We start from the raw sequence: 113827 nt of genomic DNA, 5'->3' as shown, positions 1-113827 counted from the left end.
CTGACCACGAAATCTTTTTGCGAGAACTGATCTCAAACTCCGTTGATGCTATCTCTAAGCTAAAAATGGCATCCTTAGCCGGAGAAGTCAAAGGCGACTTACCCGAACCGGAAATTGTTATTAGTGTTAATAAAGACGAAAAAACCCTCTCTATCTCGGATAACGGCATCGGAATGACCGTAGATGAGGTAAAAAAATATATCAACCAAGTGGCCTTCTCTAGTGCAGAAGACTTTATCAGCAAATATCAAAAGAGTGCCAATGATTTTATCGGACACTTCGGACTAGGGTTTTATTCTGCCTTTATGGTGGCTAAAAAGGTACAAATAGATACCCTCTCCTACAAAGAAGGAGCAGAAGCGGTTCATTGGTCTTGTGATGGTTCACCCGAATTTGAATTAAGTCAATCAAACCGTCAGGAAGTGGGAACTACCATTACCTTGACCTTACTCGATGATGAAACTGAATATCTCGAACCCTCACGAATTAAACAATTAGTCAAAACCTACTCAGATTTTATTCCTGTTGCGATCAAATTTGAAGGCGAGCAAATCAACAAACAACGGGCTTTATGGAAAGAATCGCCCCAAAATTTAAAGGATGAGGACTATTTAGAATTTTATCGTTATCTGTATCCATTCCAAGAAGACCCCTTACTTTGGGTTCATTTAAACACAGATTATCCTTTTCTGCTCAATGGGATTCTCTATTTCCCTAAACTTAGACCCGATGTAGATGTCTCAAAAGGACAAATAAAACTCTTCTGTAACCAAGTCTTTGTCTCTGATCACTGTGAAGAAATTATTCCCGAATTTTTGATGCCCTTACGAGGGGTTATTGATAGTCCGGATATTCCTCTCAATGTTTCGAGAAGTTCCTTAACCAATCATCGCACCGTTCGCCGCATCGCTGATTTTATCGCTAAAAAAATCGGGGATCGCCTCAAAAACCTTTACAACGAAAACGCCCAAGAATATATTCGTTGTTGGGAAGATGTGGGCACCTTTATTAAATATGGTTCTCTCAAAGAAGAGAAATTTAAAAAACAGGTAGAAGATATCCTCATTTATCGCACTACCTACAAACCCTCCGAAAGCGAAAATAAAACTGACAGCGAAACGCCTAAAGTGGAAGTCCAAAGCGCACAAGAAGATTTATGGCAAGATGTCACCCCAGAAAAAGCGGCTGATACTCCTTTAGCCGCCATCGAAAAACAAGGTTATACCACTCTCCAATCTTATCTAGACCGCAATAAAGAGCGGCATGAAAACCGAGTCTTTTACTGCACCGATGCTTCTACCCAAGCAACCTACGTTGAACTGTACAAAAATCAGGGTGTAGAAGTCCTCTATTTTGACTCCTTTATTGATACCAATTACTTTATCCCCTTCTTAGAGCGAGAATATGATCAAGTTAAATTCTCTCGCGTAGACTCGGAATTAGACTCAACCTTGTTACAGCAAGATAAAGCGAGTGAAATCGTAGATCCTGCGACGAATAAAACCCGTAGTGAACAGATCAAAGAAATCTTTGAGAAAGCGCTCAACAATCCCAAAATTAATCTTAAAACCGAGGCGCTTAAATCGGATGACCCTCAAGGAACGCCCCCGGCCATTGTATTATTACCTGAAGCCATGCGGCGACTACGGGAAATGACGGCCTTGTATCAACAACAAACCCTGGCCTTCCCAGAAGAACACATCCTGATGATTAATACCGCCCATCCCCTAATTGAAAATATTCTTAAACTCAGTCAAGGGGGTATTGTCACCGGTAGTGGAGAATCTCCTTCTGCTCAAATGGCTAAAATGTTATGTCAGCACGTTTATGACTTAGCCTTGATGACGCAAAAAGGGTTTGATGCACAGGGCATGAAATCCTTTGTAGAACGCTCTAATCAGGTATTAACGACGCTAACCGAAAAACTTTAACAGTGATTGTCATTAGTCGCTAGTCCTTAGTCCCTAGAAATTCGGCAAAATCAAAACGAATGACACATAAATAATAACCGATGATTAATGACTAATGACTAATGACGATCTAAACTAGAAAGGTTGGACGTATAGAAAAAGCAAAAAAATTGTTATGGCCCGTCATTGTCAATTAACTGGAAAGAAAGCAAATAACGCTTATAGCATCTCCCACTCTCACCGCCGTACCAAAAGATTACAAGAAGCTAATTTACAATGGAAGCGAATTTGGTGGGCAGAAGGAAAACGTTGGGTAAAACTGCGCTTGTCTACCAAAGCGATTAAAACCCTAGAAAAGAAAGGGATAGCACTTATGGCTAAGGAAGCAGGTATTAATTTAAACCTGTTTTAAGCATAGCCGCAGATGGACAAGGTCGGGGCTAGATCGGCTTTTTAATCGGCCCTGTCCCGCCATTTTAACCGAAAAATACCACTTTTCCAGCCGCTTAAGTTCTCAAATCTTAAATTAAGAAAACCCTAGATCAGTTTCATCTATGGGATTTTTAAAGATTATTTCAGTTTTTCTTTGTCAGTCAATTCTGTTTAAGGTTTATTTAAAAGAAATACATAAATCGGACAAAACGCTTGAGGATGAGTCCGGAAAAATCCTGGAAAATACTCAGGTTTTTAGCAAATTCATCAACCTATAATAGAACAGAGATTTAAATAGCAGCTTTGTCTGGAATTAAATCTTCATCAAGACTAATTTGTCAACCAAGGGAATGATACTTTAGCAAGTAGGACAAGGGATGAAGAAATAGAGACGAGTGATTTTTCTCTGTCATCCCTTTTCCTGACTTTTTTGAGCCATCCTTTAGATAACCGACCTTTTTATATAGCTTATAATTATAGTTGAGTTTATTTGGATAATTTCAATCAATATAGTGCCGGCAGTCAAGCCGGTTTTTTGTGGAAACCTCAGTTCGACAGTTTGATCCATTAGAGCGCATAATCATTGATAATAAATGACTGATGAGTGTAATAGCGCGGTGTAATGCTCAAAAAACTCAGACAAAAAACTTCTGTATTAGCCATTGGCTCAGGAACGGCTCTGATCGCCCTAGTGGGATTAGTCGGATTTAGCCCAAAAATTCTGGAAAAGATAGAAACTTGGCAACAAAAAACGGAAATTGCACTACAAGAAGATGATAACTCTCCTTCTGTTGTGCTAAAACTAGCTAATGCTTCTGCTCAAGACAGACTTGAACAACTGAAAACCATCGCCTTATCAGAAAAACCTTCCTTAGAACGAAGTCGGGCCCGTTATATTTTGGCTACAGAGTTAATAAAAAAATATGAGGGAGGCCCAGCATTACGCTTCTTAGAGGGTTTAGAACAAGAATACCCCACCTTAGCCCCCTGGATTTTGCTCAAACAGGGTAGGGGTTATGAGTTGAGTAATGAAAATGATTTAGCCCAAGAAACTTGGAAAAAACTGATACAAACTTATCCAAGTGACCCGGTGGTCGCTGAAGCTCTTTATTATTTAGGAAAATATGACCCCAAATATTGGGATCAAGCCATCAGTCAATTTCCTAACCATCCCCGTACTTGGGAAATTATCAACAAACGTCTCAAGGATAATCCCAAACAACCCAAGTTAATGCTACTGCTGGTGAAATATAATGCTTTTGATCCAAGCATGAATGCAGTACGCGATCGCTTAGTTAAAGATTATGCCCCCGAGTTAACCCCTCAAGACTGGGAAGTCATAGGTAATGGTTATTGGGAGTTTGGGGACTATAGAAAGGCTACCCAAGCTTACTATAAGGCGAGTCGTACCCCCGTTAACCTCTATCGTTATGCTAGAGGGCTTCATCTCAGTGGACAAAAAGCTCAAGCCAAACAAGCTTATCAACAATTGGTGCGCTCATTTCCCGATGCTCCAGAAACCGGAGAAGCTCTGATGCGTTTAGTGGGTTTATCGGGGAGTTCAGAAGCGCTAGGCTATCTGGATTATGCCATTAACAAGTTTCCTCTACAAGCCCCCGACGCTCTCCTCAAAAGAGCCGAATTGCTCGACCTACTCAACAGCAAACAAGCCGCCTCTAAAGCGCGACAACAGCTACTGGTTCAATATCCTAACTCAGAAGCCGCCGCCGGCTATCGTTGGAAAATTGCTAAAAGTTATGCTGATAAAGGAGATTTAGTTAAAGCGTGGGAATGGGCACAACCGATCACTATCAATGCTCCTGATACAACAGTGGCGGCTAAGGCGGGTTTCTGGGTGGGGAAATGGGCCCAAAAATTAAACCGTCCCCAAGATGCAAAAGATGCCTTTCTTCATACCCTTGCCCGTTATCCCCAATCTTACTATGCTTGGCGTTCGGCGGTTCAGTTGGGCTGGAAAGTCGGAGATTTTGAGGATGTACGCTATTATGCGCCCACAGTGGTTTTCCCCGAGACAAGGCCGGTTTTACCATCAGGTTCTCAAGCCTTTAAAGAACTTTATCGGCTGGGTTTAGATGATGAAGCCTGGACGCTTTTTCAAGCCGAAGTGCCTAACCCTTGGCAGTTAACCGTTGATGAACAATTTGCTTTAGGCATATTTAAACAAAAACAACAGCAATTTTTAGAAGGTATTAATTTAGTTTGGGATTTAAGAAATCGAGACAGTGCCGCCGAACAAGCTCAATGGCAAGTATTAAGAAATAAACCCGAATACTGGCAGGCTTTATTTCCTTTTCCCTATTATGATTTGATTGAAGGTTGGTCACAGCAACGGTCTTTAAATCCTCTGTTAGTGACATCTTTGATCCGTCAAGAGTCTCGTTTTGAAAAAGAAATTCTCTCGCCTGTAGGGGCTGTGGGATTAATGCAGGTGATGCCTTCTACTGGGCGATGGATAGCTGACAAAGCCAATATTACTAAATATTCTTTGAAAAATCCCGATGATAATATTAAAATGGGCACTTGGTATCTAGATTATACTCATAAAGAATATGGGAATAATTCCATGTTGGCGGTGGCTAGTTATAATGCTGGTCCGGGTAATGTGAATCAATGGCAGAAAAAATTTGGTTTATCTGATCCGGATGTGTTTGTGGAAAAAATCCCTTTTAAAGAAACAAGAGGTTATGTTGAGTCTGTCTTTGGCAATTATTGGAATTACTTACGAATTTATAATGCCGAAGTGGCACAAATGATGTCCAATTTACCTCAACAATAAGCTTAAAATCGGGTGATGACCTCTAATAATTTTTATCTAGTAGGAGCGGGGAAAGGCCACCCCTACTTTAATGATGTCTAAGGACTTAAGTACCTGGACATAAATAAAGTTGATTATGTTAAGAAATGTAAAAACCTTGAAAGTCTTACCTGTTCCCTGTTCCCAGATCCGGTGTTCCCTTACCAAACAGTTAACTTTAATTTTGTCCAGGTACTTACCATTCTTCAAATTGATATAAAATTTGAGAGCTATTAGAGCGATCAGCCCCTCTCGCATTGGGGAAAAGTTCCATCTTATTATTAGGACTATCATCCCCGATCTCAATCCTAATATTATCCAGTAATTGGGGTTGGTTTTGACCTTGAGAACGTTCTCCTACCGTTCCTTGAGGATAATTAATGGTTGTTTGATCTAAAAAGAAAGCCTCAAAATCTTTAGAAACCGAACGATTTTCTATATTCGATAAAGCACGATCTGCACGCTTTTGTACTCCTTGATTAGCATTATTCGGTAGCGGAGCGGCTACGGCTTCATTAGTTGAAATAAGAATTAATGCTCCTATACCTAGGACTACTCCTATCGGACGCATCATTTTATCTTCTCCAAATATTAATCGTTTTTTTTATGAGTTTTTATCTCTAATTAATAGATTAATATTCTTGACAAAAAACCTCTTCTTTCAAAGGAATGAGAAAAAATTTAGAAAATTTATTTATTCTGAAAGAGGCCATGGCCCCATCACCTACAAAAATAACTAGGTTAAAAGGCTGATCACAAATATTGTTGAATTCCCCCTTCCGGAATACGACTCGGTAGGAGAAAGGGGGAAAAAGAACAGATGACTAATGAATGGCGACTAATTCAATCTCAAAAGTCAAATCTTCCCCGGCTAAAGGATGGTTAGCATCTAGGGTTACATCGTCTTCAGAAAGCTCTCTGACTATAACCGGAATCGTTTGACCAGTTTCCTGTTGAATTTGCAATTGTTGGCCGACCTCAAGCTCTAAATCTGGGGGAATTTGTTCACGCTCAATCACCATTACCAGTTCTTCGTAATAAGGGCCATAAGCTTCTTCTGAAGGAATCTTCACCGTTTTAGAATCCCCCGGACTCATGCCTATCACCGCTTCTTCAAAACCTGGAATAACCTCTTGTTTGCCAATAGAAAACTCTAGAGGAGTGCGCTCCACAGAAGAATCAAAAATTTCACCGTTGTCTAGTTTGCCGGTATAGTGAACTTTTACTTGGTCACCTTGTTTAGCTTGTGCCATCGTTTCTCCTTAAGTTTTTTTTACCCTAATCTTTTCAATGATTCTTGCCACATTAAATTTTTATGAAATTCATCACTAACTATTTATCTGTTGAGAATCATCTACCGATTACCTATAGTTTAAGGTGGTTCTATCTATTTTAGGCTCCGACTTGATGGAGATTGCTAAAATCAGCATAACTGAGATCGGCATCAATGAGATCAGCAAAAGTAAATATTGCCACCTCTCAACTTTACTCTCAGCCGGCGAGAAGCTTTGCACTCTGGGACATCATTCTCTTGAATGAATTTCACTCCAACACAGGGAGTATTTAAAGAGTAAATATTAATTGACTACTAAGTTCTTCTAGAACCCGTAAACCTTTTAAGGAACTCTTAATTAATTGAATGGCGGCATAGGGCTGTTGGATCATCGATAGCGCTAAGGGTATGGGTTTTAAAGAACCATCAGCACTAATGGCTGAGGTTATATTGGGTAAATTTTGCTGGCAGTCATCACTAATTACCCTAATCATAGCGGTTTTGATTCCCACTTCATTGAAAACTTTTAACGCTGTAAACCCTTCCATATCAACCACATCCATCTGATACTGCTGATATAAAGCTTGTTTTTCCTTCGCTAATGTGATTAAGCGATCACTGGTTAATCCCTTCACTAGCTTGGCTTGATCTTTTAGCTGATTTTGCAGAAATTTTACTAAATCACTCTGGCAGTCTTGCCATAATAATTGAGCGGCTCCCTCAGCATAACCACATCCAGAATAGATGACAATCTCCCCGACTCGAGCGTTCGGCGATAACCCCCCACATAATCCCATTAATAACAGGTTTTTAGGCGGCTTATTAAGAAACTCTGTAGATTGTATCCACTGCTCCAGAGAGGCACCAGAAGACTGACAACCCATCGCAATAGAAATGACTTTTGGCTTTAGCTCTGATTTGCCTTTCAAACCTCGGCAAACTGCCTGATACTCTGCACCTTGAGGCACTAAAATTGCATCAATGCTGTTTGTCACCGGGTTTAAGTCTAGCTTTGAGGGCGTTGAATCGATCATATTTTTTTGAGAAAGTTTCCTATTTAAAAGGGTTTAGTGCTATAAAAGAAAATAGTGAGTTCATAGGCATAAGACTTATATGAGTGAGTGTCATCCTCCAAAAGACGCATTATTTAACCCTAATGCTCATGGAAATTGGTTGACCTCAACTAACCGTGACTCCATCCCTAACAGTTGTTCTAGCTTGGTACAAACAAGACTAAATCCGATGAAAGAACCAGTAATTCTTAATCTATCCCAAATTACCAAACAATTTTCTCACCATTCTCAGGCGGCAGTAAAACAAGTCAGTTTAACGTTATTGAAGGGACAGATATTAGGATTACTCGGGCCCTCTGGATGTGGAAAAACCACCTTATTACGGATTATTGCTGGATTTGAACAACCCACTCAGGGTACGGTAGAAATCGCCGGACAACTGGTGGCATGTGAAAAAAGTTTTTTACCGCCAGAAAAACGAAATACAGGCATGGTATTTCAAGATTATGCTTTATTTCCCCATTTAACCATCGCTGAAAATATCGCCTTTGGCTTAAAACGCCTGGAAAAATTCTCTCGTCAAAGCCTTTTATCGCGTGTCCAGGAAGTGCTTCAATTAGTCAGTTTATCAGGACTAGAAAAGCGCTATCCTCATCAACTTTCAGGGGGACAACAGCAGCGAGTCGCATTAGCTAGGGCCTTAGCTCCCCAACCGGAGTTAATCTTATTGGATGAACCCCTCAGTAACTTAGATGTACAGGTCCGTCAATACCTGCGTCATGAGATCCGCCACATCATCAAAGCGACGGGGATTTCTGCCATCTTTGTCACCCACGATCAAGAAGAAGCAATGGCGATCTGTGATCAAATTGCCGTGATGCGGCAAGGAAAACTCGAACAGGTGGGAACACCCGAAGAAATTTATGCTCAACCGGCTTCGCGTTTTGTCGCTGAGTTCGTGACTCAGGCTAACTTTTTACCCGCTAAACGAGCCGGCAATATTTGGCAAACTGAAATTGGCACTTGGGAAATTCCTGAGTCTACGGCTTTTGAACAAGGCGAATTAATGCTCAGACAAGAAGATATTTTGCTCAAACCGGATGAAACCGCCTCAGTGGTCATCTGTGATCGCCAGTTTTTAGGACGGGAATACCGCTACTGTTTACAAACGCCTTCAGGAAATCAAATTCATGCTCGGACTACCACCAATACTCAGTTATCCATCGGGACAAAAGTTAGCTTATCGGTTAACGCGAATGCGGCTCAAGTTTTTCCCCTAAATTCTATTCAAACGCCTTCGTCTGATCCGGTTTCTATGGTGGTATAGCCATTATTCTTAAGATTTGGGTTCGGCTTTACAATAGATTTTGAGAGGCGCTTGCCAAAAATATTTAAACAAAGCCGGACATAACCAACCTTCTAAATTTTTTTCTTTCCAAGCATACCAATGTCCTTGAAATTCCTCTCTGATCCAATCTAACTCTAATTGATATCCTGGAAAAGGAGTAGCGCCAAATAATAATCTAAACCCTTGCTCTGGGTGGGGAATCTCTTTAACCATTACCTCGATCATTTGTGGAATTCCAGCAACAAAAGGTTCTTTTATTAAACCTACTCGCTCGTCATCAAATACCCAAGTTCCCTCATATCGATAGGGAACAATTACCATTAAAGAGTTTTGCATACAGGGCTGCAATCATTGATAATATTTTAAATTTTAAGCCAATATTTTGCTGATTTTTGGGAACACTAATAGCAACATTCTAACCTATTCTATTTTACCATGATTAGATTTAAAGGTTTAGCGGCTGTTCCCATCGTTTTGCTAGGAATGAGCATGAGCATGATCTCTATAGCTGGCGCGATGGCTAATTCACCCCCCACACAGCCAACTTATGAGCAACAACAAAGAGCCTACCATGACTTTCAAATAGGGCAAAGTAAACTCAAAGCGAAAGACTATCAAGGTGCTATTGTCGAGTTCAGCAAAGTAATCGCCATTAACCCTCAGATTTCTGAAGCTTTCAACAACCGAGGACTGGCTCGTTCGGGCTTAAAAGATTATCGAGGAGCCATAGAAGATTATAATAAAGCCATCAGCCTCAATCCTAAAGAAGCTAGATATTATAATAACCGAGGATTAGCACTTCATAGGTCAGGAGACAGTAAAAGTGCCCTCGAAGACTATAATAAAGCCATCAGCCTCAATCCCAAATTAGCCGAAGCTTATACTAATCGAGGATTTATTCGAGATGAATTAAGAGATTATCGCAGAGCCTTAGCCGATCATAACCAAGCTCTCCGCCTCGATCCCAAAAATGCTACAGCTTACAATAATCGAGGAGTCACCTTGAGTAATCTGGGTAACTTTCAAGAAGGACTAGAAGATTTTGAGCGGGCTATTCGTCTTGATCCTAGCATTGCTATCGCCTACAACAACAGAGGCATTGTTCGTTATCTATTGGGCAGTTATTCAGGGGTGATTGAAGACCTAAATCGCTCTACCAGCCTTGATCCTAGCGAAATTAAACCTTATGGTAACCGAGCCACAGTCTTTGATGAATCAGGAAGATATCAAGAAGCGATCGACAATTATAGCCAAGTTATTCGTCGTCAACCTAAAGAGGCCCATGCTTACTATGGCCGAGGCATTAACTATGCAGAAATAGGCTCTTTTCAGCAAGCGATTGATGATTATATTCAAGCCACTAATTTAAATCCTCGTCTATTGATCACTAACTTCGATGTTTTGCTTGGCCGTAATCCGTTAAAAAATGCTGAGGCTATTCTACAACCCTTTAACCAAGCTATCCAAGAGAATCCTGTATCATCTGTTGCCTATCATAATCGGGGGAATATTCGTTATCAATTAAAAGATTATCGAGGTGCGATAGAAGATTACACTTTAGCGATTCGTTTTGATAATAATTATGCTCTGGCCTACAATAATCGAGGAGTTGCCCGTTATCAGGTAGGAGATAAACAAGGAGCAAAAGCCGATTTACAACAAGCTGTTATTTTATTCCAACAGCAAAAAGATGCAGCTAAAGTTCAACAAGCCTTGGCAGTTCTTAATACTATTCCTTAATTGGCTCTAACCCCCACAAAAATGCGGTAGTATTTAACAAAATAAGCCCGCAAAATCTACCCTTTTTGTGGTACAGAAGATCAACCCCATAAAGGAACTTGAGCTAATGCCGCCTCAATCACTTCTGCACCAGCCGCCTGATGATGAACATTTTCACTAATATAACGCTTCCAAGCTTTAGTTCCCGGTTGTCCGCTAAACAGTTGTAATAAGTGGCGGCTAATGGCATGAAGTTTAATCCCTTGGCTGACTATATCTTCAATATAGGGCAACATTTTCTCAGCCACTTGGTGACGGGTGGGCGGAATGGTTTCTTCCCCATAAATATCTCGATCTACAGTAGCAAACAAATAAGGATTATCATAAGCCGCACGTCCAATCATTACCCCATCCACCCATTGTAATTGCTGATGAACTTGTTCTAAAGTGGTTATGCCGCCATTAATTTCAATAAATAAATGAGGAAACTCTTGTTTAAGACGATAAACATCCTCATAACGTAGAGGGGGAATAGTGCGGTTTTCCTTGGGGCTTAACCCTTTTAACCAAGCTTTGCGAGCGTGTACACTAAAGCGGCAACAGCCGGCTTCTGAGACAATACGCACAAAATTCGCCAAATCTTCGTAACGATCACGATCATCAATACCAATGCGATGCTTGACGGTAACGGGAATATTAACGGCTTTTTGCATAGCGGCTACGCAGTGAGCAACTTTTTCCGGTTGAGCCATCAAACAAGCCCCAAAATTGCCATTCTGCACGCGATCACTCGGACATCCCACATTAAGATTAACCTCATCATAGCCCCAATCAGCCGCAATCGAAGCACATAGGGCTAACTCTTGGGGGTTATCTCCACCTAATTGTAAAGCAAGGGGTTTTTCCTCTGTAGAAAAATCTAATAATTTATGGCGATCACCGTGTATGATAGCCGCCGTAGTAATCATCTCAGTATAGAGTAAAGTGCGGCGGGTAATTTGGCGCATCAAATAGCGAAAATGGCGGTCGGTGCGCTCCATCATCGGCGCAACACTCAAAGGATTAGCGAGTAATTGATAATGGATAATCAAGGTTGAATAGGCAGATTCTTATAGTTATGTTAACAGAAAAGAAAAGAACTCAGAGCTTTTAACTAGAGACTAACAGCCTGATTCAAGGATACAATCAAAATAGAGGTTTAACCGATCAGCAAGCTACTGTTTAAATTTCCAGAGATTAATGGTTATCAACACTCATGTCTAGTATCGACAAACTTGAACCGGCTTCTAAAGGGGATGTGGTAGTTTATATGCCTTACTATCCCAAAGATAAACATAGTCTCCTGCCCTATGCCATCACTCTTTATCAACAGGGTTATTTAGAAGGACAACGCCAGATAGAGGGAAGTGATAATATCCCCTTTGTCGCTTCTTGGTATGTCTCTAAGCTTCCTTCAGAATTAACTCGCTGTCGGATACAATTTGAAGGACAGGCCGAGTTAAGCTACGAAATGACGGTGCTGAATGCGGAATTTATTGATTATTTAATAGATGTGATTAAAGTCTTCAAACAACTCGGTGCAGGAGATTTTCCTCAAGGGTTCTACCGAAAACTGCTACGATTTGAAGAACAACCCACATAAGAGAAATAGCATAAGGAGTGAAAGCGTGGCCAATGCCAAATGTTTGCTGATTGGGTCAGTGGAAGCCTATAGTGGAAAGTCAGGGACGATTCTGGGCATTGCCCATCAGCTACAACAACGGGGGCAACTCGTTGCTTATGGTAAAATCCTGGGAACTTGTTTGCGTTTTGATGAGAGCGCTATCGTAGATGAGGATATAGAGTTTGTCAGTCAGTCCCTAGGATTATCTGACGCACAAGTGCGCTCGCCCTTGATTTATCTCGATGAAAAAACGATCCATAAACGCCTACATCGAGAAGATACCACAAATTATGAGCAAGCCGTCAAAGATTATGTGCAGGAGCTATGCGGAGACATCATTTTAATTGAAGGAGCAGGAACCTTATGGGAAGGCAGTATATTTGATCTGTCCTTGCCGAGAATTGCCGCTCTCATCGGGGCTGAGGTTTTAATAGTCGTGCGTTACACCTCTCCTCTGGTGGTGGAAAGTCTCCTCAAAGCCAAACAAGAGTTAGGGGATCGCCTTTTAGGTGTTGTAATTAATGATATACCACCAGATGAATTAGAGCAGAGGGTGGATTTATTGAAACCTTTTCTCGAAAACGAGGGAATTCCTGTGTTAGCCCTGGTGCCCAAGAGTAAATTACTCCGCAGTGTTAGTGTTAGACAACTGAGTCAACAGTTAGGGGCACAAGTATTGTGTCGTCAAGATCGCTTAGATTTGATGGTAGAGAGTTTAACCATCGGGGCGATGAATGTCAATGCGGCTTTAGAGTTTTTCCGTCAAGGTCAAAATATGGCAGTGGTAACCGGCGGCGATCGCACCGATTTACAATTAGCGGCTTTAGAAACTTCGGCCAGTTGTCTGATTTTGACGGGTAATATTGCTCCTGATGAATTGATTCTAACTCGAGCAGAAGATTTAGAAATACCGATTTTATCGGTGAAACTGGATACTTTAACCACCGTTGAAATTGTGGATCAGGCATTTGGTAAGGTCCGTCTTCAGGAACAAATCAAGGTAGATTGTATTCAGGAAATGATGGAAAAATATTTTGATATGAATCGATTTCTGGAAAAACTCAACCGCTCAGTATAATTTGGAGAATTAAATCATATATCTATGTATTCTATTCGCCCTGAAATAAAGGATGATGTAGAGGGAGTGCGTTTGCTTTTGGAGAAAACCTTTGGTCGTCCCCAAGAAGCGGATCTAGTGGATACTCTTCGTGAACGAGAAGTAATTACTTTATCAATGGTTGCCCATATTGACGGGCAAATCGTCGGATATATTGCTTTTAGTCCAGTGGAGATCGAGTCAGAAAGTTCGACGCAGAAAATTTTAGGGTTAGCGCCTTTGGCCATTTTACCTCCCTATCAACGACAGGAAATCGGCTCAAAATTGGTAGAAACTGGATTAATAGAATGTCAAAAAATGGGTTATCAGGCCATTGTTGTTTTAGGCGCTCCTGAGTTTTATAATCGTTTTGGTTTTCGTCAGGCTTCTTTATATCAACTCTATTCTTCTTTTGATATTCCCTCAGAGTTTTTTATGGTCAAAGAACTTTTAAATGGGGCATTAGGGGGTCATAAAGGAGTGGTGAATTATCAGCCTGAATTTAATCAAGTTTAAGTCAACAAAAAATCTTAACAAAGGGTAGGTTCATCTTACCCGATTTCTATTGGTATTTTTGAACTATTGCCTGAAATATAGGATATCTAACTGGGATTTTGGGCCTTTTGAGCCTGTAGCGCATCTTGGGCAGACATTCCATCACCCTGATAGCCAAAATACCATAAAGCCGCCGCCGCTTCGGCACGAGTTACCGGTTTTTTCGGCTGAAATAGGGTCGTATAACCAAATACACGCTTAATATTCGCTTGCTCTCCATTTTGATAGTCAGCATAAAGCGATCGCAAGGCTAAAGGATTGATTTTATTAAGGTCTTGGAATCCCCAAGTTTCCTTAACACTCTCCATAGAGGCGGTAGGTAGCCCCTTACGAGAATCTAAAGGAACTTTCCACTGTACTAATTCTTCCCGAGTCAGAGGCGCATTGGGACGAAATAGCAAAGCATTACTATCACCAGTTAAAGGAGAAGGAATTAACCCCGCTTCTGCTAATCCTTGGATAATGGGAAAATCAGGATCATTCGGCTTAACATCAGTAAAAGCACTTTGAGAACTCGTTGAACCCGGCCGAATTTGCTTACCCGCAGCATTAGCAAAGATTTTATTATTGGCATTGTATAACCAACGGGCAAAATCTCGACGGGTAATAGGCGCATTAGGATTAAATTGATTGCCTTTATCCGCACTTAAAACGCCTAAACTCGCTAAATCTTGCACATAATTGCGCCAAGGTTCAGGCACTTGTGAGAGATCAGAAAAATTGGTGTCTGTAGGGGGAGTGGTAGGGGTTGCACTAGGAGTAGGTGTAGGGGTTGAGGTTGGAGTGTTAGTCTGAGATTGGGCTGAATTGTTACTCGGTTGATATTCAATAAGCAAATCGGTATTACCACGATTGGTTGATGAAGGAGTCACCGTCACTTTAACATCTAATCCCTCTCTACTAGCCATTAAAGTATTGTTCTCGGTATCAGCAGAAAAAGGTTGAGTGATCTGCCATTTGGCGGCTGTAAATTGCTGTTGATAAAAGTTTTCTATCAAATTTCTCGGATCTGAAGAGGTCCAGCGAATGGTTCCTGAGTTAGGAGTTGAGCCGGCTTGAGCAGTTTGCAGTTGGGCATTAGGATAGACTGGGATCTCTTTGGGTAAATTCTCAGAAGAAAGCGTGTTTGAAGGGGTGGGTGAAGGCGTTGAAGGGGTTTGAGCGTTGTTTTTTAAGGCTGGATCTGGGGCTAATTTCCCCTCTAATTGTCCATTGCCGCTACAAGCCGTCAATAGTCCGACTAAGCAGGCAACAAAACCCATACGAATAGAATAATTTTTTAAAGGTAACACAGTTAAATGAGAGCAAACTTAGACGAGCCTTGATCTAGGGTAACTTAATTTCCCTGTGAGCGGCTAAGAATTGTCCGCAAATCTAATAAGCAATTGTTAAAAAGTTAAGGGTTTGAGACAGGGCAACATACACTGAAGAGAGCAAGAAAGATTTATCACAAAAGATTATTATGGCTTACGTCTGTGAGTTAGGGACAGGGCAAACACTCTATATAGATAATCAGGGTAACCAGACTCTCATCACTACCCATAGCAGTAGTGGAGGACAACAGCAACAGTCCTCAAGTGGGTTTGTAACCGGCAGTTGGACATCTCCCCCGCAATTATTCCAAACGGCTAACGGTGTAATCATTAAAATAACTGCCGCTTCAGGGGAACATTTTGTACAGGTGCAGGGGGGTAGTATAGCCGTCATGAGTGGTACCCCAGGGGTGAGTCATGCTCAACAAATGCAACTGCAACAAGTTTCTGGCACACCTACCTCTTCAATGCCTCCGATGAAACCCCTAGAACCCATGAAACCCCTAGAACCGATGAAACCCCTAGAACCGATGAAAATGGGGGATATGGAAATGAGTATGAACCCGATGCAAATGCGGATGGGTAACATGGAAATGCGGATCGGATCAGGATCTTCAGCCGCTTCGCCAAAGCACTATTGTAGTCAATGTGGAGCTAAACTAGAACCTAATGATCGCTTTTGTTCGAGTTGTGGGCATCGATTGAGTTAGTAATATGCGGATTCTGCTGGTAGAAGATGATGAACGGATTGCTAACGCTCTGGCAGAGACTCTCAAAGATCGGCAATATCTGGTTGATTTAGCTTTTGATGGGGAAAAGGGTTGGGATTTTATTCAAAGCTTTTCCTATGATTTAATTATCTTAGATGTCATGCTGCCTAAACTGAGTGGGACTGCACTTTGTCAACGCTTGCGAGACACAGGATATATGACACCCGTTTTGATGTTGACAGCCAGAGATACCAGTAGAGATAAGGTTAAGGGGTTAGATGCAGGAGCCGATGATTATGTGGTTAAACCCTTCGATTTGCCGGAGTTAGCCGCTAGAATTCGGGCTTTGTTGCGTCGAAGCAATACTACTTTACCCCCCGTCTTAGAGTGGGAAAATTTACGCCTTAATCCGAATAGTTGTGAAGTGAATTATGCCGGACACCCTCTACATTTAACCCCAAAAGAGTATAAATTATTAGAATTATTTCTTCGCAATACTCATCTGGTTTTGAGTCGTAGTCAAATTTTAGATCATCTTTGGTCTTTTGAAGACCCTCCCAGTGAAGAAGCGGTCAAAGTTCACATCAAAGAGTTAAGAAAAAAACTGAAAGCGGTGGGAGCTTCTCCAGATTTAATCGAGACTGTATATGGTTTGGGTTATCGACTGAAACAAAGTTAACAGGTTGTAGATGAGCAAGAAAGATAAAACTCAATTTTTTGTCAACCGTGAATTTCAAACACTTCACTGGCGGTTATTACTTTCTTATTTGGCGGTAATGGTGACGATACTAGGCACATCCGCCGTAGTGGTTTATCAATTCTTTAGCCGCAGTATTTATCAACAGGTAGATAACCGCTTACTCAATTTAGCTCAAGCCGCTTCTCACAGTTTAATAACACTTAAACATGATAAAAATGTGATTGACGATTTACCTGGCAGAGACTTTGATCACGATGGAGACCTTGATATTCCTTGGCAGAATTTGCGTTTACCTTCTCAGGGGGTAGAATGGTATGCTGCCAATGAGCAGCGTTTAGCGATGGCTGGTACTTTATTTCCTACCCTACCCCTAAAAGTCGGGTTTGAGCAACAACAACATGGACAAATTCGCACCCTAACCATTCCTGCTTATAGTTATCCCCAAGGAACACCTCATTTAGAAGGGTATATTCGAGTTAGTGAGTCTAACCAAGAAGTGCAAAAAACCTTAATTCAATTGCGTTGGGGGTTTGGCTTAGGAGGAACCATCGCTATTATTTTAACCGGGATCGGGGGAATGTGGTTAACGCGGCAATCTCTGGGTCCGGTTGAACAAAGCTTTGCACAGTTAAAACAGTTTACGGCGGATGCTTCTCATGAATTACGTAGTCCGCTAACGGTGATTAAAACCTCTGTGGAGGTGATGCAAACTCATCCCGAACGAATTCACCCCGCCGATGTGGAAAAATTCAACGGCATCGTCAGTGCCACGAAACAGATGAGTAGTTTAGTAGAAAATTTATTATTATTAGCTCGTACTGAAAAAATTAGCGATCCTTATCCTCAAGAATGGGGTTTAATTCCTTTGCATGAAGTGTTAGAAGACCTCGTGGATTTTCTGGAATTGACCGCCAATGCTCGCGAGATTAATCTTAAATTTGAGGGATTAATAGAAGTTTTTATTAAAGGAGATAGTGAGCAATTATCTCGTTTATTTTCTAATTTATTAAATAATGCTCTACAATATACCCCTCAAGGAGGACAGGTAACCGTGAGCCTGAATCAGAATGAGCGTTATGTGTTGGTTTCGGTAGAAGATACGGGAATCGGCATTTCTTCAGCACAACTCCCTCATATTTTTGATCGTTTTTGGAGAGCAGATGATGCTCGTTGCTATCGTTGTGAGGGAACAGGGTTAGGACTGGCCATTGCTCAAGCCATTGCTCATCGTCATCGCGGCGAAATTACGGTTAAAAGTCAGTTAGGTGTGGGTAGCTGTTTTCAAGTGCGTTTACCCAAAGCTTAAAAAAATTGTTGCTCCACCCGAGATCCTTACATTTTTTCTCTACACTAATAGCTATAAACTCTCAAGTCTGACAGCATTCAATCTTTTGGGTAGAGGAGAATAATCATGCTTCGTGCCTTTCGTAAATATCATCGTCAAATTGCAATCATTGCTGCACTTCCCTTAATTTTAACGGTGATTACAGGAGTTGGTTATACCATTGTCGATGAGTGGTTTGAGCAAGGAGAATTGGGTGAGTTTCTGTTAGGAATTCATACCTTTGAAATTATCCATTTAGAAAAGATTTATCCTCTACTGAATGGATTAGGATTAATCGGCTTGCTGGTGACTGGCTTGAGCATGACTGGGTTATTTAAAAAACGCCCAAAACCGACAAATATTGAAGACTAAAAAATATTTCCTAGGTAAATTTTAATTGAACGTAGGAGGTTATTTAACTATGTTATTCCCTAGTATTTATCAAAAAAAAGCCCTATTTTTATCGATGGCTATGAGCCTTGTTCTATTTGGATGTAGTCAAACCACCCCATCTGCTCAAGTTGAACCCGACACACAATCAACAACAGCCGCCGAAACCGCAAAAACCACCTCAAAAGAAGATTCAACGCTGAAGAATTTACAAGCGGCTTACAATGGGGAATCAAACGCCCATCTGATGTATTTAGCCTATGCGAAAAAAGCTGAAGAAGAAGGTTATAAAGGCGCAGCGAGTCTGTTTAAAGCAGCCGCTAGGGCTGAAGAAATTCATCGGGATAATCATGCTAAGGTCATTAAAGAAATGGGCGGAACGCCAGAAAATAATCTTAAAACTCCTGAAGTAAAATCCACCAAAGAAAACTTAGAAAATGCGGTTAAAGGGGAAACTTATGAGCGGCAGGAAATGTATCCTGAGTTCATTAAAGAAGCCGAAAAAGAAGGGAAAAAAGACGCGGTAGAAACCTTTACTTATGCTTCTGATGCTGAAGCCCAACACGCCCAACTGTACAAGCAAGCTTTAGAAGATATGGATAATTGGAAAGTGTCTAAAGATTTGTATGTTTGTCCTGTATCTGGTGCAACGACGATTACAGATAAGCAAAATAATTGCGCCACGACTGATGGAACTAAAAAACCCTTAGAAAAAGTTAGCTAAATATTTAGACCTCGCTCAAGGAGGGCGGGGTTTACATTACAATTTGTACAGGTATTTAGCTAAGTAGGTTTAATCATGAACCGTCGAGAGTTTTTAGGTTGGGTTGGAGTGGGTTGGTTGGCAAGTTCTTTACCCATTGCTTTAGCCGCTTGTAATCAGCAATCAAATCAAGGTGAAGTTTCTCAGGGCACTTTTGAACCTGTGGGAACGATTACTGATTTAGATAAACAGGGTTTTTTAGAGGGGAAAATTGCTGGGGGTTCGGTAGTGGTGGTTAAAAATCCTACCAATTCCAATCAGGTTGATGCTGTTAATCCTACTTGTACTCATGCCGGTTGTACAGTAGCTTGGAAAGCTGATCAAAAAGCCTTTGTTTGTCCTTGTCATGAGTCTAAGTTTGCGGCTGATGGTAAGGTGGTTAAGGGTCCGGCTAAAGATCCTTTGAAGACTTATGAGGTTAAGTTGGATGGGGATAAAGTATTGGTTAAAACTTAGAAACCCTCACCTATTACTCTGAAAAGATTCAACGGCTTTTTTGATTAATCTTTCTAGGTAATGATTTGGGGTTTTATATCGCCACGCGGTAAAAGGTGGACGGGATAACCTTTCTTCTTTTTCCCTCACTGCGCCGCATCTTACCGATTTAGGACTTACGCACCGTAACTAAATCATTAGACCTCTTGCACAAATCATCATTTTTGAAGAAAACGAATAAAGGATCAAGCCTTTCCCCTTTCCCCTTTCCCCTTTTCCCGACTTCTGCAAGAAGTCTATTAGGGTTTGAGATTGTCCGCGATCGGGAGCAAGGCTCGCTTGGGACATAAAATCGTTGTTTTTAATCAGGAGTGCGTAACTCCTACGATTCTAACTGCCTTTTTCAGTTAATGTTAAGTTTTGTTAAAATATTTGGGCTAAAACCTGAGAAATATTAGAGTATAGCTTAATTTTTATCGTTACTATTTGAGAGCAAATGAAGCCCTAATCTTATTTTCGGTTCATTTGAACTCTTTCTCATAAATACCGACTTAGTGTAAAGTAATGTTAAGCAATGTAAAAAACTTTAAATACTGGTAAATCTATGCCATTTACGATTGATTCAGCCCGTAACATTTTCCCCAATACGTTAGCTGCTGATGCCGTGCCAGCTACGATTGCTCGATTCAACCAGCTTAGTGCTGAAGATCAATTGGCTCTGATTTGGTTTGCTTATTTAGAAATGGGTAAAACCATTACCATTGCGGCTCCGGGAGCGGCGAGCATGGTATTGGCTGAAGCCACTCTCAAAGAAATTAAACAAATGACCCGTCTGCAACAAACACAGGTGATGTGTGACCTAGCTAACCGTGCTGACACACCCATTTGCAGAACCTACGGTACTTGGTCCCCTAATATCAAATTGGGATTCTGGTTTCAATTAGGACAAGGTATGGAAGACGGCACTGTAGCACCGATTCCAGAAGGTTATAAACTTTCAGCGAATGCTAAAGCGGTATTAGAAGCCATTAAAGCACTTGAATCCGGCCAACAAATTACCGTGTTACGCAATTGCGTGGTAGATATGGGATTTGAAGCGGGTAAATTGGGCAACTATACCCGTGTCTCTGAACCGGTGGAACCTCCAAAAGCCATGTCACAACGGACTCAGGTCACAATTGACGGAGTTACCAATTCCACTGTCTTAAGTTATATGGACAACCTCAACGCCAACGACTTTAAGGCACTCATTGACCTGTTTACTCCTGACGGAGGGTTGCAACCTCCCTTCCAAAGACCCATCGTCGGCAAAGAAGCCATATTACGCTTTTTCCAAGAAGAATGTCAAAACCTGAAATTAATCCCCGAAAAAGGCGTATCTGAACCCGCAGACGACGGTTACACGCAAATTAAAGTTACTGGTAAAGTACAAACTCCTTGGTTTGGTGCTAATGTGGGCATGAATATTGCTTGGCGGTTCTTGCTCAATCCAGAAGGCAAAATTTTCTTTGTGGCCATCGATCTCTTAGCCTCTCCCAAAGAATTGTTGAACTTTGTTCGCTAAAACAAAGCGAAGAATAGATAATGGATAATTGATAATTTTTTCTTAATTTGGTATTAATTCTTCATTATCAATTATCCTTTATCCATTATCAATTAATAAGCACTTAATTAAATGCAGCAAACAGAAATTATTTGGTCGGAAACCGAGCAAAAAATTGCTCAGGAGGCTTTTTCAAAAGCTTACCAAAGGGAAACATCTTTTTTAATCAACCAAATTCGATCTCAAGCTACTGAAATTGTCGATCTCGATCAGGTCTGGCAGTTACATGACTTCTTAAGTGCAAGAAGACATCAAATAGATGGCAAATATGATTATCAATATTCTGCTCTAATTTTTGTCTTTGCCCAGTTGGTCAAAGAGGGATGGTTGCATCTTAAGGATTTAGAGGGACTCGATCAAGATAAACTGGCTAAGATAGCCGCGCTGACGCGAATGTAATTTCTTCATCTGATCTCTCGCCCAACCCCTTTCCTACAAGGAGAGGGGAGTCTATTAAAAATGTAAATTATGCAAGAGGTCTATTATAAAAGCCGCGCCAAGATTAATCCTAATGCCATTGCTGCCGCTTGTGACCAACCTTTAGAAAATAACTATGATAACTAGCAATATAACTTACTTTGTATCGATCCCGAAACGCATAAATTAACGGTTGAAACTCCGAAAAAAGAAAAAGAAGACGGCGCTTGGAAAGCGGATGCAAGATGGGGGGATGCTAATAATCCTAAACCTCGGTATGATATTCAGTTAAAAAATTGGGATAATAAATGTTCATCTCAAATTAATTAGCTCAAATATGCCTATTCCCTCAGAAATTACCGAACTTATAGACAGACTTAATCAAGAACTCAGCCAAATTGAACAAGATGCAAGCGAAGGCGTGAGTCTGATTAGACTTTTGTTGTCACAATTTTCCGATAATGTTAGACTAATACAGTTCCTAGCTTTCTTCAATAACGGCTTATTCTTAGTAGAGATCTCTAGAAGACGAATACAAGGCATTTATGAAAAAATTGCAGTACCAGATGTTACAGAACAAGAGATTCAAAATGCAGGAGAAGAATTAGGAACTCTATTAGGGCAAATTTTAGAAACACAAATTAGAGGTCGTCGAATTCTTAATATTTTGGATGAAATAAGATGAAAGAAATTAAACAATTACCCGATGATGAAACTCTAGATAAACTCATAGAACTGGCTAAAGATTTTGAACGATCAGCTAGAGATTTGTATGATTTAGCTACAGCTATCGATGAAAAATTAAGAATAACCCAAGAGAAAAGAAGACAAAAAATTATTGAGGAATCTAAACAGAAGAAAACCTCTCAAGTCTAAAATTTCAATAACTCTCCTCTTTTTGATCCCCCCCCTCCCGGTGCGGGAAAGAGAAAAATAGTCAAAAAACCTCGCTATTCTAATTATAGAGTGGTGATCGGTCGGGATCATCCCACCAATAAACCACTCAAAACCGAAAAAAGCATAACATTTCAGTCGCCGATAAAAAAACAATCGCTATCCTTATGGTAAGTAGTCGGACATAAATAAAGCACTCTATATAAAGAATTGTAAAATGGCTACAATTACCCCACACCCCACACCCCACAACCTACACCCTAACCTCACAGTTAACTTTATTTTTGTCCAGGTACTTACAACTCCCACCAGATAGTTATCCCTAGTATATCCATGACTGAATACATCACTCTCGAACAATGGCAGAAAATTGATCGCCTTGGGGATCACATAGAAGATCAACTGCAACGGTTAAAAGTAGGGTTAACAATGGGAGGTGAACCAACTTTTATCTCTGTAGATGATTTTGAATCACAACAATGGCAAACCGCCGCTAATGGTTCTCAAAAACGCCAACTTGCAGGACAACTTTTAAAGGGTTTAGCAGATAATTTGATACCTGCCAAAGGTAAAGGATTGTTACATTATGGAAATGGTAAATATTATCCTGGGGAAAAATATCCCCGTTGGGCGTTAGGATATTACTGGCTATCTAATGGGGTTCCCATTTGGCAGAATTCTCAATTACTTGCGATAGATGGGAAAGACTACGGACACACCCCACAAGATGCTAAAAGTTTTATTACCACTTTAGTTAAATATCTCGGTGTCGGACAAGATTGTATTATTCCTGCTTATGAACGGGAAACCGATGAAGAGAGAGGTTATATTTTACCCCTATTATCCGTTACTCAAAATCATCAAATACGCTGGAGTAGTTGTCATTGGAAGCTACCCGAAGAAAAATTATATTTACTAGAAGGGAATGCTTCAATGGGGTTACGCTTACCCCTTAATTCTATTACTTGGGCGGAACATTTAGCGACAGAAACCGTTGCGCCTATCGATGCTAATCCTATTGTAGTCGGTCTTGAACCCCTCCCATCTCCTGATAATTCTATCTGTGTCGCGTTAACTGTAGAAATTGTTGAGGGAGTGGTTCATGTTTTTTTACCTCCCTTTGCTTCTGCGCGAGGGTTTTTAGATTTAATTAGCACTATTGAACATACTGCCGCACAAATCGATATTCCGGTTATGATTGAAGGTTTCCCTCCACCTATCAATGCAGGAATAGAAGGATTTTTAATTACCCCTGATCCGGGTGTGATAGAGGTTAATATTCATCCGGCCTCAAATTGGGATGAGTTAGTAGAAATTACCTCTATTTTGTACCAACAAGCACACCTGTGTCGTCTAGGAACAGAAAAATATTTATTAGATGGTCGTCGGATTAGCACAGGAGGCGGCGCTCATATTACCATAGGAGGTAATACGCCTTTAAATAGTCCCGTTTTACGTCGTCCGGATTTACTGCGTAGTTTTATTAGTTATTGGATCAATCACCCCAGTCTATCTTATCTGTTTTCCGGTTTATTCGTGGGTGCTACCAGTCAATCTCCTCGTATGGATGAGACGAGATGGGAGAATTTATATGAGTTAGAGGTTGCTTTTGATAGTTTAGAAGCATTGCAACCCGTTTCTCCTGAATTAATTGATCGCTTATTAAGTCATTTGTTAGTTGATCTAACGGGGAATACCCATCGCAGCGCTTTTTGTATTGATAAACTCTTTCCTACTCAGAATTTTCGCAGTCAGTTAGGGTTATTAGAATTTCGTTTTTTTGATATGCCGCCTGACTTGAGGATGCGTTTATTACAAATGTTGTTGGTGCGAGGATTTGTTGCTCTTTTTTGGGAATATCCCTACAATAAACCGCTAATTCATTGGGGATCAACGCTATATGATCGCTTTATGTTACCTCATTATCTAAAAGAAGATTTAATGAGTGTGATCGGGGACTTACAAGACGCGGGTTATGCTTTCGAGTTGGACTGGTTTGAGTCGTTTTTTGAGTTTCGTTTTCCCTGTTATGGAAGAGTAAAATTAGGGGACTTGCAATTAGAATTAAGGAGTGCGATCGAACCTTGGCCGGTTTTAGGAGATGCGCTGAATAGTGGGGGAACTTCTCGACCTGTGGATAGTTCAATGGAACGAATACAGGTGAAATTATCGGGGGAAAACTGCGACCGCTATTTAGTTTTATGTAATAATTATTTGATCCCGATGAATAAGAGTAGTTTTTCTGAAGAATATATCGGGGCAGTAAGATTTCGCGCTAGAGTATATGGTAATATGCCGCATCCTCTTTTTGCTACCCATAGTCCTTTAAGGTTTACGGTTGTGGATAAAGGGAACCGGAGATCTCTTGGCGGTTGTAAATATTATGTTGATCCCCCTCATGGTAATGGTTATACTCAATTTGCGAGTAATCATCAAGAAGCACAGAGGCGCATGAAAGAAAGATTTATTCCGTTTGAATCTGAAGATGAAAGCGTAGAGGTGTTAACATTACCAATAAGTTCAGAGTATCCCTTAACTTTGGATTTACGGAGAGTTAGAGAAGGAATTTAAAGATATGTTGCAGTCATTAAAAATAGAAAATTTTCGCTGCTTTCGGTCTTTTGAGCTTAATAATTTGGGTAGGATTAATTTATTAGTGGGAAAGAATAATAGTGGTAAAACTTCCCTGTTAGAAGCCGTACAACTTTTTTCTTCTCAATTTGATTTAAAATCTTTAGCTCAATTGATGTCTTCTAGAGGTGAATATTTATGGGAAAACATAAAATATTCCTCAGACATAATACCTGTTAAAACTTATGAAATTGAACATCTTTTTTATCAGCATAATTTATCTGCTGAAAGTCAAATTAAAATGATGGGTATTGATAATGGAAGTCAAGGAGAACTTAAAATTTTATTTGAAGAAAATTTTGAAGCAACAAATTATACAAGAACAAGCCGACCTGAGCCTATTTCAATTGATGACATAAGCGAACTTGAACTGATTATTCAATGGACAGAAGACAATATAAATTCAAATGTTTTTAAAAAATTTTTAGTTAAAAAAGAAAAATTAATTTTAGATCAATTGAGACTGGAGTATAAACGCATAGCTAAGTCTAAATTAGCTAAAATAGGAGTATTTATATTTCCTTATTCTATAGATATTTCAACCCTTAATACTTTATTTGATAAAATCGTTTTAACTTCTGATGAACAACTGGTCATAAATGCCCTTAAAATCCTGGAGCCAACAATTGAGCGTATTGCTTCAGTTAGACAAAATCAAGAGAATTTTAGAACAGGAGAAAAAGGAGGTTTTTTAGTAAAATTATCAGAGAGACAAAAACCTATACCTATAGGGAGTATGGGGGATGGAATTTGGAGAATGTTAGCACTTGTATTAGCAATGGTTAATGTAGAGGGAGGAATTTTATTAGTGGATGAAATTGATAGCGGCTTGCATTATACTACCATGTATGATATGTGGAAAATCATTTGGCATACAGCAAAAAAATTAAATATACAAGTATTTGCCACCACTCATAATAGTGATTGCTGGACAAGTTTAGCGAATTTAATTTGTGATGAAAAAATAAGCGAAAAAGACCAAGAAATCAGAATTCATCATATTGATAAAAATAAAGAAGCTTCTATATTATTTGATGAGAGTGAAATCGTTATCGCCGCACAAAGGGGGATTGAAATCCGTTAACTATGAACAGAAATAACACAAAAATCCTTTTAGTAGAAGGCGATGAAGACAAACGAGTTATCCCCTATTTAATGGAAGAAAATGGCATTCCTTGGCCGAAAGGAAATGAACCCGTTGATATACAATCTTATAATGGCGTTGAAAAACTACTCGAACCCAAACAAATCTCAACCCAGTTTAAACCCCCTAGAGTAACCGCTTTAGGTATAATGGTTGATGCTGATGATAACCCTCTAGGTCGCTGGCAAAAAATTCGTGATGTTTGTTTACCCACTATCCCAGATTTCCCTCAAGATTTACCCGACACCGGCTTAATTCATCAGATTCAAGAAGGACTCAATCAAGGTAAAAAAATAGGTGTTTGGATGATGCCAGATAATAGAATGCAAGGAATGCTAGAAACATTTTTAGCTTATCTTATTCCAACTGAAAATGAGCCGCTCTGGACTTATACCCAAACCGTAATACAAGAAGCTAAAAATTTAGGTGCTACTTTTATAGAAAACCACACAGACAAAGCTAAAATACACACTTGGTTAGCTTGGCAAAATCCGCCAGGAAGACAATTACATAATGCTGTCATGGAAAGAATATTAAATCCGAATCATCCAAAATCTCAAATATTTATCAACTGGTTTAAAACCCTCTACGATTTATAAAGACTCATAAAAACTTTGATTCGGATAACTCCCCAAATTGCTCTCGATAGCGTTTTAATAACTCCTCCATCTCACCTACTCGTTGCCGCTCTTAATTTAACTCTTGTTCTACTGTGGACAAATAGCTAAAAAGAGGGAAACCAATCAGCTTCCCCCTCTAAAATAAGATCGCCTTCAAAAGCAATCAATTAATATCCAGTGAATGACTACAAACCGGATTACTTCCAGTTACGAGCAACAAGTTCAGCCAAATCAACAACCCGTTGAGAATAACCCCACTCGTTGTCATACCAAGCAACAACTTTAACCATGTCGCCGCCCATAACCATCGTCAAGCTGGCATCTATAATAGAAGAACAATCAGTTCCCCGGTAATCAGAAGAAACCAAAGGCAGATCGTTATACTCAAGAACTCCCTTGAGGGAACCTTCAGCCGCCGCTTTAAGAACATCATTGACTTGTTCAGCAAGAGTCGGTTTCTCAACTTGAGCGACTAAATCTACCACAGACACATTAGGAGTAGGAACTCGCAGCGCGATCCCATTTAATTTACCCTTCATTTCAGGAATAACTAAAGCTACTGCCTTAGCCGCTCCGGTAGAAGTAGGAACGATATTAATAGCGGCGGCTCTTGCGCGGCGGAGATCGCGGTGACTAGCATCTAAAATTCGTTGGTCACCGGTGTAGCTGTGGGTAGTGGTCATGGTTCCTTTGATAATGCCAAAGTTCTCATGAATCACCTTAACCACAGGTGCTAGACAGTTGGTGGTACAACTAGCATTACTGATGACTTCATGCTCATCATGATTATAATCACTATCGTTAACCCCTACCACATAGGTTCCGATATTTGGCCCTTTACCTGGTGCGGTAATCAAAACCTTTTTCGCGCCAGCTACAATGTGCTTAGAAGCGCCTTCATAATCAACGAATACCCCAGTGGATTCGATGATTAAATCAACTCCCCATTCAGCCCAGGGCAAGTTTAGAGGATTGCGATCAGAATAGCACTTGATGGTTTTACCATTAACAATAATAGAATTTTCATCGGCTCTGATATCAGCATCCAATTTGCCCAACATGGAGTCATATTTGAGCAGGTGAGCATTGGTTTTGGGATCTGAAGTATCATTGAGTCCCACTAGATCTATCTGGCTATCTGTGCGACCTAGCCAGCATCTTAAAAAATTGCGTCCAATGCGTCCGAATCCGTTGATCGCTACTCTAATCACTGCGTCTTGCCCTCTGTACTCTAGCTAAATACATTAAAACATTATTAATGACCCCAATCATATCCTAAAGCTTGTACAATTTCGATCCCCATTTTTAAATTTGTCGTAATTTGAAACGTTTTTACCAAACAAATGTACTAAGCAGAGGGAGGAAGTCGGGAATAGGCTATAGGTAATAAGGCTAAGGGGAATAAATTTTAATCGCTTGTCTCCTGCCAAAGAGTCTCCTAGAAAGGGACGCTCCCGTGACAACGGTTAACGGTTAACTAGGGAATAGGTTATAGGGAACATATAATTAGATGCTTAACGTCCAATAATCTAATCAGAGGCTTATGACGGATGCTTGACGTTTCTGCTATCATAAGCCGTAATTCTTTTTAAACTATGCCTATTAGAAAAGCAATACTATTATTTTAGTGTTGTGGTGTGTCAGGAGATTTAATGGTGAAAACGGTAGATTTTAACGGCAGGCCTTTTCATTTTATCGGGATTGGGGGCATTGGAATGTCAGCCTTGGCCTATGTTTTAGCCAAACGACAATTGCCCGTATCCGGTTCCGATGTTCGTTCTAGCCATATTACTCAGCGCCTACAATCTGTAGGGGCAAAAATTTTTCATCGTCAAGAAGCAACCAATTTAAATATCTTTCAAAATGCTTCAGAAGCTCTACCGGCTCTAGTTACAGCCTCCACTGTAGAGAGCCACAAAGTAGGATTTCGCTACGAGGTTGAATCAGATTTTCCTCAAAAAGCTTCAACAAATCATTTACCTCAAATAATTTGTTCGACAGCCATAGCCGCTAATAATGCTGAGTATCAAGCAGCCAAAGAGAATGGATATCCCATTTTTCATCGCTCTGATGTCTTAGCGGCTTTAATCAAAGACTATTATAGCATTGCTGTAGCGGGAACTCATGGAAAAACCACCACCAGCAGCTTAATCGGTTATATGCTCCTGAAAGCGGGCTTAGATCCTACGATTATCGTCGGCGGAGAAGTAGATGCTTGGCAAGGAAATGCTCGCTTAGGACAAGGGCGGTTCCTAGTGGCAGAAGCGGATGAATCAGATGGTTCATTAGCTAAACATTCCCCACGCATTGGGATTGTCACCAATATAGAACTGGATCATCCGGATCATTATCAAAATTTAGAAGAAGTAATCCAGACCTTCCAAATTTTTGAGCGGCAGTGCGAAACCTTGATCGCCTGTATTGATTGTGAAACCGTTCGCCAGCGCCTAAACCCCCAGATCACTTACAGTCTTGATCCCGAAAAAGAAGCTGACTATACCGTGAAAAACGTTGTTTATCATGCCCAAGGAAGCCTCGTCGAGGTATGGGAAAGAGGACAATACCTGGGACAGATGAATATCAGCTTGCTCGGTCAACATAATGTAAGTAATAGCCTGGCAGCAGTGGCAGTGGGACGCAAACTCGGCCTCGACTTTGAAGAGATAGCTGTAGCTGTCGCTACCTTTGAAGGTGCTAAACGACGATTTGAACATAAAGGTCATTGCAATGGAATTACATTCATTGATGATTATGCTCATCACCCCAGTGAAATTCGTTGTACTCTAGAAGCAGCGCGTTTACGTTCCCATCAGGATTGTTACTCTCGAGTTGTTGCTATTTTTCAACCTCACCGCTACAGTCGCACGGCGACTTTTATGGATGAGTTCGCCACTTCTTTTAGTGATGCTGATGTAGTAATCATTACCGATATCTACAGCGCCGGAGAAGTGAATCTTGGGCAAATGAGCGGACAACAAGTAGCTGATGCTATTAGTTGTTATCACAAACAAGTGTATTATCATCCATCCTTAAAGTCTTTGGGAAGTTTCCTAGTCGAAATTTTACAACCTGGAGACTTGGCATTATTTTTAGGGGCAGGCAATCTAAATCAGATTATTCCTGAACTGCTCGCACCCAAAGCCGCATAACTGATTAAGGGGGCGATGGGCTGGCCACATTGATAGCTTGATGCTCCCCCTAAATACGGAACAAAGGTTCTTTTTCATAGTCTTTTCCCTCTACCAGCATCATAATCAGGAATCATGTCTTTGACACTGTTTTGCACTCCAAGCCAAGGAACTCCCTCATCTATGGCCTTATCCGGCACCGATAAGTTGATTTATCCTCAAGTCTCTCTTGCTGAGTTAACCTCTTATCGGGTAGGTGGATTAGCTCAATGGTATGCCGCCCCTCGCAATTGGGACAGCTTGCAAGCAACATTTGAATGGTTTAATCAGCAAGATCTGCCCTTAACCCTGTTGGGTGCTGGCTCAAATTTACTCATTAGTGATCGCGGGATTCCTGGGTTAGTCGTAAGTACACGCCATCTACGCCACAGTAATTTTGACCCAGAAACTGCACAAATAACAGCCGGTGCCGGTGAACCCATTGCTCGTATAGCTTGGAGTGCGGCTAAAAGAGGTTGGCGAGGACTAGAATGGGCGGTAGGCATCCCCGGAACCATAGGCGGTGCAGTGGTTATGAATGCCGGGGCCCACACTCAATGTGTGGCAGATTGTTTAGTCAGCGCTTTAGTCTTATCACCAGATGGAACAGTCGAAAGACTCACACCACAACAGTTAAATTACAGTTATAGAACCTCTAACTTACAAGGTGATCGCCGTCTGGTTATTGAAGCGACTTTTCAATTACAACCTGGCTTTACAAAAGAAGAAGTGATGGCCACCACCAGCCAAAATCTCAAACAGCGTAAAAGTACACAACCCTATGACCGCCCGAGTTGTGGCAGTGTCTTTCGTAATCCTACCCCTCATGCAGCCGGCCGCTTAATTGAACAGTTAGGATTAAAAGGACATCGCATTGGAGGGGCTGAAGTGTCTCATCGCCATGCTAACTTTATTCTTAACTGTGGTCATGCCAAAGCCGAAGATATTTTTCGACTGATTCGCCATGTTCAAGAACAAGTACAAGCTCACTATGCTCTATTATTGGAGCCAGAGGTAAAAATCTTGGGTGAGTTTGAGGCGATCTAAAAACCTTCATCGGGTACTATGATCAAGTTTAGAGGTTTATTTTGCTCAACCAACTATCTTTGAGTAAACAACTCTAGTTAAAACGTGCAAAAGGAAGAAATTTAAAGGATATGGCACAAGGAAAAGGTTTTGGCTTTGGCTTAGGCAAAATTAAAGAACTACAAGAGGCTTTCCAAAAAGCTCAACAAGTTCAAGAAGGAGCAAAACAACTCCAAGACGAACTCGAAAAAATGGAAATTGAAGGGCAAAGTGGTGATGGTTCAGTAACAGTCATCATGAGTGGTAATCAAGAACCTCGTAGTGTCACTATTCAACCCGCCGCCTTAGAAAAAGGCGCAGAAGCACTATCTGAGCTAGTTACCGAGGCGATGAGAAATGCTTATAGCAAGTCGACAGACACGATGAGACAAAAAATGGAAGAACTCACCAGTGGGTTAAATTTACCCGGCTTATAACCAAAAGTTAACAGTTAACAGTTGTGAGTTCCCTCAATCATAATGCTTACTGTTGACTGTTGACTCTTAAGGAAAATTAAGCTACTTTAATGAACCCAAAAAATCGCCGCTCCCCTTTCTCAATGAGCGTGAGCTACAGAGTTGTTAGGTTTAGCTTATAAATTTAACGTTTTATATTTTTAAGCAATAATTGACAACCGCACAAAAACGGATTAGGACTATCGAGGCGCTCATCCACAATTACCTCAATGGGCAGATGACTATTATAAATTAATTTATCGTAATCCATCAGAGCATCCCATTTAATTTTGCCTGTGGGAAAACCCATTTGAGAACTGGCATCGTAGATCAACTCTTGCCATTTAGCAATTTCAGGGTCTCGAGACTTACAGTAATCGAGAATAGCAATTAATGCGCCCGGCTTGGTTACTCGGATCATCTCTTCTAGTGCTACTACTGGATCAGCCACCACACACAGCGTAAAACCCGAAGCCGCCGCATCAAAGCTATCATCCGGAAAACTCAGGTTTTGCAAGTCCATAATTTGTAAAATAATATCAGCACTGACTGGCTTTTTACGGGCCTCATTAAGCATTTTTTGAGACAGATCAATGCCAATAACCCGCACCCCTTCAGGATAAGCCGGTAGATTAAGCCCTGTTCCCACCGCCGCCTCTAAAACCGTCTGTCCCGTACCGAGTTGCAACCAATCGATTAACGGTTGCCGCTCTATGTGCCAGTAGCGTTTCATAATAAAATCGTACTCTGATGCTCCGTGATCATAAGTCTCGATTACTTTTTCTATCTGCATTGGCTTACCTCAGAAAATAACGCTTTGTTGGCAAGAGGAATGAATCATGAAAATCTTTTTAAATGAGCCAGAAAAAATTATAGTAAATGTTAATGAATATGATCCCCCGTTATAGTTAAATCGCTGTGAAAAAAATCTCTGTTCTCGGTTCTACAGGTTCTATTGGTACTCAAACCCTTGATATTGTCGCTCAATACCCCGATCAATTTCAAGTGGTCGGGTTAGCAGCCGGTAACAATGTGGAGTTACTCTCGGCCCAAGTGCATCAATTCCGCCCCCAAATTGTCGCTATTTGCAATACGGCTCATGTTTCTGCCCTAAAAGAGGCTCTTTCATCCCTAGATTATTCTCCTATTATCGTTGCTGGAGAAGCGGGTGTCGTCGAAGTTGCCGCTTATGGAGATGCAGAAAGTGTTGTTACCGGTATTGTGGGATGTGCAGGACTTTTACCCACTATCGCCGCCATTAAAGCCGGTAAAGATATCGCTTTAGCTAATAAAGAAACCTTAATTGCTGGGGGTCCGGTGGTTCTGCCTTTAATTGAAAAACACGGGGTTAAATTATTACCCGCCGACTCAGAACATTCGGCTATTTTTCAATGTCTTCAAGGTGTACCCGAAAAAGGGTTGAGAAAGATTATTTTAACCGCTTCGGGTGGGGCTTTTCGCGATTTACCGGTAGAAAAATTAAGCTCGGTTACGGTACAAGATGCCCTTAAACATCCTAACTGGTCTATGGGTCGAAAAATTACCATTGATTCAGCCACTTTGATGAATAAAGGCTTAGAAGTCATTGAAGCTCATTATTTATTTGGTGTAGACTATGATGCCATCGACATTGTGATTCATCCCCAAAGTATTATTCATTCTCTTATTGAGTTACAAGATACCTCGGTTTTGGCTCAGTTGGGCTGGCCTGATATGCGTTTACCGTTACTCTATGCCCTGTCTTGGCCAGAACGGATTTATACTGATTGGGAAACTTTAGATTTAGTTAAAGTTGGTAGTTTGACTTTCCGAGAACCGGACCATGATAAATATCCCTGTATGCAGTTAGCTTACGCTGTTGGGCGGGCCGGGGGAGCGATGCCGGCTGTGTTGAATGCGGCTAATGAGCAAGCGGTAGCACTATTTTTAGCAGAAAAAATCGGCTTTTTGGATATTCCCCGTTTAATTGAAATGGTCTGTGATCGCTTTACGACTCAAAATACTTCTACGCCTACCTTAGATGATATTATTGCGGCTGATGGGTGGGCAAGAGCCGAAGTGCTTCGCGCCTATGAAATGACCCAAATAAAAGGTCCTGTTGTTTCAGTTCTATAAATATTCTTGGGGCAGTGCCCCGTGCCTGCCCCCTAAAAATTTGTTTTGAGGCGCGAAGTTAGCAATAACAAAGTGTTCTCAATTTTCCGGCGTACATCTTTTCTCACACAACAATCACTATTTAAGCAAATCATTAGGAATTTATTGCCATAATAATATTGCCTTAAGAGTTCCTGTTGCCGTTTACTAAATTGATTAAACATACGTAAATAGTCTAAATTTAAAACTTCACTGAACTTTATGAAGTTTATGAATTGAATTGAAAAGCAATTTTAGTGTAAGATTAAAATAATTCTATTCAATAAATTTTAATTAAAAACAAAAAAAATATAACCAACACATAATGGAGAATTCGCGTCATGAGACCCCATGCTATTGTAAGAAACCCTATTTGGTTTATTATTACTGGAGGAGCAATAGGAATAATGGCGTTAATCATTTTGGGATTCCAGCTATTTGTGATTATTAACCCTGGTCAAAAAGGATTGGTCATTACTCTCGGTAAGTTAGAAGATTCAGTTCTTAATGAAGGAACATACTTTGTTTTCCCGTTAACAACTCAAGTTAAGAAATTTGATACAAGAATTCAGAAAACCGAAATAGAGTCAAACGGGCGGACAAAAGAATTACAGCAAATTAATACTAAAACTGTTCTAAATTGGAGAGTAGAACCTGCCAAACTGAAAGAAATTTACCAACAAATCGGGACTGAGGAACAAGTGGTTAATAAAATTATCACACCGATTTTTGATGAGACAGTTAAGGCAACTATTCCTTCTAAAACTTTAGAACAAATTCTTGCCAAACGCGAGGAACTTCAAGTTGATATCTTTGCTAAAATTAAAAAACGTTTGGCTCCCTATGGAATTGTAGTCGATAATATTTCTTTTGTGAACTTAACGGCTTCTGAAGAATTTACCAAGGCAACTGAAGAACGACAAATAGCCGAACAGCGAAGCATAACGGCTAAAAAAGAAGCTGAAGCCTTAATTAGCAAAGCCGAAGGAGAGGCAAAAGCACAAAAACTCTTGCAGCAAACTCTAACGCCCGCACTTTTGCAAAAAATGGCGATTGACAAATGGAATGGGCAATATCCAACGGTTATGGGTAACAGCAATGCTTTACCTCTAATTAATATTAATCCTACTTCCCCGCAAGCGGCTACCCCTTAATACCTTGGGGAATTTTAATATCCTTTCAAAACTGGGATGAATTCGGTAAGTCGCCAAACTGTTGCCGATAACGGGCAAGGAGTGCCTCTAATTCCTCCCTTTGTTGTTTTTCCGATTCAGCGCGTTGTGCTTCCATTTGGGCCGCTTCTTTTGGAGTCAGCAGTAATTCTCCTTCTGGAGTAAAGAAACGTAATTGCTCGTTATCAATGCCCAAATACAACCCTAACTGCTCACTCCATAACCATCCTTGCTGATTGGGTTGTAAATCTTCATAATGTCCACCCACTAGGCGAAAACCCTGAAATTCTAAACTAATGGGATCAAACCAAAAATAATCGGGAGTGCGGAAAATATCTTGATAGATTTGCTTTTTTAATCCTCGGTCTGTATTAGCCGTTGTTGATGATAAAATCTCCACAATAACGTTAGGATACTTACCATCTTCTTGCCAAACCACCCAACTTTTACGGGGTTTGCGTTCGGTTCCTAAGACGACAAAAAAGTCTGGTCCGCGAAAATTTTCGGATTTACGTTGACGAGGACTATAATAAATTGTGAGATTACCAAAAGCGTAGAAATCTTGACGGTCTTTCCAGAGCCATTCTAAAGATTGAATAAGTAAAATTAATTGTCTTAGATGGAGTTCTGATTCCAATGGCGGCTCATCACTTTCTAAATCACTAGGAGGAAATATGACTTCATCTAGTATGTCTTCATAGCTAGACATAACAGTTTATAGGGGAGTTGAGACTATCTTTATCTTAGCAATTTTAAGGGGGATAGATAAGCGCAAAACTTGTCATCTACCCCCCACACCACTGAAAAAGAGATTTTTTAGCGTTCAATGCTGACAATCCAAGTTCCCACATACAAACGTACAGGGATATCCCCAGAAGCCATCACATCACAGATCAAATAGTAAGTACCCGTTCTAGGATTAGTGACATTAGACAAGACTACTTCGGCTTTAGTATTCGGAGCTAGAGGCTGATCTAAAGTAATTTCTAAAAATCGACTTTCTTTATCCCAATAAACCTCTTTTAAAGGAAGAGGCTTGCCTTTAACGCGAATTTCTACTTTTTTAGTATCAAAATTCCCGTCAAAATAATCAGGATAAGAAATGAAGATAGCTGAAGCTCCTTGAGGCAAACGTTTCGCCGGAATATATAATTTATAGCGATCCATTTCCTCGGGATTCCCTCCGAATTGAAGGAAATAGTCGAGAATATCTTTGCGATCTACTCCACTAAAAACTGTTAGTCCTGGATTTCCTCCTGCCCAGGTAAAAAGTGGTAAACTCGCTATCAACCCTCCTGACAAGACTAAGACAGGCAGTAGGCGTTTAACAGAGGCTTTAAGAACCAACATAGGCGTTTATTGCTTTTATTATAGGTTTGGCTGGGAATTTTTCTAATAGTTTCCTACTAGATATACACTAGCGAAAAAACCGAGACTAGAAGTGTCCCAGTCAGCCGGCTAGGTAAGTGTCACGGATGTAATTATGAAACATTTTAAAGTTTTTGACACAAAATTTGTAGATCGAATTACGATCCTTTAAGGAAGCTTAAAAAAGTTTCTCCTTATTTGGTGTAATATAGCATAGTTTCGATTCGTAATTTGCAGAAAAGCTGAATAAGGAGTATAAAAATCACATAAGAAGACGACTTTTGCCTCAAAAGCCGCTTTAAAAGGAAGGTGTTTATGACTATAGTTGTACCAAAAGAAGCTACAGTGACAGAACAGTCTGTAGCTCCTTCAAAACCCAGAAAAATTGGTGTACCAAAAGAAACATACCCTAACGAATTTCGCGTTGCTGTTACGCCTGATACTGCAAAAAAGCTCCAAAAGCTCGGATTTGAGATTTTGGTAGAAGCCGGGGCAGGAGTAGCGGCTAATTTTTCAGATAATGCCTATGAGCAGGCAAATTGTCAAATTATTGAGGCTTCGGAAACAGTATGGAGTGAAGCCGATATGATCCTCAAAGTTCGTCCCCCTTCAGCAGAAGAAGTGGAAAAGCTTCCCGAAGGCAAAACCTTGATTAGTTTTATCTGGCCTGCCCAAAATAAAGATCTCCTAGAGGCTTTAGCCGCCAAGAGTGCAACAGTATTAGCCATTGATGCTATCCCGCGCATTAGCCGCGCTCAAAAAATGGATGCCCTCAGTTCCATGGCCAATATTGCCGGCTATCGGGCAGTGGTAGAAGCGGCTAATCACTTCGGGCGCTTTTTTACCGGGCAAATTACCGCCGCCGGGAAAGTTCCCCCGGCTAAAGTATTGATCATCGGTGCCGGCGTGGCCGGATTAGCGGCAATTGGTGCGGCTAAAGGTTTAGGGGCAGTAGTGCGCGCCTTTGATACCCGCCCAGTAGTCAAAGAACAAGTAGAAAGCATGGGGGCAGAATTCCTAGAATTAGACTTTGCAGAAGATGGCAGTGGGCAAGGCGGTTATGCCAAAGTCATGAGTGAAGAATTTATAAAAGCCGAAATGGCTCTGTTTGCCCAACAGGCTAAAGAAGTTGATATTATTATCACCACTGCCTTAATTCCAGGTAAACCGGCTCCTCGCTTGATTACAGAAGAAATGGTATCAAGTATGAAAGAAGGCTCAGTCATCGTCGATTTGGCGGCGGAACAAGGCGGTAACTGTGAGGTCACTAAACCGAATCAAGTTTATGCTTATAAGGGCGTAACCATTGTTGGATTAACCGATTTACCAAGCCGCATGGCAAACCAGGCCAGTCAATTGTATGGGAATAATTTATGGCATCTCCTCAAAGATATGGGAGGTGGCGAAAATTATAAAGTTGATCTTGAGGATGAAGTCATTCGCGGCGCTTTAGTCTTGCACTCAGGACAAGTTACCTGGCCGCCACCGAAACCCAGTAACCCCTCTCCCCAAACAGGAGCAACTAAAGTTAAAGAGGCTTCTGTAACCGTAGAAGAACCGAAAAAGAAAGGAGAGAGTTCGCTGTGGTTTATTATCCTGGGTTTAGCCCTATTAGGAATCGGCATAGTCGCTCCTAGCTCTTTCTTGTCTCACTTTACCGTGTTTGTCTTGGCTTGTTTTGTGGGTTGGCAAGTGATTTGGAGTGTTACGCCGGCTTTACATACTCCCTTAATGAGTGTGACCAATGCGATTAGTGGGATCATTATTATTGGTGGGATATTACAAATTAATGGGCCTATCAATTCCCCAACAACCCTTTTAGGAGCGATCGCTATTTTAGTGGGAACCATTAATATCTCTGGCGGCTTCCTGGTAACTCAACGAATGCTGAAGATGTTTAGAAAATAGTTATTAGTCAATAGTCCCTAGTCATTAGTTATCAGTATAAGAGTTAAAAATAGCTAATGACTAATGACCAATGACCAATGACTAATGACCAATGACTAATGACAATTAACAATAAAAAATCATGTCTAACAGTTTAGTAACAGTGGCCTATATTGCGGCTAGTGCCCTCTTTATCCTCAGCTTAGGGGGACTGTCGCACCAAGAAAGCGCCCGTAAAGGGAATTTATACGGCATTATCGGCATGGCAATCGCTTTTTTAGCCACCGCTTTGTCTCCCCAAGTGACCGGATACGGGACTTTAATTACCATGATTGTTCCCGGGATCATTATTGGAGCCATCGTGGCTTCTCGGGTGGCCATGACCTCTATGCCCGAATTAGTGGCGATACTTCACAGTTTTGTGGGGTTAGCCGCCGTTTTAGTCGGTTTGGCGAATTATCTTAACCCAGATCCGCAATTAGTAGGCGTAGAAGCGAGTATTCACGAAATAGAAATTTACATCGGTGTGTTTATTGGGGCAATTACCTTTACCGGTTCTATTGTCGCTTTCGGTAAACTTCGCGCTATCCTCAGCAGCAAACCGTTAACCTTACCGGGTCGTCATTTGCTCAATTTGGCGATGTTGGTAGGGACCCTATGGTTAGGTTTCTTGTTTATGCAGTCATCCTTCCCGCAAGGTTTACAACCTCTATTAATGATGACGGGTATTGCCTGCGTTTTGGGCGTTCATCTGGTGGCGGCTATTGGCGGCGCTGATATGCCGGTGGTGATTTCTATGCTCAATAGCTATTCAGGATGGGCGGCAGCCGCAGCCGGTTTTATGTTGTCTAATGATTTGCTGATTATTACCGGGGCGTTGGTGGGCAGTAGTGGGGCTATCCTCAGTTATATTATGTGCCGCGCCATGAATCGGTCTTTTATTAGTGTGATCTTGGGCGGGTTTGGTGAAGGAGCGAGTAGTGCTAAAGCGGGTAAAGATAAAGGCGAGAAAAAGACGGAAGGAACTGTGCATTCTACCTCTGTCGATGAGGTGGCGGAATTGTTGATGCACGCCAGAAGTGTGATTATTACGCCCGGTTATGGGATGGCGGTTGCTCAAGCACAGCATGGGGTGTCTGATATTACTAAGTTTTTGCGCCAACAGAAAGTTAATGTCCGTTTTGGGATTCATCCAGTTGCAGGACGTTTGCCGGGACACATGAATGTGTTATTGGCTGAGGCTCATGTGCCTTATGATATTGTTCTGGAAATGGATGAAATTAATGAGGATTTTGCTGATACGGATGTGGTGCTGGTGATTGGGGCTAATGATACCGTGAATCCTAGTGCGATGGAAGACCCAGATAGTCCTATTGCGGGTATGCCGGTGCTGGAGGTGTGGAAAGCGGCTCACGTGGTGGTAATGAAACGCAGTTTGGCAAGCGGCTATGCGGGGGTAGATAATCCTCTGTTTTATAAGGATAATGCTCAAATGCTTTTTGGAGATGCCAAGCTCAATGTTGATAAGATTCTCTCTCATCTGCGGGAGATGAATAGTGAGTCACAAGCTGGTGAGAAGGTTTTGGTAGGTTAAGGTTTGTAAGATGCGTTTTAGCGGCGACAATAATGATGTCAAAATCCGTCGCCGTCGCATCTTTTTTTGTTTCGCGCAAAGCGGCAAAGGACGCAAAGTATTAAGCTTGTAGTTTGTAGGATGGGTTAGGCGGCGACAATTTTTGACAAGATTAATAATATCAAAATCCGCCGTAACCCATCTTTTTTATTTCGCGCAAAGCCGCATTGTATTTCATTTTTTGATTAGCCAAGAAAAAGTTAAAATTCGGATAAAATATTTATCCCTCTAAATAGATTGAATTAATAAATTTCTAAATGGAGTTATGACTTCTCCCTGCCAAAACTGTTTAACTTGGGTTCTTCCTGTAGAAAATAAAAACATCTGTTTTTCTGAATATACATTGATGTATCTAAATCTAATTCGATAGGAACTTGGTAAAATTTTGAGTATTGAACTTTCATCATGAGAAGAAAACTCTAGAATTACTCCATACATTTCGCCTCTAACAATAAGCATATTTGGCTCAAACCAAATTAAATAAAGCTCTAACAAAAATTTAATTTCTTCCTCTGGACTAATTAAGGGAATATCGGAGTCTTTTTTTTCAGGAGTGACATTTTTGTTTATTCCACCTTGAATTAATTGCTCTTTAGAAGTTAGTAATTCTGGATAAAACTGTTCTATATCAAAACGATAAGAAATTGAACTTATATTAGTAATGCGGACTCCTAAATTTAAAAAAGTTCGTTCTCCAGGTTTAGGAATAGTTACTATTGGCTCTGGAACTAAAGTTTCAAACTTAATCCCATTAACTTCAATAGACTGCTCGGAATTTGATTCATTTATTAATTCATCCATGAAGTCAACACAACTCGCGCGTTAATATATTTCAGACCCTATAGTTATAAAGTTCCCCAAACTCGCAGTTAACTTTAATTTTGTCCAGGTACTTAAAGCTAATGGTTTATTAATTGCCTCTCTTCTCGATTTACCGGTTCCGGATACAACGGTGATTAGTAGAACTGTAGCACCTTTTCGCTTTGGAAGTCTTACGGGTAGCACTGAAATATGGATTCGTACTTCGATTATTCAAACCCCAGACTAAAACTATCTGTGTTAAGGGTGCGGACAATTAATCAACTATCAGGCAGAATAATATTGAAAGAACGCCGCACCTCATCTAGCGGTGTTTCCCAAAAAAGATTCCATTGAATTCCAAATAACGGTTCTGCCTGTTTTGCCATGATCCATCCTCGGGTAATTGCGTCCATATACTGAGTAGATTTTTCGATATCATCGATAACTACTTTCAGTAAATTTTTGGCGACTAACGCTAACCAAAAACGGGTTGCATAAAGCTGTCCTACATAAAAAGATTCTAGTTGTAATTCTCCTAGGATATTTGTATTACACCCTGTAATGATGTGCCAAATATCATGCGTTTCTATAATATGAGCCAATAAATACTGATATTTGTTCTTAGGTTCGTCTGCTTTCAGAGGACTGAATCCATTGGTGATTAAATTATCGGCATAACAATATCCTAAAGTATTTTTCGGTAATAGATGTAAGGCTTGTAAATTGACTTCACCTAAACAAATCTGTTGTTCAAAAGCTTTTTTTGCTTGGGGATGCCGCTCTAGAAATTCTATCATCAAGTCTAAGCTTTTTTCATCACTAGCGGCTTCGGTAAGTTCCCTAATAGCCTCAAAATCTCCATCGGCTGAGTGAACCATTCTTAAAAAGCTTTTAATAAGCGAATCTTGCCCCGGCTGATCTTGATTTAAATCTTGCATTTTATTTTTTCTTATTGTTTTTCTTGAAATATATAATAACAAAGTTTACATAATTAACTGTTGGATTTGGGCGGCACAGAATAAGCGGCTGATGCTCAGTCAGAAGTCCTCATTCTAACTGTGTTACATTAAATAACAAAATACTTAACCACTTGTTATGACCTCTAATACAGGACTGTTCAACCAGCGATTTGCTAAAAACTTCATTCCTCTGCCGGGGTTTACTGTACCATCTGTAGGTGATTTGGCACCCGATTTTAGCCTGCCCCAAATAGGAGGTAAAACCCTAAAATTATCAGACTATCGGGGAAAACAACCCGTCATACTAGCTTTTACCCGCATTTTTACCGAAAAACTGTTTTGCCCTTATTGTTATCCTCACATTAAGGAACTGAAAGACCGTTATCAAGACATCCGTGATCAAGGGGCAGAACTGCTTATGATTAGTAGCACAGATTCGATACAAAGTCAAGAAATTGTTACTGAGTTAAATCTCCCTTATCCTTTTCTCTTCGATCCAGAGTGTAAAACCTTTCGTCTTTATGGCGCAGGACAAGCTTTAGGCGCTCCCCTACCGGCTCAGTTTATTATTAATCAGGAAGGCCGTATTACCTACCGCCATCTATTTTCTTTTATTGATGGTAATGCTTCCACCGATCAGATTTTGACACAATTAAAACCCTTAACACATAACAGTTAACAATTTTAAGTAGATGGTACTGACAAGATGACAAGCAGCCGCTTAAAAAACAAAATTAATCAGGTTATTGATACCCTGAAAGCCGATTTACCAACCTTATTTGAAAAAGATATATCTTATGATATCTATACTCAAGATATCTATTTTAAAGACCCAGTTAATACTTTTAAAGGTAAATTAAACTATCGCATTATTTATTGGACATTGCGGTTTCATGGACAGCTATTTTTTAGGGAAATTTTCTTTGATCTTCATGAAGTTAAGGAGATTGAGCCAGATATAATTAGGGCAGATTGGACGGTACGAGGGACTTTACTTGTACCTTGGAAAGCTTATATTTTTTTTAAGGGGTTTTCCACTTACAAGCTCAATTCAGAGGGTTTAATCTATGAGCATATTGATACTTGGGACCGCCAACCCGGTGAGATTTTACAGCAATTTTTCCGTTCAGGTGAAAGCAGCCTAACCCCTAATAAATAGCATATCGATTTCTTCCTTGCTGTTTGGCTTGATATAGGGCCTGATCGGCCTGAATAATTAGCCGCTCACTAGACATAAAACTACTAGGAATAATACAGGAAATTCCTAAGCTGACAGTGACACAATTGCTGATGGGTGACCGTTTGTGCGGCAGACTAAACTGTTGCAGAGAGTCCTGAATCTGTTTAGCCATGATCATTCCACCCTCAAGGGCTGTATGCGGCAGTATAACGGCAAATTCTTCGCCCCCATAACGAGCTACTTGGTCGGCAGGACGCTTTAAGCTTTGTTTGACTGCTTGCGCTACGGCGGCTAAACAGCGATCACCGGCTGGATGTCCATAATAATCATTGTAGCGTTTAAAATAATCCACATCTAATAAAATCAGCGATAAGGGTTGTTCTTCCCTTATTCCTCGTTGCCATTCTTGCTGGAAATATTCATCAAAATAACGACGATTGGGGACTTGAGTCAGTGGATCAATGCGAATCAGATGTTCTAGTTCTCGATTTGCCTCTAGTAAAGCCGCTTCTGCCTCTTTTTGTGCGGTGATGTTTTGAACTTGCGCGATGACATAAAGCGGCTGTTGATCAGGGTTTCGTATCAGTGCTACACTCAAAAGTCCCCAAATTAAATGCCCATTTCGGTGAATGTATCGCTTTTCTAAGTGATAATGGGCTATTTTACCGATAATAATCTGCCTAACCAGTTCAAGGTCAAGTTCTAGGTCTTCTGGATAGGTAACCTCCTCTACGCTCAACTTCAGCAGTGCCATTTCCTCATAACCAAACATTTCACACAGAGAAGCATTGACTTGGATAAATTTGCCTTCTAGAGAAACAATTGCCATCCCAACGGCGGCAGTGGCAAAAGCTTCTCTAAAGCGGGTTTCACTCTCTCGTAAGGCGGCTTCGGTTTTCTGACGTTCTTGAATTTCTTTTTCTAAGGCTAGAGTGCGCTGCTGAACTTCTGCTTCTAGTTCTCGATTGTAGCGCGATAAAAGTTGCTCTGCCTGCTGACGAAGGGTAATATCTTGAAAAGCCACGATGGATGAAATAATCTCGCCCTGCTGGTTAAAAACCGGTGTAGCATTGACTTCTAAAATAATTATCTCTGCGTGAGGCAAATGAATTTCCAAATTTTCTAACAAGACCGTTTCTCCCTCTAATGCCCGCAATGCTGGTATATTTTCTGGGGGATAGAGTTCGTTTGTGCCTACTTGATACACGTTATAAACATTGCTGAGTTCTTCTCGAGTTGCCAAGGGGATACTCTCTATTTTAAGTAATTGCTTGGCAACTTGATTCAAGTAAGTAACAGTCCCATTTTGATCATGCAGAGCAACCCCAATGGGCAACATTTCTAATAAGTTAGTGACATAAGCTTCCTTGTCCGCTAATTCTTGATTAAGTGAGCGCATTGTTTCATAAGACTGTTGCAATTGTTGGGCCATCTGATTGAAGGATTCTGTAAGTTCCTTGACTTCGGTAATATTGCTGATCGTCTTAACTAGCTCAAAGTTATTTTTAGCCAGATTTTTAATGAGAGTGTTCAGCCGCAACAGAGAGCGGGTACTAGCTCGAGCGGTCACAGTGGCTAGTCCAATGGCCCCTAACAGCACTATCCCAGATAAAATGATGATATGACGGGTATAAATCTTATAAGCCTGTTCGCTAAAATCCGATTCTGGGATTACTGTTACAACCAGCCAGTTCAATCCATATTGATCTTTAAATGGGGATATATGAAGAAAATACTGTTTCCCTGATTGAGTAAATTTCAGATGTTCATGACGATTTATCTGACTAAAGCTCTTAAATGTTGAAATTATTGAGCGGCTCGCCACCTGAATAGTGGGATATTTGCTGTCGATAGCTGATAGTCTTTTAAAAGTATTGTGATTGGTTTTAAGGTAGGGGAGTTCCTTGGTTGAACTAGCAACGAGTAAGCCATTGGGTTCTATGATGAATACTACCCCTGACTGAGCGACTTGAATTTGCTGGAGAAATTGATTAATTCGACTCAAATAAATATGAACTCCAAAAACCCCCCTCAGCCGCTTTGTCTTTGGCTCATAAATGGGAAGACTAGCATTAATGGTTAAATCTGTATCGTCACCCAAGGTAAAGATTGTACTCCATCGTGCGGCTTGAGTCCGTTTAGCCAATTGATACCAAGGGCGTTTTCTGATGTCCCCATCAGGCATAGGCAGAGTTTGCTGCCAATGAATCCGTTGCCCTGTGCTATCGATGGCATACTGATTAATTTTGTCAATATTGGGATAATCTGCCGCCCAGATTGACCGTTTACCCTTAATATAATCAGCAATTCTGAAATCCCCTCGTTCATTAGCAAACATAATATCGGGGAGATAGGGATAATTGAGACTCTGCCAATAGAGAAAACGTTCTACCTCTTTTAGCTCAAGGAGATTTAACTGTCCAAGAGCCACCGCATTAGCATTGCTAAGGTTGAGCCGGTGAGGTGTTGCTAGATAAGTCTCTAGGTACTGATGAACTCGATTATCTACCTCACTCATTAACTGATCAGCTAATTTATCGATCACTTGTTGAGTATTTTTATATGAGAAATAAGCAACTAAACTAACTGCTGTAAAAATTGGCACAATGGCTGACATCACCAGTATGGTTCTCAAAGAGAAGCTACTGGAAAGATTAAAGGAGAATCCCCCAAAAATTTTCCTCATTGAGTTAGAGATTTAAGATAACAAATGAGCAGATCTGTTGTAAGAGCTTATATTTTGAGGGAGTATCAATATTCTAGCTTGCTCGCCCTTAATAAAACATCTGATTCAAAAAATGACTGAATAATTTAATTTGCTCAGGTTCTTGATAATTTAGGGGCAAAAGTTCCTTGAGTGCCTCCTCTAATTTTTCTAAGACTTCTTCTACTTCTTGTCGTTTCGGGTGTTTTACCTGGGGAAATACTAACGGATGACCACAACGAAGGGTTAAGGTTTTCCAGAGATATAAATTTTTTGTGCCAATTAAGGCTATGGGAACAATAGGAACACCTGAGCGTAAAGCATAAAGAGCGACTCCTTTTTTAAGTGGTTGTAACTCTCCTTCGGTGGTTCCTAAGCGCCCTTCAGGAAATAAAATAATTCCATCTCCACGCGCTAAAATTGCTTGCACTGAACGATCAATCTGTCTGAGTGTTTGAACATCTCCACCAGTGGGGATGTTTTCTTCGATGGCTTTGGCTAATTGAGTTAATTCTGAACCTTGAGTGCCGAACTCGTTCGGCACCCCAGTCTTTGCTGCCTCAATAACGGCAAATTCTTCTCCCCAACGCCGTAATAAAGGAATAACGCCCCCGGCAAACCGCAGTATTCTCCGCTTCCACCACTGGTTATAAAGGGTACGGGCATCTCCTAAAATATAGTAATAAGGTTGATGGGGAAGTTCTGATAAGAGCAAAAAGGGATCGATGTGATTGAGGTGATTAGGGGCTAAAATCGCTGCGCTTTGCGGAATTCTTTCAGCATATTCGATTTTTACACGGAATAGAGCCTGAATCAGCCATCGCATCACGAAGCCTCGCAGTCTTCCACTAGCACGACGATCTTTTTCTCCTTCGCTGATCAGATTAATTTCTTTTAGGGCTTGTTTAATGGCTTCGTTGACTGCGCGATCACAAGCGGCAGCCAGCCCTTCTTGCGCCCGTTGTATCGTGGCGGATGTCAGAGGCGGTAAGTTGGGAAGAAGGCTATGGGCTTCAGGAGAGTTAGAGGTCATTTTATGACTACTTGGAGTAATTATCGATTTAGGATCAGCTTATAGCGTTTTTCACCCTCTTTTGCTGATTATAGTTAATCTGTAAGTAAACGACCAAAATTTTTCTCTCCAGTCTCTTGTATAACTGTCTTGACACCTGATCGGGAGAATCCGGAAAACAGACTTGACGGAGGCAGTAATAATAAATTAAGATTTGACAACTATCTTAAGACTGATTTTTATGAGCGTTAAGGACAAAACTTGCAACCACGAGCAAGTCTGATGTCAGCCCTATGTGTTGTTGGCCAGAAAAAACAATGATATTTAACTTGTTCTTTTCATAGAGCCTTGTCACTCAACCTAGGGTTCAATTATTATGAGGAGGAATTTCCTATGTTATTTCAACGTTTATCTTTAATTATTGCTTCATTAAGCTTAAGTGCTACAGTGGGAACATTTTTACCCCTAAAAGCTCAAAACCTCGAGCCGTTTTCTAGGATAATAGCTAACTCTCCCACTCCCGTAACTTACATGACACCCAGAAATAATAATCAAATTGCGGTTCAAATTAAAGAAGGCGAATTTACTTTTCGAGGGACTCTTCGCAGAACATCCGGTAATATGTTTATTGCTGAAGATAGACAAGTTCGTGTCATGTATGATCGTGGGACAAGTCGACTTGTGGTGATCAACAAAAAAACGGGAACTGAACTTTATAACTACATCTTTTCTATGGCCGATGAAGGAAGTCTCTAGGCATTTTGGGTGATTGGTACAAGTTCGTTGCCAAGTTAGCCCTACAAAACTGATGCAAACAAGAGAGCTTTGTTGATTTTTTTTTAAAAAGCGAGCGCCCGTTCATCTCCATCCTAAACCATTGGAAGAAAACCTTAAAAATGCGTAAAATCTTTTCAGCTTTATTACTAGCTACTCTAGTAACTTTCCCTGTGATGATTACTATCCCTGTCTTAAGTCAGGTTCGCCAGCAACGAGTACAATTTCAATCCGGAAAATCGGGCACAACCCTTCAAGGCAAAATTAAGGGTGAACAGACTGTTCATTACTTAATTAGAGCTAATGCCGGACAAACCCTATCGGTTGGCTTAAACAGCGATAACGGTGGCAATTCTTTTAATATTTTCGCCCCCGGCAAAGTTCCGGGCAAGGATGCGGCACTGGTTATTGGGGAGAATAACGACAACGCTTATGAAGGTAAACTTCCCGCCACAGGTGATTATTTAATCCAAGTTTTTCTAGTGCGGAATGCTGCGCGTCGAAATGAGGTTGCTAACTACCGCCTTCAAATTAATATTACTGGTAACTAAAGTACCAAGAACGAACTGTCAGGCGACGGGTAACATCCCCTGTTCAATGGGAAACGGACAACTAACAGGCACTTGTCCTTAAGATAATACTGCTGAAAATTTGGCTTTATTATGTCGTTTAGAAGCTTTTCTAATAAACCTATAGATTATAAGTAGGATAATTTTGCATGAAAAAAAAGAAAGAAATATATTATACTAATGTAGCAATTATTTTGACAACATTATACATAGTATTTTGCTTCTTCTTGGCAATAACTATTTTTAAAAAACCCCTTTTTGCTCCGGTAACATTTTATTTGTGTTTATTTTATTATAGCGTTTTATCATATTTTTTATGCCGTTTGGGATATTGGAAGAGAAAAATTAATTTTGCCGAGATAAATAATGAGAAACTTAGTAACTTTTTCTATTGTAGTAATGCTCCTCAAATAACTTATTTAATCCCTTCTTATAAAGAGGATATAAGAATCATAAAACAGACACTTTTATCTGCTGCTTTACAGGAATATCCTAATAAAAATGTAGTGCTATTAATTGATAATCCTTCAAATCCCCAAAATATCGATGAACTTAATTTGCTGATATCTACCCGTCATATTACTCAAGAGATTCACGATTTACTAAATCCAATGTTTGAAAGAATAAATCGGGAATACAATAATTTTCTTAAAAAAAATGAAGAAAATCAAATTAGTCTTATTAAAGAATTAGAAATAGTTGCTGATTTATTCATCGAGGTAGCTATATGGTTTAAAGTACAAGCCGAAGAATATAACCCGCAGGATCACGCAGAAGAACTGATGATAGAAAAGTTTTTTCTCCATCAGTATAAATCCCTAATTCAAATTGCTGATTCTTTAAAAAAATCCCCAAACTTGGATTCTACTAACCCAATAACAATCAAGATTCTTTATCAAAAACTAATTGGTATTTTTGATGTTAAATTATCAAGCTTTGAACGAAAAATTTATAACAATCTATCGCACAAAAGTAATAAAGCTATGAATATCAATAGCTATATTGCATTAATGGGAGGAAAATTTCAAGAGATTAACACAGAGAAAGGTTTACAGATTATTAATCATCCACAAGGAAATTTGTTAATTCCTGATTCTGACTACATTATTATATTAGATGCTGATAGTATTATTTTGCCTAGCTACACACAGTTATTGACATATTTTTTGGAACAACCTCAAAATAAAAAAGTTGCGGTAGCTCAAACTCCTTACTGTGCTTATCGAAACCCTCCAGGTATTTTGGAAAGAATAGCAGGTGCGACTACAGACATACAACATATTATCCATCAAGGTTCGACATTTTATCATGCCACTTATTGGGTTGGGGCAAATGCAATGGTACGAAAAACGGCATTGGATAGTATTCTGACTACTCGAAAGGAGGGTGAATTTAATATCAAGGTATATATTCAAGATAGAACGGTGATTGAAGATACTGAATCAACCATAGATCTAATTGATAAAGGATGGAAGCTATACAACTATCCTGATATTTTATCTTATAGTGCGACACCACATGATTTTGGCTCTCTTGTCATTCAGAGACAAAGATGGGCAAATGGAGGTATTATTATCTTACCAAAGTTAGTTAAATACCTAATAAAAAAACCCAAAAAAACTCAATTATTTTTTGAAGCAATACTGAGAAATTATTATTTAATTTCACCTCCTGCAATTAATTTGGGAATTCTTTTGTTATTATTACTTCCTTTTAATCAAGAGGAAAGAGCTACCCTCTCTACTTCATTTATTCTATTTATTCCCTACTGCTATTTATATGTTCGAGACCTCGAATATATGGGCTATAAAAAAACTGATTTTATTAGAGTATTTGCTTTAAATTTAATCCTTATACCTATTAACATAGGTGGCTTTATTCAATCAGTAAAACAAATTATAACGGGGAAACATACTACATTCAAAAGAACACCTAAAGTAAAATATAGAACTTCTGCCCCACGACTTTTCATATTTATTAACTATGCACTTTGTCTATATTCAGTCCTAGCATTTTTGAGGTTTTTTTATCTTCAAGAATGGCTTGGTGCTGTCTATTGTCTTATTAACTTTTATTTCTTTTTTTATGCAATCAAAGCATTCATAAAACTGTCTATAAATGGATAGATCGGTGGAATGATTTGGGAATAAGTAGTTTACTTACAGATTAACTATAATTAGCTAATCAATCTAAAATAGAGTTAGCCCCCAAGCGAAGACCATCTCTTGGGAGCTAAGAAAAACCCGTTACGCTTTGAGGATAGCACTCATCCCAGAAGCCATCTAAGGCCTATCTCCTGACTTGGAGTCTCCTGTCTCCTTTTATGGCTTTTTCGGGTCATTTTTTTTCAACTTAGCAGGAATTTTGCGCCCTCGTTTTGGAGCTAAATAAACTCGATAATATGAGTCTTCTTCGATCATAATTTGAATTAGGATTCCTTGTTTAACTAAAGGAACAAGGGTTTTAAAAGCCGTTTCTTCATCCTGACACAGATGAAGTGCTATCTCTAATAAACTGCATTCTTCTTTTTGCCTAATCCAATTTATTAACTGTCGTTGATAAGACGATAAATTCTTGAACTTGGTTAACGTTAATCCGTCACTGTAGGGAAAATCAAATTGAGTAAGGTCAGACATATTTGATTAAAGTTTTTTAATTAAAAGTTTAGAGATGATTGGCAATTCGGCGTAATTGTTGAGTTAACTTATGGTCTGGGTTATACAAGCAGAATAATCCTTGACTACCTAGACGTAACATTTCTGTTGATAGGGGAAGAATCCCGGCCACCGGCAATTGATAAGTCTCATACACCTTATCCTTAAGGATACTAGAGTCAAATTCCGGCAAAGCTTTATTGACAACTAAGAAAATTTTAGGAACTTCTAGTTCTTTAGCTACTTCCACAATCACAGCCGTTCCTAGATAATCTTGTTGATCGGGACGCAAAATAATAATTAAAATATTCGATAGCCCAATGGAGAGTAAGGTTTCTTCATTTAAACCCGGATGAGTATCCACAAATAGATAATCCAGTTGAAAATATTCGCCCAGTTCCGAGAAGCCTTGCTGCAAGATTTCCACGTCGTAACCTTCACTAATAATCGTGGCAATATCTTGGCTTTTCATGCTGGAAGGAATTAAAAAGATTTTTCCTAAATCTTCGGCATTTTCTACCGCCGCGTTATTAAGAACATAACTGACATCATAAGCAATATCTTTAACATGACACGATGTATTGCAAAGATAATGATTCAAGGTTTTGTTAATTTTTGTTTCATCCAACCTAAATAGAACATGGATACCAGGAGATTGAATATCCGTGTCTACGATCCCAACCCGCTTACCTAACAAAGCGGTCATGGTTGCTAAGTTAGCAGTCAAGTTAGATTTGCCGGTACCTCCTCTGTAGGAGTGAATGGCTACGAGTTGCGTCATAAGACATTACCTGTAATGATAATAAGTGCATTGGTGTGGCAATAGTCCAATACAGAGCGATGGTCTGAGGTATTTAACTCTTTTTTTTGGGGTTAGGAAAAGGCTACGCTCTATAAAGAACATAGCCCTTTTGACCGCTCAATCTCAGAGACTACTCTCATAACATTCCCTAAACTCAAACAAAAATCGACATTCTCAAAAAAATTTTTTTACAGGAAGCGGCAGGGAACCCCCCGCCAAGAGAAACGACCTATACAATAACCACAGATCTAACAGGAGAATAACTACCATGAAGAAGACTCTACTGTTACCATTGATGTTTCTAACGATTTTGGGGCTGCCGACTCGGGCGTTTGCTCACGCCATTGAGACGAATTTTGCCATGTCTTCTGATTTTGCCCGAAAACTCGAAATGAAAACCACTTATAGTACAGGTGAACCCTTACAGCAAGCTAAGGTGATCGTTTATGCCCCTGACAATCACTCAAAACCTTGGCTGGAAACTACTACTGATGACAAAGGTCGATTTGTATTTGTTCCAGATACGTCTATTCCGGGTGAGTGGGAGATACAAATTATTAAAGAAGAAGGACACGAAGATTATTTAAGCATTCCTGTAGACAGCAAAGGAATTGAAGTTAACCACATTAGTCAGGGACTCAAGCGAGATATTCACTACGCTTTTATTCCTTTTAATCCTCTACAAACCGCTCTGGTTGCAGGTGGTATGGGTTTAACCGTTTTCTTATTCCGCCGCCGCCTCAAGTAAGCGGCTTCTATACCATTTTAAACATCCAGAGAATTACCAAACTATTGAGACATAAACACCGAAACTAAATTGAGCCGAAAAGTTTAATTTCGGACTCAACTTAATGCCTCTAATTATAATAGGTAAAAGTGAGGAATATTAATTGCATGATTAGGGTATTACAGCAACGATTTCCCGATAGTCTTTTGCCTATGGCTTTTTAGGTGTCTGAATTGGTGATATTTTTCTTCAGTTCCTTTACGGTTTCTTTGGCACTGTTACCAATGCCTTCTCCAAATTGTTGGAAAGCTTCTGCTGAATCTCGGGTAATATTGTAAAGTCTCTCATCGAGAGGGACATCGCCTCTAGCTTCATCAAGAAATTCTCCTGTGGTTTTAGGTCTTTCAGTATTTTTACTGGTCTGATGTTGCTGTTGGCCAATTCTTTCCCCGATGGGTTGAGAATTTGCTCCGACATTAGGATTGGTGACCAAGAATAAAATAGCGGCTAAAACTCCAGCAAAAAGACGCTCGATTTTAGCTTCTTTTAAACAAGAGATAGCACGAGAAATCAAGTTATTCACAGTAATCCTCCAGGTTTTTTCCTTGAAATTTTTGCTTTAAAAATCCACAACATTAGGGGGCTATTCATAAGTAATAATAGCCACACAAATCACGTTATAAATAGTGATTGGATATCTTAACTTAATTAGTGGATTTGATGTTTCCATCAAATTTTTGTACACGAAATTATGTTAACCATTACCTGATGAGTTTCCCATCTAACAAAAGTCGTATTTTCCTGAAAGAGAAAGAGAATTTTAGCAACTCAAAAGTAAGTGGACAAAAGTCTAGTTATAGGAGGAGGCAGGGGGCAGAAGGCAATGGTAAGCTGTCACGCCTTTAAGTTGCTCAATTCTACTTTATTCCACTTAATGCCTATTAATTCTCTTTAAGATGGGACTGACATCACTTTTGACCTCTGCCTATGTTAGATGTAGAAATATAGATCGAGGATTAAATAATGTTCAGGAAAACTCTAGCCTTAACCAGTTGCTGTTGTTTATTGCTATCGAGTAATTTTCTCTGGGAATCTAGGGCAGCCGCCGAAAATACTCTCGTTTGCGAAAGCCGAAAAGGACGAACTCAACGCTGTCCGATGGATACCCGAGGCGGTGTAGATTTAGTCGAGGAACTGTCTGACACTCATTGTCGGGATCGTTGGAGTTACGGGAGAGGATATGTAGAAGTTAGAGATGGCTGTCGGGCAAAATTTGCTGCCGACGGTGATCATTATCACCATTATCATAGGGATGATCAGGATTATAATCGTGACCGTGACCGTAATCGTGATGATGACCGTGATCGTATTACCTGCGCCAGTAAGGATGGAGAAACACAACGATGTCGAATTCAAGCAAGTGGAGGAGTCAGACTGGTGCGACAACTTTCCAACAAATCTTGTCAAGACAATTGGCGTTACCACAATGGCTATGTGATCGTTAGAAATGGTTGTCGCGCTGAGTTTGAATCCAGACGTTGACACTCTGCCGACTGAAGTTCGGCAGATTCATAACGTATCCCTTACGGGATAGTTATTATCTTGTTTTCACAAGTTCCTAGGCTCACCTCATTAGCCTTAAAAGGCGAAGTGATATTTCCTCAAAACCCTGTCGATTCAGGTGTTAGGCGTACACTTTTCGAGAGTCCCCCGATAGGTTTTTAAGTCTTATACTGACTACTGACTAGATTAATTATAGCCCAAAAACTCTCCAAAGCCAACAAATATTGACGCTGATTAAAATCAGCGAGTCGTGCTTCATCTCCTGTTTAAAAACGAGGAGTTTTCGCACTCCCGTCTTTACTTATAATTAAGAGGTAGCTTGCTTGATCTGCTGTTGTAATTTTTCTAAACTACGAGCAGGTTCTAGACAAGATAAACCCTGACAGACTAAACCCTCTACCTGATCCGCAAGCTGATGGTCTACTCGATACACAGCAGTAGGAAAATATTGAAAGATTAGCCGCTCTAAAATATCGGGTTTAGAACGAACAGAAATACTATAGCGATACCAATCTAAAGCTGTAAATAAACTCGGACAAGCTTGGGGAGACTGTTTGAGTATACTACTAAAAGCCTGTAAAGTTTGTTCAGCTTGACTCAAATATTCTAAGTTTTCCGTTAATCGCGCTAACCGAATTAAATTAGTAACGGCTACTCCATTGGCTGAGGGGGTAGCATTATCAATATAGCTTCTTTCTTTAACGATTAAATCTTGGCTATTATCAGTGGAATTATTGTAATACCCTCCCATTTCTACTGACCAAAACAAATTATCAAATTCCTGTTGCACGCTAATAGCTTTGTTTAACCATTCGGTTTCTGCCGGGGAGGCTGTTTGTAAATCCAGTAAAGCTTTAATCAAAAAGGCATAATCTTCAGACTGAGCTAAAACGCCTGTTTCTCCCTCATAATTTAAGCGATGAAGGCGACCATTTTTCCATTGATGAGTGAAAATAAACTCAGTGGCACCTACGGCTAATTCCCAGTATAAAGGCTCTCTAAATACGCCATAAGCTCTCGCTAATCCCGAGATCATTAAACTATTCCAGGCGACAATCATTTTTGTATCTGTCACAGGCGGGATGCGGCCTGGCCAATTACCGCTTTTTGCTTCTGCATTATTTCTTGCTGGGGGAAAGCGGTCAAGGGTTGAAGATGAGGCACCGTAGCGCACAGCAAATAATTTATCTAAAACCGCTTCAAAGTCTTCGGCAAATTTTCCCTCTGAGGCGCGTTGTAAAACATTTTTTCCTTCAAAATTGCCCTCGGGGGTAACAGTAAAAGCCGTTTTCAACGCCTCTAATTCATCTGTACTGAGCAGTTGTTGGATGTCTGAATAGGACCAAACATAAAAAGCGCCTTCTTCAGGTTCCACATCCTCTGGAGTCGTAAAACTATCCGCATCTTGAGCCGCATAAAAATAGCCTTCAGGTGCCGTCATTTCTCGTTTTAACCATTGTACCGTTCCCGCGATCGCCCGAGCTAAGGAAGGTTTTTGCACTTCACTACTCCAAAGATTAGCCAAATACTCAACGATTTGCCCATTATCATAGAGCATCTTTTCAAAATGGGGCACTGTCCAGGTAGAATCTACCGTATAGCGATGAAAACCACCGCCGATATGGTCATATATCCCCCCTAAAGCTAAATCTTCTCCTCGTTGGATGGCGGCTTGTTTGCCATCGTTTTGAGATTGAAACTCAAAGCGGCTACCTTGTAGCGTTAAATTCGCATAAGGAATCATGGGAAAACTGGGACGACCAAAATCATTGGCACTATTGGTAATAACTGCGGTATTAGTCTCTATTCCTCGATAAAATAAATCATTAGACACGAGATTGGCATCACCGAGGGGTAAAACCGTAGCACTCTGAAGCACCTCTAATATTTCTTTTTTAAAAGACTTTAGCTTGTCTTTTTCGTTGTCATAGAAATGACGTACCGACTGTAACACTTGCAAAAAACCCGGACGATTATAACGAGGTTCTACAGGAAAATAAGTTCCTCCATAGAAAGGCACTAAATCATCAGGAGTCAGAAAAATATTGAGCGGCCAGCCGCCTTGTCCGATCATCATCTGAAGTGCCTGCATATAAATACTGTCAAGGTCCGGCCTTTCTTCTCGATCGACTTTAATCGGTAAAAAGTGAGTATTCATATACTCTGCAATTGCCGCATCAGAGAAAGCTTCTCCTTCCATAACGGTACACCAGTGACAGCTAGAATAGCCGATTGAGAGAAAAATAGGGCGATTTTCGGCTTTAGCTGTGTTCAGTGCTTCATCGCACCAAGACCACCAATCAATCGGATTATTGGCGTGTTTACGGAGATAAAGACTTTTGACTTGAGCAAGACGGTTAGGCATAATAGCACTCTATATTTTTTTCAATTAAACACTAGAGAGAAGAGAACAGGGGAAAGATGCTCTGAAATCACTAATGACTCATTAACAATTTTAGAAACTTTCTAATTAATCCTATAGTGACCCCAGGTAATTCCAACTGTGGGGTTAAACCCACATCCTCTAATTCTTGAAAAATTTTAACCGCTTCTGGATTGAGTGCCGCTAAACGTTTGCCAATTTCAGGCCCGGTAAACTGGGATTTTTGTCCCCAAATCATCGCTGTGGGGGTTTTTAACTGAGTTATATATCGAGATAAATCAAAACATAAGTCTCCGCGCACAAACGACAGCGCGGCATATTCTGCGTTAGGTTGTTGGGCCGATTTTAAATAGGCTTCTACTATTTCCGGATAAATGCGCTCAGGCCGTGCAAATTGACGAGTTTGTAAGAAATTGAGAATCCCGCCAGAAGTAGCGACTCCTGCACTATAGATAAATTTATCTAGAATCGGCGTTTTGACGATCTGAGCAAAAATGCTGCGGGTGTAATCTTCGCCAAAATCTGATAAACCGGCAGGAGTGGTCAAAATGAGACATTTAAATAACTCAGGACGTTCAATCGCCGCCCGGATCGTTAACGCCGCCGTCAGAGAAGAAGCTACCACCGCCACCGACTCGGAGGGGGAATTAACGGTATTGTCAATAAACTCAATGATGGTGCTGATGTAATCTTCGGGTGTGTAATTACGTTGTGGATGCTGAGAACGTCCCCATCCGATCAAATCTGCTGCTAATACCCGATAATCGCTGGCAAACGCCGGATAGACTTGGGACCATTCATAAGCTGAAGAACCCCCCCCAAAACCATGTAAAAAAATTAAGGTGGGTAATTCTTCGGCATTTTGCTCTGTTTCGGAGTACCAGGGGGATTTAGTGGGAGTATAGTACACCATTGTCCCGAGAGAGGTGAGGACAGATTGGGTTTCTACGCCGATGGGTTCAATCATTTTTTTAGGCTCAAATTTAATCCACTGTTATTTTAATCATTTCTTTCTAGCTCAAGCTTAATATCTTAAAAAAACCTAAATTATTTAACGGGCATTTGTTTTCAAATATACAAATATTATTCCCTAAGATTAACAATTTTCAAGAAAAATTTAACAATTCTATCTGAGTTTACTATTTAGAATTTATCTATAGGATAATTAATGATTGTCAAAAAAATGTAATGGTTTTTAATAAGATTAAGCAAAAGTTATTAACTGATGTTTTGCCATCTCTAATAACGAGTTTAGGCATAGTTTTAGTGATTCTAACCCCCAAGCCGGCTCTCAGTGCAGAACGTCTCTATTTAATTTATGGACCTTTTAAATTTTCTCTGTCTGTAGAATCATTAGAAATCTATGCCAAAGAAGGAAAAATCACCAAAGAATTTGCTTTTTATGCTAGTCACATGGATAAAGCAAGCTTGCTGAATCTTCGTCAAACTTTGCAACAAACTCATAAAATTGACGGGGTTCAGTTTTCCCGTTTATTGCGAACTCCCATCATGGAAGATATGTTAAAAAGTATGGGAGACATTTTTAGTACCCATTATGGGTATAACGGATTTTATGCCATTCGGAGCGCTTTAATTTTAGCCGCTTTCAATCAAACTCAAGATGGCTGGACAGCGATTGATATCATGCGATATTTTCCCACAGACGCAGTGTGGATTGATTTAAAATCAATGGCAAAATTAATGAAAAATGGGGGATTAAGTTCACCCAATTAATGAAAGTTTAATCAATAAGAGATAAAAGCCATGAAAAGACGAGAATTTTTGCTTAGTACGCTGGCCGCGTTGGTGGCGGTGGAAACTCATCCCTGGAGAACCAATGCTCAATCAGTTTATAAATCCTCAAAAAAATACCCTGCTTGGAAAAGTAATAATATTTTTCTGCAAGGAATTAACGCACCAGTTTTTGAGGAAGTCGATGTAGATAAAGTAAAAATTACCGGTCAAATTCCGCCCGATTTAGAGGGGATGTATGTCCGTAATGGCCCTAACCCGATGTATAAACCCACTACCTATAATTTTCCCTTAGAAGGGGACGGAATGCTGCACGCATTTTATTTTGAAAATGGAAAAGTGAGCTATCGAAATCGTTGGGTACAAACGCGAGAGTTAGCTTATAAAATGTTTGAAGGAAAAGAAATTAATGAATTAAAATTTCATAATGCGGCTAATACCAATGTTATTGCTTATCAAGGTCAACTTTTAGCCTTATATGAAATTGGATTACCCTATCAAATTACCCCTGAATTAGAAACGGTTGGAGTCTGGGATTTTGGGGGGAAATTAGAACAATCGATGACCGCTCATCCTAAAATTGATTCTCAGACAGGAGAATTACATTTTTATCGTTATTCCTTCTTTAATGCTCCTTACTTACATTATTATGTCGCTAATTCCCAAGGAAAAATAATTAGAACTGTCCCCATTGAAATTCCTCAACCGGTTTTGTTGCATGATATGGCCATAACCGAAAATCATGTCATTTTCTTTGTTTGTCCTTTGGGATTTGATTTTCAACAAGCAAAAAACACTTATAACCCCTTGAAATGGCAACCTGAACGAGGGACAAAAATTATCTTAATTAACCGTAAAAATTGGAAACAATCGCCAATAGTGATTGAAACTGAGGCATTTTGGGTTTGGCACTTTATGAATGCTTTTGAAGAAGAGGGAAATATTTCTGTGGATTTTGTTTATTATCCCTCTATGCAATTAGACGGTTCTGTGGAAGCGATGATGGCTAACTCTTGCAACTTTCAGCGATTGGTGATTAATTTAGCCCAAAAAACCGTTAAATCTTCTGCGTTAGATGATAGAAATGTTGAGTTTCCGATTTTAGATTCAAGACAATTAGGGAAAAAATATCAATTTGGCTATACTGTTTATCTCGATAAACAAGAAATGTTAGAAAACAAAAAGCCGAATTATTTTAGCCAATTGGTTCAATATGATGTGATTAATAAAACTAGCAAAGTACATCAATTGAAAGCCGGTTGTTATGTAGGAGAACCCGCTTTTGCCGCCAAAGAAAACGGCACTTCAGAATTAGATGGATATGTACTGACTTTAGTGTATGACGAAAACAAGCAAACCAGTGATTTATTAATTTTAGACCCCGCTAACTTCGATAAAGAACCCATCGCTACCGTGCATTTACCCGTTCGGGTTCCTAATGGATTTCATGGCAACTGGATCTCTAAAAAACAGATAGGATAAAAAATCAACTTATCTCAATGATATTTAACCGCCCAATCGTGCATCGTCTCTAAAATAGGTTGTAAACTTTCCCCTAGAGGAGTCAGCGAATACTCCACTTTAGGCGGAATTTGAGGATAAACTTTTCTGTCAATAATTCCATCAGCTTCTAATTCTCGTAATTGTTGAGTTAAAATTTTTTGGGTAATGCCGCTTAAGGCTTTTTGCAGTTCTCCAAACCGCTTAACCCCGTCAAATAATTCTCGCAAAATTAAAATTTTCCAGCGACCACTAAGGGCCTGTAGCGTTTTTTCGGCGGGACAAGATGTTTTAGGGGGAAATTTAGGAGCGGCTGTCATAGTATCCTCTGGGTAACTAACTGACTAAAAAGTGCGTACTTCCCATTCTAAAAGAAATTGTTTAAAGTAAAAACAAACAGAGAATTAATCGAAAGGGAAAAAACATGATTACTATTCGTAGCTCCGAAAAAAGAGGATATGCCGATTATCGATGGTTAAAAAGTTACCATACCTTTTCTTTTGCCAACTATTACGACCCAGATTACATGGGGTTTAGAAGTTTACGAGTCATTAATGAAGACCGGGTGATAGGGGGTGCCGGCTTTGACACTCACGGACATCGAGATATGGAAATCCTGACTTATGTTCTAGAGGGAGAATTAGAACATAAAGATAGCATGGGAAATGGTTCCATCATTAGACCTGGAGAAGTTCAGCGCATGAGCGCAGGCACAGGAATTTTACATAGTGAATATAATCATTCTAAAAGCACTCCTGTGCATTTTTTCCAAATTTGGATTATTCCCCGTGAAAAAGGCTTACCCCCCAGTTATGAACAGAAAAAAATTGACTTAGACAAAACACCAGGAGAATTACAACTCATTGCCGCACCAGATAGCAGTAAAGGAGTTATCACGATTCATCAAGATGTACAATTATATGCCGCCAAACTCCTCAAAAACCAAGATCTAACCTATAGAGTGCCCTTAGAGCGTCATCTGTGGCTTCAAGTGGCTAAAGGAGAAATTGATCTTAATGGTATGATCTTACATACCGGTGATGGAGCAGCTATCAGCGAAGAAACAAAGTTAACAATCAAGGCTCAAACTGAAGCAGAAATCCTCGTATTTGACCTCGCTTAACCCCCCAAAAGCCTCTAATCATGATCAAAATCTTTATCGTTCAAGCTCATCCAAAACCTTAAAACTTTAGTGGAGTTTTAACTCGTTTTGCTAAAGATACCCTAACCCGCCTGAAAATCCCTTAACATTACTTGTATTTTTGGCAAATTGACCCGGTGAAAAAATCCAGACTTAACGTAAAAACTCGTTTACAAACAACCAAACGCAAAAGCAATTTAAACCTTATCCTGTTATCCACGACAGGAATTTTATCTATTAGCCTAATATTTTACGGAATTTATTATATGCCTTGGCATTGGCAACTTTTTCTTAGATGGTTAGTGCGGGGGCCAGATGTCAGTTCTATTCCCGAAAGACTCTATCCAGAGTTAAATATTTTGTGCTACAGTGCCGATAAAAAGGGGAGAGTTAATGGCTATAAAGGTAGTAAAGAAATTGCTTATGCACTAGGAAATTTTGATTGTGAACGCTCTCCTGATGGACAATACTGGATTATTCAAGATACCTATTCTTTCGCGGTTCCAGGTGAAGCCGGTCCCGGCAGTCCACTAGCGATTTTCCTGGTATCAATGGTAGGAACCAACTACTCTTATCAAATACAAGGGATTGTCCCCATTTTGCCTCAATAAATCAAGAAGTCTATGGGAGATGTCCCTGTCTTTCACAGTGAAATTTATGAGTGGTCCATTCTTGCATATTGACATCAGCTAAAGGGGTGGTATGAAAGCAAGGTGGATGAATAACTTGACTCAAAACTGCCCAGATTAAACTGCGGGTAATATCCAAAACAGTTTTCAGATCATTTTCATTGTTGCCGGGAATTCCTTTTTCTTTCACTAAATCCATCTCCACAGCGATTCCCTGCGCTCCCAAATGAATTTGAGCTAACCACTTAGCACGCGGCAGATGGGAAGGGGAAGTAATCACTTTAACTTTATGAACTCCCCAATGCCGTAGAATGGGCACACTATAAAAAAAGTTCCCAAAAGTTGAATTAGCACATTTTTCTAAGATTACTTTATTGGATTGAGCCATATTTCGTTTAAAAAGTAACCAAATACAAGGATCTTTTGACCCAGTAGAGATAATCACAGGAATATTTGAATGCAGATGAGTGAGTCGAGCGGCATAAATTTCTCGTTGAATACTACCGCCGAGAACTAAAATACCATCTACCGGAGCCGACGAATTGAGAGGAAGTCTAACGGCTACATTAAAAAGTAAACTAATCACCATCAAGGCGATCCCAGCTATTAAAGCCAGTTTAAAAAATCTTTGTCGTTTTTTTTGAGCCAAACGACCAGTTAAATCAATTTTACGACGTTTCACCTTTCAACTCATTTAAAGAAATTACGATTTGTTAACAACCGACCACCAGCACAATACTTTCTTCTGATTTTAATTTAACTAATCGATCGCCTACACCATCTTTTCCCCAGATGCCCACTGATTCAGCAGACAGAATTAATCGTCGTTGTTGATTAGTTATTAAGGCAACTTTGCCGGAGGGTTGGTTTAAGACTATGCCGGCTAAATTATCCGTCTTGGTACTAAATTGTAGAGCCGTTGTGCCAATTTCTCCTAATTTGGTTATCCGTAAACTATTGACCGGTAAACGTTTTGCATATCCTAACTGAGTAATAAGCACTAAATAATCTTGCGCTTTTGTGGTGACACATCCAGCCAAATGTTCTCCATAGCGTAATCGTAAAGCTTGATTTCCTTGAGCATTACGCCCCATAAGACTGAGCAGTTCATCACTGATTTTAAAGCGCAGTATCCGTCCTCCTGTCGTAGCGATAGCGATTTCCTCGTCAACAGAACTTAAACAGACATAACTGAGTTCATCGGCATCTTTAAATTTAATCAGTGCTAATCCCCGATTTCCCAATTGATTCAACTCCGATAGCGGTAGGCGTTTAATTCGTCCTTGTTGACTCAATAAAATTAACTCATGGGTATTTTTTTCTTCAGGTAAAAAAAAGTAACCGACCACTTTTTCAGCTTTTTTTTGGGCAGCATTGGGTAAAAGACTCAACAAAGAACAAGCTTGACTATCTTTTGGGGGAATGTCCACCACTGAAATCGGATAAGCTTTTCCCTGATTAGTAATAACAATTAATAGCTCTTTTTGTGCAATCGCTTGCCGATAAATCGGAAAATCTTCCTCTTGCTTGAGTGAAGCAATAGAGTCAGTCGCCTGTACAGACGACTGCCAATAGATGTAACCTTGATAAGTAATGGTTAACAGGGCATCAGCCGGGGGAGTTTGAGGGGTAAAAAGCGTAAAGGAAGAATTTTGCCCCGATTGCTGAGCTTTTGGGGTGGCATTTTTCGGGGAGTCACTCGCTTTTTTAGCCGCGTTTTCCGTCTTGATGGGTTCATCGGTAACGGTGGGTAAAACCACTCGTTTTTTGCCTGGCGGCAGGGAATCTAGGATCTCAGGAGAAGACGAGGAAGGGGTTGAAAGGCAAGAGCGAATCCGAGTGCGACGTGGGTTAGCAAATTTCCGTTTAAGAGAGCGCAACTCTTTTTTAAGGGATTTCATCAGTTCATTGCGGTCATTTAATAAAGTTTGTAACTGATTAATCCGTTGTTCTAACTCTTGATACTCGGTGTCTAATTTTTGTTGTTCTAAACCCGTCAGACGACGCATAGGCATCGACAAAATCGAATCAGATTGTTCTTCAGAGAGATTAAACGCTTCGCTAAATCGTTGTTTAGCGGTAGTACCATCCGGAGAATTCCTGAGAATATCAATCACCCTGTCTAAATTTCTTAAAGCGATTAATAACCCAGAGAGCAAATGTAGCCGATGTTGGGCCTGAGCTAATTCATGGGAATATTGACGAATGAGGGTCTGTTCTCGAAACTTTAAGAACTCTTCTAATAGCTGTCGTAAAGATAGCTGACAAGGTTTATTCTCCACCAAGGCTAAGAGAATGGTGCCGAAATTAGTTTGTAGAGCCGTCTGTCTGTAAAGATTGTCTAAAATCTTTTGGGAATCAGTTTCTCGTTTAAGTTCGATCACCACCCGCATACCCAGGCGATCACTTTCATCACGGATATCGGCTATCCCCTCCAAACGGCCTTGATTAACCAACTCAGCCACTTTTTCAATCCAAGCTGACTTATTGACTTGATAGGGCAACTCAGTTACCACAATAGCCGTACGCTCTTTGGGTCGTCGCCCTTCTAAAGAAATCGTTTCTAGGTGAGTGACTCCGCGAATAGGAATAATCCCCTTGCTGGTACGATAGGCTTCGATAATTCCCTCAGTATCGATAATTTCTCCGCCGGTGGGAAAATCCGGACCCGGAATAATTTCCCACAATTGCCGGTCCTCAAGTTGAGGATGATCGATCAAAGCAATTAATCCATCGACAATCTCGCCCAAATTATGAGGGGGAATATTCGTGGCCATACCCACAGCGATCCCCGAACAGCCATTGAGTAATAATAGGGGCAACTGAGCCGGTAAGACGACGGGTTCTTGTTGGGAATTATCAAAATTGCTGGTAAAGTCTACAATCGCTTCACTAATATTGCCCAAAATCGCTTCGTGAGCAATGGGAGCTAGACGAGTTTCTGTGTAACGCATGGCGGCCGGCGGGTCATTATCCACACTGCCAAAATTCCCATGTCCAGCTAAGAGAGGGTAACGGGTAGAAAAGTCTTGTACCATCCTCACCAAAGCATCGTAAACAGCTTGATCGCCGTGAGGGTGATATTTTCCCAGTACGTCTCCCACTACCCGGGCGCATTTACGGTAAGGGCGATCAGGGGTTAACCCGAGTTCATACATCGCGTATAAAATCCGACGATGCACAGGTTTAAGTCCATCGCGCACGTCAGGTAATGCTCGTCCCACAATCACGCTCATGGCATATTCAAGATATGATCGTTCCATTTCCTGATGAAGTGCTGTGGGAATAATTTGACCAGTCGCTAACAAATCTAGCTGTCTTGCCATGAGTCTTTACTTTCCTAGTTTAATTGCGTCAATAAAGGAGATCATTTGTCCCCTACTTTAACCATACCCTCGTTTAGCCAGAAAGGTTTTAGGTGTTAGGTTGATGGGGTGAAAAATCTTGCTCATAATCTCAAGATACTTGATTTTTCTCTTTTTCTGGCTTATAAATAATTCTGTTTCCTGACCATCCACTCGTAGATTTTTAGATGACAACCGTTTTGATTGTAGAAGATGATCCGATCAATTTTCGGGTATTTGCCAAAATACTCACTAAGCGCGGCGGCTTAGAAATTAAAGGCAGCGAAGATGTTGAAGAAATTATGCGGATCGCCCAAGCCAGAGAAGCCGATATTATTTTAATGGATGTTTCTCTGTCCCACAGTATTTACCAAGGTAAAGCAGTGGATGGGATAAAAATTACTCAGATGCTTAAGTCAGACCCGACAACCGCCCATCTCCCCATAATTTTAGTGACAGCCCATGCGATGGAGGGTGATCGGGAGTATTTTCTGACTCAAAGTGGTGCTGATGGCTATATTTCCAAGCCCGTCATTGATCACCAACAGTTTATTAATCAGATTTTAGAAACCATTGCTAAAAGCCAAAACAACCCTTAAGCTGTGGGGGTTTATTGCTGACTATCCGACGAGGCTGCTTGAAGACGAGCGATCACCGCTTGCATTTGCGGGGTTTGTAAGAGCGTTTTCGTCGCACTTAGCAAACGTTCACCCCAGAGGTTTTCTTGCAGGAATTTTAAATCAGCATAACGACTATCAAGAGTTAGGGCGGCTTCTGCCATTTTTAGCCCTTCTTGTTGTCGTCCTTGGGCATAAGTAGCAACGGCAAGGGCTAATTGGGGTTCGGCTTGTTCCTTATCAATTGCCACTGCTGCTTGCCACTGTTTTATGGCTCCTGCGAGATCTCCCTGTTCATATTTGATTAGCCCCATATTGTTAATGGCCGGCCAAAACTTTTTGTCGACCGAGACGGCTTTTTGATATGCCTCCACCGCTTTAGGATATTTTTGTAATTTATAATAAGAATTTCCTAAATCAAACAGGGCTGCCGGGTTATCTGGCTTCAGTTTTAAGCCTTTGTCGATCTGAGCAATGGCTGTTTGATAATCTCCTCTTTGAAAATAGGCACTTCCTAGGGTAAAGAAAATTCCGGCTTCTTTTGGCTCTAAGGCCAGTGCCCGATTGAGGGCATCAATGCCTGCGTCGAATTCCTCTTGTTGAATATAGAGGGTCCCTAAGATAAACCAGGTTTGAAAATGTCCGGGCGCTAATTGAGTGGACAATTTAGCTCGAGAAAGAGCGGCTTCCGGTTGCTGAAAACGCACCAGTTGAATAGCATCTTCTGCGAGTTCCAAGCCTTGCTGCTCGATTTTTTCGGAGTCGAGTTTGGGACTATAAGGTAATAAAGCTTGTGCGAAGGCTGGCACTCCTTGACCCCACAAACCTAGACAAACCAGTATAGTGAATAATCGCTGATGTTTGGGCACAGTTTTGTTGATGAAAAAGTCCTAAGTTTTTAGTGTATCTGTATTTTAACGATTCGTCATTTTGACAGAGACTTGGTTCGGGAGTCAAGAGCGTTAGTATATATGATGATGGCTCGGGTTTTTGCCGCCTGTCACAACCCTTCGTTATCAGGTGCATCGTTTAACGAGGGCTTGCAGCAAGGCGAACATCAGCCGCAGTTCCCCTTCATCGGGAAGGAGTCGTTCTCGCCCTTATAAAATTTCTATAAGTACGCGCCAACTTATAGCCTCTGTCACTCCTCTTTAAACTTCATTAACTATTGTCAAGACCTAACTCTTATTGATAAAAAAGACAGATATCATTATGCCTTCTCAAAATCCGAATTCAAGCAAGATTTATCATGTTGACGGCAATTCCTCTTCCTCCAACCCCATAGAGAATAATCGGACTCCGGTTGTTTCTTTAAACCCTGAAGGCGGCAAGATTTATCAGGTTGATAGCCAACAGATGACGACACCAGAGGAGAATCACCGCAGTTCTCTGGCTCCATTACAGATAGATATTCCAAGTAAATCCAATCGTTCTCTGATCTGGATTCTCGCGCTGATGGTTGGCGGGCTATTAGGTTTGGGGGTTTATATCTATAAAATTGTTGAAAATCCCCTGCCTAAAAATGAACTGGCTCAATTAACCGAAGTGGCTCAACGCGAAAACCTTTCGGTGAAAATCGAGGCCAGTGGTACAGTAGAACCCATTCAAAGTGTTAACATTAGCCCGAAAAATCCGGGGCGTATGATTAAATTATTAGTGGATCAAGGGATGCCGGTTAAGCAAGGGCAAGTTCTAGCTGTGATGGAAAACGCCGAGATAGCGGCTCAAGGCTATCAAGCTGAAGCTCGTGTTCAAGAAGCCTTGGCGAACCTCAAAGCAGCCGAAGTGAAAATTCCTGGAGAAATCGCTCAAGCCAAAGCGCGTTTAGGTCAAGCCCAAGCCCGTTTAGCGGAAAATCTCGCTAATTTACAACGCTCCCAACAGAGTATCCCTAAAGATATTGAACAAGCTCAACAACAACTGCAAGCCATCGAATCTCGCTTTCAATTGGCCGAATCTCGGGTTAGACGAAAACAGGCTTTAGTAACGCAAGGAGCCATTACTCAGGATGAATTTGATAGTGTCCTCAATGATTATTTTAATGCTCTAGCCAATCGTCGAGAAGCTCAACAACGTCTTCAACAATTTGAAAACACTGCACAACCTCAAATTAATCAACTACAACAAAATATTCAAGAGTCACAAGCCGCCGTCGCTGAGGCGAAAATTGCCCTAGAACAACGGCAAAGAACGGCAGATGCAGAAATCGCTCAGTTAAAAGCTCAGGTGAATGCGGCTCGGGGCCAACTCGAACAAATTAAAATTCAATATAACGATACGATTATTCGCGCTCCTTTTGATGGGATTGTTACCCAAAGATATGCCACAGAGGGAGCCTTTGTTACCCCCACGACTTCAGCCTCTAGTACCGCTTCTGCCACTTCTACCTCAATTTTGGCCATGGCTAGGGGATTAAAAGTGGTGGCAAAAGTTCCTGAAGTCGATTTAAGTTTTCTGCAACTCGGTCAACCGGCTACTATTGTTGCTGATGCTTATCCGGATACTCTCTTTAAAGGACAAGTGGTTCGCATTGCCCCAGAAGCGATCGTTGAGCAAAATGTAACATCTTTTGAAGTTACTGTGGCGTTACTCCCTGGTCAAAACCGACTTTTGTCTAAAATGAATGTAGATGTCACTTTTTACGGGAAACCGTTACAGGATGCTTTAGTGGTTCCTACGGTGGCTATTGTTACTCAAAAAGGCAAAACCGGTGTTTATGTTCCTGATCAAGATAAGAAACCTAAGTTTCAACCGGTAGATATTGGACTGGTGGTGGATGATAAAACGCAAATTTTGTCAGGATTAACCCCAGGACAGCCAGTATTTATTGATTTACCTGAAAAGCCAAAAAACGAAACTGAAGATAAGTAACTGGGAAATCCTATTCATGCAAAAAAGACGGACTGTAAACCATTGGGATTTGACTTTACCGATTATCAAAAAAGCTCAAGAAAACCTTTTATCTCCCCAAGAGTTTTATCGTCTTTGTCAGCAGGTTAAAGATTTGCAAGGAATTGATAATTTATATTTTCTCCTGGCGGATTTGTCGGCAAAAAAATCCCTTGTAAAAACGGAAGAAATTTGCATTTTTTTTGATTATTTAGCCGAAAAAATTCAACAATCCTACCCCGAAAAATTCCCTGTAAAATTTTACTTAGAAAAAATCTTACTCAAGTTTAAAAAAGGATATTTATCGACTTTTCAAGCTAGAATTAAAATTAATCAAAGGAGAAAATTATGCCGAGAAAGAGTAACTCAGCTATCTGTAGAAGTGGTAGGAGAAGGAATGATTGGGCGAGTGGCTAAAGTCAGGCTCAATGAGGGAGAAGACCTAGCGTTTAAAGTTTTTTTTGATTCATCGTTAGTTTGGCAGCATGGATTTTGGGGAGAAATTCCTGTGGCTCTGTATTTACAAGCTCATCAAGTGACTAAAAACCTACCCCGATTTAAGTGCGCGGCTCAGACTTGGGCAGTTTGGGAATGGATTTATCCTGAAACTACCCCGGATTCCCGCCCCGGTATTACTTATGAAGAATTTGCTAAACAACAGGGATTAACCGCTTTAAATTATTTAAACCGTAATAACTATAATCCTTATGACATCCGCCTAGATTTGGGCGGTATCCAGAAAGAATATTTAGGCAGACGGTGGCATGATTTTGTTAACAGTATAAGATTTTATCATCAAAAAATTCGCCGAGAAGGATTGTTATTTTTTAAAAATTATTTGACGATAAACAATATTTTCTATTTTAGTTTGAGATTAATATTTTTAATTTTTGTCAATCCCATCAAAGCCAAATTTAGAAAAGGATTTAGACCTGAATGGACATTCTTGAAAGCCTCAAAATAGCGACCTCTACTCTGTTAGCCAATAAAATGCGTACAGGCTTGACGATGCTAGGTATTATCATTGGCAATGCTTCTGTTGTGGCGATGATTGGATTAGGACAGGGCACTAAACAACTGGCTGTAAAACAGATTGAAAGTCTTGGCCCGACCACTTTATTTGTGGTACCGGGTTCGGGAAAAACTCGTCAGAGAACCATAGAATTACCCAAGACATTAGTCCTAGCTGATGCCATGGCCATTGAATCACAAGTTCCTACAGTAGCAGCAGTGGCTCCTGAATTGAATCAACGATTAATGGTTGCCTTTTCTAATAGAAATATGTCTACTCAAGTGGTGGGAACTACGCCAGAATATACATCAATTAGAAAGTTTGACGTACAAATGGGCCGCTTTATTAATGAAATTGATATACAGCGTAATAAGCGAGTGGCTGTCTTGGGGGTAGAAGCCCTTAAACGCTTGTTTAACAATCAATCTCCTCTAGGAAAACAGATCCAAATTAAGAATCTTAGTTTTGAGGTGATTGGTGTTCTCGAAGAAAAGGGATCGTCTTTTGGACAAAATAATGATGATGTTGTGGTTATTCCTTTAGCAACGATGGCCAATCAGTTGATCGGAAAAACTTCCCCCTATGGTATCGCTGTTACCTGGATTAATGTGGCGGCTAAAGATGAAGAAAGCCTGCGAGCCGCTAAGTTTCAAATAGAAAATTTACTTCGCTTACGCCATAAAATTATTGATGAAGATGATTTTGCGGTTCAGGCTCCTAAACAATTTTTAGAAATTTTTAATAATATTATGAATGCTCTGACGATTCTGTTGGCGGCTATTGCGGGAATTTCTTTGGTGGTGGGCGGCATAGGGGTGATGAATATTATGCTATTTTCTGTGACAGAAAGAACTCAGGAAATCGGCTTGAGAAAAGCAATTGGAGCTAGAGAGCAAGATATTTTATTTCAATTTTTAATCGAAGCCATTCTTGTCTCTTCTAGCGGCGGCATTGTGGGTATTCTTTTGGGGGTCGGAATAATCTATTTAGTGGGAGCATTTTCTCCTTTATCTCCTGTGGTTTCCCCGGTTGCTATTGTTATTTCTCTTGGGGTTTCTAGTGGCATTGGACTATTTTTTGGCGTTGTTCCTGCTCAAAGAGCGGCTAAACTTGATCCCATTGTTGCCCTTAGAAGTGCCTAAAAAGTCCATCGGTAAAAGGCTCACATTTAATAGATAAATCCTTGCTCTGACTCAGTTTTAATTTTCATTGAGAATTGTGAATTCAAAACAGGGGTTAAATTTTCTCTAACCAGTCGTAAATTCTATTTAATTCTTCCAGGGTAATTAGACCATACTGCCAGAGAATCATCGGTAATGGGCCTTGCTTTTGTTGAACAGAGCGTTCGGCGATGGCGATTGAATCAGTCGATAAAGCTAATTCATCTTGTAAAAAGCGCACAAATCGAGAATAGGTAGGATTGGACATGGCATTTTTCCATCTTTAAGGTTAGATTTCATTGTGTAGTCAGAGATATACTGTTTTGAGTGGCAACAAGCCAGTCTGTAGACTGTCTACTAGAGTAGAAGTCTGTTTTTCAGAGTGGAAGATAATTGAGAAATTTCTCTTTTTGAGATCGTGGCTTGAGTCGCAGCCTACACCCTAACTATTGGCTTCGCTGTAGAAGGGCGAGTGCTGATGATCTGCCGAGAAGTCTCACTCCTCTGTCTGTTACTGCTTTAGGAGGTTGTAATCGCTTTTTAACCCCCATTGACATCTCGAGTTTTGAATTATACCAAATTTTTGATCTTCTTCAACAGTTAGTTTGGGGATTGATCCCGTAAAATAAGCCTAAACTCCTAAGAATTTATTGCCTAGTTTTTGGCCATGATGATGAAGCTTATTTTGGCAGTAGTCCACTGACTAGCTGACCTCTTTGGTTTTTGCTCGTATGTTCTGAGCAGGTGATGCCTTAGTTAATCTGATTGCTACCACGATAGAGCAACTTTAGCAAAGGCATTTAACTCTTATGTATTATAGAAGAGTCAGGTTCGGCTAGAGCCGCTTATCATACCAAAAGTAGATTTAAATCTGTCTTTTGATATACTATACAGAATTTTGCCATTAAAGTTAAGCGGCAAAGGTTTTATTTTGTTAAGAGTTGTAGAATAATTCTTAATAAAATTTTCCCACCTAATTAAGGGGTATTTAAAAACTCTAGGCTAACAGTATCACCCGGTTTTAACCCGAGTTCGGCTGCCCCGTCCTGCTGGCAGTTCAATAACTTGGTTAATTAAAGTAGCAGGTCCATAAACTGGACAGGGATCAGTCTTACAAGGAGGTACATTAGCGTAAATCGCTTGAATAGTCCCATTCTTTAAAAAAATCATATCTAAAGAAATACTCATATTTTTCATCCAAAAACTCGCATAACGGTCTTCAGAAAAGGGAAATAACATACCCCGATTTTTAGGAAGATCTGTTCTATACATTAATCCTAAAGCCTGTTGTTCTGGGGTGGCTGCAACTTCTAATTCAATGGTTTCACCCCGCATAATTGCCTTAGCAGTAATTGGTAGCATTTGTCCGGCAGAAGCATTAGATTGGGATCTCGAAGTTGTTCCCGTAGGCGGCATTAATTTTGATGAAGGGGTTGCTAGTGACTCTACTGATGGTGTAGAAGAACAACTGAACAACATCACGCCTAACAAGGCTATTAAAATCAGTTTTTGATTAACGATCATATTTTGTCAATTAAGTATTTTAGGTTTCCCGTAAAACATAGCCAACACCTCGAACCGTATGGATTAAACGTTTTTGACCTTCATTTTCCATTTTCAGCCGTAGATAACGGACATAGACTTCAATCACATTCGACTCTCCACTAAAATCAAAACCCCAGACATTTTCTAGGATTTGTTCTCGCGTCAGCACTTCCCGAGGATGAGACATCAAATATTTTAGCAATTCAAATTCTTTCATGGTCAAATCAATTTCTTTATCATTGATCAAAAGACGACGAGTAGCCAGATCTAGCACCACATCGGCGAAACGAAGTTGCTCTTTAACAGTGGATGTGGGTTGTAAATAGAAGTTTACTCTTTCTCGAAAGGCATCGGATTGATAAGACTTCAATAAATAATCATCCGCTCCCGCCTCTAAACAAGCGATGCGTTCTTCTACTGTTTCTTGATCCACCAGCATCAACAATAAAACCTGACTCCCCATTTTACGCAACTGACGACAGAATTTAACGCCGGCTTCTCCTGTACGTTTGCGATCTAAAACGATCATTGCTGGCTGCAACATTTCAAATTCTGAACGAGCCGTTTTAACATCGGCTACAACCACAGGGTGATAACCAGCTTGTTTTAAATCTAGAATAGCCCGTTGATTGAACGTTTCGTCGGTTTGAACAAATAATATACAAGGGGTTATGATAGAGGACATATTAGAAAACTATATTAAATTATTTTATATATAGCAGAAATTAGTAGTCAGGAGTCAGATAGGTTTGAGTTCGCGGCTGGCGTTTAATTAGCTGTAAGTTTTTTTAATTGTTGGTAATTCAATTTTCCCTGCTGATTACGAGGTAAACTTTTGACGGTGATCCACTGTTTCGGGATTTTATATTTACTAATTTTTTTTCCCAAAGCATTTTGAAGGGTTTCTGCGGAAATTTCGGCTGATAATGGCACATAAATTGCCGTCACTCTTTCTCCCCAATGAGGATCAGCTAAACCGATCACTGCCACATCTTTGACTAACCCAGTTTCTAAAAGTGCGGCTTCCACTTCGGACGGATAAACATTTTCTCCGCCGGTGATGATTTTTTGACTATTTCTTCCCAAAATATATAAATAGTTTTGGTTGTCAAATCTGCCCAGATCATCAGGATAAAAAAACTCATCTTGAAAAGATGCTTCAGCATAATATCCTAAAAAAAGTGACTCGGCTTTAATAGCAATTGTTCCCTCCTTTTGAGCCGATAAAGTCACCTGGGCATGAGGTAACACTTGACCACTGCTGTTATTTCCTTTGAGAAACTCTTCGGGTTTGAGGCTGACAACTTGTGAGGCTGTTTCGGTCATTCCGTAAGTAGGTGCTAATCTAATCTCAAATTTTCTGGCTTTTTCCAGTAAAGATGTCCAAGCCGCCGCCCCTCCCAATAGTACCGTAGAAAATTGAGATAACCAAAGGGGATTAGAGTCTAATAAAAATTGGAGTTGAGTAGGCACTAATGAAATAAAATAGTCTTGGCGATTGGCGGGTAACTCAGCTATCTGTTGTTTGAGGGTTTGATAAGAAAAAATATTGAAGTGACCTTCGGTCAAAAAAGAGCGTAAGAACTGCATTAGTCCACTTACATGATAAAGCGGCAAAATGCAAAAAGAGTTAATAAATTCCACCCCAAAATACTGATAAAATCCTTTTACGGAAGCGGTGAGAGTTTGCCAAGTATGAATAGCAAAGCGAATTTTGCCAGATGATCCCCCTGTGGGAATCATGATAGTATTTTGAAGAGATTGTCCTGAGATGAACCCCATAGCGGCAGGGGGGTTTTGCTTTTCCCGAGAACACTGTGAAATCGAATTTATTTCAGTTAATTTATCTTTATGGCTGGAGATGATTAAAGCCGGTTGAACCCATTCTAAAATTTGCTCGCATTCGTTTTGTTGCCAATGCGGGTTGCCCAGAAAAATAGGACACTTGGCGGCTACGGCGGCTAAAAAAGCGGTGAGAAAATTTAGAGGCTTTTCCTCAATTAAAAATATATTAGCCGGCTTTTCGGTTAAAAATTTTTGATAGTAGTTTTCGGTAAGAGTATAAAATTTATGGCTATCATATCCGATGAGCCACTCTTGTTGACAACGCTGTTTAAGATAACTTAAAAGTCCTTCTTCAGAGACATTAATCACTGATACTGATCCTCGATGAGCTATGATCTACTTTAAACCGGCTTGTTTTTTTATTTTAGTTTGAATGAAGCTGATCTGAACAAGTTTTTTGATGTGGCGCTCCCGACAAGGCAGCCTGTTGCAGAGGTTCTCTCTATTGTAGCCACTGCCGTGCAAAGAGCGCAAAGAAGAACGCTAAGATAAGAATTGTATTGATTTTAAAGCTGAACTGATAACCATAAATAGTCAGGTGCTATTCGGGCATTAACTTGAACTAAAGATAATAAAGCGTCTATTTTTTCGGCATTTAATCCTAGTGCTTGATGGTTGGCTCGGAGTCTTTCATCTCCTTTAATTTGAAAGAAAAGTTGCTGAATTTTAGCTCCATTAATTTCTGCTAAAAATTCATTAATTTTGCTGACGAGTTGAGCTTTAAAAAAATGTTCAAATCCAAATTCTACTAATTTTTTATACCACTTACCTCGTTGGCCGGTAATCTTCAACTCTGTTAGTTGTACTTTAAGGGTTTCATCAATAACGCTGGTTGAGAGTGCGGCTATTCCTACAGCCGTCAGTGAAATCCAGGGAGTATAATATTTTTTGCCGGTGAAGGGATTGATAAAAAGATATTGCCTAAACTTTCCTTTAGCTGTGCCATTAATCAACAATCCTCCTTCTTGAAATGAGGGTTCAAGGTCAAGATTGATGATTTGTAATTCGCTTTTTTTTTCATTTTCATCGGCAATTTTTTTGAGTTCAGTATTGAGGGGTTGTAAAAAGCAAAAGGCGGGAATACCAATCTCAAATATTTCTCCTTGTTGATCAATATTAATGGGAAATTGATCGATATTGCTCAAACATTCTGGGGGAATTTGCAGTCCGGAAGAGGTTTTTAAAACGTCAGTAACCTCTTTTTCAAGTTCTTCAATTACAGGCGAGTAGGGTTCAATGACTGAATCATTGGATTGACTAATTAGAGAGTTAGCTGTTTCTAGCTTTTTGTCTTCAGTTTCCACAAGTTCGGGAGATTCAAGGGCACAAGCTAGACACACCGAGGAGTTACCCCCTTGTTGAAGGCATTTTGCTAGTTCTGTTTCAATGGTTTTTTGATTGAATGAGTGGGGATCATAAGAAACGATGATCGAAGCAGTGGCGGGGCTAATCCGTACATCCCTGACTGCATTAAGAGACTTGATTGACTGTTGCAATTGCTCCCTATAGCCGCTATCTATTTTTAAACGAGGATATTTGAGCCGAATTCGTCCTGCAATCGCATGAATAACTTGATAATCCAGTTTGGCGATTTGATCTTGCATAATAACAAGCAGTGGGATTATAGGAATGTTTCTCAATCTATTGCTGATAGTAACGAGGTGGCAGGTCTTTCGCCTTTACTCAATGGTATATTTATCCTGTTGCTAGATCTATCTAAAGGTTAAAATTGATTTTCATGGTTAAGATTTATAACTATATTTGAAGAAATAAAAATTAGAGGTTACAGTGAAAATAACGATTAACCTGAGAGCCTTTATTGATCTGAAAAATACATGAAACGCTTCGTCCGTAAAAAACGCTCTCAACTGCTCTCTCATGCCTCTATATCCACTCCTTTAACGGGATCTCGTCGAGTGAGTAAAGAGGTAACTTCTCTACAGCCTAAAATCCAACTTGCCAAGCATTTAAGCCATAACCTAGCCAATATTTCTATTGTTAATCATTCTTCGCCCTCAGTCCAGCGTCAAGAAAACCAAGAGCAATTTGATTTAACTTATGGGACTTCATTGAGTGATCCAAAGCATCAAGGAAAAGAGTTAACCACTCCTAAAACGGTAAAAATTAATTATGATCAAGATTCTGAAGCCAAAAAGAGTTTTATAAGTGTGAAAGAGACGCGCTCTCTAGACCAAAATTTTGGCTTGATTCGAGGAAAAACCCCTAAATTTGAATCTCCCGAGGGACAAGTCCAAGGAATTATTGAATCTCCTAGTGAAGTGGTGGTCTTAGAAATTCAATCCCAGACGCTACAGACAACTTTTCAAGGGCAAACCCAACAGAAACAACGCTCATTCGCTCACGTGATCACCTATGAAGGAAAGGAATTTTGGGTAGATAAAAAACATATTACCCTACTCAGTTCACGAATTATCGAAAATGACTTGGTGGTAGGTAATCGCTTAGATAATCTTAAAAAAGACCCTCAAAAATACGGTCAAGTTTTAGCCGCACTAGAAAAGGCTTACGGGCTAAAAGTCAAAAATTTACTAGCAAATAAAAGCTTTACGGGCAATCAGTTAGAACTGATTCATAAAGCCCAAGAATTTCTCTTGAATTTTGAGAAACCCCAAGAGCCGAAGTTAGAAATTTCTAAAGAAGCGAGAGAAAACGGCGAAACAAAATTAAATGAAGATTTAATCAAAAGATTAGATTTATTTTACAAATTTTTATTTCAAGAAAGATTAATTACGGGAGCGCCCATTGGCGGCTATGGGGCGAGGTCTTCGAAAATAGCTCATTACAATGCTATGCGCTGGACTCTTGCGCCTAAAAGTGGGGCACTCGATTCAGCCGCCTCTCGCTTAAAATTTGCCCGTCAACTGATAGAAATTAATGGTCGAGATGATGATGGGAATCAGTGGGCAAATTCCAGTCAAGTACAACGCCTTAAAATGGCTCTACAACAAGTGGATGCTAAGGCGCAAGAGCAAGAGATCTCATCAGTAATTACAGAAATTCGCAACTCTATCAGACTCGCCACTGCTATTTGTGCTGAAGGATATGCTAAAAATGACTCTCGAAGAAAACCTAATATTCGCCCTGGCGGCATTAGTAATCATTGTGGTGGAGAAGCTTATGATGTGACTTTTCCCTTTGTTTTTAACTATTTCGATCCGATTATTGATGCGCTGGCTCTTATTTTTGGCTTACATCGACCCGTAAAAGATTATGCAAAAAGTCCGGAATATTGGCACTATGAACGATCTGGTATTATTTTAGATGAACGCTCAGACCCAGAAGAATTAATCGAAAAACCGGGTAATCAACAAGAAATTGATTAGTCATTAGTCATTAGTCATTGGTCATTAGTCAGAGCGTCATTCCCTCTAAATTGGCAAATGTAAAGTAAAACAGCTTCCCTGTCCTTCTTGAGAAACAAGAGTAATATCGCCACCATGAAGTTGAGCTAATTGGCGCGATAATGCTAAACCAAGTCCTGTTCCTTTATGTTTACGACTGAGATGATTTTTGATTTGTTGAAAAGGTTGGAAAAGTTTATTTTGATCTTCGGTTTTGATGCCAATACCTGTATCAATCACAGAAAAGTCTAGATAATCTTGCTTGCGTTCCACTTTAAGGGTAACTGAACCTTTTTCAGTAAATTTAATCGCATTGGTGAGTAAATTGACTAAAATTTGCTTGATTCGTCGTTGATCCGCTTTGCAGAAATCCACATCAGGAGCGATATCCAATTTGAGCGTTAGTTGTGATGCAACTGCCCGGACTTCTACCATAGCTAAAGCGGCTAAACAGACATCTTCTACTGCCATGGCCTCTAGAACAATTTCTTCTCGTTGAGCGGAGATTTTAGAAAGGTCCAAAAAATCATTGACCAGAGATAACATATATTGTCCCGAAGACACAATCACATCTACATATTGACTCTGTTTTGCATTGAGAGAACCATAGATTTGTTCGTGCAGAATTTGGGAAAAGCTAAGAATACCGGTCAAGGGACTTCGCAATTCATGAATAGTATGATCTAAAAATTCGCTGGTTTTCTTTTTGGCAAATTCTAGTTGCTGCTTTTGAGCTTCAAGTTTTTCGATTTGTTGAGTAAGCCACTGATCTTGATATTGCAGATGATGTATAGCGAGTGCGGTTTGTTGAGCAATGTCACTGAGGGTTTCTAATTCTTCTCGCGTCCATGATAGTGTTGTTTGGATAGATTGTAAAACTAATACCCCAAAAAACTTTTCTCGAATGTGAACAGGTACACTAACTAAGACTCCAGGCTGAACGGATCGGGTTTCTAAATTGAGAAATGTGGCTTGCACGGTGGGCATAGTTTGCCAATGGTTAGAATAATTATCTAGCTCTTTTTTACAAGAATTATCTAATAACGCTATCCACTCATCAAGCGCGATTTTTTTCGACTGTAAAGAAAAATTTGTCGGGTTAATTGTCCACTCTTGCTCTACTTTAAGCTCATTGGCTTCTAAACTCAATAATAAAACTTGCTCTACCTGATAGCTTTGTCCCACTAGCTTGAGAAGATCTTTTAAAATTATTTCTGGGTCTTGTTGAGAGTTCAGTTTTTCATTGATTTGCTTGATTAACTGTTGTTGCAATGATTGATGCTGGTATTGCTGAATGTAATAAATACTTAAAGCGCATTGATGAGCCAAATGTCGAATGATCGTAAATTCTTTTTCTGTCCATTGATGCTCATCCTGTTGATGAACTAGACAAAGTTCTCCTAAATAAGACTGTTGATAGTATAAGGGGATGATCAGTAATGAAGAGACTTGAGCTTGTTCAGCTAAGGTTGTTAGACTTAAAGGACAATCGGCTGTTGGTGTCCAGCTAATGAATTTTCGTTGTAGGAGATATGATTGATTTTTTTCAATCAACTGACAAGATAGTTTTAATAAACTGTTTAAATGAGGGTTATTATGGTTACCATAGCCAATTTTTCCTTTTTTTTCAGCATTCATCAATAGCAGAAGACTTTGAGTTACACCAAAAACTTCCTGAAAAACTTCAGTTGTGCTTTGGAGAACATTAGTCATTTTGCTGGCTTCTCTTACTGATTTTAGAAGCAAGTTTGAATCCCTCTGAAATATTGGCTGCTGAATTTGAACCACTTTAATTTTTAAGCCTGTTTGAATTAAAAGCCTACACTTATAACTTATCTAATTCCGAGCAAGATGAAAAGAGCTTGAAGCACCACTCCCACAGAATTAAAATTGGCGACGGGAAAAAATTATAATAGCGATGCCCAGTAATATTGCGGTATAAAGGATTGCATAGAGGGCATCACTTAATAATAGCGATCCATTGGGCCAAATTCCATAAGCCACTTCATTTCTTAAGTTTAATCGTTCTAAATCTGGCAAAATTAGATATAGGTTGCGGGTAAGGGCTTCAAGATTCGTATTTTTACTAATTTGGCCGAGTTTTAGCAAATCTGTACTCAGATGACCCATTAAATAAATTCCTAAACTTAAGAGAGTCGCTAGGATGGAACTGGTAAATACCCCAAAAGCGATCGCTACTGCTGTTAGTAAAGCCAATTCTAAAAGTAGATAGAGTTGAGAAAGTAGCAGCAGTCCTGGAGAATAGTTAATCTTAGAGCCATAGAGTAGTAGCAAAAAAATCCCACTCATCACTGTGAGCATCACCGCTAAAACAGCACATAAACCCAGGTGTTTACCAATAATAAATTCTGTGCGGCTTATGGGTTTAGGAATCAGCACTAGAACCGTTCGTTTTTCTATTTCCTTATTGATCAGTCCTGTGCCTACAAAAATTGCTACAATTGCCCCTAAAATTCCCATAATTCCTAGTCCCAAATCTAGAAAAATTTTTTCATGAGTTCCTAGAGAAATATTGGGGAGTAATTTGAGGGCAAACAGTAAAATCAGAGCGAAAAAACCGATAAAGTATAAGATCCGATCTCGGATGACTTCTCGAAATCCATTGGCAGCGATTGCCCAAATTCTGGCTAAACTCATAGAGATCTAGCAAAGTTGTTACTAAAGGCAAAGTGCTTACTTTCCTTTAAGTATAAGTTAATTTAAGAGAACATAAGGGGTACCAGTTACAAAATATAACTTTAACTAGGGGTTTACCGCACAGAAGTGATTGACGATGCCTGATTTATGTATTTTCGTCTATTTACATCTGTTGATTTGGCTTTAAGTACCTGGACATCAATAATACTCACGCAAGGGAGAGCGAAATGTTTTACGTCTGAAACCCTTGTCAGAGTGCAAGAGTGCATGAGTGCTATAACTACTCTTGTCCAGATACTTAGCTGTTAAGCGTTGATAATTTTAGGCAAAAAGCCGGTCTTCCCAAAAATCTTCACAGCCAACCTGTTTAACTTCTTTTAAGCCTAAACTTTCTAAATACATAATCCAAGCTTCCGGCGAATCTTCTTCAAGAGGTAACAAGCCCAATGCCCTGGCCACATCAGCTATCCAGGGAAGCGTATGAATTCGATAGCCTTGCCAATTAGTATCTACACAGAGCCAATCTGGAACTTGACGTTCATTTAATGTCGAGGATTGTTTATAATTGGCTCTAAAACAATAAATGTTTCCTTTTTTTGTCATTGTTGATCCTAACTGTAATTACCTTCTCTAGATGTAGAGAGGAAGCGATAATATCATCATACTCGGCTATCCCATACCCAAAATTTAGATGAGGGGGGCAGCCATACAATAATAATTAACGCCATTCCTTTAAGGGCAGCGATCTTTAAGAAATTTTTTCGATTTTACTGGGGTTTGTCTAGGTTTCATCAAATTGGGAACCAATCTTGTTCTATTTGTTCTACGCTATAAGGGCAATCATCCGGAAAGTCCCAGTCTAAAAGACCTGTCTCATTGCTGGCTTGTGCCCTAGCACGACGATACATTTTATCAAGCTCTTGCCAATACCTGACTCAACTCGGAGCATCTTCTAGATACTTTTTTAAATGATTTCTTTCCCGTTTAATGATTATCTGCCAAGAACTGGAAGGCTTTTCGGGTTGATACTCCCATTTGAGTAAATGTTGAATAATAAGTTCAATTGAACTCATAAAGCGGTCCCGTTCTCGCTTTCCCAAGTCTAATATTTCCTCGATAATATTTTCTAAGTCTAATTCACTGTAGCGACCTGAACGGAGTAATGCGGCTTGTTGCTCAGACCAAACTAAGATGTCTTTTTGGTAAAGACTGCTAGAATTATTGCTCATTTTCCTGCAAGCCACTGAGCTATTATAGAGGTTTTTGGGCGAATTTGCTCTATGAGTTAAAATCTGCCTCGTCTATTCAGTTTGATTCCTAAAATTTGCCCCTATAAGCTGGTATTTTTCCCCGAGCTTATAGGGAACAAAAATTAATGAGAGGTTACATCTAAACCGATGGGACATTCGACTTTAGTGCCGCCTAATCCACAGTATCCATTAGGATTTTTAGCTAGATACTGTTGGTGATAAGATTCAGCGTAATAAAAGTCCGGCGCGTCCAGAATTTCGCTAGTAATTTGACCATACTTAGCCTTACTTAAAGCTTTTTGATACATATCCCGCGTCGACTCGGCTAATTTTTTTTGTTCTTCAGAAAATACATAAATTCCTGAACGGTATTGTGTCCCTACATCATTACCTTGCCGCATTCCTTGGGTAGGGTCATGACTTTCCCAAAAGACTTTTAACAGCGTTTCGTAACTGATGATTTTAGGGTCATAAACCACTAAAACTACCTCATTGTGTCCGGTTAAGCCGCTACAGACTTCTTCATAAGTTGGATTAGGAGTATAACCGCCAGCATAACCTACCGCAGTGCTATAGACTCCCTCTAACTGCCAAAATTTGCGTTCTGCGCCCCAGAAACATCCTAACCCAAAGATCGCCATTTCCATTCCTTCGGGAAACGGGGGTTTAAGGGGATGTCCATTAACATAATGGGCCGCCGGAACCGGCATTTCTTGTTTGCGTCCGGGTAAGGCTTCTTCTTTGGTCGGTAAACTTACTTTTTTCTTAAATCCGAATAAAACCATAGTCTGATCGTCCTCTAAATAAATCTCTTGCTAAACATTGTCTAAGATGACTAAGTTACAATGCAACCAGAGCTAGTTTTAAGTCCAGATGCTTGACAGTATACAAACCCAACTTTATTTTCTAGAACAATTTGCTAACCGTGTTGTTTCTGGCCAACTATCCCATCTTAGCTTGTTAAGCGTGGGAGTGATTTTTCTGGCCGGCTTAGTAACCAGCTTAACTCCCTGTATGTTATCGATGTTACCCATTACCATCGCTTACATCGGCACTTACCAGGATAAAGGACGACTACAGTCCACTATACAGTCGGTTTGGTTTTGTCTCGGGTTAGCCACGACTTTAGCCGCTTTGGGCATTTTTGCCGCTTCCCTTGGGCGAGTTTATGGACAAATTGGGATCGGATTGCCGATTTTTGTGAGTTTAATCGCTATTGTCATGGGATTAAACCTATTAGAGGTGATTTCTTTACCTTTTCCCTCTATCGGCGCTACTGACTGGATTAAAGACGATTTTCCGTCCGGGTTACGTTCTTATCTTTTAGGCTTAACTTTTGGCTTGGTGGCTTCTCCCTGTAGCACACCTGTATTGGCTACCTTACTCGCTTGGGTCGTCTCTACTCAAGATTTAATTTTGGGTGCAGGGCTGTTATTATCCTATACGGCTGGCTATGTGGTTCCCTTGATGATTGCCGGCAGCTTTACGGCTTCTCTTAAGCGGTTATTGGAGATGCGGCGCTGGTCAGGCTGGATTAATCCCGTTAGCGGCGTTTTATTGCTCAGTTTTGGGGTAATTTCTCTGTTATCTCGTCTCTCTATAGGTTAGGAGGGAACAGGCAACAGGCAACAGGGGAGGGAGAATCAGTTGATGAGGGTTTTTATTAATTTTTTGTGTAATTCATATAAGTTTTAAGGTTAATAAGTTAAGCCGGTAGTATAATAGTGAAGCAATGTTTTTTTGAATAACAGCTATTATTTTAGTCTGCAAATGACCTTAACAGAATCTTCTCAATCCTTAGATGAATTATTAAAACCTCGCCGTTTATTCCGTCGCCTAATTGCCGTTATTGCTGATTTACGACTGGCTATCATTTTACTATTAAGCATTGCTCTATTTAGTATTAGTGGGACAGTCATAGAACAGGGAGAAAGCGTTGCTTTTTATCAACAAAATTATCCAGAAGATCCGGCTTTATTTGGCTTCCTCAGTTGGAAGTGGATTTTAATTTTAGGGCTGAATCACGTTTATAGTACCTGGTGGTTTTTATCGTTGCTGGTTCTATTTGGCAGCAGTTTAATCGCTTGTACTTTTACTCGTCAATTGCCGGCCTTGAAAGTGGCTCAACGTTGGAAGTTTTATCAAGAACCTCGTCAGTTCCAAAAATTAAGCTTAAGTACAGAATTAAAAACCGAGTCTTCGAGTTCTTTAATCGCTCAATTAGAAAAAAAAGGGTATAAAATCTATCAAGAAAATCAGGCTATATATGCCCGTAAAGGAATTATCGGCAAAATTGGCCCTATAGTTGTTCATGTGGCTATAATTGTGATTTTAGCCGGCTCAATTTGGGGAGCATTAAGCGGATTTTTAGCCCAAGAAATGGTTCCTAGTGGTGCAACCTTTGGCATTAAAAATATTATCGAAAAAGGTCTTGTCGCGGCTTCTCCCCTAACTAAAAACTGGTTGGTAAAAGTGAATCGTTTTTGGATTGATTATACTCCTGATGGAAAGGTAGATCAGTTTTATTCAGATCTTTCTGTCGTTGATAAAGAAGGTGCTGAGTTAGATCATAAAATTATTCATGTCAATAAGCCTCTACGCTACGATGGAGTGACTTTTTATCAGACAGATTGGGGAATTGCTGGGGTAGCAGTACAGATTAATAATAGCCCGGTTTTCCTATTGCCAATGGCTCAATTATCCAGTAAGGGAAGCTCCCGAATTTGGGGAACTTGGATACCGACGAAACCCGATTTAAGTGAAGGGGTTTCTCTATTAGCAAAAGACTTACAGGGAACCATGTTAGTCTATGATAAAGAGGGAAATTTAACCAGTGCCGTCCGTCCGGGTATTCCTTTAGAAATTAATGGAGTGACTTTAAAAGTTAAAGATTTAATTGGCAGTACAGGGTTACAAATTAAATCAGATCCTGGCATTCCATTTGTTTATACGGGTTTTGCTTTATTAATGCTGGGAGTGATGATGAGTTATGTCTCTCATTCCCAAATTTGGATTTTACAAGCCAACGAATGTTTGTATATTGGCGGCAAAACCAACCGAGCGCAAGTGAGTTTTGAAAGAGAATTTTTGCAGATAATTGAGGAAATTAACGAGGCTCAAACACCCACTTTATCAGTTGCCAATGAAATTAAAAATTAACCGGCGTAGATTTTTCGAAATATTAGGAGCCGCATTAGTCCCTATAGCGTTTAGTCATCGCTTAAAAGCCAAAACCTCGAAAATTCAGGAAGCTAACCCAAAAATCTATTATGTCGCTCTCACGGGGAATGATGCTAACCCCGGTAGCCAAGAAAAACCTTGGGCCACCATCACAAAAGCGGCTCAAACCTTAAAAGCTGGAGAGACAGTTTACATTAGGGGCGGCAATTATTCGCTCTATAAACCCATAGTTCCCAAAAATTCGGGTTCAGAAAACCAATGGATCACTTATGCCGCCTATCCGCAAGAAGAAGTGATAATTAATGCCGAAAAAATTTATGTAGGCCCTCCCGTAGGAAAGCCGCCTTTCCCTCATGATGAAGGAGCATTTCAAGTAGAAGATAAAAGCTATATTCGCCTTAAAAATCTTCGCCTGATTAATTCTTATAATTCAGGGTTTAGAATTAAAAATAGTCATCACATAGAGTTATATAATAATACAACCCAAAAAACTTTTGCCCCGGGAATATTTGTCTATCGAAGTCAAGACATAAAAGTGATGGGCAATACAGTTATAAAAGCTAATACCAATGAAATGAGACTGTATGGCGATTTTAAAAAAGAAGCCCCTCATGAAGGAATTAGCATTGCCTCGGGTCAAAACTTTGAAGTCGCCTACAATCATCTGTTTAATTGTGATAAAGAAGCCATTGATTGTAAGGAAAGTTCCGCTCAGGGAATTGTTCATCACAATTATGTTCATAACTGTCCCAGACAGGGAATTTATATCGATGCTTGGGGAACCGTTCTAGAAAAGATAGAAGTGTATGAAAATGTTATTCATGATTGTGAGACAGGCATAGCTATTTCTGCTGAAGGCGGCTTATTAGTTGATCAGATTCGCATTCATCACAATTTAATCTATAACAATCGAGGAACCGGCATATTTTTCTCACGATGGGGCAAAGATAATTTACGAAAAAATATTTTTATTTATAATAATACCGTTTATCATAATGGTTATGGGCGAGGAAACTGTCAGGAGCCTTACTGGTTGACGGGCGGCTTATATTTATATACAACCAATCTGGAAAATATCGTTATACAAAATAATATCTTTAGTGAAAATAAATATTTTCAAATCGGCTATAGTGGAAATTATAAACCCGAAGATTTTGAACGAAAAAACCTAAAAATTGAATACAATCTCATTCATAATTCTGAACCCGTGACTTATCCGGTTTACCTAAAGGAATGGGCAAAAGATTATGTGTTTGCTACCCAAGGCAAGAATGCTCTAGAAGCTGATCCCTTATTTGTTAATGCTAGAATTGGCAACCTATACCTAAAATCTTCATCTCCAGCTATTAAGGCCGGCCATCCTGAAAATTCTTTGCCCCCTAAAGATATTGATCAAGATTTAGGGGCTTTGCCTGCGAATAAAGCTGAAAGTTTTTGGTGGCGGCAAAACTTCCCGCCAAAATTTGATAACAGCTAAGTCCCGCATTTAAATTAGTCTTGTTCGGTGGGGGTAGGGTGACCTCCTAGCACAAGCGACTGTGCGTAGCGCGGAGCATCGTAGGGGAATGGGTGTAGGGTGTGGCCAAAGGGTTCTAATGTAAATTAACTGGATAAAAATTTATACAAAACTATACATAATCTTCTGTTCAAAAAAGAGGCTTCTTAGGTCATAATAAAATTGTGTATAGAAAAAAACCTACTTCATTCAAGTAGTAGGTTCGCAGTTTTGTTCATCAAATATACAGTTAATTACCCGAAAAATTGCAGTCAATTTACTCAGGTAAAATTACTCAATTTCTTGGGGTTGACAAGGAGGAATATCATGAAGACAAAAGAGTTTTTAGCCCGACTCAACACCGCCGCTAAAGGATGGGGAGTCTGGATTAACAGGAATAATGTCGATGAAAATCATGTAGGACAGTATGGCTTTGAAAATGACTGTTTGCCTAAAAGTTTCGTTTTTGCAGGCAGTTTAGAAGAGTTAGCTCATTTACGTCAAAAATATATTCTCAAGGCCACTAAGCCGGAAAAAAGCGATGAGGAGTTAGGTCAAGAATGGGCCCAAAATTTCTTGGAGCAGTGGAAAGTACAAACTTAACTAGCTATTGATAAAATCTAATAATCTTGTAAGAACCTCAAACCGCGACGGGAAAGCCGCCTATTCTCTATATCCCTACAGGTAGTTAGCTCGTCGCTCAAAGCTTTTTTTTGACAAAAACACGAAAAATCTAGTAGACTTTTGCCAGATGAAAACCTGTAAACCTCTTTTGTTCGGATTTACAGGTTTCTTAAACGGGCTTGGAGGAACTCGTACGGGACGGCTTGCAAGGCTTTCAGGGTAATGCTTTCGGGTTGTGAGTAATATAATTTACTAGAAATTTACTAGAAAAAATATGCAGGCTCAAAAGACTCACAAAACCCAAGACATAAGGATTCAGGCTGATAAAGGATCTTTGCGACTTCAGTTCTCCTCTCGTCTCAGCCGCAAATTTTACAATAAGCCCCAGTTTTATAAGGCTGTAGGGCGAAGTGACAGCCCTGACAATAGGAAATGGCTTGAAGGCATTTGTCAGCGCATACAGGCAGATTTAGACCATCCTGACGCGGAAAATTTATTTGACCCCACATTAGAAAAATACTTAGGGATTAAGGTTACTCCTAAAATCGTTTCTCTCTCCACTGCGATCGCTAACCCTACCCTCGGTGAACTATGGGATGATTTTTGTAGCTGGAAGCTTTCCACCAAGCAGATTTGTCAAACGACTTACCAAAATCGTTATAGGAGAACTTACTTACATTGGTTGTCGCCTTGGCTAGAATCTGAAATTAGCTCAGAAATGGTCAATAACATGATTTTTGATTTGATGAGAGCCGACAACTATCAACCCAATCTGAAAAAGCTTTTTAATGCCCTTGTTTACATGGGCGATAGGGCAGTTAGACGTGAGAAGCTTAGTAAAAATTTCTTTAACCAGACTAAAGATGTGATTGTTAAACCCCCTAAAAAATCATCTCAGTTATCCGAAGCAGAAGACTATAGAGCTTTTGCAAAAGAAGAAAGAGATGTAATTATCAGTAGTTTTAGGTCTTCGTCCAGGAGCCTTGAGCGGCAGATAGCGGATTTAGTTGAATTTTTATTTCTGACGGGCTGCCGTCTAGGAGAAGCCTTTGCCTTGAAATGGAATGATATTAAGAAAGACTGGATTGTTTTTGACGAAAGCTGGAGTACAGAATCTCGGCTACTAAAAACAACCAAGACAGATACTACTAGGATTTTTAAAACAAAAGGTTATTCTAAACTGTTATTTTTACTGGAAAAGGTTGAAGCTCAAAGTCAGACTACAGCATCAAAAGGCTTTGTGTTTACAACTCCAAAAGGCAAACATTTTGACCGGTTAATGCTTAATGAAGCTTGGAACGGCAAAAACAAAGGAAAGCGAGACGATAAAGATTTAGGCGAGACTAGATACTATCCTGGCGTTGTTACTCGGTTAGCTGATGAGGGGAAAATCTCTCAATATTTAAAGCCTTCGTCAACGCGGCATACTTTCATTACTTTGCAGGCTCAATCAGGAGTGGACCTAAAGTTGCTGGCTGACAGTTGCGGTAACTCGGTTGACGTTATATACAATCACTACCTAGGTGTTAATAAAGATGCTGTTTTATTGAACTTGTAATCGTGTTACAAGATTTTGATGTGCTACAAGATGCTTAGTTATGTAAAATTTTTTCTCATAAAAGTAGCAGTTATCTGAGAAATCAGCTTAATAAAAACTTACGTTATCAGGGACTCAGATAGTATGTGTAGAGAAGTAGATAAGGCGTAGAGAAAAATGTAGCGCATTCAAAGCTATGCTAGATAAGCTTTTGAGTGCGCTTAAAAAAACTGTAGAGGCGTAGAGCAGAGCTTTTGTACTGTTTTTTTTGAGGGGTGTTACAATTCCTCTTATTAATAAGCGGTAAATGACTTCCGATTACCAGCACTGGGTATTTTACCTTTACCTAATTTCTCGGGGCGCATGAACCATTCAGTTAATGTTATATATAATCACTACCTAAATGTTAATAAAGACGCTGTTTTATTGGGCTTGTAATCGTGTTACAAGATTTTAATGTACTACAAAATGCTTAGTTGTGTAAAGTTTTTTCTCATAAAAGTAGCAGTTATCTGAGAAATTAGCTTAATAAAAACTTACGTTATCAGGGACTCAGATAGTATGTGTAGAGAAGTAGATAAGACGTAGAGAAAAATGTAGCGCATTCAAAGCTATGCTAGATAAGCTTTTGAGTGCGCTTAAAAAAACTGTAGAGGCGTAGAGCAGAGCTTTTGTACTGTTTTTTTTGAGGGGTGTTACAATTCCTCTTATTAATAAGCGGTAAATGACTTCCGATTACCAGCACCGGATACTTTACCCTTACCTAATTTCTCAAGGCGGATGAACCACTCTCTAATCTGGGAAGGGTCATCTTTCTTGCAGCACCAGACATATTGCTTGATGTCTCGCGCCGTAACCGCTCCAACGGATTTAGAGCGCTCAATGATGAGAGCCAATTTTGGGGGTAGTTCCCCCTGAGAAGCTCCAGCGATACTATACAAGCCTCGAATCTGATTGAGGCAAATCTTGTAAAGGCTCACTGCTTTTTCGATCGTCTCAGCTTTGATTAATCGTGGCGTGGCTCCTGGGTTCGCAATAACTTCTAGAATATGAAGGTTTAGGGCCAACCGAGCGACTTGTCCTCCGGACTTACCGAAAACCGCCTCTAATCCTAAGTCATTGGTACGCATACGCTTACCTTCGAGGTCAAAATAGTAGTAATCGTCGAATAGCTGCCCGGCTTGAGGGTCCAAATGATAAAGCTCTCCAGGAAGCTTCATAATTTGTTCGTAAACTTCTACCAGCAAATTGGTTACATCCACTTTTGCTTGATTTCTAGAGGGATATTTTCGGGTTTTGGGTTGAAGGGCGTAAAGGAACCTGGCCCATTGCCCTGAACGGTCCTCACAGTTCCCCATTAACTCTAATAGGACTTCTGGTTGAATGGCTGCATTGATTGATAAGAGAGTTCTGCTGACATTTGCTCGTATTCCCTCTAGCCGCAGTTCGCAAAGCCCGCCGCCATTGTAAAAAGATAGCAAATCGGCGCGATCGCTTTTACCTGAACCTGTGCGATCAAAAGCAAAAAGCTTTGAGCCTTCATCAAAAATAGCGAGGATACCCTGCTCAGGATAGGCGTTAAACTGCTGATTAAGCCCGATGATCGTCGGGTCTGTACTGAAAATAATTCTTTCTCGGCTAGGCGGCTCTTTAAGATTTTTCAACGCTTCTTTTCGTTCATCTTTGGGGAGTTGCTTAATTGATTCGAGTTCAATTTCATAATCAAGCTGTTCATCATTAAAAGCCTCCTTCCATTCTTGGTGAATTAATGATAGGGGTTCAATCAGAATCTTGTTTACAAACGGGGATTTACCTTGACCCGTTGGGGAGATATTTAAAACAAATAATGACGGCGGCTCCTTCCAGTCTTTGGAAGGATCTACCATAAGCCGCGTTTTCACTTTATGACAGACAGAAACCCCGGATAAAAGCCCTAAAAGAACGAGCAAATGTTTAACACTAGAAGTCTTGCAGTAATGGGAAAGGGGAGGACTTAGCCAGTCCGGCAAGTAATCAGAGACGTTAATGTCTGATTTGTTAATACCCAATAGATCGGATAAGTCTTTATCCATCTCGCTTTTAAAGTCTTCTTGTTCCCGTTGGTCTTTCCTGTAATGATAGTACCTTTCTAGATTTCTGCTGTTGGGCAACTTTAGGGACTTGGCTAAAAAATCGCAAACGGTTAAAGCTTGAGATGGAGCGAAATCTAAATCAATAAGTTCATCTATTTTCGCTCGCACCTCCTCATTGATTTCGTTGTAACTAAACGCTTCTTCGGTTGGTTTTGTGTTAGGCTGTGCATGAGTATCTTTGAATTTATATAAATCCTCAAGATACATGATTTGGTCAGCGACTTTTCCAGCGTCTGGGTGTTCATCTCCTATGGTTCTAGCTAGTGAAATTAGCTCTCTGTAATAAGTTTTCGCGGTTTCTGTGTCGGCTAAACCTTGGATGATTTGATTGAACCTTTCTTTGTCTAGCATAATTTATTCCCTGTTGATCATGATGAAAAAGGGCTGACGATAAAGGTAAGTCGCCCTTTTTTAATAACTATGGATAGGACTCAGAATTCGCTCATTATTCCCTCAAAAGGGAGTTATTGATGTAGTTTTCGACTCTTGTTTGTAAGCTCTGATAGGATGAATCGTTTAAAAATATTCGTCCTATGATGAAGCAAACAAAGGTCTTCTGAGGGTGGTGATAATAATAAGCACACTCCAGCCCTTGGTAGTTTTGTGTATTGATATATGTACAGTTTAAGAGCAGTATTCTTTCTGTTGAATCAACCATTTCCCAAAATCCTCTAACTCGTCGTTTGTTAGCTGAACAATTTTATTTACCCCGTATTTTTGGGTAAGAATGTCAATTAGCTGCTGGTCGCTTAAACCTATTTGGTTGGAAAGAGCGAAGGCTTGATGGCTTAATTTGACATATCTTTTTCTTTCTTCCCAGTATTGTTGGTCAGTCAATTGAAAGTACCCTTTTAAATTTGGTTTCATCGCCTTTTGGGGCTGGACGGAGTAAGTTTTCAGGGAGACTTGAAATGAAGCAGTTTGTATAGTAAAACCATTTTTTTGAATCGTTGTCAAAAATGGTTTTATGGATTATTGCTTCCGCCCCCAAGCAAATCTTTTCTCCATCTTGGTAAACAAGTCTTACAGCGTCTCCTTTGGCGAATTTTGGAACGGGAATCATCATGGTTTCTTCGGTCATAATTCTCTCTCTTAATTTGTTGGGTTGAGAGCCTCTGAAAATTGGTTAAAAAAACTTCGGAATGGACGGGTTCCAGTTATTTTAGCTTTGTGGTTAATACTTCTCAGGAATATAAAAGACGCTCTCAGGGAACAGTTTTTGGTCATTTCCTGCTATTTTGTACCACCAAGAACCGTCCTCGAAATTTAGCCATCTTTGGCCAATTTTAACGGCGTAATGCTTTCCATTCCACTCAAGCCCTACAAGCTCATATTGGTCGAACTTTGGAGCGCGAATCTCAATTTTAGTAACTTTAATTTCACTCATTGTCGCCATCCTCTCTGGGTAAAAGGTCATATTCATAGCAAGGTTCTTTGTGGCTTGAAATGAAATATTCCCATTGACCTAAAACAACAGAGTAGCTCGTGTCCGCTATTGTACTAGGGACTTTATCGCCGTTATCTTCGACAAAATAAACTTTGTCTCTTATGTTGAATTTTGGCTTTTTGTTAATGACATAAGATTTGTCTCTTTCAAAATATTCCAAAAATTCATCAGCCAAGTCAACGGCGCGGCTCAAGAACATATGATTAAGCTGCTCAGAATTCCCGCCACAGAAAAAAGAGGCATCGGCAGAGCTTAATAGTCCTTGGAGGAATTTAGCGGCTAAATACTCGCGCTTTGATAGGTTAAAAGCGCTCTCATCAGGTGATATGTTGTTCATAATTTGAATGTTTTTTGTGAAGGTGGGACGTTTGTCCCACCGTTTTTTTTGGTTGAGTGTTAAGGCTGAACTGAGGTTTCTAAAATTGTTGTGCGGGCATAAACAATTTCTCCATCTGAGAGGTGAAAGCAGAAACCTGAACGTTTGCCGGTTGGAACGACTAGAATAACTTCTTGGATAAGTCGCGCCCTGATTTGTTTAGCATAAGATGCTTTGTCTTGTTTTAGCTTCTCTAATTGTTCCTGTAAGCCCGCTATTCGAGTATCTAGCTCGATGAACTCGAGCAATTTGTCTGTGATGCCGTCTTCCATTTCGTCTATGATTTCTTCCATGCTGGATTGTCTCCTGGGATAAGTGATATGTTGTTCATAATTTGAATGTTTTTTTGTGAAGGTGGGACGTTTGTCCCACCATTTTTTTGATTGAGTGTTAAGGCTGGACGCTCGTCCTGTAAATCTTGAAATAACTACTGCTAAATCTTTTTGAGTTAGACACCTCCTTCTGTATATGGTTGATAACAGCAGGGCGATTGAGTTTGAGAGCGCGATCGCCTTGCAGTTTTTCTGTTTCTCTATTAACCTCAAATGAGGTTATAATTATTATGACCGATAAAACAAAGAATTTGTCAAGGGGTAAAAAATATAAATCAATGCTTGATGAGTTTTTAGCTCTGTGGGATATGACTCCTGGACAATTAGCTGCTCGACTGGAGATCAACTATAGAACCCTAGGTCAGTATCGTAGGGGCGAAAGAGAATTTAGGCTCAATATGAAGCAAATTCAAAGCCTTCAAGAACTTCTTAGGCAAATTGGCAGAGATTACCTAGACTTACCCCTTGACTGGTATTTGGACAAAGACCAGGAGGAACAAACTTGGGACGAACCAGAGGAAAAAAACTAATCAAACATCAAGGGTATATTGGGGGTATGTATTTCTTACAGACCCTTTTAAAAATGCAAAAACATACCCTTGATTCAAAATAAACAATCTCTAATTACCTAATTTAAATTTTTCTAGTAGGAGTAAAAATCATGTCCAATCTAACAATTTTCACATTCGAAGAACAGCAAGTCCGTTTCGTAGGGACAGCAGACAAGCCGGAATGGATAGCTCAGGACGTTTGTGACGTTTTAGGTATTGAATTGGCTGCTAATGTTCTTCAACTTCCAGGGGTGTAGATGCTCGTGTAGTTAGTAGCTACACGAGGTAAACACACAAAAAACACATTTTATATTTTGAAAAAACAACCTCTAATTACCTAGTTTTCATTTTTTAATAGGAGCAAAATTTGTGTCTAATCTAACAATAATTTTCACATTTGAAGAACAGCAAGTCCGTTTCGTGGGAACAACAGACAATCCGGAATGGGTAGCTCAAGACGTTTGTGACGTTTTAGGTATTGAATCGGCCAGAGATGCTCTACAAGATTTTGACCCAGATGAAAAGGGTATAGCTGCTATACCTACCTCTGGTGGACTTCGATCAATGCTCACCGTAACCGAAGCGGGGCTATATCGTCTCATCTTCAGGTCAAACAAGCCCGTAGCTAAAAAATTTCAGCGCTGGATTTTCCATGAAGTAATCCCCAGTATCCGCCGCACCGGTTCTTATAGCGTCCCTGGGGCTAATACAGAAGTTGAAACTATAGGACTCGCTGAAAGAGTAGAAAGGCTTGAACTAGAGCAAGCCAAAACCAAAGAGATGTTGTCTATAATTCTCCAATCTATAACGACAGTTCATAACAAAGAGATAATCATAGACAAGCCCGATGAGAAAACGGTTGACTTAATTTTACATCAACTCGAAAAACTCAACAAATCCACTCAAGGAAAATTAGTTCCTAACCAACAAGAACTCCCACGTAAATTAGCACTTATTATTCAACTATCCAAGCGGCTAGGAGCCGTAAGGGCAAGGGATGTCAAGCAATATATCTGGAGTTGTAAGACAGATGACTCTTCCCTGATTAGAGAATGGTTTGGAGACTTAGAAAAGATGGGTAAGGGCAAAGTATCAGGCTCAGGCAACAAATTAGCATTTACCGCTTATTAAAAAACAACAAAGGCGAGGACAAACAAACATGGGGTAAATAAAATGAATCAAACTCAGAAATTAGTAAATTTCAAAATCAGCCCTGATTTATGGGAAGCTTTCAAGAAAAAAACTACTGAACAAGGCTTTAATGCCTCGTCCGCGCTGGTTGATTTCATCAAAGGTTACTTAGGGCTTGAGTCAAATAGCAGCTTAACAACAGCCCAAACCGAGGGCGATCGTATTGAGCTAAACCGTCTAGATGAATATCTTGAAAACTGTTTAGACCTACGCCTAAATGAAGCGATCGACAATTTTTTAATCAAATCAGCCGAAGAAGTAAAAGAGGAGATTAAAAACGAAATACGGTTAGATTTAGACAAAAGTGATTATATATCACGACTACAGTTAAATGAAGCGATTTCTTCCCTGATAAAAGACTTAAGCCCTCTTCTATCGCTTGTAGAACAGTGTCTAGATGAACGTAAAGACACTGGTAAAGACACCAGTAAAGACGCTAGTTCAGATGAACGTAAAGACGCTGGTAAAGACACTGGTAAAGACGTTAGTTCAGATGAACGTAAAGACACTGGTAAAGACACCAGTAAAGACGCTAGTTCAGATGAACGTAAAGACACCAGTAAAGACGTTAGTTCAGATGAACGTAAAGACACCAGTAAAGACGTTAGTTCAGATGAACGTAAAGACACCAGTAAAGACGTTAGTTCAGATGAACGTAAAGACACCAGTAAAGACGTTAGTTCAGATGAACGTAAAGATGATGATAAAGACACCAGTAAAGACGTTAGTTCAGATGAACGTAAAGACGATGATAAAGACACCAGTAAAGACGTTAGTTCAGATGAACGTAAAGACACTGGTAAAGACACCAGTAAAGACGCTAGTTCAGATGAACGTAAAGACGCTGGTAAAGACGTTAGTTCGTATGACCTCAGGGGCATCATTATCTTTTACACCGAAACTCTTGCGAGTAAACGCTTTTTGGTTGCGTACGACGAACACGCCCAGTTACTTAACCGGCATAATCCTGAGTATTTAATTTTTACTAAAACAGTTAATGGAGAAAGGCTTAAGGCTTGTGGGCTGCCAATTGAGAGCGAGCAGGTGAATCAGATAAAAGAAATTTTTCATGTTATTACCGTACCCGAGCCTTACGGCGGCAACATTCCCTTAGAACCAGGTGAGCGTAAAGACAAGAATAAAGACCTTGGTAAAGACGACCAGGACAACACCTCAGAGAACCTCTCAGAGAAGCTCTCACCAGCATTAAGCTACCTGTACGGCATTGTTGCCTATAAAGATGGCAAAATCTCGACTTTTTGGACTGGGAAAAAATTTGTAAGCGATCCTAATAAAATTCAAATCTTTAAGCGTCCGCCAACAGCCAAAAGCGTGGAAGCGGCACAAAGAAAGCTCGCCATTGACGAGACGATAGCCAGCAGCTTTTTAGACCGCATTCTAAAGCACATGGGCTACCCCCATCTATTTGACGGACAAGACACCATCAAAATCGCTAAAGCCTGGGCAGAACGCAACTTAGTCAAGGAGTAGGAATATGGAATTAAGCAAATATCAAAAACAGATCATCGATTGGCTACTAAACGGGAAGGGAAACGCCTGCTGTAACGCCGTAGCTGGAAGCGGAAAATCGACCACATTGCGATTAGCTGCCCAAGCCCTCAAGGACGCGGGAGTCAGCCCCGCCAATATTAAAATCATCGTATTCGGCAAGGCCAACTCTCAAGACCTGATCGCCAAATTTGGGCCCGCTTGGAAAAATTCTATTTGTACCCTTCACAGCGCGGGCTACAGCTTAATCAAAAAAGAGCTAGATATCCGAAATCCCAGGGACGCTAAGATTAACATTGATAAATACAGAAAAATAGCCCAAGGGCTGAACCTTGTAGCTTACAGAATTAAAAAACAAATGAGACAGGGAACTTTACGAAGAACGCGAGCGATCGCTCACGATTCCGACTTTATAGATATTGTTCATAAAGTAAGAATGACCAATCAAAAACCCACTCCAGAAATCGTTGAAGACTTATGCGCTCATTTTGAAATCACTGATATTTTTAAATTTGATGTAGTTGCTTCTGCTGTTCAAAAATGTCTGAGACAAGGAGAAGAACAAGCCATCAATAATTCGATATTTGATTTTACTGATCAGATTTGGTTACCGGTAAAATGGAATGTTGAGGATAGCCCTTGGTTTAAGCCTTATAAATTTGTCCTGGTGGATGAGTGCCAGGATTTAAACGCCGCTCAACTAAAGTTAGCGTTAATGTTAGCTGGTAGCACTGGACGGATGCTTTTTGTTGGAGACCCAAGACAAGCTATCATGGGCTTTGCGGGTGCTGACTGCGACAGTTATTATAAAATTGTCGAAGAAACTAAAGCCATTGAACTACCCTTGAGCCTGTGTTATCGTTGTCCTAAAACCCATGTAGCTTTAGTCAACAAAATATTTCCTGAAATTCCTATAGAAGCTCATCCAAATGCGAAAACAGGAACAATTTTAGAAGCTAGAGAAAATGACTTAGCGCAATACTTAGAGCCAGATGATTTAATTTTAAGCCGCAAAACCAACCCGCTAGTTGTTTTATGTATCCAGCTTCTAGCTCAAGGTATGTCGGCTAAAATCAAGGGTCGGGATATTGGAAAAATCATTAAAAATGAGCTTGAGGAAATTGCTAGAATTCCTGGCTTTGATTATCAAGAATTTAATGATTTTTTTAATATGTATACAGACGCAAAAATTGGCAGGTTGAAGGGAATGGACAATTCAGAAAAATTGATAGAAGATACCAGAGACCGGCTATCTGCACTTCACACGATTTATACCTCGCGCCCTGAAGCTAACAGTATTAATGATTTAATAATTTCTATCGACGAGCTATTCTCAGATGAGAACAGTTCAATTATTTTATCCACTTGTCACCGGGCAAAAGGGCTTGAAGCGAACAGGGTTTTCATCCTTAACCCTGGAGATATGCCCATGACTTGGGAAAACCAACTAGATTGGCAGGAAACACAAGAACATAACCTGCTCTATGTTGCTTTAACCCGCTCAAAGCAGGATTTGTTTATCATTCGTGCAGAAACCGTCAAGGACGGGGATATTTACTGGTTTAACTTCTCAGAGGATGTCTCAGAGGAACCTATCACCGTCTTCTCAGAGGATGTCTCAGAGAGTCCCTCAGAGGAACCTATCACCGTCTTCTCAGAGGATGTCTCAGAGAGTCGCTCAGAGGAACCTTTAAGATCGTCTACCCTTTCTTTCAGAAACTATATCGCAGTCAAGATCAGGAAACTCAATGAAAATACTAAACAGGAGCTTCTCGAATCTGTAAAGAAGCTACATCAAAGGATACAAGAACAATCCAGCCGCCAAGCCGGCGAAAAAACCACCAAACCAAATTAACTTATATTCCATTGAATTTAGCCTTATAGCCTAAAGTGATAAGCTCGCTGAGGAGTGTTTCTAAGTCTTGTTCTTTAATAGCCGCTTCTGCTTTGATAGTTTTGTGGATATCACTATCAATCTTAATCCAAGGGCGAAAACGTCTCATAGTATTAACCTCTAAACCCGTTTCTCTATTTTAGTATTTTAAATAATTTCTTAATACTGAGGAAAACACTTGTCATTGATGACATTGATGACAAGTAATTTTTACATTGCCTTTATAAAAGCTTTTGATTTATAAAGGGTACATTACCTCTAAGCTATCTCACACATTTTGAACAACTTTTTGTGTGAGATAATTTTTATCTTATTAAAACTATGCCACTAACACTTCAACAAATTTTTGGGACAAACGCGACGATAGCTAATGGAGAGTTGACCATTAAGCTATCAGATTTGACTAGCGCAGGATTAAACGGAACCAAGCCTTCATCAATTTTCGCATCGCTCCTAAAGCGAAATAAATCTACTTTAGGAGGAGATATAATCAACGATCCTACTGCCGGTGTAAGCGCGACTTCTTTTGAAAATAGCAGGACTTTTGTAATGCGGGGAACTGAAACTCAAATCAGTGTTCCCGTTACCTTTAACATTTACCTCGCCGCCCCGAGTGACGATTTCGATCCGGACGACATAGTAGGGAGTTAGCGCAATGACCCAGACACTTTGTAGCGGCGCGGGCATCTGGGAGGTGAAAGCCGATGTCCCGATCCCGCCAAAAATTAGATTTAATTGGAATGACGGGACGGGCTGGCAAGAAAAAGCCCCGGCGACTGATTACACGATATTTCTAAGGCCGAAAGATCAGGGCAAAGACGGAGAATATTATGATGTTTATCTCAGTTACGCCCCTAATGGGGCTGACTGCCCGAATTTGGTTTATTTCGCCTTCGTAGATAAATATATGGGCAGACTGCGCGCCCCCTTTGGAATAGGGTTTGGGCCTGAATATTATTCGAATCATAGATGTTGTGATGATTCGCGCTTTTCAGCGTTTCCAAATTACCAAAATTATTCTGTGAGGATTCTTTACTTCCATCACAAAGATGGCTCTAATTCTTTAATTTATGCAGCGACCGATATCCCTCTATCGGCTCTGGCGGCTTTTAAAATTATTGATCTTAATGGCAAGGTTTTCCCGCCTCAGATTGAATATAATCTTAAAATTTATAATTCTAAAACGCTGATATATGACCAGACAAATACAACTAATCCCCTTGTGGAGAAAATTTCCGAAAGCTGTCAATTCACGGGGGAGTATACATCTGTTTACTCAGAGGTTAACCTCAACCCCAGTGCTTTTTTAACCTCAGAAATTGTTGACGGAAAAACCGTCATTTTAAAAAAATGCGTTGGGGCTGTTCAAAATAATCAAATTTCCTCTAGTTGCTCTCAAGTCGCTGCTGTTTCTGGGAGTTGCGCCGCTCCCAAGATTAAAGCCAGTCAAGAGCCGCTATGCCCCCCTGGAACCTGTGAGTTGTTATGCGGGGGCTGCCTCTGTTGCTACAACGATTTGGGCTACTCAGTCAAGTCTTACTGTGAAGGTATTGTATAAATGAGTTCATGTGAATCTTTAGCTACTAAAGCCGAAGTAGCTGCCCTACGCGCTGAATTAAGGGGTGGGCTTGCGAGTAAGCCCAGTAATCAAGAGATTATTAACATTGTCAACAACTACACCCAACCGATGGAAGGGGTAGATTTCAGTGGGATTTTTTCAGCAATCGGGGCGCTATGGGCAGCGATAGCTCAAGCCACTGGCCAAATTGCTGACGTACGGGGAGTGGCACTTCAGGCTCTGGGAATAGCACGAGCGGCATTTGATTTAGCTGGACAAGCCTTGGATAAAGCCGGACAAGCCTTATCAAAAGCTTTAGAAGCTCTTGATAAGGCTAAAAATGCCGAAAAGAGAGCTATAGCGGCGGAACTGCTGGCTCAAGAATGCTTAAAAGTTGCTAATCGTGCTACCGAGAAGGCGAATGAAGCTATTGAGAAAGCCAACCTCAGCATCAAACAAGCTAATAAAGCTTTATATCAGGCTAATCAGGCGATGAAACAAGCCAACCTCGCTTATGCTCAAGCGATAGAGGCATATAAAAATGCTGAGGTTTGGGGCGTGCAAGGAGTCGCTAGAGCGAATGGGGCTTACCTGTATGCTCAAGAGGTAGCGAGATCGGCTAATCAGGCTTATGCTCGCGCCCTTCAAGCTCAAGCGGATGCCTCTAAAGCCCTTCAAGGGTTAAAAAATCTTAGTGGCTTAGATGTTAGTGGGCTGCAAAAACTAAAATCTTCTGTCGAAGCATTACAAGCTCAAAACCTGATAAATATTGAAAGAGCCATCCAAAATTCCCATCGAGCCGATATTGAGCGGCTAAGAACGGCTCAAACAATTGGTAATTTAGAAAATCAGGTCAGTAATTATCGAACTCTGCTCGGTCAACAGGGTTCTGTAATTAATTCTGTACAAAATAACGTGACTAGGGTCATTTCTGGTGGCGGCGGAGCGGGTATTGATTCGATTAAAAATGACCTGTCCGTCTTTAATCAAAAATTGAGTGATTATGACCAAAAACTGGGCGACTATGCTTATAACGCCCAAACCTTCAATCAAAAATTGAGTGATTATGACCGAAAACTGGGCGACTATGCTTATAACGCCCAAACCTTCAATCAAAAATTGAGTGATTATGACCGAAAACTGGGCGACTATGCTTATAACGCCCAAACCTTCAATCAAAAATTGAGTGATTATGACCGAAAACTGGGCGATTATGCTTATAACGCCCAAACTTTCAATCAAAAATTGAGTGATTATTCGTCCAACCAAACAATTGCTTCCTCTCAAACTAATAACAAGATAGGAAGCCTAGAAACTACTGTTACTAATTTGAGTAATACCCAAACTCAAACCAATAACAAGATAGGAAGTTTAGAGACTACTGTTACTAATTTGAGTAATACCCAAACTCAAACCAATAACAAGATAGGAAGTTTAGAAACTACTATTACCAATTTGAGTAATACCCAAACTCAAACTAATAACAAAGTAGCCACACTAGACACTACTGTTACTAATTTGAGTAATACCCTGACTCAAACTAATAACAAAGTAGCCATATTAGACGCTACTATTACTAATTTGAGTAATACCCAAACTCAAACTAATAACAAGGTAGCCACATTAGAATCTAGCGTTACTAATATACAAACACAAGTTAATGAAGTAGATGTGAAAGTAACTGACGAAGTTAAAAAATTAGGAACAACTATTGATGGATTAGTGCCGGTCATAGGAGGCATTGCCATCTCTACCAACCTTATTAAAAACCAGACCTCTTTACCCAAATTAGCCGAAGCGGCTGAAACAGGAGTTTGTAATGCCTCCAAGCCGGAAGGCTGCTTAGGCGCTCCATTAAAGCAGATGAAAAACGGGATTGATACGAGCGTATACAACACAGCCGGAATAGGCGGATTAGCCTTACAGAATGCCGCGATATTAAATAATACAATAGGTATTTTAAATTTACTTAATACTGTTTGGGCGTATCTTCAAACTTTTTCTAATTTTGTTACTGGAAAATTTGAAAAATTGTGGGAACACCGATTAGTTGATAGAGCGTTAGCCGCCGCTAATTTAGCTTGTACCATCCATAATGCTTTAATGTTATCAAATAACATTGCCCTCACCCTAGGCAGTGCAATTGATAACATAGGGCAATTGATAGGAATTAAGCCGCCAGAAGGAGCGGCTACAACGATTACAGGAGCGATTGGACACGCTTTTGAATCGCTGGCTAAATCGGTAATTGGGGCTGAAAATTACGCCGAATTATCTTTACAATTTGCTTTAGCAAATAGAATTTATCAAGCGGGAATCAATATATTAGATGCCGCTACTAATATGCTTTATGGAATATCCGAAGGATTAGAAACTATCGCTCAGATGGGCGGTAAAATTGGAAACGCCTGTAAAAAATCTGGCTTGTTTATCGAATCAAGCTTAGATTGGTTTAGCGAAAAGTTTGTCTTTAAAATTGGGCGTTTGGGCGGAATAATGCGATTTCTGCAAACGGGTCAGGTAATGGCTGAATCGGTAGAGCAAATCACTTCTTCAGCCTTAAATGTTGTTGAAAGTGCCAAGCAAATAACAACTGAAGTCAAGGATGTACAAAAAGATATTAAAGATTTACAAGACAAGCGAAAAGCCGACGAGAATAAAGCTAAGACTGATTCTAAACAACCCACAACTACAGATGATGATATAGTTCAACCCTCCCCTAATTAGTATGAATTTACCTCCTAACTTTGACGACTGGGAACACCATCAATCTACTCTAATGCAAATTCATAACCGTAGAGTAAGACGCGCCTACTCAGATTTAGGTGGAGAAGATTGGGTTCCCGATATAACTACTGCTAGAGGGGGTCTGCGTGTAGCGTGTACCATAAAAGACTCAGACAATGCTTTAATTTGCTTAAGCAAACAATTGCTTTTTTGGCTTGATTTGGGCTTCATTTCCGACTATATTGAACCTATTTACGGCTACCCGGTTGAAGAGGTTCAAGCTAATATCAAATTCAAACCTCAAATAACCCTACACTTTAAAGAGGATGCTAAAGATGTAGAAAAAGGCTTCAGACCGTTAAGGATGCGGGTTAGCTTTAGGCTTGTCAATGAAACTTCAAAAACTATTACTAAAGGAAAATTAATAACTATAGGGGAAAAGATTGATAATAAATTTGGAGCTAATCACGGCTATAAATTTCATAAAGGAAAAGATTTATATACTTATAAGGATGAAGAAAATGGCTATGATTTTCAGTTGTACTCGTTTGCTAAATCAGATGCAAAGGATTTAATAGGAGATGTTTTGCACTGTAACAATGATACTCCGTCGTGGAAACATTTCAAAACACATGAAGATGAAGAACCGATGCAGAATTATCCAACCGTTCCCGACACAGAGATAATTTTCGGGGAAAGGGTTAAGGAAGCCAGAAAAAGACCTGTAGGATACGTTCGCTATGAATATACTTCGGCTTTGGTTAATGGTTTAACCAACCGGCTTATCATTCACGATCGAACACATCGTTTTAATAATGTCCTGGTTCGGGACTAATTTTATAGCCGCTTGTCGTCGGTAAGGCCAAACCCTTAAGGGTTTGGGTGGCGTTGCGGGGTGTGACCTCATCAGTAAACTGGAATTATTGAACAAATTCACGAAACAAACCTAAGACTATGGCTAATACTGACCCGATAGTAGGGCATACATTTACTGTAGGAAGTCAAAAATACTTAATTGATCTCAGAGACGTTTATGACCGTGCGGGTTATACCGTTGGTTCTGCTTTTGGGATTAGTAAATTAACCGAAAATTACACACCGGGAGATAGTGACGATACTATTACAGTCGCCGAAGGGAAAGCGCGTGGATTATTGATGACGATAGCCATTAGCCACAAGGGGACAACCGGCAGATCTAAAGTTTCTAAATTAACCGTGCCCGTCGCCAAAGTTCCTACTGGCTTAGTAGCAGCAAAAGGCAAGAGCCATAATTCGCGTAAGGTTATCAGTGCCCGAATTCCCCGCCGCGTGGTTTTAGGCTAATCAATTCAAATCACATCAAATCAATTTGTACATATATTGAGGAAAAATGACTAAACCTTTTGTTGTCTGGAAACTGACCGAAGATTCTAAAGAATACTTTTTTCTGGCCCCTGAGAATCATTACAACGGAGAATTAACCGCCGCTAAAACAGGAGTTGCTTTGGCATCAGACGAAGAAAAAGTAAAATATCCAATAATTCCTGTTGCTAATTTGCTAAAAAGTCCCGTTGCCAATCGTGTAAATCTTTCTATTCGAATCGGAGCAGGAGCAACCGCAAAACGCCGAAGCTTAAAATTTGTTGTCGCAGCCAGTAAAGTTGATGACACTGAAGCAATTAAATCGGGTGCTTATACAACCGCCAGCAATGAATCTGCCACTATTTTAGGCGCTAACGAACCGCTAAGACGGCGTTACGTCTCCTAGTAACAATGGCTAAATTTGTTATTTGGAAATTGACCCAAGATAACAGGGATTATTATTTCCAAGCTCCCGAAAACCATTACAACGGATCTTTATCCCCTGGAATCACGGGAGTTACTCTGGCCACAGAGGAAGAGAAAGCCAAATACCCAATAATTCCTGTTGCTAATTTGCTAAAAAGTCCGGTTGCTAATCGAGTTAATCTTTCTATTCGTATTGGCACTGGAGCGACAGCAAAACGACGCTCTTTAAAATTTTTAATTCCCGTTTGGAAATTACCATCTGTTGAGGCTGTCAAAAGCGGTAACTATACTACTGCTGATGGACAATCAGCAACCATATTAGGTATTCACAAACCCTTAAAACGAGGATATAAATCCTGATGATCAATGAGGGGAATTGGCAAACTATAGCTCAAGGTAGTTCGCCTAATAATGTCAAGGGATGGGAGTTTACTATTCCTATTCTAGAACCTTGTGATTATGCGAAAATCAGGATTAAATTACCCGCTTTTCCTCATTGGATTAGGATGGGCTGGTTTCGTCAAATCACCTGGGGCATTGATTTTGACGTTTTAACAAAACGTCAACTTCACCAAGAATCAAGATTGATTGAATTGGTTCAAGTTGATGAATGTATCCTAGTTTTCCAAAGCATGGATTACATCAAAAATTACCAATATGAAGTAAAAGTTAGATTTTTAAACTAGGAGGAAAAATGCCTTGTAACTGCAAAAAATGCGCTGGTAATGGCGAATGTCAAAAAATCAAAGTTAACGGAGTAGAATTAATTCCCCGCACTCAAGATGCGGACGGAAATATGTTTGTTGTAACCGTTAACGGGGTTTCTGGTGTTGTTTTTAAGAAAGACTTAGAACAACAACAATAACTTGCTAATCAATAATTGACAACTATCATAAGCCCGCTAATAACGGGCTTAATTTTTAACGAGGAAAGATGCTTAAAAAAATTCGACGACGGGATGCCGGTTTTTTTATCCTGGGAAGCTCCCTAAGCTTGGCTTTTAATAGCCTTAAACCCAAAATTAAGCCTGAAAGTAAAAAGCCAGTCGTAGTTAACCAGACAACAGAATTTAACTACAAAAACTATCCTTATTTCTATCAGCTAGACAATGAAATTGATTCCTACGGAAGTTGTGCATTGACTTCTGTGGCAATATCTTTAGGACATTTTGGTAAAACTGTTTCCCCAGATAGCTTATATCTGGAATGTCAAAAAAGGGGGCTTGATAGATTTTCCCATCTAGATATTAAAAAACTCTTACATGAGTATGAGATTGAGGACAATTGGTCAACCGAGCATAAATGGGCTGATGTTTTTGAGCATTTAAAAAAAGGCTTTCCAGTTATTTTTAGTAGTCAGAATAGTTTCACGGCTTCGGGTCATGTCATTGTTTTATTGTTTTTCGAAGAACCAACTTGTTTATTTATTTGCCACGACCCCTATGGACGATTTAAAAACCCTGGTTACGACAACAGCCCAACGGCGGGTAAATTTGTTAAATACTCAGAGCAATTGATTTACACCCAAGCTGATAACGGTAATCTTTCGACTTGGGCACACTTAATCAAACCTTATGCGCCACTTAAACGGGTGATTGGGGATGAGAATTGCTCAAAGCAATTTAAAAACCGAGTGAGGCTAATAGCCAATAACATCAACTGTGACCCATCGGATTTAATGGCGATCATGAGCTTTGAGAGTGGCGGCTCATTTTCGAGCGCCGTCAAGAATCAAGCCGGCTCCGGTGCTGTTGGACTTATCCAATTCATGCCCCAAACAGCAGCCTCGCTCGGAACCTCAACCGAGGCTCTAGCAAAAATGACCGCCATCGGTCAACTCGATTGGGTAGAAAAATATTTTCTGGCTCAATTGGGGGCTGACACCAGCAGGAAATCTTTAAGCGATCTCTATATGGCTGTGCTTTGGCCGGCAGCCATAGGGAAAACCCTTAACTACGGCCTGTTCACTAGACCCGGCATAGCTTACAACCAAAATTCAGGATTAGACGTTAACCGAGACGGAATTATTTCTATCGGGGAAGCGATCGCCAAAGTTCAAGCCCGATTTGTAAATTACTAGAATTTTAATAGAGGATTAAAGATATAAATTTCTAATGATTCAACCTAATGAGGATTAAATCACTAGAAATTTACTAGAATAAATAAAAGAGAAATCCTGTAAACTCTTATTTAGTAAAGCTTACAGGATTTCTTAAGCGGGCTTGGAGGGGATCGAACCCCCGACCTTGTGGTCCGTAGCCACACGCTCTAATCCGCTAAGCTACAAGCCCTTGTATTTGTCCAACGATTAATCATCGTAACATAGATTTATTAATTTATGCAAGAGTCGATCGAAAATAAAAAACTGTCACATCTCAATGCCGCCGGAGAAGCGCAGATGGTGGACGTTTCAGGAAAAACGCCAACGCTCAGGGAAGCGATCGCCTCTGGGCAAGTGCGAATGAAAGTGGCAACCTTTGAAGCCATCGTTGGGGGGAACGCACCCAAAGGAGATGTATTAGGGACAGCCAAAATAGCGGGCATCATGGCGGCTAAACAAACCGCTCAATTAATTCCCTTGTGTCACCCTCTCCCGTTACATAAAATCGAAGTGCAAATTACCCCTGATGCTGAATTACCCGGCTATCAAATTCAGGCCACTGTAACCACAAAAGCTGAAACCGGGGTGGAGATGGAAGCGTTAACGGCTGTTTCCGTCGCCGCTTTAACCCTGTATGATATGGCTAAAGCCTTAGATAAATCCATCCAAATAGAGGCTATCCGTCTGTTAAGTAAAACGGGGGGAAAATCGGGAAACTATCGTGCTGATTAAGCTTTGGTCAAAATAAACAAACTGCCCTCGCCACCCCGTCCAATTCGTAAAGATTCATCTAAATAAGTAATCTCTAAAAAAGGAATTCGGCCAGTGGGGTTGCGAGCATCAACCACTTTAAAAGGGTTCAGTTGAGGGGTGTCAAATCCGGCAACTTGTTCAATAGCTAAAAACCGCTTTTGAAAAAAGACATTAATTCGTCGGTCCGGTAGAACAGATGAATCGGATTTAGCCACTTCAAAAGTCGCCGTAACTCGTACATATCCTGAGAGTAACCCGAGACGGTGAGTGACAAAAGCTTGGTTAAAAAAAGAATTCGTAGCTAGATCGATCACTTGATAGACTTTTCCCACCTGTAACCCATAGGGGAGTTTCGCTAAAGAACGGATTTCTCGGGCGGTGGAATATTCTAATTGCCAAGCGCCATTGAGCAGGGGCAGAGCATATAAGATCGGATATAAATTAGGATTAAGCGCTTCTAGAGCCGTCGTCAAGCCTTCAATTTCTCGGGCTAATTTTTCCTCGAGTTTGACATTGGTCAGAGGAGCATCGGTTTTTCCCAGACGTTGACTTTTAATTTGCTCAAGAGTATACAGGAGTTTTTCTTTAAGGGCGAGTCGATTGTTCAAAGGGTTTTGCTGCGGACTAAAACGATTACTTTTGCAATTATAAGGGGTTTTTCGCCCTCTTCCTGCCGAATCGTGAAAAAATTTTTCTCATTTGATAGACTGATATATGATACCTAAATCCTACAACTTACCACTATGCCTCCCCGTTGGCCTCGCAAACCTGACCGTAAAGACCCCGATTTTCGTCGTTTAGATGACCGCATGAACTTTGCGGTTCATGTTATGGTATTTCTCGCCTTTAATTCGGGTTTGTGGTTTTTCCATATAATTAAATATCCTAACTGGTCTTGGCTAGTGCAGTTTACAGGGATCTGGGCTGTAATTTTATTGCTGCATTTAATTTATATTGCAGTGATCGCTGATTATTCGGTAAAAACCAATGGCTAATACAAGAGAAATCGAAGCCTTAGCGGCTGAAATTGGAGAAAATATCTACATTGATGTAGCTAAATGGCATTTATATTTAGCTGAGGCCCATCTTCATACCCTGTTAGCCGAACGGGTATTTCCTTTGATCGAAGAAGATGAGCTTAGTTCGGATGCTGTCGTCAAAGTCCTCAATAACATTAAAGTTCCCTTGGGCGGCGGAAAAATCGAACTCCCTTTAGCAGAATTGTTACCGACGAAATGTCAAATGACGTTAGTGGACCTCCTTGAGGAGTTTCAAAAAAATCGTTAATTCCCCTTGAAAGTTAAATGGTCACATTTGTCTAGCTGATGGGCAAAGAATCTGCTTATATTGAACAATCTGCCGTTATTCCGTATCGCCTTAGAGACGGAGAAATCGAAATTTTATTAATTACCACCCGCAAGAAAAAACGCTGGATTATTCCCAAAGGAATTGTCGAACCTCATATGACTCCCCATGCTTCAGCCGCACAAGAAGCGTTAGAAGAAGCAGGAATTATCGGAGAAGTCTTTTCAGAAGTGGTGGGGAGTTACACTTATCAAAAATTTGGTGGGACTTGTCGAGTGAAGGTTTTTTTATTACGGGTGGATTTGCTACAGCCTTGTTGGTTGGAAGATCAAGATAGAGATAGACGCTGGTTTAGTTTATCACAAGCTATTGAACAAGTTCAGCCAGTTGAAATTCAGAAAATGCTCAAAAAATTACCCACTCGTCTTCAAGTTTAATTCTATCCCTAGACAGTTGACAAAATTTTCTTCTATCTAAAGAGAGAAAAATGAACTGACATAGATCAATTTAGCTATCGATAAATCAATAACTATAGTGTAGAAAAACTAGATATCCATTAGAATTTTAGATAAACAATGTTCTTGGATTTTTGCTACAGGTTGTAACGACTTTCTAGGCAATTCGCTTCAACAAGAGATAATATATGAAAGAATGTCCCAGTATGGGGGAGTACGTTATTTATATGAAAATATTAGCAATTATTCTCAAGTTATTGGTCAGACTAGCTCCAAATATTTATCTTAAGCTCAACTAAAGGTTAAGTTTAGGCTTAAGAGTGCTGAAGGGGTGACCAAGTTATATCAACCGGCTATCAATGCTAGAGAACACAAAATAGGAGTAGTTGATTGAACAAATTCCTCAAAACCCTGAGCCAGTTGCTTTAATATTAATTGAGTTAGTCAAGAAGCTCGCTTTTGAAAAAATTGCTAATTTAACCAATCTTAGTAGACATGAATGAAAAAACGGCTCAATCTAAAGGTGATATTTTAATTGTAGATGATATCCCTGAAAACTTGGAAATTCTTTTTAAAAGCTTACGAGATCAAGGTTATGAAGTTCGTCGTGTTCTCAGTGGGAAACAGGCTTTAATGGTAGTGAAAGCTGAACCCCCAGAATTAATTCTTCTCGATGTCAAAATGCCTAATATGGACGGCTATGAAGTGTGTCAAAAGCTAAAAGCTAACTCAGAAACGGCTGAAATTCCTGTAATTTTTTTGAGTGCCCTAAATGAAGTTTTTGATAAGGTAAAAGCGTTTACTGTCGGAGGGGTAGACTATATTACAAAACCCTTTCATTTAGAAGAAGTTTTATCTAGAATTGAAACCCAGTTAACGCTTCAACGACAAAAAGCTCTTCTTCAAGAAGAAATTGAGCAACGACAAAAAGCTGAAGAAGCTTTGAAAAAAATTAATCAAAAACTGGTAGAGGAGATTCAAGTCCGCAAAAAAGCTGAAGCTGAACTACAAGCTTTAAATGAAGTCTTAAAACGCCTTGCTACTCTAGATGGATTAACTCAAATCGCTAACCGTCTTCAGTTTGATTACTATCTTAAACAAGAATGGAAACGAGCGCAGCGCGAACAAGTGCCGTTGTCTTTGATTATGAGCGATATCGATTATTTTAAAGATTACAATGATTGCTATGGTCATTTAGTAGGAGATGATTGTTTAAAACTCGTTGCTGAAACGATCAATAAAACGGTTTGGCGGCCAGGGGATTTAGCGGCTCGTTACGGTGGCGAGGAATTTGCTGTCATTTTGCCGAATACCGATGTTCAAGGAGCAATGTTAGTTGCCGAGAGAATGTGTTGGGAAATTCGTCATCTCAAGATTCCTCATGCTCATTCCCGCGTCAGTGAATATGTTACCCTAAGTTTAGGAGTTGCAGGTATTATTCCTCGTCCAGGACTATCTTCGAAAACTATCCTCGATGCGGCTGATCATGCCCTCTATCAAGCTAAAGCTCAAGGGCGGGATCGCATTATTCTCTTTAATTTTGATGAGCAGAAAGAACTTTGAATGTGGCTATTTAGAAAAATATATGGGACAAGTTAATTACAAAATTATCCACCAGCTACCCGGGCGACTTCGCGTGCGAATTCCACGTTTATTGATAGATGCAAATTACCGAGATCAACTCGAAAGCCGCTTGGAGTCAGAGCAGGGGATCACCAGTTTTCGTCTTAATGATGCGGCTCAATCTCTAATGGTCTGCTACGATCAAAAAAAATGCTCCTCAACAACATTGCAGACTCGATTAACCGAAGCCATTGAGTTAGCGGCTTTGCCTTCGAAGCGACCACCGGCAATTTATTTAGAGGCAAACGGGTTGATGAGAGGGAGTGAAAATTTAAGTGATTATGAAAAGCAGCAAATTCGAGGGATTCATCAATGGCTGTGTGGTGAGTTAGGGTTGATTAACCAAGGACTTGAGCAATTATTTGAGCCGGTGGGGAAAATAGTAGAAGCAATGATCCCACCGCCATTAGTGGAGAAAATTTTTCAAACCTTAGAATCAGTTACCGCTCATTGGCCACATGAGTGGAAAACGCTTCAAGATAAGGCAGGGGTTGAAAATCATCAACAGTTGCAACAAGTTTCTTTAGAAGTTTGCGATCACCTGGCTCAAGATGTCCAACATAAAGCCATTGCTCAAGCGGCCGTGACAGGAGGATTATCTGGATTGTTGGGCGGGATCGCTGTAGAAGTTGATATTCCTTTATTTCTGCTATTGATGTGGCAAACGATTTATAAAATTGGTTTGTGTTATGGCTATACTCCCGATACAGAAGAAGATAAGCAATTTGCTTGGGCTATTATTGAATTAGCTATCGCTGACACCCCAAAGGAGCGCAAAAATACGTTTAAATACTGGTTTAAGCTTCATCAAATTCTCTACCCGCAAATTATTGAAGATTTGGTTGAGGAGTCCGCCGAAGCTCAAACAACGAAAGTTATCTCCTCACAGTTAATTAAACAATTGATTACTTATCAAATTGAAAGCGAAAGCGGCGAAGGAATTCCGGTTCTAGGTTGCCTGTTTGGTGCATCAGCAGAAGCGTCTTTAATTAAGGCTGTTAGTCGGGCAGCTTATCGCACTTTTCAAACGAGATGGTTAATTGATCATCAAAAGTTGAAATTATGTTTTGAGGGGAATTCAATTTGATTGAAAACTACAAAATTTGAGAAAGAAACTTTTGAGTGCGTTCTTCTTTAGGATGATTAAAAAACTCGTCGGGCGTGGCAATTTCTACCACTGTCCCCTCATCCATAAACACAACTCTATCACTCACTTCTCTAGCAAACCCCACCTCATGAGTCACACAAACCATTGTCATTCCTTCCTGTGCCAAACTCCGCATAGTATCCAATACTTCCCTCACCATTTCTGGATCTAATGCAGAGGTCGGTTCATCAAACAGCATAATCTTAGGTTGCATGGCTAAAGCACGAGCAATGGCAACCCGTTGCTGTTGTCCTCCAGATAGTTGACCGGGGTATTTATGAGCTTGTTCCAAAATTCCGACTTTTTCTAATAATTGCATAGCAACGGTTTCGGCTTTCTGTTTTGGCCAACGCCTTACCCAAATGGGAGCGAGGGAAACATTATTCAAAACCGTCAAATGAGGAAACAGATTAAACTGTTGAAACACCATCCCCACTTCTCGGCGGATGGTTTCAATATTTCTGAGATCATGGGAAAGTTTAATGCCATCAATAATAATCCTACCTTTTTGATAAGGTTCCAAGGCGTTAAAGGTGCGAATAAACGTAGATTTTCCTGAGCCTGATGGGCCCATAATCACCACGACTTCTTGTTTGTGTACGGTTAAGCTGGCTTTTCGTAAAGCATAAAAGCCATTGTCATACCATTTTTCCACTTCTTCAGCGATGATGATGGGGCCTTCTGTCTGGTCTTGAATTTGGCTCATAGTTGTTTGTCACCAAGTAGAATCTACTGCTAAGATGATTAGCACCGGAAGCTTTTCACCGCTTAGAAAAACAATTTTTCTTTTATAGACTAGCATTTTTTCTAAGCTGATGATAATTCCCTGACTTAGCAGAAGATTTCTACCTGTGGAGGGGGTCATTAGTTAAGGTTGTTTTAATTGATCAGTTGTTTTTTTTCCTCTATCTAACCAACTGTTGTTGAGCCAGTTCTCGTAAACGACGAGAAGAATACTTTCTTTCTGTTTCTATAGCTATGGATGCGGCAGTGGAAGTTAATGAAGAAAGGAATTGGCTTTGAACTTGAGAGGTACTCCTATTGTTAAAAGATTTGTTATCTGTTTCAAGACTGTAAGCTTTCCATAGACCTTGGGGACTTGCGTGAGCTTCTTCAGTGATTAGTAGTACGGCTCCTGGTGGCAGACTTCCTATAGCCGTCGCCGGCAAACAAAACTGCGTCCAAGGAGAGCGTACTAAAAATACATTTACTTGGTTTCCCGAATAGCTCCCTTGTGTATAACCTGTCAGAAAACGACCCTGCTCTATAGGTGTTTTCAGATTAGGGTATTTTTCTAACAGTTTTGATAAAGATTTAGATGTTAGTTGAGGAGTCATTGGCAAAGCAAATAATTTTATTTGCGCTCAAAGGGACATAACATTCCCTAACAGCCTTTTTCGTTATGGCTATTATCAGAAATATAATTGCCCGTATTTTAACATAAATAAAAAAATTTGTCTAGTACCATCTGAAACAACCTCGGACAAAAAAAGCATTAGTTTATTGCATAAATTGCATTAGTCATTAGTCAATGCTCAATCATTCATTCTCTGTCATTTCAAGTCAAATATCGAAAGACCATTCTCAATAATTCTTCCTGAGAAAATGGCTTAGTAATATAATCAGTAGCTCCGACAATTTTGGCTCTAGCTCTGTCAATTAAGCCGCTTTTGGCTGTTACCATAATGATGGGTGTTTTCTTAAACTCAGCATTTTTTCTCAACAGAGAACAGATTTGATAACCATCTACATTAGGCATAGTTACATCTAATAAAATCAAATCCGGTTTGATGCGAATAACCTGCATTAAAGCTTTCAGAGAATCATTAATAGTATGAACAATAAAATTTTCTGCATCGAGAAAACGCGACAGTTCTTGTAACATCGTTTGACTGTCATCAATACAAGCAATTTTACAGATTTTAGTCGGTAAACTATTTTTAGTGATCACTGATAAATTCAGAGTGGTTTCTTCACCTTCTTCGAGTTCTCTAGAGTTTTTTCCCGGTTCTGGCTTATAAAATTTGGGCAATTTATTATAGGGAGGTTGGGGTTCTCTTAAAAGAATCGCTTTATTCTTAACTAATGTATATAACTTTTGAGCCAGCTTAAGTTCATCTTGATCAAAAATACTAGCTAAATGATAAAAACTATATCCTTTTAAAATTTTACTCAATTTTTGTTGTTGATCTTCTGATAACTTATTTTGGGCATAAGCATTGTTAAAAAAATAAGGACGCTGGTAAGGCGAAACGATTTCCGGCCCTAACGCTTGCCAACCTTCTATGCGCTGACGACAAGATTCAATACAATCTGCCAAATTAATGGCACAAAAAATCGGCAGATTAAGAGGAGGACTCAATACTTCTTGTTCTTCAATAGATGAGACAACTAAATAATTTTCTAAAACTTCAGCCGTTAATTTTTTTACTAATGTTACAATGGCATCTTCACTGAGAATTTTCTCTTCTAACAGCCAATAAATTCCTTGATAATCAGAGAATTGAGTAATGTCTGTAGAAAGATTATTTTCGATATGTACACGAACATAATGACAGACTTCTCGAGTTAAGCTTGTAATTTCATGACTGAGCCGCCGTAAATGACGCTCTAGACGGTCTACAGGATCTATAGAATGAGTTGCATAAACTAATTTGCCCAACCTAAAATAAAAAAGCCAGTCAACGTCTTGACTACGTAGATGTAAACAACCGCTTTCTTGAGTGTCTGCCAGTCGTTCTAGCATCTGAATGGGAGTAAAATTTGGATCTGTCGCATCAGTGTCAGGCAAATTTTGAGCCATAACTAAATCATCCTTAACCACCACTTGAACCGAAAAAAAAACCTGAGCAACAAAAGTTGGACAAATCAGAAACACTGGGTTTGAAGGCCTTAATTTCTCAAGTAGGTTGATTCCTATTTAATTCTATCATTTCTCTAGAGACGCGACGATAAGTCTTATAAACCCCTATAGCCTATAACTATATTGCCGTTTCTTGAGTTAAAGATTTAAATAATGTGGTGATAATTTGCTCTTTATCGGCAAATTTTGGCAATATTTCCACAACTTTACCGAATTTTGCTCTAATTTTGTCGATCATGCTAATCTTATCTGCAAGCATTATAATGGGTGTATGGCAAAGAAAGGAAAATTGCCGCAGTTGATAACAGATTTGATAGCCACTGCTATTAGACATCTGGGCATTAATGATAATCAGGTCAGGGTTTTGCTCTAGACAAATAGCCACCGCTTCTAGTCGGTTATGAACAGTAATATATTGATAACCAGCAGAGGTGAGCCAGTCTCGCATACGCCGAGACATTTCTAAATTATCATCGACATAGACGACAAGATGTTGCTTAAGAGTTTTTTTGAGGGAAAAATTGGCAGGAAATGACTCTACTTGGTCATTTAAATCGGCAAATTCGACAAATTTAACTAATCCCCATTGAACATAGAGCAATAGTGAGCGTGTTAAGGATAAAATATCTTGTTGTAGTTTGATGGCCAAATCTCTTAAACTGGCTTCTCCATCTAAACATTGTATAACCACCTTACAGGTACTCGGTAAAGCTTGCAGGTCCAATTGCTCTGGGTGACTAATAACAGGAACTAAATTGGCCGAATAAGCGGCTAAATCAGC

117 protein-coding genes, 1 tRNA gene and 2 pseudogenes (2 of these 120 only partly in view) are annotated in these 113827 nt (G+C 40.0%); 71 read left to right on the top strand and 49 right to left on the bottom strand.

What is annotated here, in order from left to right:
- The 3 genes from htpG to CYAN7822_RS22845 form a co-directional block, all read left to right on the top strand.
- Positions 1–1931, top strand: partial view of a molecular chaperone HtpG gene (gene htpG, locus CYAN7822_RS22855; RefSeq protein WP_013324613.1) — the 3' portion only. Its footprint begins 76 nt before the window's first position; the window shows 1931 of its 2007 coding nt (coding positions 77–2007); the start codon falls outside the window, past its left edge; it ends in the stop codon at positions 1929–1931.
- 154 nt (positions 1932–2085) lie between these two features.
- Positions 2086–2322 (top strand): 50S ribosomal protein L28, encoded by a 237-nt coding sequence (rpmB, locus tag CYAN7822_RS22850; protein ID WP_013324612.1) that lies wholly within the window; start codon positions 2086–2088, stop codon positions 2320–2322.
- A 642-nt stretch (positions 2323–2964) separates the two neighbouring features.
- Positions 2965–5139 carry a transglycosylase SLT domain-containing protein gene (locus CYAN7822_RS22845; RefSeq protein WP_013324611.1) on the top strand — a complete coding sequence of 725 codons (2175 nt, stop codon included), beginning with the start codon at positions 2965–2967 and terminating at the stop codon, positions 5137–5139.
- Positions 5140–5353: 214 nt separating this feature from the next.
- Here the strand turns inward: CYAN7822_RS22845 and CYAN7822_RS22840 are convergent, their stop codons facing one another.
- From CYAN7822_RS22840 to CYAN7822_RS22830, 4 genes are all read right to left on the bottom strand, one after another.
- Positions 5354–5731 carry a hypothetical protein gene (locus CYAN7822_RS22840; protein WP_013324610.1) on the bottom strand — a complete coding sequence of 126 codons (378 nt, stop codon included), beginning with the start codon at positions 5729–5731 and terminating at the stop codon, positions 5354–5356.
- A 250-nt stretch (positions 5732–5981) separates the two neighbouring features.
- On the bottom strand, positions 5982–6410 hold the full coding sequence (locus CYAN7822_RS22835) for an FKBP-type peptidyl-prolyl cis-trans isomerase (protein ID WP_013324609.1): 429 nt from the start codon (positions 6408–6410) through the stop codon (positions 5982–5984).
- A 139-nt stretch (positions 6411–6549) separates the two neighbouring features.
- A complete protein-coding gene (locus tag CYAN7822_RS40540; protein ID WP_157871948.1) occupies positions 6550–6633 on the bottom strand; it encodes a pentapeptide repeat-containing protein in 84 nt (27 codons plus the stop codon).
- Positions 6634–6720: 87 nt separating this feature from the next.
- Positions 6721–7464 carry a phosphorylase family protein gene (locus CYAN7822_RS22830; protein WP_013324608.1) on the bottom strand — a complete coding sequence of 248 codons (744 nt, stop codon included), beginning with the start codon at positions 7462–7464 and terminating at the stop codon, positions 6721–6723.
- Between the two features lie 208 nt (positions 7465–7672).
- Here CYAN7822_RS22830 and CYAN7822_RS22825 point away from each other — a divergent pair, with 208 nt between their 5' ends.
- The gene (locus tag CYAN7822_RS22825) at positions 7673–8770 is read left to right on the top strand and encodes an ABC transporter ATP-binding protein (protein WP_041933356.1); all 1098 of its coding nucleotides are present in this window, start codon (positions 7673–7675) and stop codon (positions 8768–8770) included.
- A 9-nt stretch (positions 8771–8779) separates the two neighbouring features.
- Here CYAN7822_RS22825 and CYAN7822_RS22820 read toward each other — a convergent pair whose 3' ends face one another.
- Positions 8780–9127 carry a DUF6717 family protein gene (locus tag CYAN7822_RS22820; protein WP_013324606.1) on the bottom strand — a complete coding sequence of 116 codons (348 nt, stop codon included), beginning with the start codon at positions 9125–9127 and terminating at the stop codon, positions 8780–8782.
- 99 nt (positions 9128–9226) lie between these two features.
- Between CYAN7822_RS22820 and CYAN7822_RS22815 the strand changes: the two genes are divergently transcribed.
- Positions 9227–10531: a tetratricopeptide repeat protein gene (locus CYAN7822_RS22815; protein WP_013324605.1), complete on the top strand. Its 1305-nt coding sequence runs from the start codon at positions 9227–9229 to the stop codon at positions 10529–10531.
- An 80-nt stretch (positions 10532–10611) separates the two neighbouring features.
- Here the strand turns inward: CYAN7822_RS22815 and dusA are convergent, their stop codons facing one another.
- Complete coding sequence (gene dusA / locus CYAN7822_RS22810) at positions 10612–11601, bottom strand: tRNA dihydrouridine(20/20a) synthase DusA (protein ID WP_013324604.1); 990 nt, start codon at positions 11599–11601, stop codon at positions 10612–10614.
- Positions 11602–11765: 164 nt separating this feature from the next.
- Here dusA and ebsA point away from each other — a divergent pair, with 164 nt between their 5' ends.
- The 3 genes from ebsA to CYAN7822_RS22795 are packed head-to-tail and all read left to right on the top strand — an operon-like array spanning position 11766 to position 13785.
- Complete coding sequence (gene ebsA / locus CYAN7822_RS22805; protein ID WP_013324603.1) at positions 11766–12152, top strand: type IV pilus biogenesis protein EbsA; 387 nt, start codon at positions 11766–11768, stop codon at positions 12150–12152.
- A gap of 25 nt (positions 12153–12177) precedes the next feature.
- Positions 12178–13251 (top strand): phosphotransacetylase family protein, encoded by a 1074-nt coding sequence (locus CYAN7822_RS22800; RefSeq protein WP_013324602.1) that lies wholly within the window; start codon positions 12178–12180, stop codon positions 13249–13251.
- A 24-nt stretch (positions 13252–13275) separates the two neighbouring features.
- Positions 13276–13785, top strand: coding sequence for a GNAT family N-acetyltransferase (locus tag CYAN7822_RS22795; RefSeq protein WP_013324601.1), 510 nt, complete (start codon positions 13276–13278; stop codon positions 13783–13785).
- 86 nt (positions 13786–13871) lie between these two features.
- Here the strand turns inward: CYAN7822_RS22795 and CYAN7822_RS22790 are convergent, their stop codons facing one another.
- On the bottom strand, positions 13872–15086 hold the full coding sequence (locus CYAN7822_RS22790; RefSeq protein WP_013324600.1) for an S-layer homology domain-containing protein: 1215 nt from the start codon (positions 15084–15086) through the stop codon (positions 13872–13874).
- 200 nt (positions 15087–15286) lie between these two features.
- Here CYAN7822_RS22790 and CYAN7822_RS22785 point away from each other — a divergent pair, with 200 nt between their 5' ends.
- The 13 genes from CYAN7822_RS22785 to CYAN7822_RS22725 all read left to right on the top strand — a co-directional run bounded on the left by CYAN7822_RS22785 (position 15287) and on the right by CYAN7822_RS22725 (position 26747).
- Positions 15287–15847 (top strand): zinc ribbon domain-containing protein, encoded by a 561-nt coding sequence (locus CYAN7822_RS22785; protein WP_013324599.1) that lies wholly within the window; start codon positions 15287–15289, stop codon positions 15845–15847.
- Between the two features lie 4 nt (positions 15848–15851).
- The gene (locus CYAN7822_RS22780) at positions 15852–16526 is read left to right on the top strand and encodes a response regulator transcription factor (protein ID WP_013324598.1); all 675 of its coding nucleotides are present in this window, start codon (positions 15852–15854) and stop codon (positions 16524–16526) included.
- Positions 16527–16536: 10 nt separating this feature from the next.
- Positions 16537–17853 (top strand): sensor histidine kinase, encoded by a 1317-nt coding sequence (locus CYAN7822_RS22775; protein ID WP_013324597.1) that lies wholly within the window; start codon positions 16537–16539, stop codon positions 17851–17853.
- Positions 17854–17958: 105 nt separating this feature from the next.
- The gene (locus CYAN7822_RS22770; protein ID WP_013324596.1) at positions 17959–18243 is read left to right on the top strand and encodes a hypothetical protein; all 285 of its coding nucleotides are present in this window, start codon (positions 17959–17961) and stop codon (positions 18241–18243) included.
- A gap of 49 nt (positions 18244–18292) precedes the next feature.
- Positions 18293–18985, top strand: a complete 693-nt coding sequence (locus CYAN7822_RS22765) for a rubrerythrin family protein (RefSeq protein ID WP_013324595.1) — start codon at positions 18293–18295, stop codon at positions 18983–18985.
- A 75-nt stretch (positions 18986–19060) separates the two neighbouring features.
- Entirely contained in the window at positions 19061–19480 is a 420-nt protein-coding gene (locus CYAN7822_RS22760) for a QcrA and Rieske domain-containing protein (protein WP_013324594.1), read from the top strand.
- Between the two features lie 583 nt (positions 19481–20063).
- Positions 20064–21023, top strand: a complete 960-nt coding sequence (locus CYAN7822_RS22755) for an orange carotenoid-binding protein (protein WP_013324593.1) — start codon at positions 20064–20066, stop codon at positions 21021–21023.
- 111 nt (positions 21024–21134) lie between these two features.
- Positions 21135–21461, top strand: coding sequence for a hypothetical protein (locus CYAN7822_RS22750; RefSeq protein ID WP_013324592.1), 327 nt, complete (start codon positions 21135–21137; stop codon positions 21459–21461).
- A 355-nt stretch (positions 21462–21816) separates the two neighbouring features.
- The gene (locus CYAN7822_RS22745; RefSeq protein WP_013324591.1) at positions 21817–22164 is read left to right on the top strand and encodes a hypothetical protein; all 348 of its coding nucleotides are present in this window, start codon (positions 21817–21819) and stop codon (positions 22162–22164) included.
- Positions 22161–22355: a hypothetical protein gene (locus tag CYAN7822_RS22740; RefSeq protein WP_013324590.1), complete on the top strand. Its 195-nt coding sequence runs from the start codon at positions 22161–22163 to the stop codon at positions 22353–22355. Before CYAN7822_RS22745 ends, CYAN7822_RS22740 begins: the two co-directional genes overlap by 4 nt.
- Positions 22356–22706: 351 nt before the next feature.
- Positions 22707–24944, top strand: a complete 2238-nt coding sequence (locus CYAN7822_RS22735) for a transglutaminase family protein (protein WP_013324589.1) — start codon at positions 22707–22709, stop codon at positions 24942–24944.
- Between the two features lie 4 nt (positions 24945–24948).
- Positions 24949–26088 (top strand): AAA family ATPase, encoded by a 1140-nt coding sequence (locus CYAN7822_RS22730; RefSeq protein ID WP_013324588.1) that lies wholly within the window; start codon positions 24949–24951, stop codon positions 26086–26088.
- Between the two features lie 2 nt (positions 26089–26090).
- On the top strand, positions 26091–26747 hold the full coding sequence (locus CYAN7822_RS22725; protein WP_013324587.1) for a DUF3226 domain-containing protein: 657 nt from the start codon (positions 26091–26093) through the stop codon (positions 26745–26747).
- 218 nt (positions 26748–26965) lie between these two features.
- On the opposite strand, the gene CYAN7822_RS22720 is transcribed toward CYAN7822_RS22725, so the two are convergent.
- Positions 26966–27979, bottom strand: coding sequence for a type I glyceraldehyde-3-phosphate dehydrogenase (locus tag CYAN7822_RS22720; RefSeq protein WP_013324586.1), 1014 nt, complete (start codon positions 27977–27979; stop codon positions 26966–26968).
- 441 nt (positions 27980–28420) lie between these two features.
- On the opposite strand from CYAN7822_RS22720, the gene murC reads away from it, so the two are divergent.
- The 3 genes from murC to CYAN7822_RS22705 all read left to right on the top strand — a co-directional run bounded on the left by murC (position 28421) and on the right by CYAN7822_RS22705 (position 31437).
- Positions 28421–29917 (top strand): UDP-N-acetylmuramate--L-alanine ligase, encoded by a 1497-nt coding sequence (murC, locus tag CYAN7822_RS22715; RefSeq protein ID WP_013324585.1) that lies wholly within the window; start codon positions 28421–28423, stop codon positions 29915–29917.
- Positions 29918–30031: 114 nt separating this feature from the next.
- A complete protein-coding gene (gene murB / locus CYAN7822_RS22710; protein ID WP_013324584.1) occupies positions 30032–30982 on the top strand; it encodes a UDP-N-acetylmuramate dehydrogenase in 951 nt (316 codons plus the stop codon).
- Positions 30983–31092: 110 nt separating this feature from the next.
- Complete coding sequence (locus tag CYAN7822_RS22705; RefSeq protein WP_013324583.1) at positions 31093–31437, top strand: YbaB/EbfC family nucleoid-associated protein; 345 nt, start codon at positions 31093–31095, stop codon at positions 31435–31437.
- 163 nt (positions 31438–31600) lie between these two features.
- Here CYAN7822_RS22705 and CYAN7822_RS22700 read toward each other — a convergent pair whose 3' ends face one another.
- Positions 31601–32248, bottom strand: coding sequence for a class I SAM-dependent methyltransferase (locus CYAN7822_RS22700; protein ID WP_013324582.1), 648 nt, complete (start codon positions 32246–32248; stop codon positions 31601–31603).
- Between the two features lie 125 nt (positions 32249–32373).
- Here CYAN7822_RS22700 and dxr point away from each other — a divergent pair, with 125 nt between their 5' ends.
- On the top strand, positions 32374–33570 hold the full coding sequence (gene dxr, locus CYAN7822_RS22695; RefSeq protein ID WP_013324581.1) for a 1-deoxy-D-xylulose-5-phosphate reductoisomerase: 1197 nt from the start codon (positions 32374–32376) through the stop codon (positions 33568–33570).
- Between the two features lie 32 nt (positions 33571–33602).
- On the opposite strand, the gene CYAN7822_RS40535 is transcribed toward dxr, so the two are convergent.
- Positions 33603–33773 (bottom strand): NACHT C-terminal helical domain 2-containing protein, encoded by a 171-nt coding sequence (locus CYAN7822_RS40535; RefSeq protein ID WP_425365326.1) that lies wholly within the window; start codon positions 33771–33773, stop codon positions 33603–33605.
- Positions 33774–33929: 156 nt separating this feature from the next.
- Between CYAN7822_RS40535 and CYAN7822_RS22690 the strand changes: the two genes are divergently transcribed.
- Positions 33930–34742, top strand: a complete 813-nt coding sequence (locus tag CYAN7822_RS22690; protein ID WP_013324580.1) for a prohibitin family protein — start codon at positions 33930–33932, stop codon at positions 34740–34742.
- Positions 34743–34767: 25 nt separating this feature from the next.
- On the opposite strand, the gene CYAN7822_RS22685 is transcribed toward CYAN7822_RS22690, so the two are convergent.
- Positions 34768–35469: a Uma2 family endonuclease gene (locus CYAN7822_RS22685; protein WP_013324579.1), complete on the bottom strand. Its 702-nt coding sequence runs from the start codon at positions 35467–35469 to the stop codon at positions 34768–34770.
- Between the two features lie 107 nt (positions 35470–35576).
- Positions 35577–36110: a DUF2808 domain-containing protein gene (locus CYAN7822_RS22680; RefSeq protein ID WP_013324578.1), complete on the bottom strand. Its 534-nt coding sequence runs from the start codon at positions 36108–36110 to the stop codon at positions 35577–35579.
- A 333-nt stretch (positions 36111–36443) separates the two neighbouring features.
- Between CYAN7822_RS22680 and pntA the strand changes: the two genes are divergently transcribed.
- On the top strand, positions 36444–38036 hold the full coding sequence (pntA, locus tag CYAN7822_RS22675; protein WP_013324577.1) for a Re/Si-specific NAD(P)(+) transhydrogenase subunit alpha: 1593 nt from the start codon (positions 36444–36446) through the stop codon (positions 38034–38036).
- Between the two features lie 121 nt (positions 38037–38157).
- The gene (gene pntB / locus CYAN7822_RS22670; protein ID WP_013324576.1) at positions 38158–39609 is read left to right on the top strand and encodes a Re/Si-specific NAD(P)(+) transhydrogenase subunit beta; all 1452 of its coding nucleotides are present in this window, start codon (positions 38158–38160) and stop codon (positions 39607–39609) included.
- Positions 39610–39876: 267 nt separating this feature from the next.
- Here pntB and CYAN7822_RS22665 read toward each other — a convergent pair whose 3' ends face one another.
- Together CYAN7822_RS22665 and CYAN7822_RS22660 are read right to left on the bottom strand one after the other, a co-directional pair.
- Positions 39877–40449, bottom strand: coding sequence for a hypothetical protein (locus tag CYAN7822_RS22665; protein ID WP_013324575.1), 573 nt, complete (start codon positions 40447–40449; stop codon positions 39877–39879).
- Between the two features lie 278 nt (positions 40450–40727).
- Positions 40728–41387: a Coq4 family protein gene (locus tag CYAN7822_RS22660; RefSeq protein ID WP_013324574.1), complete on the bottom strand. Its 660-nt coding sequence runs from the start codon at positions 41385–41387 to the stop codon at positions 40728–40730.
- A gap of 157 nt (positions 41388–41544) precedes the next feature.
- Here CYAN7822_RS22660 and CYAN7822_RS22655 point away from each other — a divergent pair, with 157 nt between their 5' ends.
- Both CYAN7822_RS22655 and CYAN7822_RS22650 read left to right on the top strand, forming a co-directional pair.
- A complete protein-coding gene (locus CYAN7822_RS22655; protein ID WP_013324573.1) occupies positions 41545–42087 on the top strand; it encodes a peroxiredoxin family protein in 543 nt (180 codons plus the stop codon).
- A gap of 27 nt (positions 42088–42114) precedes the next feature.
- Positions 42115–42567, top strand: coding sequence for a C6orf136 family protein (locus CYAN7822_RS22650; RefSeq protein WP_013324572.1), 453 nt, complete (start codon positions 42115–42117; stop codon positions 42565–42567).
- On the opposite strand, the gene CYAN7822_RS34805 is transcribed toward CYAN7822_RS22650, so the two are convergent.
- Positions 42557–45205 (bottom strand): diguanylate cyclase domain-containing protein, encoded by a 2649-nt coding sequence (locus CYAN7822_RS34805; protein WP_013324571.1) that lies wholly within the window; start codon positions 45203–45205, stop codon positions 42557–42559. The genes CYAN7822_RS22650 and CYAN7822_RS34805 overlap by 11 nt on opposite strands.
- Before the next feature lie 157 nt (positions 45206–45362).
- Positions 45363–46325 carry a lysophospholipid acyltransferase family protein gene (locus tag CYAN7822_RS22640; protein ID WP_013324570.1) on the bottom strand — a complete coding sequence of 321 codons (963 nt, stop codon included), beginning with the start codon at positions 46323–46325 and terminating at the stop codon, positions 45363–45365.
- A gap of 372 nt (positions 46326–46697) precedes the next feature.
- On the opposite strand from CYAN7822_RS22640, the gene CYAN7822_RS22635 reads away from it, so the two are divergent.
- The 3 genes from CYAN7822_RS22635 (at position 46698) to CYAN7822_RS22625 (ending at position 49773) form a co-directional block, all read left to right on the top strand.
- Positions 46698–47060, top strand: coding sequence for a hypothetical protein (locus tag CYAN7822_RS22635; protein WP_013324569.1), 363 nt, complete (start codon positions 46698–46700; stop codon positions 47058–47060).
- Between the two features lie 140 nt (positions 47061–47200).
- Positions 47201–47629, top strand: coding sequence for a hypothetical protein (locus CYAN7822_RS22630; RefSeq protein WP_013324568.1), 429 nt, complete (start codon positions 47201–47203; stop codon positions 47627–47629).
- 167 nt (positions 47630–47796) lie between these two features.
- Positions 47797–49773, top strand: coding sequence for a glycosyltransferase family 2 protein (locus CYAN7822_RS22625; RefSeq protein ID WP_013324567.1), 1977 nt, complete (start codon positions 47797–47799; stop codon positions 49771–49773).
- A gap of 195 nt (positions 49774–49968) precedes the next feature.
- Here the strand turns inward: CYAN7822_RS22625 and CYAN7822_RS22620 are convergent, their stop codons facing one another.
- Both CYAN7822_RS22620 and CYAN7822_RS22615 read right to left on the bottom strand, forming a co-directional pair.
- Positions 49969–50283: a hypothetical protein gene (locus CYAN7822_RS22620; protein ID WP_013324566.1), complete on the bottom strand. Its 315-nt coding sequence runs from the start codon at positions 50281–50283 to the stop codon at positions 49969–49971.
- Between the two features lie 28 nt (positions 50284–50311).
- The gene (locus CYAN7822_RS22615) at positions 50312–51082 is read right to left on the bottom strand and encodes a MinD/ParA family ATP-binding protein (protein ID WP_013324565.1); all 771 of its coding nucleotides are present in this window, start codon (positions 51080–51082) and stop codon (positions 50312–50314) included.
- 289 nt (positions 51083–51371) lie between these two features.
- Between CYAN7822_RS22615 and CYAN7822_RS22610 the strand changes: the two genes are divergently transcribed.
- Positions 51372–51851, top strand: coding sequence for a carboxypeptidase-like regulatory domain-containing protein (locus tag CYAN7822_RS22610; protein ID WP_013324564.1), 480 nt, complete (start codon positions 51372–51374; stop codon positions 51849–51851).
- Between the two features lie 199 nt (positions 51852–52050).
- On the opposite strand, the gene CYAN7822_RS22605 is transcribed toward CYAN7822_RS22610, so the two are convergent.
- Positions 52051–52413, bottom strand: a complete 363-nt coding sequence (locus tag CYAN7822_RS22605) for a hypothetical protein (RefSeq protein ID WP_013324563.1) — start codon at positions 52411–52413, stop codon at positions 52051–52053.
- Between the two features lie 440 nt (positions 52414–52853).
- Here CYAN7822_RS22605 and CYAN7822_RS22600 point away from each other — a divergent pair, with 440 nt between their 5' ends.
- Positions 52854–53372, top strand: a complete 519-nt coding sequence (locus CYAN7822_RS22600) for a DUF3011 domain-containing protein (protein WP_013324562.1) — start codon at positions 52854–52856, stop codon at positions 53370–53372.
- A gap of 328 nt (positions 53373–53700) precedes the next feature.
- Here CYAN7822_RS22600 and CYAN7822_RS22595 read toward each other — a convergent pair whose 3' ends face one another.
- Positions 53701–55758: a thioredoxin domain-containing protein gene (locus CYAN7822_RS22595; RefSeq protein ID WP_013324561.1), complete on the bottom strand. Its 2058-nt coding sequence runs from the start codon at positions 55756–55758 to the stop codon at positions 53701–53703.
- Positions 55759–55828: 70 nt separating this feature from the next.
- Positions 55829–56743 carry an alpha/beta fold hydrolase gene (locus CYAN7822_RS22590; protein ID WP_013324560.1) on the bottom strand — a complete coding sequence of 305 codons (915 nt, stop codon included), beginning with the start codon at positions 56741–56743 and terminating at the stop codon, positions 55829–55831.
- A gap of 221 nt (positions 56744–56964) precedes the next feature.
- On the opposite strand from CYAN7822_RS22590, the gene CYAN7822_RS22585 reads away from it, so the two are divergent.
- Together CYAN7822_RS22585 and CYAN7822_RS22580 are read left to right on the top strand one after the other, a co-directional pair.
- On the top strand, positions 56965–57510 hold the full coding sequence (locus CYAN7822_RS22585) for an alpha/beta hydrolase (RefSeq protein ID WP_013324559.1): 546 nt from the start codon (positions 56965–56967) through the stop codon (positions 57508–57510).
- 30 nt (positions 57511–57540) lie between these two features.
- Positions 57541–59010: a carotenoid oxygenase family protein gene (locus tag CYAN7822_RS22580; protein WP_013324558.1), complete on the top strand. Its 1470-nt coding sequence runs from the start codon at positions 57541–57543 to the stop codon at positions 59008–59010.
- Between the two features lie 14 nt (positions 59011–59024).
- Here the strand turns inward: CYAN7822_RS22580 and CYAN7822_RS22575 are convergent, their stop codons facing one another.
- Positions 59025–59348 carry a winged helix-turn-helix transcriptional regulator gene (locus CYAN7822_RS22575; protein WP_013324557.1) on the bottom strand — a complete coding sequence of 108 codons (324 nt, stop codon included), beginning with the start codon at positions 59346–59348 and terminating at the stop codon, positions 59025–59027.
- A 104-nt stretch (positions 59349–59452) separates the two neighbouring features.
- On the opposite strand from CYAN7822_RS22575, the gene CYAN7822_RS22570 reads away from it, so the two are divergent.
- Together CYAN7822_RS22570 and CYAN7822_RS22565 are read left to right on the top strand one after the other, a co-directional pair.
- The gene (locus CYAN7822_RS22570) at positions 59453–60151 is read left to right on the top strand and encodes a pirin family protein (RefSeq protein ID WP_013324556.1); all 699 of its coding nucleotides are present in this window, start codon (positions 59453–59455) and stop codon (positions 60149–60151) included.
- A 284-nt stretch (positions 60152–60435) separates the two neighbouring features.
- Positions 60436–60780, top strand: a complete 345-nt coding sequence (locus tag CYAN7822_RS22565) for a hypothetical protein (RefSeq protein WP_013324555.1) — start codon at positions 60436–60438, stop codon at positions 60778–60780.
- Positions 60781–60790: 10 nt separating this feature from the next.
- Here CYAN7822_RS22565 and CYAN7822_RS22560 read toward each other — a convergent pair whose 3' ends face one another.
- On the bottom strand, positions 60791–61480 hold the full coding sequence (locus CYAN7822_RS22560) for a YdcF family protein (RefSeq protein WP_013324554.1): 690 nt from the start codon (positions 61478–61480) through the stop codon (positions 60791–60793).
- Positions 61481–61511: 31 nt separating this feature from the next.
- Positions 61512–64124 (bottom strand): DNA gyrase/topoisomerase IV subunit A, encoded by a 2613-nt coding sequence (locus tag CYAN7822_RS22555; RefSeq protein WP_013324553.1) that lies wholly within the window; start codon positions 64122–64124, stop codon positions 61512–61514.
- 206 nt (positions 64125–64330) lie between these two features.
- On the opposite strand from CYAN7822_RS22555, the gene CYAN7822_RS22550 reads away from it, so the two are divergent.
- A complete protein-coding gene (locus CYAN7822_RS22550; RefSeq protein ID WP_013324552.1) occupies positions 64331–64741 on the top strand; it encodes a response regulator in 411 nt (136 codons plus the stop codon).
- Between the two features lie 11 nt (positions 64742–64752).
- On the opposite strand, the gene CYAN7822_RS22545 is transcribed toward CYAN7822_RS22550, so the two are convergent.
- Positions 64753–65628 (bottom strand): tetratricopeptide repeat protein, encoded by an 876-nt coding sequence (locus CYAN7822_RS22545; RefSeq protein ID WP_013324551.1) that lies wholly within the window; start codon positions 65626–65628, stop codon positions 64753–64755.
- A 487-nt stretch (positions 65629–66115) separates the two neighbouring features.
- Here CYAN7822_RS22545 and CYAN7822_RS22540 point away from each other — a divergent pair, with 487 nt between their 5' ends.
- From CYAN7822_RS22540 to CYAN7822_RS22530, 3 genes are read left to right on the top strand one after another with little or no spacing between them, the layout of a single operon-like run.
- Entirely contained in the window at positions 66116–67630 is a 1515-nt protein-coding gene (locus CYAN7822_RS22540; protein WP_157871946.1) for an efflux RND transporter periplasmic adaptor subunit, read from the top strand.
- Between the two features lie 16 nt (positions 67631–67646).
- A complete protein-coding gene (locus tag CYAN7822_RS34800) occupies positions 67647–68612 on the top strand; it encodes a hypothetical protein (protein ID WP_013324549.1) in 966 nt (321 codons plus the stop codon).
- Positions 68585–69802 (top strand): ABC transporter permease, encoded by a 1218-nt coding sequence (locus CYAN7822_RS22530; RefSeq protein ID WP_013324548.1) that lies wholly within the window; start codon positions 68585–68587, stop codon positions 69800–69802. The genes CYAN7822_RS34800 and CYAN7822_RS22530 overlap by 28 nt, the downstream gene beginning before the upstream one ends.
- 94 nt (positions 69803–69896) lie before the next feature.
- Here the strand turns inward: CYAN7822_RS22530 and CYAN7822_RS22525 are convergent, their stop codons facing one another.
- Entirely contained in the window at positions 69897–70088 is a 192-nt protein-coding gene (locus CYAN7822_RS22525) for a DUF2949 domain-containing protein (protein ID WP_013324547.1), read from the bottom strand.
- A 155-nt stretch (positions 70089–70243) separates the two neighbouring features.
- On the opposite strand from CYAN7822_RS22525, the gene CYAN7822_RS22520 reads away from it, so the two are divergent.
- A complete protein-coding gene (locus CYAN7822_RS22520; RefSeq protein ID WP_041933353.1) occupies positions 70244–70444 on the top strand; it encodes a hypothetical protein in 201 nt (66 codons plus the stop codon).
- A gap of 353 nt (positions 70445–70797) precedes the next feature.
- Here CYAN7822_RS22520 and CYAN7822_RS22515 read toward each other — a convergent pair.
- The 4 genes and pseudogenes from CYAN7822_RS22515 to CYAN7822_RS22500 all read right to left on the bottom strand — a co-directional run bounded on the left by CYAN7822_RS22515 (position 70798) and on the right by CYAN7822_RS22500 (position 74814).
- Positions 70798–71344: pseudogene (locus tag CYAN7822_RS22515) on the bottom strand (DUF192 domain-containing protein).
- Between the two features lie 19 nt (positions 71345–71363).
- Entirely contained in the window at positions 71364–72050 is a 687-nt protein-coding gene (gene nblR / locus CYAN7822_RS22510) for a response regulator transcription factor NblR (protein WP_013324545.1), read from the bottom strand.
- Between the two features lie 83 nt (positions 72051–72133).
- A complete protein-coding gene (locus CYAN7822_RS22505) occupies positions 72134–73519 on the bottom strand; it encodes a 2-succinylbenzoate--CoA ligase (protein ID WP_013324544.1) in 1386 nt (461 codons plus the stop codon).
- Positions 73520–73716: 197 nt separating this feature from the next.
- The gene (locus CYAN7822_RS22500; protein WP_013324543.1) at positions 73717–74814 is read right to left on the bottom strand and encodes an HMA2 domain-containing protein; all 1098 of its coding nucleotides are present in this window, start codon (positions 74812–74814) and stop codon (positions 73717–73719) included.
- Positions 74815–75045: 231 nt separating this feature from the next.
- On the opposite strand from CYAN7822_RS22500, the gene CYAN7822_RS22495 reads away from it, so the two are divergent.
- On the top strand, positions 75046–76554 hold the full coding sequence (locus tag CYAN7822_RS22495) for a hypothetical protein (protein ID WP_013324542.1): 1509 nt from the start codon (positions 75046–75048) through the stop codon (positions 76552–76554).
- 45 nt (positions 76555–76599) lie between these two features.
- Here the strand turns inward: CYAN7822_RS22495 and CYAN7822_RS22490 are convergent, their stop codons facing one another.
- The 5 genes and pseudogenes from CYAN7822_RS22490 to msrA form a co-directional block, all read right to left on the bottom strand.
- A complete protein-coding gene (locus CYAN7822_RS22490; protein WP_013324541.1) occupies positions 76600–78285 on the bottom strand; it encodes an ATP-binding protein in 1686 nt (561 codons plus the stop codon).
- 171 nt (positions 78286–78456) lie between these two features.
- Entirely contained in the window at positions 78457–79230 is a 774-nt protein-coding gene (locus CYAN7822_RS22485) for an ABC transporter permease (protein WP_013324540.1), read from the bottom strand.
- A gap of 321 nt (positions 79231–79551) precedes the next feature.
- Entirely contained in the window at positions 79552–79833 is a 282-nt protein-coding gene (locus CYAN7822_RS22480) for a hypothetical protein (RefSeq protein ID WP_013324539.1), read from the bottom strand.
- Between the two features lie 188 nt (positions 79834–80021).
- A pseudogene (locus CYAN7822_RS22475) lies at positions 80022–80459 on the bottom strand (DUF29 domain-containing protein).
- Positions 80460–80602: 143 nt separating this feature from the next.
- Positions 80603–81265, bottom strand: coding sequence for a peptide-methionine (S)-S-oxide reductase MsrA (msrA, locus tag CYAN7822_RS22470; RefSeq protein ID WP_013324538.1), 663 nt, complete (start codon positions 81263–81265; stop codon positions 80603–80605).
- An 88-nt stretch (positions 81266–81353) separates the two neighbouring features.
- On the opposite strand from msrA, the gene CYAN7822_RS22465 reads away from it, so the two are divergent.
- The 5 genes from CYAN7822_RS22465 (at position 81354) to CYAN7822_RS22445 (ending at position 87337) form a co-directional block, all read left to right on the top strand.
- Positions 81354–82088 carry a cytochrome c biogenesis protein CcdA gene (locus CYAN7822_RS22465; protein ID WP_013324537.1) on the top strand — a complete coding sequence of 245 codons (735 nt, stop codon included), beginning with the start codon at positions 81354–81356 and terminating at the stop codon, positions 82086–82088.
- Between the two features lie 162 nt (positions 82089–82250).
- Positions 82251–83639, top strand: coding sequence for a cytochrome c biogenesis protein (locus CYAN7822_RS22460; protein WP_013324536.1), 1389 nt, complete (start codon positions 82251–82253; stop codon positions 83637–83639).
- Positions 83623–85137, top strand: coding sequence for a right-handed parallel beta-helix repeat-containing protein (locus CYAN7822_RS22455; protein WP_013324535.1), 1515 nt, complete (start codon positions 83623–83625; stop codon positions 85135–85137). Before CYAN7822_RS22460 ends, CYAN7822_RS22455 begins: the two co-directional genes overlap by 17 nt.
- Before the next feature lie 345 nt (positions 85138–85482).
- Positions 85483–85758: a hypothetical protein gene (locus tag CYAN7822_RS22450; RefSeq protein WP_013324534.1), complete on the top strand. Its 276-nt coding sequence runs from the start codon at positions 85483–85485 to the stop codon at positions 85756–85758.
- Between the two features lie 295 nt (positions 85759–86053).
- On the top strand, positions 86054–87337 hold the full coding sequence (locus CYAN7822_RS22445) for a tyrosine-type recombinase/integrase (RefSeq protein ID WP_013324533.1): 1284 nt from the start codon (positions 86054–86056) through the stop codon (positions 87335–87337).
- A gap of 689 nt (positions 87338–88026) precedes the next feature.
- Here the strand turns inward: CYAN7822_RS22445 and CYAN7822_RS22440 are convergent.
- From CYAN7822_RS22440 to CYAN7822_RS22415, 6 genes are all read right to left on the bottom strand, one after another.
- A complete protein-coding gene (locus tag CYAN7822_RS22440) occupies positions 88027–89799 on the bottom strand; it encodes a DUF3987 domain-containing protein (RefSeq protein ID WP_013324532.1) in 1773 nt (590 codons plus the stop codon).
- A gap of 273 nt (positions 89800–90072) precedes the next feature.
- The gene (locus CYAN7822_RS22435; protein ID WP_041933352.1) at positions 90073–90285 is read right to left on the bottom strand and encodes a hypothetical protein; all 213 of its coding nucleotides are present in this window, start codon (positions 90283–90285) and stop codon (positions 90073–90075) included.
- Positions 90278–90529, bottom strand: coding sequence for a hypothetical protein (locus CYAN7822_RS22430; protein WP_013324530.1), 252 nt, complete (start codon positions 90527–90529; stop codon positions 90278–90280). The genes CYAN7822_RS22435 and CYAN7822_RS22430 overlap by 8 nt, the downstream gene beginning before the upstream one ends.
- Before the next feature lie 93 nt (positions 90530–90622).
- Entirely contained in the window at positions 90623–90835 is a 213-nt protein-coding gene (locus CYAN7822_RS22425) for a hypothetical protein (RefSeq protein ID WP_013324529.1), read from the bottom strand.
- Entirely contained in the window at positions 90828–91232 is a 405-nt protein-coding gene (locus CYAN7822_RS22420; protein ID WP_013324528.1) for a hypothetical protein, read from the bottom strand. Before CYAN7822_RS22420 ends, CYAN7822_RS22425 begins: the two co-directional genes overlap by 8 nt.
- A 59-nt stretch (positions 91233–91291) precedes the next feature.
- Positions 91292–91564 (bottom strand): hypothetical protein, encoded by a 273-nt coding sequence (locus CYAN7822_RS22415; RefSeq protein ID WP_013324527.1) that lies wholly within the window; start codon positions 91562–91564, stop codon positions 91292–91294.
- A gap of 269 nt (positions 91565–91833) precedes the next feature.
- Between CYAN7822_RS22415 and CYAN7822_RS22410 the strand changes: the two genes are divergently transcribed.
- The 5 genes from CYAN7822_RS22410 (at position 91834) to CYAN7822_RS22395 (ending at position 96709) form a co-directional block, all read left to right on the top strand.
- Positions 91834–92133: a hypothetical protein gene (locus CYAN7822_RS22410; RefSeq protein ID WP_013324526.1), complete on the top strand. Its 300-nt coding sequence runs from the start codon at positions 91834–91836 to the stop codon at positions 92131–92133.
- Positions 92134–92264: 131 nt separating this feature from the next.
- On the top strand, positions 92265–92411 hold the full coding sequence (locus CYAN7822_RS37885; protein WP_013324525.1) for a BRO-N domain-containing protein: 147 nt from the start codon (positions 92265–92267) through the stop codon (positions 92409–92411).
- Positions 92412–92523: 112 nt separating this feature from the next.
- A complete protein-coding gene (locus CYAN7822_RS34795; RefSeq protein WP_013324524.1) occupies positions 92524–93285 on the top strand; it encodes a BRO-N domain-containing protein in 762 nt (253 codons plus the stop codon).
- A 42-nt stretch (positions 93286–93327) separates the two neighbouring features.
- Positions 93328–94836 carry a hypothetical protein gene (locus CYAN7822_RS34790; protein ID WP_013324523.1) on the top strand — a complete coding sequence of 503 codons (1509 nt, stop codon included), beginning with the start codon at positions 93328–93330 and terminating at the stop codon, positions 94834–94836.
- 4 nt (positions 94837–94840) lie between these two features.
- Positions 94841–96709 (top strand): UvrD-helicase domain-containing protein, encoded by a 1869-nt coding sequence (locus tag CYAN7822_RS22395; RefSeq protein ID WP_013324522.1) that lies wholly within the window; start codon positions 94841–94843, stop codon positions 96707–96709.
- A gap of 1 nt (position 96710) precedes the next feature.
- On the opposite strand, the gene CYAN7822_RS37880 is transcribed toward CYAN7822_RS22395, so the two are convergent.
- On the bottom strand, positions 96711–96857 hold the full coding sequence (locus tag CYAN7822_RS37880) for a hypothetical protein (protein ID WP_013324521.1): 147 nt from the start codon (positions 96855–96857) through the stop codon (positions 96711–96713).
- Positions 96858–97069: 212 nt separating this feature from the next.
- Here CYAN7822_RS37880 and CYAN7822_RS22390 point away from each other — a divergent pair, with 212 nt between their 5' ends.
- The 10 genes from CYAN7822_RS22390 to CYAN7822_RS34785 all read left to right on the top strand — a co-directional run bounded on the left by CYAN7822_RS22390 (position 97070) and on the right by CYAN7822_RS34785 (position 104879).
- A complete protein-coding gene (locus CYAN7822_RS22390; protein WP_013324520.1) occupies positions 97070–97399 on the top strand; it encodes a hypothetical protein in 330 nt (109 codons plus the stop codon).
- 4 nt (positions 97400–97403) lie between these two features.
- The gene (locus CYAN7822_RS22385) at positions 97404–98306 is read left to right on the top strand and encodes a hypothetical protein (protein WP_013324519.1); all 903 of its coding nucleotides are present in this window, start codon (positions 97404–97406) and stop codon (positions 98304–98306) included.
- Entirely contained in the window at positions 98307–101033 is a 2727-nt protein-coding gene (locus tag CYAN7822_RS22380) for a hypothetical protein (RefSeq protein WP_013324518.1), read from the top strand.
- Between the two features lies 1 nt (position 101034).
- Positions 101035–101868: a hypothetical protein gene (locus CYAN7822_RS22375; RefSeq protein ID WP_013324083.1), complete on the top strand. Its 834-nt coding sequence runs from the start codon at positions 101035–101037 to the stop codon at positions 101866–101868.
- Positions 101869–101987: 119 nt separating this feature from the next.
- The gene (locus CYAN7822_RS22370; RefSeq protein ID WP_013324084.1) at positions 101988–102356 is read left to right on the top strand and encodes a hypothetical protein; all 369 of its coding nucleotides are present in this window, start codon (positions 101988–101990) and stop codon (positions 102354–102356) included.
- Between the two features lie 46 nt (positions 102357–102402).
- Positions 102403–102780: a hypothetical protein gene (locus CYAN7822_RS22365; protein WP_013324085.1), complete on the top strand. Its 378-nt coding sequence runs from the start codon at positions 102403–102405 to the stop codon at positions 102778–102780.
- A 5-nt stretch (positions 102781–102785) separates the two neighbouring features.
- Positions 102786–103160, top strand: a complete 375-nt coding sequence (locus CYAN7822_RS22360) for a hypothetical protein (RefSeq protein WP_013324517.1) — start codon at positions 102786–102788, stop codon at positions 103158–103160.
- Complete coding sequence (locus tag CYAN7822_RS22355) at positions 103160–103486, top strand: hypothetical protein (protein ID WP_013324087.1); 327 nt, start codon at positions 103160–103162, stop codon at positions 103484–103486. The genes CYAN7822_RS22360 and CYAN7822_RS22355 overlap by 1 nt, the downstream gene beginning before the upstream one ends.
- A gap of 8 nt (positions 103487–103494) precedes the next feature.
- Positions 103495–103665 (top strand): hypothetical protein, encoded by a 171-nt coding sequence (locus CYAN7822_RS37875; RefSeq protein WP_013324088.1) that lies wholly within the window; start codon positions 103495–103497, stop codon positions 103663–103665.
- Positions 103666–103733: 68 nt separating this feature from the next.
- Entirely contained in the window at positions 103734–104879 is a 1146-nt protein-coding gene (locus tag CYAN7822_RS34785; protein WP_013324516.1) for a C39 family peptidase, read from the top strand.
- 137 nt (positions 104880–105016) lie between these two features.
- Here the strand turns inward: CYAN7822_RS34785 and CYAN7822_RS22345 are convergent.
- Positions 105017–105090 (bottom strand) — tRNA-Arg (locus tag CYAN7822_RS22345).
- A gap of 47 nt (positions 105091–105137) precedes the next feature.
- Between CYAN7822_RS22345 and moaC the strand changes: the two genes are divergently transcribed.
- Positions 105138–105632, top strand: a complete 495-nt coding sequence (moaC, locus tag CYAN7822_RS22340; protein WP_013324515.1) for a cyclic pyranopterin monophosphate synthase MoaC — start codon at positions 105138–105140, stop codon at positions 105630–105632.
- Here the strand turns inward: moaC and CYAN7822_RS22335 are convergent.
- On the bottom strand, positions 105629–106261 hold the full coding sequence (locus tag CYAN7822_RS22335) for a PAP/fibrillin family protein (protein ID WP_013324514.1): 633 nt from the start codon (positions 106259–106261) through the stop codon (positions 105629–105631). The genes moaC and CYAN7822_RS22335 overlap by 4 nt on opposite strands.
- 135 nt (positions 106262–106396) lie before the next feature.
- Here CYAN7822_RS22335 and CYAN7822_RS22330 point away from each other — a divergent pair, with 135 nt between their 5' ends.
- From CYAN7822_RS22330 to CYAN7822_RS22310, 5 genes are all read left to right on the top strand, one after another.
- Positions 106397–106648: a 2TM domain-containing protein gene (locus CYAN7822_RS22330; RefSeq protein ID WP_013324513.1), complete on the top strand. Its 252-nt coding sequence runs from the start codon at positions 106397–106399 to the stop codon at positions 106646–106648.
- On the top strand, positions 106641–106940 hold the full coding sequence (locus CYAN7822_RS22325) for a DUF3181 family protein (RefSeq protein ID WP_013324512.1): 300 nt from the start codon (positions 106641–106643) through the stop codon (positions 106938–106940). Before CYAN7822_RS22330 ends, CYAN7822_RS22325 begins: the two co-directional genes overlap by 8 nt.
- A gap of 38 nt (positions 106941–106978) precedes the next feature.
- Complete coding sequence (locus CYAN7822_RS22320) at positions 106979–107395, top strand: NUDIX hydrolase (protein ID WP_013324511.1); 417 nt, start codon at positions 106979–106981, stop codon at positions 107393–107395.
- Between the two features lie 513 nt (positions 107396–107908).
- Positions 107909–108976, top strand: coding sequence for a GGDEF domain-containing response regulator (locus tag CYAN7822_RS22315; protein WP_013324510.1), 1068 nt, complete (start codon positions 107909–107911; stop codon positions 108974–108976).
- Positions 108957–110123, top strand: coding sequence for an EcsC family protein (locus tag CYAN7822_RS22310; RefSeq protein ID WP_013324509.1), 1167 nt, complete (start codon positions 108957–108959; stop codon positions 110121–110123). Before CYAN7822_RS22315 ends, CYAN7822_RS22310 begins: the two co-directional genes overlap by 20 nt.
- Positions 110124–110130: 7 nt before the next feature.
- On the opposite strand, the gene CYAN7822_RS22305 is transcribed toward CYAN7822_RS22310, so the two are convergent.
- The 5 genes from CYAN7822_RS22305 to CYAN7822_RS22290 all read right to left on the bottom strand — a co-directional run.
- Complete coding sequence (locus CYAN7822_RS22305; RefSeq protein WP_013324508.1) at positions 110131–110889, bottom strand: amino acid ABC transporter ATP-binding protein; 759 nt, start codon at positions 110887–110889, stop codon at positions 110131–110133.
- A gap of 9 nt (positions 110890–110898) precedes the next feature.
- Positions 110899–111048, bottom strand: a complete 150-nt coding sequence (locus tag CYAN7822_RS37870; RefSeq protein ID WP_013324507.1) for a hypothetical protein — start codon at positions 111046–111048, stop codon at positions 110899–110901.
- Between the two features lie 40 nt (positions 111049–111088).
- A complete protein-coding gene (locus tag CYAN7822_RS22300) occupies positions 111089–111520 on the bottom strand; it encodes a hypothetical protein (protein ID WP_013324506.1) in 432 nt (143 codons plus the stop codon).
- A gap of 221 nt (positions 111521–111741) precedes the next feature.
- Positions 111742–113061 carry a response regulator gene (locus CYAN7822_RS22295; RefSeq protein WP_013324505.1) on the bottom strand — a complete coding sequence of 440 codons (1320 nt, stop codon included), beginning with the start codon at positions 113059–113061 and terminating at the stop codon, positions 111742–111744.
- A gap of 103 nt (positions 113062–113164) precedes the next feature.
- Positions 113165–113827: the 3' portion of a response regulator gene (locus tag CYAN7822_RS22290; protein ID WP_013324504.1), read on the bottom strand. It continues 591 nt past the right edge of the window; 663 of the gene's 1254 nt are visible here — the last part of the coding sequence; the start codon falls outside the window, past its right edge — the gene reads right to left on this strand; its stop codon occupies positions 113165–113167.

This window comes from Gloeothece verrucosa PCC 7822, assembly GCF_000147335.1.
GTDB classification, from domain to species: Bacteria; Cyanobacteriota; Cyanobacteriia; order Cyanobacteriales; family Microcystaceae; genus Gloeothece; species Gloeothece verrucosa.
This window is presented reverse-complemented; position numbering and strand designations above follow the sequence as displayed.

Bases quoted from the DNA above. Each gene is read 5' to 3' on its own strand.
- rpmB (WP_013324612.1), top strand. From the start codon at position 2,086: ATGGCCCGTCATTGTCAATTAACTGGAAAGAAAGCAAATAACGCTTAT.
- CYAN7822_RS22845 (WP_013324611.1), top strand. From the start codon at position 2,965: ATGCTCAAAAAACTCAGACAAAAAACTTCTGTATTAGCCATTGGCTCA.
- CYAN7822_RS22840 (WP_013324610.1), bottom strand. From the start codon at position 5,731: ATGATGCGTCCGATAGGAGTAGTCCTAGGTATAGGAGCATTAATTCTT.
- CYAN7822_RS22835 (WP_013324609.1), bottom strand. From the start codon at position 6,410: ATGGCACAAGCTAAACAAGGTGACCAAGTAAAAGTTCACTATACCGGC.
- CYAN7822_RS22830 (WP_013324608.1), bottom strand. From the start codon at position 7,464: ATGATCGATTCAACGCCCTCAAAGCTAGACTTAAACCCGGTGACAAAC.
- CYAN7822_RS22825 (WP_041933356.1), top strand. From the start codon at position 7,673: ATGAAAGAACCAGTAATTCTTAATCTATCCCAAATTACCAAACAATTT.
- CYAN7822_RS22820 (WP_013324606.1), bottom strand. From the start codon at position 9,127: ATGCAAAACTCTTTAATGGTAATTGTTCCCTATCGATATGAGGGAACT.
- CYAN7822_RS22815 (WP_013324605.1), top strand. From the start codon at position 9,227: ATGATTAGATTTAAAGGTTTAGCGGCTGTTCCCATCGTTTTGCTAGGA.
- ebsA (WP_013324603.1), top strand. From the start codon at position 11,766: ATGTCTAGTATCGACAAACTTGAACCGGCTTCTAAAGGGGATGTGGTA.
- CYAN7822_RS22795 (WP_013324601.1), top strand. From the start codon at position 13,276: ATGTATTCTATTCGCCCTGAAATAAAGGATGATGTAGAGGGAGTGCGT.
- CYAN7822_RS22790 (WP_013324600.1), bottom strand. From the start codon at position 15,086: ATGGGTTTTGTTGCCTGCTTAGTCGGACTATTGACGGCTTGTAGCGGC.
- CYAN7822_RS22785 (WP_013324599.1), top strand. From the start codon at position 15,287: ATGGCTTACGTCTGTGAGTTAGGGACAGGGCAAACACTCTATATAGAT.
- CYAN7822_RS22780 (WP_013324598.1), top strand. From the start codon at position 15,852: ATGCGGATTCTGCTGGTAGAAGATGATGAACGGATTGCTAACGCTCTG.
- CYAN7822_RS22775 (WP_013324597.1), top strand. From the start codon at position 16,537: ATGAGCAAGAAAGATAAAACTCAATTTTTTGTCAACCGTGAATTTCAA.
- CYAN7822_RS22770 (WP_013324596.1), top strand. From the start codon at position 17,959: ATGCTTCGTGCCTTTCGTAAATATCATCGTCAAATTGCAATCATTGCT.
- CYAN7822_RS22765 (WP_013324595.1), top strand. From the start codon at position 18,293: ATGTTATTCCCTAGTATTTATCAAAAAAAAGCCCTATTTTTATCGATG.
- CYAN7822_RS22760 (WP_013324594.1), top strand. From the start codon at position 19,061: ATGAACCGTCGAGAGTTTTTAGGTTGGGTTGGAGTGGGTTGGTTGGCA.
- CYAN7822_RS22755 (WP_013324593.1), top strand. From the start codon at position 20,064: ATGCCATTTACGATTGATTCAGCCCGTAACATTTTCCCCAATACGTTA.
- CYAN7822_RS22750 (WP_013324592.1), top strand. From the start codon at position 21,135: ATGCAGCAAACAGAAATTATTTGGTCGGAAACCGAGCAAAAAATTGCT.
- CYAN7822_RS22745 (WP_013324591.1), top strand. From the start codon at position 21,817: ATGCCTATTCCCTCAGAAATTACCGAACTTATAGACAGACTTAATCAA.
- CYAN7822_RS22740 (WP_013324590.1), top strand. From the start codon at position 22,161: ATGAAAGAAATTAAACAATTACCCGATGATGAAACTCTAGATAAACTC.
- CYAN7822_RS22735 (WP_013324589.1), top strand. From the start codon at position 22,707: ATGACTGAATACATCACTCTCGAACAATGGCAGAAAATTGATCGCCTT.
- CYAN7822_RS22730 (WP_013324588.1), top strand. From the start codon at position 24,949: ATGTTGCAGTCATTAAAAATAGAAAATTTTCGCTGCTTTCGGTCTTTT.
- CYAN7822_RS22725 (WP_013324587.1), top strand. From the start codon at position 26,091: ATGAACAGAAATAACACAAAAATCCTTTTAGTAGAAGGCGATGAAGAC.
- murC (WP_013324585.1), top strand. From the start codon at position 28,421: ATGGTGAAAACGGTAGATTTTAACGGCAGGCCTTTTCATTTTATCGGG.
- murB (WP_013324584.1), top strand. From the start codon at position 30,032: ATGTCTTTGACACTGTTTTGCACTCCAAGCCAAGGAACTCCCTCATCT.
- CYAN7822_RS22705 (WP_013324583.1), top strand. From the start codon at position 31,093: ATGGCACAAGGAAAAGGTTTTGGCTTTGGCTTAGGCAAAATTAAAGAA.
- CYAN7822_RS22700 (WP_013324582.1), bottom strand. From the start codon at position 32,248: ATGCAGATAGAAAAAGTAATCGAGACTTATGATCACGGAGCATCAGAG.
- CYAN7822_RS40535 (WP_425365326.1), bottom strand. From the start codon at position 33,773: ATGTTTAATCAATTTAGTAAACGGCAACAGGAACTCTTAAGGCAATAT.
- CYAN7822_RS22690 (WP_013324580.1), top strand. From the start codon at position 33,930: ATGAGACCCCATGCTATTGTAAGAAACCCTATTTGGTTTATTATTACT.
- CYAN7822_RS22685 (WP_013324579.1), bottom strand. From the start codon at position 35,469: ATGTCTAGCTATGAAGACATACTAGATGAAGTCATATTTCCTCCTAGT.
- CYAN7822_RS22680 (WP_013324578.1), bottom strand. From the start codon at position 36,110: ATGTTGGTTCTTAAAGCCTCTGTTAAACGCCTACTGCCTGTCTTAGTC.
- pntA (WP_013324577.1), top strand. From the start codon at position 36,444: ATGACTATAGTTGTACCAAAAGAAGCTACAGTGACAGAACAGTCTGTA.
- pntB (WP_013324576.1), top strand. From the start codon at position 38,158: ATGTCTAACAGTTTAGTAACAGTGGCCTATATTGCGGCTAGTGCCCTC.
- CYAN7822_RS22665 (WP_013324575.1), bottom strand. From the start codon at position 40,449: ATGGATGAATTAATAAATGAATCAAATTCCGAGCAGTCTATTGAAGTT.
- CYAN7822_RS22660 (WP_013324574.1), bottom strand. From the start codon at position 41,387: ATGCAAGATTTAAATCAAGATCAGCCGGGGCAAGATTCGCTTATTAAA.
- CYAN7822_RS22655 (WP_013324573.1), top strand. From the start codon at position 41,545: ATGACCTCTAATACAGGACTGTTCAACCAGCGATTTGCTAAAAACTTC.
- CYAN7822_RS22650 (WP_013324572.1), top strand. From the start codon at position 42,115: ATGACAAGCAGCCGCTTAAAAAACAAAATTAATCAGGTTATTGATACC.
- CYAN7822_RS34805 (WP_013324571.1), bottom strand. From the start codon at position 45,205: ATGTCAGCCATTGTGCCAATTTTTACAGCAGTTAGTTTAGTTGCTTAT.
- CYAN7822_RS22640 (WP_013324570.1), bottom strand. From the start codon at position 46,325: ATGACCTCTAACTCTCCTGAAGCCCATAGCCTTCTTCCCAACTTACCG.
- CYAN7822_RS22635 (WP_013324569.1), top strand. From the start codon at position 46,698: ATGTTATTTCAACGTTTATCTTTAATTATTGCTTCATTAAGCTTAAGT.
- CYAN7822_RS22630 (WP_013324568.1), top strand. From the start codon at position 47,201: ATGCGTAAAATCTTTTCAGCTTTATTACTAGCTACTCTAGTAACTTTC.
- CYAN7822_RS22625 (WP_013324567.1), top strand. From the start codon at position 47,797: ATGAAAAAAAAGAAAGAAATATATTATACTAATGTAGCAATTATTTTG.
- CYAN7822_RS22620 (WP_013324566.1), bottom strand. From the start codon at position 50,283: ATGTCTGACCTTACTCAATTTGATTTTCCCTACAGTGACGGATTAACG.
- CYAN7822_RS22615 (WP_013324565.1), bottom strand. From the start codon at position 51,082: ATGACGCAACTCGTAGCCATTCACTCCTACAGAGGAGGTACCGGCAAA.
- CYAN7822_RS22610 (WP_013324564.1), top strand. From the start codon at position 51,372: ATGAAGAAGACTCTACTGTTACCATTGATGTTTCTAACGATTTTGGGG.
- CYAN7822_RS22600 (WP_013324562.1), top strand. From the start codon at position 52,854: ATGTTCAGGAAAACTCTAGCCTTAACCAGTTGCTGTTGTTTATTGCTA.
- CYAN7822_RS22595 (WP_013324561.1), bottom strand. From the start codon at position 55,758: ATGCCTAACCGTCTTGCTCAAGTCAAAAGTCTTTATCTCCGTAAACAC.
- CYAN7822_RS22590 (WP_013324560.1), bottom strand. From the start codon at position 56,743: ATGATTGAACCCATCGGCGTAGAAACCCAATCTGTCCTCACCTCTCTC.
- CYAN7822_RS22585 (WP_013324559.1), top strand. From the start codon at position 56,965: ATGGTTTTTAATAAGATTAAGCAAAAGTTATTAACTGATGTTTTGCCA.
- CYAN7822_RS22580 (WP_013324558.1), top strand. From the start codon at position 57,541: ATGAAAAGACGAGAATTTTTGCTTAGTACGCTGGCCGCGTTGGTGGCG.
- CYAN7822_RS22575 (WP_013324557.1), bottom strand. From the start codon at position 59,348: ATGACAGCCGCTCCTAAATTTCCCCCTAAAACATCTTGTCCCGCCGAA.
- CYAN7822_RS22570 (WP_013324556.1), top strand. From the start codon at position 59,453: ATGATTACTATTCGTAGCTCCGAAAAAAGAGGATATGCCGATTATCGA.
- CYAN7822_RS22565 (WP_013324555.1), top strand. From the start codon at position 60,436: ATGCCTTGGCATTGGCAACTTTTTCTTAGATGGTTAGTGCGGGGGCCA.
- CYAN7822_RS22555 (WP_013324553.1), bottom strand. From the start codon at position 64,124: ATGGCAAGACAGCTAGATTTGTTAGCGACTGGTCAAATTATTCCCACA.
- CYAN7822_RS22550 (WP_013324552.1), top strand. From the start codon at position 64,331: ATGACAACCGTTTTGATTGTAGAAGATGATCCGATCAATTTTCGGGTA.
- CYAN7822_RS22540 (WP_157871946.1), top strand. From the start codon at position 66,116: ATGACGACACCAGAGGAGAATCACCGCAGTTCTCTGGCTCCATTACAG.
- CYAN7822_RS34800 (WP_013324549.1), top strand. From the start codon at position 67,647: ATGCAAAAAAGACGGACTGTAAACCATTGGGATTTGACTTTACCGATT.
- CYAN7822_RS22530 (WP_013324548.1), top strand. From the start codon at position 68,585: ATGGACATTCTTGAAAGCCTCAAAATAGCGACCTCTACTCTGTTAGCC.
- CYAN7822_RS22525 (WP_013324547.1), bottom strand. From the start codon at position 70,088: ATGTCCAATCCTACCTATTCTCGATTTGTGCGCTTTTTACAAGATGAA.
- nblR (WP_013324545.1), bottom strand. From the start codon at position 72,050: ATGTCCTCTATCATAACCCCTTGTATATTATTTGTTCAAACCGACGAA.
- CYAN7822_RS22500 (WP_013324543.1), bottom strand. From the start codon at position 74,814: ATGCAAGATCAAATCGCCAAACTGGATTATCAAGTTATTCATGCGATT.
- CYAN7822_RS22495 (WP_013324542.1), top strand. From the start codon at position 75,046: ATGAAACGCTTCGTCCGTAAAAAACGCTCTCAACTGCTCTCTCATGCC.
- CYAN7822_RS22490 (WP_013324541.1), bottom strand. From the start codon at position 78,285: ATGACTAATGTTCTCCAAAGCACAACTGAAGTTTTTCAGGAAGTTTTT.
- CYAN7822_RS22485 (WP_013324540.1), bottom strand. From the start codon at position 79,230: ATGAGTTTAGCCAGAATTTGGGCAATCGCTGCCAATGGATTTCGAGAA.
- CYAN7822_RS22480 (WP_013324539.1), bottom strand. From the start codon at position 79,833: ATGACAAAAAAAGGAAACATTTATTGTTTTAGAGCCAATTATAAACAA.
- msrA (WP_013324538.1), bottom strand. From the start codon at position 81,265: ATGGTTTTATTCGGATTTAAGAAAAAAGTAAGTTTACCGACCAAAGAA.
- CYAN7822_RS22465 (WP_013324537.1), top strand. From the start codon at position 81,354: ATGCTTGACAGTATACAAACCCAACTTTATTTTCTAGAACAATTTGCT.
- CYAN7822_RS22460 (WP_013324536.1), top strand. From the start codon at position 82,251: ATGACCTTAACAGAATCTTCTCAATCCTTAGATGAATTATTAAAACCT.
- CYAN7822_RS22455 (WP_013324535.1), top strand. From the start codon at position 83,623: ATGAAATTAAAAATTAACCGGCGTAGATTTTTCGAAATATTAGGAGCC.
- CYAN7822_RS22450 (WP_013324534.1), top strand. From the start codon at position 85,483: ATGAAGACAAAAGAGTTTTTAGCCCGACTCAACACCGCCGCTAAAGGA.
- CYAN7822_RS22445 (WP_013324533.1), top strand. From the start codon at position 86,054: ATGCAGGCTCAAAAGACTCACAAAACCCAAGACATAAGGATTCAGGCT.
- CYAN7822_RS22440 (WP_013324532.1), bottom strand. From the start codon at position 89,799: ATGCTAGACAAAGAAAGGTTCAATCAAATCATCCAAGGTTTAGCCGAC.
- CYAN7822_RS22430 (WP_013324530.1), bottom strand. From the start codon at position 90,529: ATGACCGAAGAAACCATGATGATTCCCGTTCCAAAATTCGCCAAAGGA.
- CYAN7822_RS22425 (WP_013324529.1), bottom strand. From the start codon at position 90,835: ATGAGTGAAATTAAAGTTACTAAAATTGAGATTCGCGCTCCAAAGTTC.
- CYAN7822_RS22420 (WP_013324528.1), bottom strand. From the start codon at position 91,232: ATGAACAACATATCACCTGATGAGAGCGCTTTTAACCTATCAAAGCGC.
- CYAN7822_RS22415 (WP_013324527.1), bottom strand. From the start codon at position 91,564: ATGGAAGAAATCATAGACGAAATGGAAGACGGCATCACAGACAAATTG.
- CYAN7822_RS22410 (WP_013324526.1), top strand. From the start codon at position 91,834: ATGACCGATAAAACAAAGAATTTGTCAAGGGGTAAAAAATATAAATCA.
- CYAN7822_RS37885 (WP_013324525.1), top strand. From the start codon at position 92,265: ATGTCCAATCTAACAATTTTCACATTCGAAGAACAGCAAGTCCGTTTC.
- CYAN7822_RS34790 (WP_013324523.1), top strand. From the start codon at position 93,328: ATGAATCAAACTCAGAAATTAGTAAATTTCAAAATCAGCCCTGATTTA.
- CYAN7822_RS22395 (WP_013324522.1), top strand. From the start codon at position 94,841: ATGGAATTAAGCAAATATCAAAAACAGATCATCGATTGGCTACTAAAC.
- CYAN7822_RS37880 (WP_013324521.1), bottom strand. From the start codon at position 96,857: ATGAGACGTTTTCGCCCTTGGATTAAGATTGATAGTGATATCCACAAA.
- CYAN7822_RS22390 (WP_013324520.1), top strand. From the start codon at position 97,070: ATGCCACTAACACTTCAACAAATTTTTGGGACAAACGCGACGATAGCT.
- CYAN7822_RS22385 (WP_013324519.1), top strand. From the start codon at position 97,404: ATGACCCAGACACTTTGTAGCGGCGCGGGCATCTGGGAGGTGAAAGCC.
- CYAN7822_RS22380 (WP_013324518.1), top strand. From the start codon at position 98,307: ATGAGTTCATGTGAATCTTTAGCTACTAAAGCCGAAGTAGCTGCCCTA.
- CYAN7822_RS22375 (WP_013324083.1), top strand. From the start codon at position 101,035: ATGAATTTACCTCCTAACTTTGACGACTGGGAACACCATCAATCTACT.
- CYAN7822_RS22370 (WP_013324084.1), top strand. From the start codon at position 101,988: ATGGCTAATACTGACCCGATAGTAGGGCATACATTTACTGTAGGAAGT.
- CYAN7822_RS22365 (WP_013324085.1), top strand. From the start codon at position 102,403: ATGACTAAACCTTTTGTTGTCTGGAAACTGACCGAAGATTCTAAAGAA.
- CYAN7822_RS22360 (WP_013324517.1), top strand. From the start codon at position 102,786: ATGGCTAAATTTGTTATTTGGAAATTGACCCAAGATAACAGGGATTAT.
- CYAN7822_RS22355 (WP_013324087.1), top strand. From the start codon at position 103,160: ATGATCAATGAGGGGAATTGGCAAACTATAGCTCAAGGTAGTTCGCCT.
- CYAN7822_RS37875 (WP_013324088.1), top strand. From the start codon at position 103,495: ATGCCTTGTAACTGCAAAAAATGCGCTGGTAATGGCGAATGTCAAAAA.
- CYAN7822_RS34785 (WP_013324516.1), top strand. From the start codon at position 103,734: ATGCTTAAAAAAATTCGACGACGGGATGCCGGTTTTTTTATCCTGGGA.
- moaC (WP_013324515.1), top strand. From the start codon at position 105,138: ATGCAAGAGTCGATCGAAAATAAAAAACTGTCACATCTCAATGCCGCC.
- CYAN7822_RS22330 (WP_013324513.1), top strand. From the start codon at position 106,397: ATGCCTCCCCGTTGGCCTCGCAAACCTGACCGTAAAGACCCCGATTTT.
- CYAN7822_RS22325 (WP_013324512.1), top strand. From the start codon at position 106,641: ATGGCTAATACAAGAGAAATCGAAGCCTTAGCGGCTGAAATTGGAGAA.
- CYAN7822_RS22320 (WP_013324511.1), top strand. From the start codon at position 106,979: ATGGGCAAAGAATCTGCTTATATTGAACAATCTGCCGTTATTCCGTAT.
- CYAN7822_RS22315 (WP_013324510.1), top strand. From the start codon at position 107,909: ATGAATGAAAAAACGGCTCAATCTAAAGGTGATATTTTAATTGTAGAT.
- CYAN7822_RS22310 (WP_013324509.1), top strand. From the start codon at position 108,957: ATGAGCAGAAAGAACTTTGAATGTGGCTATTTAGAAAAATATATGGGA.
- CYAN7822_RS22305 (WP_013324508.1), bottom strand. From the start codon at position 110,889: ATGAGCCAAATTCAAGACCAGACAGAAGGCCCCATCATCATCGCTGAA.
- CYAN7822_RS37870 (WP_013324507.1), bottom strand. From the start codon at position 111,048: ATGACCCCCTCCACAGGTAGAAATCTTCTGCTAAGTCAGGGAATTATC.
- CYAN7822_RS22300 (WP_013324506.1), bottom strand. From the start codon at position 111,520: ATGACTCCTCAACTAACATCTAAATCTTTATCAAAACTGTTAGAAAAA.